A 99,134-nucleotide genomic window follows, 5' to 3' on the forward strand; every position below is an offset into this window, starting at 1 on the left:
ACTATCCTGACACCGGGGGATAGCGGCTACCTCGGCAGGTGTCAGTTTGAAATCGAATACGTCAAAGTTCTCGGCTATACGATTGCGCTTCACCGATTTAGGGATGGCGGAGAAGCCATGGTCGAGATGCCAACGAAGAACGACTTGCGCTGATGTCTTGCCATACTTCGTAGCAAGCGCCTTGATCACAGGGTCTTCAAGCGGGTTCGTCGTGGCACCTCGGTATGTGTACGCACCACCGATGGGGGACCAGCATTGCGTCTGGATACCGTACTTCTCGTTAGTGGCCCGCAGACTGGCCTGAGTGTAGTAAGGGTGTACCTGGATTTGATTAACCGCCGGGACTATCTCCGTTTTATCCATCAGCAGCTCTAATTTCTCTGCTGTGAAATTTGATACGCCAATTGCGCGGACCTTCCCTTCTGCAAGCAGTTTTTCAGCAGCTTTGTACGCCTGGATGGTCTTGTCGAACTCACTGCCAAGCGGTTGGTGCAACAGCCAGAGATCCAACTGCTCGATACCTAGCTTTTTCAAACTCGTATCAAAAGCCCGCAACGCGGATTCGTAGCCGTAATCAGAAATCCAAAGTTTGGTTTCGATAAAAATTTTTGAGCGATCAACGTCTGATCGGCGAATCCCTTCACCCACTTCGCGCTCATTGAAATAGGCTGCCGCCGTGTCGATGTGGCGATAGCCGCAGCTCAGAGCGGCAACAACGGCCTCGGTTGTTTCGTCAGGCTTTGACTGGAACACTCCAAGACCGATCGCTGGGATCTTTACTGCATTGTTAAGCGTGAGGGACGGACATGCTTGACTCATAAAGGGCCTCTTTGGCTTGCGGCTCGGATATATCATTGACGGGCAGCTCGTATAGAACCTGCCGCTGCGACAACGCACTGGTCCTTTGCAAGGACCAGTGATTTGAGTTGCTGGACGCAAATAATCATCAGCGGCAAAGCAGACATGACCGTCTTTCTTGACTGCATCGACGCTTAGGAGTTGATCGTCTTCATCATTTCAGCGGTATATCGCTCGCCCTGAACAGGTACTTTTGCCAATACGTCACCGAGGTCAAGGAGGTCCTGCTCGGTTAGGATCAGTGATGTGCTACCGATGTTTTCTTCTAAGCGGTGCAGCTTGGTCGTGCCAGGAATGGGCGCAATCCAGGGCTTTTGAGCAAGCAACCAAGCGAGCGCCACCTGGGCAGGCGTGGCGTCTTTACGCTGTGCGATTTCGCCAATCATTTTGACCAGATTGTGGTTGGCCTCTCTAGCCCCATCCGCGAAACGTGGCAGCTTGCTGCGGACATCTCCCTCACCGAAAGTGGTAGCCGCGTCGATTTTACCGGTCAGAAAACCTTTGCCCAGCGGGCTGAACGGAATAAAGCCGATACCCAACTCTTCCAGCAGTGGCAGTATTTTTTCTTCAGGGCCGCGAGTAAACATCGAGTACTCGCTTTGAAGCGCGGAGACTGGCTGCACCGCATGGGCGCGGCGAATTGCATCGACACCCGCTTCGGACATCCCGAAATATTTGACCTTACCTTCCTTGATCAAATCGCGGACCGCTCCCGCCACGTCTTCCAGTGGCACATTAGGGTCAACACGATGTTGATAGAACAGATCGATGCAATCCGTACGCAGGCATTTTAATGACTGCTCGGCAACCAGCCGGATACGCTCAGGTCTGCTGTCGAGGCCCGCTGAAGGGTTGCCGTCCTTCATACCGAATTTGGTGGCAATGACCACCTTGTCGCGAAATGGCTCAAGAGCCTCACCGACAATTTCCTCGTTGAGTTGACCATAGGCCTCTGCTGTATCGAAGAGGGTGATGCCCTTGTCATAAGCCGCGCGGATGAGTTTGATGGCCTCTGCTTTGTCTGTAGCTGGACCGTAGCCAAAGGTCAGACCCATGCAGCCCAAGCCGAGTGCCGAAACCTCAAGACCGCCGTTGCCAATTTTGCGATGTTGCATGGTTGATCTCCTCGTAGCGTTGGTTGGAATCACTTTAGTAATCCCAATGCCATTCAGGAAGTGCGATACTCAGCTAGGCGATATGAGGAATATTCATGGCTATGCAAGATTTTAATGCGCTGGCCGTTTTCATAACGGTTGGCAGGGAGAAGAGCTTCACTCGTGCCGCCGCTCATTTCGGGGTGTCGCAATCCGCAATTAGCCACAGCATCCGGGGTCTTGAGGAGAAGCTGGGCGTCCGCCTGCTGAATCGCACTACGCGTGGCGCGTCTCCTACAGAAGCGGGAGAAAAATTACTGCGTACTATTTCCCCTCATTACGAAGGAATCGAAGCTGAGATAGCGGCGCTGGGAGCATTTTTGGACAAACCGGCAGGTACGATCAGAATCACTACTCATGATCATGCTGCGAATACAATTTTGTGGCCGAAGCTGTCCAAACTGTTGCCGGAGTATCCGGACTTAACGTTGGAACTCCATATCGACTACGGTCTGACAGATATCATTGCCGAGCGTTTCGACGCAGGCGTTCGAGTAGGTGATCAGGTCGCGAAGGACATGATCGCAATGCGCATATCCAGTGATTTCCGCATGAGCGTAGTGGGTTCGCCCAGCTACTTCTCTACAAGGCCAGTACCGAAGGTACCTCAAGATTTGACAATCCATAACTGCGCAAAACTTAGACTACCTACTCACGGCGGCTTTTTAGCATGGGAATTCGAAAAAAACGGTAAGGAACTAAAGGTGCAGGTTCCAGGGCAGATGATTTTCAATACATCGGCTCATACCATCGACGCTGCGTTAGGAGGCTATGCATTGGCATATGCGCCTGAGGACGTCGTAAAGCAGCACGTTGAAGACGGTAGGCTTATCTTAGTGCTGGAAGATTGGCGTCCAACGTTCCCGGGGTATCACCTGTACTATTCAAGTCGGCGCCAGTCGTCGCCGGCATTCGCTTTGATCGTTGATGCGCTTCGACTTACCTGAGCCCAATTACGGCAGTTTTGGAGGGGTAATAATCGGTCATGACTGACCGCTTTTGGCCGGTTGCTGCCGTACGCAACTCAATTTTTCCGGCCAAAAAAAGCGGTTCATAGCCGCCAAATGAAAGCTAAGAAACTTGATCACTTATCACTATGATGGATGCTCCGAACGTCACCTCAGCTAGCCGGGTAACCTCAGTCAATGCCCGTAAAGGGGTAGGCAGGTCGAAAAGTGTCAGTGGATTCAGTGGGCGGTATTGCAGCTCATACCCCCTCAAGGCCTGGCTTGAATCGCGATGAACGTCCGACCAGTCATACGTAAAGAATCCACGTTTGGCAAATTCAACGAAAGCGTTTGCGCCAGCCATGGCAGTGATCCGATCTACCTCGGACATTTCCGGCAATGAAAGGACAAATTCTTCGCAGTTCTCGACGGAGGGTAGTGCGGAATCAGGAACCGGCCCCGGGCCGCCCGTAGTGAAGAGCGCAACCTGTCCGACGGCGTCGGTGGCGACCCATCCAATGTCAAAGTCCTGAAGAACGAAGGGAGCCGCCATTTGCACCAACTTTAGAAAAAGAACGAGCTGATTTCCCAACTCTACTTGCCAGTCCAGAGTATGTAAAAGCGCATCGGCCAATTGTCCAAGCGGGAAGAAATGCAACGGGTTTACTTTTCCCTGTTTTAAACATCTGCTTCTGACCGATCTCTGCCTCTCGGCAACGAGACGTTGGTGCCAGTCAAAACCTGCGCCTTTTGGTTGGAGCCCTGCGCAGACGCATCGGGCTGAAACTGATAAATGCAAACGGATTAACGGTGCATATTGTTCATGCACCGAGCCTGTCCAGCGGACAATCTCGCCATGCTCTGGCCCTGGCTGGCTCGGATGGGCCGACGGTTCAACCGTGTCCGCGGCGGCTTTTTCGTGGCGTTTGGTGCTTTGCTTCCGATCCACTGATTTGCCCATATGGATAAGACTGACTGCCCTCAGGGATCGGCATTCAACCGGCCCAGGAACGCCGTGCGCAGGCAACCCCAGGCGATGGCTCCAAGGATCAGCACCTCGCCTATGCCAACCAGCAAGTTGAATGAAAAGGTCAGCGGTTGCTCGGCCCAGTAGAAGATCGTCGAGCCCGTCCGAAAACCGCTGGCACTCAGTCGCCCGGTAAACGGAGCCGGCAGCAATGGGATGAGGTGGATCAGTCCGAGCACGGCCAGGAATGCGCCAAGTAACGTGAGCAAGGCGCGCGCCGGAATGCTCAGTTGTTCGGTCGACGCCTGCGAAGGCGCTGGTTCCTTTCCTTTGCGCTGCTTGGCTGGTTTCGCCGTCTTGCCGCGGGTTGGGGCTGGAGCAGGCCTGTAGGGTGTCGTCGCACCGGCCGCCAACACGTCGACGACCTCCGTGGGCACCGCCACGCCCAGGTAGTCGGCCAGCTCACGCAGCCACAGGTCGGTACGTTTACTTCCCGGTACGACTGGAACATTGTCGGTCGTCAGGCGGTGCTCGGTGCCATCGCGCATCACCAACCACAACTGGGTGCGGGCAGGCTCGGCCTGATGATGGCGGCGAAGTTCGAGGTATTTGACGGCATCGAGTCTAAGCACCGACTGCACCCGCTCGCGGCGTCCGAAAATATTCTGGGTGCGACGCTTGCCTTCACCGTCGACTCGCGACAGCAGCAAGCTTTCGCGGATGCCGATGTACACCAACAGGAGTATGCCGAGGGCGGGAACCAGCAACAGCCAGAGCACCATCAGTAGCAAGGACAGTGGGTCTGCGTCAGTCGATGGCGAGCGTCCATCAGCGGTCGCCAACACGGCTAACGCCACCGGCACGAGGAAGGCCAGCACGCCGACCAGCAGCACGACTGCGCGCTGCACCTGATTGCACGAGTGAATGTGCAAGTCACCCTGCGCGGTGCGCTCGAACCGATGTCCAATCAACATGCAGAACTCCTGATGCGTCGCCCTTTAGACCGATCGGAGGCTCCTGATGAGCTAGTCACGGCGCAGGTCTGGTTCGTATTTCACGCGGCGGAGGATACCTCATGCCGAGGATACCGCGTGTTGAGAGGCGGAGGTTTCTCCAGCATGCCATTGTAGACATTGCTGGCGCCGGCGGGATCCGACTGTTCCTACAGAACTCTCATGATTCCCCGATCCGAGATCGGCAGCGACACAGTCGTGCTTTCAGATTTCGCACAGCTTCTGGTGATCCCGTTGCGTGATGGGTGTGATTTGCTGGAGGTCATTGGACGACGACTTCAGGCGCAGGTTGAAAGCTGATGAAACGACGGGCGCCTGACAGCGCCCCTTCTTATCCCCTCGAGGGCCAATGACACATGGGATAGCCCACTCGACTGCTTCCGTCCGAAAAATGGGTCAGACAGAAACCCCCGCTCCGACCGTGAGATATCCAGGCCATTCGATTGAGGCTGAAATGTCTGAAAAAAACCGTATCCGTCCGGTCAACACACCTTCCTGACCTTCAGTCAATCTGCTCGAACCGCCGCCTGGTCACGAACAGCCCCGCGCCCACCGGCACGGCAAGGACCGACATCAATCCCAAATCAAAGCCCAGCAACTGGGTCTGGCTCACTGCAACGCAGCCGATTGCGCCTGCCACCACCAGCGTCACCCCTAGCCACTTGCGCAGCGGGTACGGCTTAAGAAACCGCTCAAGTAGAAAGGCCAGCGCCACAACGATGACCGTCTGCGTAATTTCGGACATGTGCAGCCCCACTCGGGTCTTGATGATCAGAAATTCGGAAGAGCGCTGTGGGCCAATCCACGCAGGCTGGGCCAGAGCGGCCCTTCGCTACAATGTTTTGAGACCGTCCGGTGTTTCAATATAAGCCCGCAAACCATATTGATCATTGCGTATGATTTCGACTGGGCCGCAGAAGCCAATCATTTCCAAATGGTGCTCAACAGCACCCGGTTCGGGATGGAAAATCTCAAGACGCTGCAACTGACAGCCCTTCTCGTCAAGTCTCTGTGCCGGTGGCTTCGAGTCGCCCCAGTCGATCAGGCTGGGCACTGCTCCATCCAGCGGCAGTTGGCCGTCTGTATGGATGGAAATACGCCACGACAACTCGCCTCTGCTCATCGGTTCGATAACACCAAAAGCACGCTGTAGCTCTTGATCTGCGGTATCCAGGAATTCCGTGCGCGCGACCCAGTGGGCCAGACGAGGAGATGTTTGGGCGTTTAGCTCATCAAGCCCAAACCACCTGGGTCTGCTGGGTTTCGGCGCCAAAGGGTCGGGCGCAATCACCTCGAGATAAAAACAGTCGCCTAATCGTAAAAGTAGATTATGAGTGCTCATGCGGGGGTGATTGCCACCCTGCTGCATGCCCACCCCTAATTGCCTTTCGACCAGTTGTGCGCCCGCCGCCAGTGTCGGTGACACGATGACCAGATGGTCAATAATGGAATGCCTCATGGGCACAACTCCCGATTCAAGAGTTCCTGGACATTAAGGGGTCAGGACTGTAGGGACGCTCGACGCTGGACAACCTTCGCGAGCAAGCTTGAAAGGGATTCAATGGAATAAGGCTTCTGCAATAGCTCGAATCGCTGGTTGGCGGACTCTATCCTGGAAAATTCCGAACTGTAGCCGGTGGTCAGAACAACGGGCAACCATGGATACAGCACCTCGATTCGTTCGAACAGTTCGATGCCACTCATGCCAGGCATCGCTATATCGGAAAAGACCACATGGAAACTCTCTGGCTTAAGTGAAAGTGCCGTCAGCGCTTCGCGCGCGCCAGTAACGCAATGCACGGTGTAGCCCAGTTGCTGCAAGGCCTCGGACGTGAAGGTGCCGATATCTTCATTGTCCTCAACCAAAAGCACGCCATACCCTGGCACGACCTCATGGATCACAGGTTCCGCAGGAGCAACCTGTTGTTTTACAGCGTCGATCAATGGCAGGTAGATAGTAAACGTGCTCCCGGCACCTTCCTTGCTGCTGACCAATACCTCCCCGCCGGATTGCTTTGCAAACCCGAACACCTGAGATAGCCCGAGTCCGGTGCCTTGCCCTATACCTTTCGTTGTATAGAAGGGCTCGAAGATATGCCCCAGGTTAGCCGCTGATATGCCGGTACCCGTATCAGATATTGAGACCGTCAGGAAATTGCCACTGCGCAATGCATGCGAACGTACCGCTGGTAGCCATGTACTGGTGGCCATCTTGATAGTCAGCTCCCCGACACCGCCCATTGCATCGCGCGCGTTCACAATCATGTTCACTAAGGCGGTATCGAACTGGCTTTCATCGGCGTTGATGAAGCAGGACTCGTCAGGGAGGTCGAAGGTCACACTGATCCGTGAGCCGGTAAGAGTATCCATCATTTCACCGGTACGCCTGACACTGTCGCGGGCGTTAAACATTTCCGGCTGGAGTGCTTGCCGCCGAGCGAAGGCCAGCAACTGGCTCGTCAATTTCGCAGCGCGATCCACCGTCCCTGAGATTGCCTTGATGTATTTTTCCCGACGCTCTTGGGTCAATCCAGGGCGATCAAGAAGATCAGTACACGATTTGATGACCGTCAGCAGATTATTGAAGTCATGGGCGACACCACCGGTGAGCTGCCCGATGGCTTCCAATTTCTGCGATTGTCGTAGGGCTTCTTCAGAAAGTTTTAAAGCTTCTGCTGCATCCTGTTCGTCTTGAGTGTCCCGCCCCACAGCGTGAATGAAGTCGTTATCCGGCACAGCCGTCCAGGAAATCATGCGATACGAGCCATCTGAATGTCGGAAGCGATTCTTGAAGGTCGGGAAACTGATGCCCTCCTTCAAATTCGTTATCACTGCAATCGTGCGCCTGATGTCATCAGGGTGCACCAGCTCAAGGAACTGGTGAGCTATCAATTGCTCTTCAGACCATCCCAATATTCTTGTCCATGCAGGATTTACTGCCGAAATCATCCCGTTGAAGTGGGCTACCAGCATTAAATCTGCGGAAAGGCGCCAGATTCGATCCCTGTCCTGACTCTTCTCGACAACCTGCTGCTCCAGCGATTCATTGAGTTTAGCCAATGAATTCCGGGCATCCCGCAGCGCAGTCATGTCACGGGAGACGCTGAGGATTTTCTCCGGTTTCCCATCCGTGCCAAAAATCGGGCTGACCTGAACGTGCCACCATTTCAGCGTCCCACCCATCGTAAAGGCAGACCCCATAAAGCTGGCACTCTTGCCGTCACGAGCTGCCTGTACGGCAGCTGTGACATCATGGTTACCTTGACCTTGCCAGAAGTCCGACCAGAGGCAGCCGCGTATCTCGTTGAAATCACTGACCTCCATGATCTCTTTGCCCATTTCACTCATGAAGGTCACGCGGGCATCCAGATCCAGCACCTGGATGCAGTCATTGATATTCGCCAGCACCCGGTTGGTAAACGCCTCGTTTTTCTCCAGCTTCAGGGCGCCGCGAACTTGCTCGGTGGTTTCCTGGACGAGGCAGAGTATTCCTTCGCAGCGTCCGGTATCCCCATGCAGTGGCGAGAACGAAAATGACCAGAACGTCAGTTCCGCTACTCCTCCGCGAGTGGTAGTGATCGAGTGGTTTTCACATCGACTGGCCTGCCCCTCGAGGGCGCTTTGCGCGATTGAGCGCACCTGAGCCCAGGCGGCGCCCAATACGGACTCGACAGGAGCACCTAGTGCTGTTTCTGGTGTGCTTGGAAGGATATCCCTGTAGGCGTCATTGAAGAACAGATGCAAACCATCTCCCCACGCCAGATACAGGCTCTCAAGAGAGTTGAGCATCAGTCCCAGGTAGTTTTTGAGAGTCGATGGCCAGGATTCGCGGGAACCCAATGGCGTTGCAGACCAATCCTTTTCACGTAAGAGGCGCCCCATGTCCCCACCGCCAGCGGGGAGGTCGAACAAAACCATGTACCTTGAAACTCCCCTCAGCCTAGGCGCCCATCGCGCAGCGGAAATCGAACCAGCATGTTGTCACCAACTCCTTATCACGGGCAACATTGCGAAGGGCTATCATCCGCCGCTTCGCTGGAAACGACTGAGTTCGTTTTTGGAGTAAAACTGAAGGCGCTCGACCGGCCTTGCCGCGAGAGATTTTCCGAGCCTCATCCAACCCAGGCCAATTACGGGTAGCTTCGTAAGGTTGAAACCTGATAGAGCGACGGGCGCCTGAGCGCCCTTTTTTTTGCTCGCTAGCCAGATGATCGCCCGGCCTGGCCTGCGCTCTCAAAGCGACGCACTATGGTTCGCTGACGTCGCCGCTGCTGCCTCCATCGCTTCGATCAGTTGCACTGACGCACGATAAATAGGGACATGACCGCGCATCAGGATTTGGGTATTTCGTCGGTAAGCAGCGGCGCGAATGTCAATGCCATCGGCATGAGCTTTGACACTGACCGTGGCATCCAATTTGCCAGCCGGATTCTCAATACTCACCTCCACATCCGTGTACGACGCTGAGACGTTTTTCAGACCCACAGCCACGGCATGGGCAGTACTCCCCGCCAGCAGGCACGCAGCGGCGAGACAGCAGCCACCAGAAACGGCCATCGAAGCGTGCCCCGTCTGAGGCGTGAAATACCGCACTGCAATATGCCCGCCGCGACGCGGCGCGCCCACTATGCACACTTTGGGGATGGTTTCACTGCGTTCGAGATCAGCCAGGCTCATCAACTCGCCGTCACGACGGCGAAGCTGCATTTTGAGACCTGCCTCAATCCAGACTTGCCTAAGCTTCGCCATGAACGCAGCATCGGCTTCCAGCTCTGAAATGGCTTCGTGGCCGGTCTTGCCAAAGCTGGCGGCATCGGCAATGACCATAGGCACAGCCACGTCCACGCACGAGACGTCGTGCCCGGCAATCCTGTCCATGACATTGCCTGTCGGTAAGAGCGTGCCGGTCTTGTTGCCCACCGGAGACTGCAGAAAAAGATCAACACGGGGAAACACGCCGGCTACACCTGGAATCTCGGCGCCCACAAACCGGCCCTGGGCATCCCGAGACATTCGCGCGACGGTAACCACGCTGGTGTTGGTGTTCTTTATTTCGATGTCGAAGCTTCCAGTCGCAGGCACTTCGATCAGCCCTGTATCGATGGCCCAGAGCGGCAAGGCGGACGACATATTGCCGCAGTTCACGCTCCAGTCCATGTCGCTATGATCACTGGCCAACTGGGCAAGCGTACTGACGATCCGACGCCCCGTAGGCGTCTCTTCAATCCTTGCCAAAAACACCTTGTTGCTGGTGGCAGGGCCCCGGCCAAGCCCGGTTATCTGCCGATTACCTGACTGATTCCCTGCAAGGGGCACCCCCATGAGGTGGCGCAACAGCTCTGCTCGCAGCACTTCGTCACGGGGCAGCAAGGGCTCCCAGATCACCACCCCCGTCGAAGTACCGCCTCTCATGTAATGCACTGGCAACTCCATCACGCCAGCGTGCAGGCGATTGCTAAATCCATCCCGGGAGGGGGGAAACACAGGTGATTTGAACATTCGGCAACTCCACACATCATTGAGGCAGCCTTTCTCCAGGCTCCTGCAAGGGTCCAGACATATTGGTCGCAGCGCCAGTTCGGCGACGATGACGCCCGCTGGCACTTCATTCACCGCACCAGCGATCGGCTATGCGCCGTCGTGAGCTGGCCGCTGCATCATGCGCAACTGCGGCTCGTGGGTAATGAATGCGTGCTGTTCGATCATCAGGGACGGTTGTGGCATATTGATATAGTCAACGCCATGACGGCCACTTTATCGGTGCAGTAGAAACTTGAACACCTCGCTGATAAGCCTTGACTGGACAGGTTTTGATTCGTTTGAGTATCTGGCCCCCTATCTGGTTAGAACCGGCTGATTCTAACCAACAAGACCCACGAAAAATGAAAAAGAAAATATTACTCATCGCTTCGCTAGGATTTTCATCTCTACTCCAAACGCTACCGTCCCTGGCAGACAACGCCAACGGAAAAACGCTCTATCTGCAGCGATGCGCCATGTGCCACGGAGCAGATATCAAGGGCACAGGCCCGTTGGCCAATAAAAGCACGCCTCCTACACCTGACCTCACGACATCCACCTTCAAGAAACGGCTGAATGATTATCCGGGTGTTATCGTCTCGTCGATCATACTTCGTCCAAATGGAGACTTGATTCCAAGAACGTTGCGAGAGAATGGCGTGAAGCTGCCACCGCACCCCTGGAGCGTTAACGATCTGCGCGATTTAAACCAATACATGAGCGGTGTGATTTCAAAGAATCGATGACGCTGAGATGAGAAAAGAATAAAGGCGCCGCTCGCGAGCGCGAGGATCAATCGCCTTGAGGGCAGCAGCAATAGGAGAAGACTTCAGGGAAATGCTCAAATCGCTGCCCGCAATTCACGCGGTGACAGGCCATAGTGTGAGCGAAAGCGCACAGCAAAACGTGAGGCCGAGGCGTAACCGCAGGCGCCGGCAATTTCGCCGATCGGGCGAGAAGTTGTTTGCAACCGTTGCAATGCTGTCGACAGTCGAACGCTCTCCAAAATATTCCTGAAACTATTACCCTCTTTCGCCAGTTGGCGACGCAATGTCGACTCACCCAGGTTCATGTGTTGTGCGATATTCGCAACCGTCCAGTCTCTTTCGGGGCTGGCCATTACCAGTTGCTGCACACGTTCACACAGTGGATCGTCGCGCCCCATCAGCAGAGGCCCGACCTGGCCGCCGAGGCATAGGCTCAGAAGAACCGCCTCCCCATAATGTGTGCAGAGTGCCTGCGGGGCGTTCCCATTGATGGCGGCCAACAACTGCTCCCATGCCTGGGTCGTGTGCCTGTCCAGAGAAACGCACAGATCGGTCTTCGGTGCACCGCGACAGCTCATGATCTGCTGGCTGTATCGGCTGCTGAAGTTACGCAATGTCGAGACGGGAAAGGACACCGCATCGGCGATGTAGTGACCGTGAGTGCCGGGGAAATTGGAGATGCCAAGCTCGCGCCCGGCCGGCATCAGAATCAGATGATGAGGCCCTGCGCGCATCTCTCGGTCGTCCCATTGCAACAGTTTTTCCCCGTGCCGCACTCGACACAAGGTGGTCACGAACACCGGCACCCTCTGCAAGGTAAGGGGTTGTCGCGCCCGTATGACACATGCATCGATAATGTTTTCCCGGTGCTGTATGCCGTCACAAGGGCGCATCGTTCTTAACGTCCGTAAGTTGAAGTAATGGTCGCTTTGGCCAGGACGTTGGCGTTGAGCATGTAGCCTACCAAGGCGCCGCTAGCCTGGTTGTCGAGCGGTAGCTTATCGGTTTTCAATGCCCATACGGTGAATTGATAGCGATGGGGTTTATCTCCTGCGGGTGGACAAGCTCCACCGAACCCCGGCTGACCGTAATCGGTTCGCCCCTGTACTGCACCGGCAGGCAGGTTTGCTCCTACTCCTCTTGGCAAGCTATGGGTGGAAGCTGGCAGGTTAACCACCGTCCAATGCCACCAACCGCTACCGGTTGGTGCATCGGGATCGTAAACGGTAATCGCGTAGCTCTTAGTGCCTGCGGGGGCGTTTGCCCAGGAAAGTTCAGGAGAAGTGTTGCCACCTTCGCACCCGAAGCCCTGGAACACTTCGCGACTGGTCAGCGGGCGGTTGTCAGCAATATCCCGGCTGGTCAGTGAAAAATCGGCAGCGCATGCACTGAATGTCACTGCCATGGAGAGTACAGGCAGGATTAATCTGATGTTCATCGGGGCTCCATCTGAGTCTTGAAGTGAAGCCCGATTCTAGGTTGAGCAAAGCGTGGTTACTGTGCCGAAAAGCTCGATAACCGTGCCGAAATGCTCGACTGTTCAGCTGAGCGATTGAGTCTCGACCGGTGGCCATGATGGGCAACCTGTTGATCCCGGAAGCGACTCAAACGCCTTTGGTAGAAGGTAGCAGAACAGTCAGCACACCCAGCAGCGGCAAGTACGAGCACAGCGTGTAGACGTACTCGATGCCGTGGATATCCGCGAGATACCCCAGCAGCGCGGCACCGATGCCGCCGAAACCGAACATCAGGCCGAAGAACACGCCGGCAATCATGCCGACATTGCCCGGCACCAGTTCCTGGGCGAAGACGACAATGGCAGAGAACGCCGAGGCGAGGATGAAGCCGATGATCATGCTCAGCACACCGGTCCAGAACAGGTCCACGTAGGGCAATGCCAGGGTGAAAGGCGCCGCGCCCAGGATCGAGAACCAGATGACCTTCTTGCGGCCGATCCTGTCGCCGATGGGGCCACCGAAGAACGTGCCGGCGGCCACGGCGCCCAGGAACAGGAACAGGTACAACTGGGAGCTGGTCACCGACAGCTGGAATTTTTCAATCAGGTAGAACGTGAAGTAGCTGGTGAAACTGGCCATGTAGAAGTACTTGGAGAACACCAGCAGCGCCAGGACCACCAGGGCAGCGGTCACTCGCCGCTTGGACAGGCCGTGGGTCGCCTTGCCGCCCTGCTTGAGCTTGAACAGGTTGAGGTGGTTGCGATACCAGCGGCTCAGGCCGTACTGCACGAGGATGGCGAAGGCCGCAAACAGACCGAACCAGGCAACGTTGCCCTGGCCGTAAGGGATCACAATGGCCGCGGCCAGCAACGGGCCGAAGGCGCTGCCCGCATTGCCGCCGACCTGGAACGTTGACTGCGCCAGGCCATAGCGACCGCCTGAAGCGAGCCGTGCCACGCGCGAGGTTTCCGGGTGGAAGGTCGACGAGCCGATGCCCACCAGCGCGGAGGCGACGAGGATGGCGCCAAAGCTGCCGACGAACGCCAGCATCAGGATGCCGATGAGGGTGCAGACCATCCCGGCCGGCAGCAGCCAGGGCTTGGGATGACGGTCGGTGTGGTAACCCACCCACGGCTGCAATAGCGAGGCGGTCAGTTGGAAGGTCAGGGTGATCAATCCCACTTGGGCGAAGGTCAGGCCGTAGTTGGCCTTCAGCATCGGATAGATGGAAGGCAGTACGGCCTGGATGAGGTCATTGATCAGGTGCGCAAGGGCGCAGGCACCGATGATCCGCATGACAAGCGGGCTCGTTTGGTTGACGACGGAGGCCGTGGTCGAGGCTGTGGCGGTGGTGGACATGACAAAAGCTTCCAGGCGATGGGTCTGAAAAAAAGCGTGGGCAGAAGGTGACAGTACTTTCTGATAAACGCGTCATCATCCTAAAATCCACATAAATGTCTGTCTCACTGGACAAGGGCATCAACCGTCGCAAAAAGGACATCATGATCAAACCACTGAATGAAGCGTTGCTGGAGATCGATGAAGGCGCCTGGACGATGATCGGGAGGGCCACCGATTACCCCGATAATTGGTTGATCGCATCGCACGCCCATGAGAAGCATCAACTGATCTACGCCGTCGAAGGTGTGATGGTCGTGCACACGGCGTCGAGCCAGTGGACGGTCCCGTCGAATCGGGGCCTGTGGATGCCCTGCGGGCAGGTGCATTCGGTGCGGTGCGTGGGGCACGTGAAAATGCGCAGCCTGTTTATCCGCCCCGATGCAGCCGCCGACCTTGCGACCGAAACGAAGGCGGTGAGCATTTCCTCGCTCTTGAGTGAACTGATCAAGGTCGCCGTGCACCTGCAGCTCCCCTATGCCCCGAACACGCGTGCGGCCAGGGTGATGCAGCTGATTCTCGATGAACTCAGCCTGCTCCCCACCCTGCCGCTGCACTTGCCGCAGCCGGCGGACCGGCGCATCAAGAAGATCTGCGTCACGTTGCAAGGCGACCCCGCCGATGGCTCGACACTGTCGGATTGGAGCGCCCGCCTGGACTTGGATGAGAAAACCATCCAGCGGTTGTTCCGCAAGGAAACCGGGATCACCTTCGGCCAGTGGCGACAACAGGCGCGCCTGTTACAGGCGGTCGAGCGGCTGGCGGTGGGCGAGAAAATCATTGACGTCGCACTGGCGCTGGGCTACGAAAGCCCGAGTGCGTTCACGAACATGTTCAGGAAGCAATTTGGCAAGACGCCCAGTCAATTCTTCAAATGACAGAAGCGTTTCCTGCTGGCTGGTATCATTCAGGCGCTTACACACCGAGTAGACGCTATGAACCGTCGTAAGAAAATAAAGCAGTTGTTGCAGGCGCATGCCAAGAAGGCCAGTGCCAAGCTGGCGCCGCAGAAGCCCAAGTACATCAGTAAGGCGGATCGGTTGAAGTTGGCTGAAGCCGAGCAGGACTCAACGGTTGCCACATTCGACACCGAGGCAAGCTGACACACCGCCTTCGCGAGCAAGCCCGCTCCCACAAGGATTTGTGAAGTACCCAGTATTTTGTGCCCGACGCTGGACCTGTGGGAGCGAGCCTGCTCGCGATGGCGGCAGAACATTCAACACGGCCATCGGCCCCATTCACTCGATCAAGCCCCATGAATCCAATCGACCCGCTGTCGTTCCAACGCATCATCACCGCCCACGGCAAGCCCGAGGGCGCGGCGTATTTTGATGCCGAAGAAAGCATCGTCCATGACCTGTTTCCCGACCGCATCGTGTTCCAGACCAACTACCTGGACTACAGCAGCTATACCGTCGACCTCATCGAGGGCGCGGTACGGGTGCGCAAGACGCGGCTGGATAACTATCATCGCGGCCACAAGGCCCAGGTGATCGATGACGAGATGGATGAAGGCGACTGGGACGAGCTGGGCAACCTGTGGCAGCGCCTGAGCCGGGACCTGGATACCCAGGGGCAAGAACCGCAGTTGGATTTGGCCGATACCCTGGCCGATCTGTTCTATTGCCTGTTCGATGAGGAGCAAGCGCAAGCACTCATACACAACCTGCCTGCCCCTACAGCCCAGTGGGATTGGGCCTGGTCCCAGGTCAAGTCAGCGCTCACCGAGGCCAATCGGTTGACCGAATTCGAATGGAAAGAGTGGTCGTCCTACGGCGTCGCGGCCGTCAATGCGCTTGCACCGCTACAGGACCTGGGCATTGAACTCTCACCGCCTGACCAACAAACCATCGATGCCGTCAACCGCGCCAACGATTGGGAGCGAGCCCTGCTGCAGTATTTCAACGCACAGCTGGAGGCCCACGATTTGAAGCTGCTGGCCATCGGCACGCACTTCGATGAAAACCAGAGCTTTGCCTGCCTGCCCATGAACGGCCTGGGCCTGGTCAACGCCCTGGAGATCATGGGCCGGCTACGCATCGTCTACACCTATTGAGCTTCGGACCGACGCTATGAAAATCTGTGATCAATGCCACTGGGTCATTCTGGAAGACACGGCCGCTTGCCCGCGATGCGCCGAGGCGATGGGGCTCACGCCCGAGACGCTGGCGCCGAAGTCCGGGCCGTCGCGGTTGCCCAAGGTCTTGAAGTGGCTGTTTATCGGCCTGGTGGGCGCGGTACTCGTCGCCGTGGCGGCGATAACGTGGATTCTGCACTCGTTGGGGCCGATGCCTTCGTTTGGTTGACTGGCTTGGGCCTGTCGCTGGCCTGGCATCCGCGCAACAACAAGGATGCCGGGCATCAGTGGTTGCGGCGTCAGGTTTATCTGAGTGCGGGGGTGGAGCCGGCCTGAGCGTCAACCTACTGATCAACCGAAGCGAAGCGCAGCTATCGCTCAGGCTTATAGTTGCTATCGATACCAGCACCGTTCTGGACTTCGGCGTCTCTCTCTAATCTGCCCACCAAGCGATCGACAAAGGTCGCAAGCAGATACCCACCCTTAGGAGAGACACAATGAACACACTGAACCGCACCATGGCCATCGCCACATTGGCCCTCGCCTCCCTCGGCGCAGACGCCGCTACGCCGACTCAGGCCGTTGCAAAAGTTTCCGCCGTTGGCAGTGTCATCCAGTCCGCCAGCTACATCACCACCAAGGATGGCGTCCAGTTGTACTACAAGGATTGGGGCCCGCGTGATGGTCAGGTCGTGACCTTCAGCCACGGCTGGCCGCTGGACTCCGACAGCTGGGAAGCGCAGATGATGTTCCTCGCCTCCAAGGGCTATCGCGTGGTCGCCCACGACCGTCGCGGCCATGGTCGCTCCAGCCAGCCGTGGGAAGGCAACGACATGGACCACTACGCCGACGACCTGGCGGCCGTGATCGAAGCGCTGGACCTGAAGGACGTGACGCTGGTCGGTTTCTCCACGGGCGGCGGCGAGGTCGCGCGTTACATCGGTCGCCACGGTACCGGTCGAGTGAAGAAAGCCGTGCTGGTGTCCTCCGTGCCGCCGTTGATGCTCAAGACCGACACCAACCCCGGCGGCCTGCCCATCGAAGTGTTCGACGGCTTGCGCAAGGCGTCCCTGGAGAACCGCTCGCAGCTGTACCTGGACATCGCGTCAGGGCCGTTCTATGGCTACAACCGCAAGGGCGCCAAGCCGTCCCAAGGCCTGATCCAAACCTTCTGGGCGCAAGGCATGCAGGGTGGCAGCAAGAATACCTATGATTCGATCGCGGCATTCTCGGCCACCGACTTCCGCGCCGACCTGAAGAAGTTCGACGTACCGACCCTGGTGATCCATGGTGACGACGACCAGATCGTGCCGATCGATGCATCGGGCAAGGCCTCGGCAGCGCTGATCAAGGGTGCTCGACTGATCATCTACGCCGGTGCGCCCCATGGCTTGACCGAGACGCACAAGGATCGCTTGAATCAGGACCTGTTGAAGTTTCTTCAGGAGTAACATCCGCGTACACCATCACACCCCCTGTGGGAGCGGGCTTGCTCGCGAAAGCGACAGGTCAGACGCTGAGAGGCTGAATGTACCGCCACCTTCGCGAGCAAGCCCGCTCCCACAGTTTGCGCTTGGCAAAAGCCAAAGATTTCTCACTCAACGAAACGCCCGCCGGCCGCGACGGTCATCGATTCGTCTGAACCTCACCGTCGTACAGCCCTCGGATAGGGAAGGACGTATCAAGGGTGATCCACATGGCAATCGAAGACACGTTATTGCGCCAACGCAGGGTGCTCGCCGAGTTCGGTGAGCTGGCGCTGGCTTCAGACGATCTGGAGCACATCCTCCACGAGGCCTGCCGTCTGGCGGGCGATGCCCTCGGAACCCATCTGGCGAAGTTCATGCAACTGGAAGACGACGGCCTCACATTCACGGTGCGCAACGGTGTGGGCTGGACGCCGGGGGTGGTGGGCAAGGTTCGGGTACAGGCGTTGGACGGTACCCCGGAGCGCTATTCACTCGATACCGGCAGCGCGGTTATTTCCGCAGACATCGCGGCGGAAACCCGCTTCCGCTACCACGACTTTCAGCAACAGAACGGCGTTCAGGCCTTCGTCAACGTGCTGGTCTTTGGCGCCACTGAAACGCGGCCGTTCGGGATCTTCGAGGTCGATAGCCGCGAGGCGCGGCAGTTCACCCAGAGCGATATCGACTTCCTGCGCGGTTACGCCAACCTCATCGGCGCCGCCTTGAAGCGCGCCGAAGCCTTGCAGGCTATGCGCCTGACTGAAGCAAAACTGCGTGAGAGCGAGCGGCATTACCGGATCGCGGCCGAGCTCAACCCGCTCTGGCCCTGGACCGCCGACAGCGACGGCGCGCTGCTGTCGCTGGATGCGCGCTGGTTTGAATACACCGCCAGGTCACCGGAGCAGACCCTGGGACGGCAATGGCTGAACGCCGCGCACCCCGACGAAAAAATCACCATCGCCCGGTTGTGGAATCAGTCGCTGGCAAGCCTGCACCCCTTCGACGCACAGATTCGCCTGCGCAAGCACACCGGCGAGTACCGGTGGTTCAGGGTCCGGGCCCTGTGCAGCCTGGACCCTGCCGGACGCTGCGAGCAGTGGTATGGCACCGTCGAGGACATTAATGAGCGGGTGCAACTGGAAGCCGCGCTGCGGGACTGGAACGACCAGCTCGAAGCGCGGATCGCCAAGCGCACCGGGCAGCTCGAAGCCGAACAACACGAGCGTGCCCTGGCCGAGGCCAAGCTGCGCCAAAGCCAGAAAATGGAAGCGGTTGGCCAATTGACCGGCGGCATCGCCCATGACTTCAATAACCTGCTGGCCGGCATCACGGGCAGCCTGGAACTGATGCAGCGGCGCATCGACAGTCAGCGCTACGAAGAACTGTCGCGCTACAACTCGGTCGCCCTGACATCGGCGACCCGGGCAGCCGCCCTCACCCAGCGGCTGCTGGCCTTTTCCCGCCAGCAATCGCTCCAGCCGGAAGTGCTCGAACCGCGCAAAGTGGTGGCTGGCCTCGAAGAAATGATCCGCCGCTCCGTGGGCCCCAGCATCGCCGTCGAGTGTTCGTTCAGGAGCAACGACCCGATCAAGTGCGACCCTAACGAATTGGAAAACGCCCTGCTCAATCTGGCGATCAATGCCCGGGACGCGATGCCCGATGGCGGCGTATTGAAGCTGGATGTCCATCGCTGCGTGGTCGACGAAAGCGCGTCCGGCGAAAAACTGCTGCCGGCGGGTTCGTATGTGGCAATAGCGGTGACGGACTCGGGGACGGGCATCAGTGACGAGATCATGTCCCGGGTGTTCGACCCGTTCTTCACGACGAAACGGATTGGCGAAGGATCGGGCCTGGGCCTGTCGATGATCTACGGGTTCGCCCAGCAATCCGGCGGGCAGGTGAAGATCCAGAGCAGCGTCGGCGTGGGCACCACTGTGACCATGTACTTCCCCATCGCGCGCCGACCGCCCCTGCGCGAAAAAGAGAAACGTGCCCAGCCGCACGTCCCGGCGCAGCAGCCGGGGGGCAACGAAACGATCTTGCTGGTGGATGACGAAGCGGCGATCCGGCAAATGGTTTCGGAGTACCTGGGCGAAACCGGTTATCAGGTCGTCGAGGCCCTGGACAGCGTCTCTGCCTTGCAGCAAGCCACCAAAACCGAGCACATCGATTTATTGCTGACCGACATCGGTCTGCCCGGCGCCATGAACGGCATCGGCCTTGCCGCCAAGCTGAGGGCCCGATATCCGGCGTTGAAGGTGCTGTTCATTACCGGGTTTGCCGAGGGGGAAAGCCTGGTGGCGGCCGACCCGTCGACCTGGATCATGACCAAGCCGTTCAGCCTGAGCGACCTGGGTCGGCGGGTGCGCTCGTTGATTCATTCGGCAGGACGCTGAATCAATGCCGCAGCAGCTTGCGCAGCGGAATCTCGTCTTTGCGCACCGGTGACTTGATGACGATATAGCTGAAGTATTTGGAGATGCCGATGTTCCTGTCCAGCAGGCTTTCCATGACGTCCTGGTAGTCCTGGATGCTGCGGGTCATGAAGCGCACCAGATAGTCGTAGCCCCCGCTGATCAGGTGGCATTCGAGCACTTCGTCCACCAGGCGGATATTGGACTCGAACTTGGCGAAATCTTCGCGCTTGTGGTCACTCAAGGTGACTTCGGTGAACACCGTCACCGAATCGGTAATCTTGGCCAGGTTCAAATGGGCCTTGTAGCTGGAGATATACCCCAGCGATTCCAGTCGCTTGACCCGTTGCAGACAGGGACTGGCTGACAGGCCAACGGCATCGGCCAGACTGACGTTGGTCATGCGACCGTCTTTTTGAAGCTCTACCAAAATGCTGATGTCGATCCGGTCCAGTTTCGCTAAACCTTCCATCGCATACCTCTTGCCTGCCGTTTGTAAGACAATCTTCTAACAAAATCAGCGCCGTAAAGACAGCTGATGCTGAGCCACCAGGTCAGCCATGCTGTTGATGCAATAGTCCGCGGCGCATGGCTGCGCCGAAGCGTCGGGCCCGCGACGGATCAGGCAGACCGCCCCGACGGCCGGGGCGCGGGCACCGAGGCGGGTTACCTGGAGAATAGCCCCGGCACCCAGGCCGTTGGCTTGCAGCCAATCGTGATCCTGTAACGGATCGCTGGCCAGGGAAATGAAGTCCTCCGGTTCGATGCCCAGGCGCTCGCACAACACGCCGCGGTCCTCGGCATCCCGATCGCCCCGCACCAGCAGGCGATAGAATTTGCGCAAGTAGAGCATTGCGCCCGGGCCATCCTCGAACAACGACCAACTGGCGGCCGAGCGGGCGAAGCTCATGCCCTCCTCCCAACTGGCCTTGAGCTTCCAGCGCTCGGCCAACTGGCGATGGGCAAAACACAACAGCCCGCTGAAGCCCAGCTCGCCAAAGCGGGGGTACAGGGCTTGCAGTGCCTCGTCGAATTCGCCCAGCACCTGCGCCTTGTCCAGTGGCTCGCCATGGTTCTCCAGCAGCGGCTGCAAGGCCGTCCAGATCCCGGAGTCGCGATCCACCAGGACTTCATCGCAGTCGATCAACAACGCTCGATATTCAGTCAACCTCATGGGTAAAACCTCTGGTGAGTCCCTAATGCCAATCGTCCAAAAGCGCCCTCGCCACGGTATTCAATTCATGACCCGTGCCAACGCGCCATCGAGAATCTGCAACGCTTCATCGACCTGGGCTTCGCTGGTCACCAGCGGCGCCAGGAAGCGTAGAACGTTGCGGTAGACCCCGCACTTGATCACCAGCAGCCCACCGGCCCGGGCCTCGTCGATCAGGCGCTGGTTCAGATCGGCATCCGGCGTGCGGGCTTCGTCGTCCTTGATCAGCTCGATCGCCAACATGAAGCCAGTGCCGCGCACGTCGCCGATACGCGGGTAACGGGCTTGCAGCCGCAGCAGGCCCTGGCGCAAGCGCTCACCCAAGGCGTCGCCACGGGCCAGCAGCTGTTCCTCCTCATAAGCCTCGATCACCGCCAGCGCCGCCGCGCACGACAACGCGTTACCGCCGTAGGTCCCGCCCAGGCCGCCGGGCAGCGGCGCGTCCATGATCTCGGCCTTGCCGACCACGCCCGACAGCGGCAAACCACCGGCCAGGCTCTTGGCGACGGTGACCAGGTCCGGCTGGATCCCGGCGTGCTGGAAACCGAACCACTTGCCGGTGCGCCCGAAACCGGTCTGGATTTCGTCGAGAATCAGCACAATGCCGTGTTTTTCGGTGAGCGCGCGCAGGCCCCGGAGGAACTCGGCGGGCGCCGCCAGGAAACCACCATCGCCCTGCACCGGCTCGATGATGATCGCCGCGACGCGCTCGGGCGCCACTTGGGTGGCCAACAACTCGTCCAGGGCCTGGAGCGCCTTTTCGCCGGTGACGCCGCGATAGGCATTCGGATAAGGCGTGTGGAAGACCTCGGGGGCGAACGGTCCGAAGTTCTGTTTGTACGGCTGGCTCATCCCGGTCAACGTGGTGCCGAGCAACGTGCGGCCATGGAACCCGCCGCGAAAGGCGATCACCGCCGAGCGGTTGGTGTGGGCGCGGGCGATCTTCACCGCATTTTCCACAGCTTCGGCGCCGGACGTGAAGAACGCCGCTTTATAAGCCTCCTGCCCTCCAATCATCTGGCACAGCCGCTGGGCCAGGTCGAGGTAGGGCTTGTAGGCCACGACCTGGAAGCAGGCATGGGAGACCTTTTGCAACTGGGCCTGCACCGCCGCGACGACCTTGGGGTGGTTGTGGCCGATGTTCAACACACCGATACCGCCGACGAAGTCCAGGTAGCGCTTGCCGTCCACGTCCCACAATTGCGCGCCCTGGGCCCGATCGATCACCAGCGGGTGCGCGGTGACCAGGCCGCGCGGCACGAATTGATCACGCTGACGGAGCAGACTTGGGGTTTCTTCGACTTTACTGTTCATTGGCATTTCCCATCGTGAGCCTCGCACCCAGAAAGCGGCTGCGGTGTGTTCACAGGTTAAGTGTTCGACGCGATTGTCTAAGCCGAACTTGGCCACTGAGAAATCCGGATCGACTGTTTACGGGTCGACAAACAGCAGATTCCTCCAAGCACCGCCGGCCCCATCGAATCTGCCGCCCCGGAGGCGATACAACGCAGCACAGGGTTCTGCAGCCGGTCCTTTCGACAGATCCTGCTTTGCCGTTGAGGCATGCTGGACACTCCTTGATTTAAGCCGAGAACATTCCATGGCCCTGCTCTACAAAGCTGACCCGGTAAGGGGCGAACACTGGCAACGGTTGTTCGCCGAACACGCACCGGATATCGAATGGCGTGCCTGGCCAGAGCTCGGCGACCCACGGCAGATTCGCTACCTGGCGGCCTGGCAGGCACCGGACGACATCGAGACGGTGCTGCCGAACCTGCAAGTCCTGTTCGCCTTGTCGGCCGGGGTCGATCAACTCGACCTCAGTCGGTTGCCAGCGACGCTGCCGGTGGTGCGCCTGCTTGATCCGGGCATCAGCCAGGGCATGTGCGAATACGCCAGTTTCGCCGTGCTCAGCCTGCATCGGGACATGCTGCTCTATCGTCAGCAACAGGTCGAACGGCGCTGGCAGGCGCATCGATTGATGCCTGCGCAAAAGCGTCGGGTGGGCGTCATGGGGCTGGGGCTGCAGGCCCGGCAGATACTGCGCACCTTGCAGCCCTTTGGGTTCGCCTTGTCGGGCTGGGCCCGCAGCGAGCACCACATCGACGGCGTGCAGTGCTACGCCGGCTCCGAGCAGCTGCCGGCCTTCCTCAGCCAATGCGACATCGTATTGTGCGTGCTGCCACTGACCGGGCAGACCCAGGGCATCCTCAACCGTGAATTGTTCCGGCACCTGCCCCAGGGTGCGGCGCTGGTCAATATGGGTCGGGGTGGGCACCTGGTCGAGGCGGACCTGCTCGAGGCGCTGGCGAGCGGCCAATTGAGCGCGGCGGTGCTCGACGTGCTGGAGCAGGAACCAGCCCTGCCGGACCATCCGTTCTGGCACCACCCGCAGATCCTGCTGACGCCACACATCGCCGCCATGACCCAGCCCGAGAGCGCCTTTGGCGTGCTGCTGGAGAACATCCGTCGGCATCAACGCGGCGAATCGATGCTGGGGTTGGTGGATCGGCAGCGCAGTTACTGACGGCCAAGTCGCGGAACGCCAATCCGCCAGGGCCGCGCGGCACAAATCTGTGGGAGCAAAGCTTGCTCGCGATAGCGGCGTCACCGGCCAATACCATTGTCGACTGACCTGCCCTATCGCGAGCAAGCTTTGCTCCACAGGCTGACTGACATCGATCCGCCATGAAAAACGGCCCGGTATTTACTGCTGGGCCGGCCCATCATTTGAGCAAGAAATGTGGCCGGCAAAGCGACCGCTTATCTAACCTGCCGAATCCATTCCAGGCGCTTGTCAGGTCCTGTCGCAGGTGAGATACAAGCACCTTCAGCGGATAGATCCGCACCCTTCAAGCACCTCTTCAATGGTGACCCGCCATGTCTACTTTGCAGCGCCCCACTTATTTATATCGTTCCATGACGGTCGCCGATGTGCCTGCGGCGCATGACCTGTCTGTACAGCTGAAATGGCCCCATCGCCTGGAAGACTGGGCCATGTTGCAGCGGGTCGCCCAGGGTTTTGTCGTGGAAGACCAGGGCCGTTTGATCGGTAGCGCTTTCACCTGCCCGCAGGGCAGCCATGCCACCATCGGCCTGGTGATTGTCAGTGACGAATATCAGGGCCAGGGCATCGGGCGCAAGCTGATGGAATTGGCGATCGAGGCGTGCGGCTCGCGGACGGCCATCCTCAACGCCACGCTGGCCGGCGCACCGCTGTATGCCAGCCAGGGGTTCGTTGACTTTGGGCATGTCCAGCAACATCAGGGCCAAGCGGTGGCGCCTGCCGCGCAGCCATTGGCGGCGGGCGAACGATGCCGTGCGCTGGCCGATGCCGACAACGCGCAGTTGATCCAACTGGCCTACGCCGGCAGCGGGCTGGATCGGGAAGCCGTGCTCAATGATCTGTTTGACGTCGTTGAGCGTTCAGTGGGCATCGAACGCGACGGTCAATTGTGCGCGTTCGCCCTGCTGCGCCCGTTTGGCCGTGGTCGATGCATAGGCCCGGTCGTTGCCCAAACCGCCGAGCAGGCCCGGCACTTGATCGCCGAGCTACTGGCCCAGGTGCCGGACGCATTTGTTCGCATCGATATTCCTTCCAATACCGGCTTGGCACCCTGGCTCGAAGAGGCCGGACTCAAGCAAGTCGACACCGTCGCCCAGATGGCCCGCGGCACGCCCCCACACGCCAGCAGCGCCGTACGACAGTTCGCCCTGGTGACCCAGGCCATTGGCTGACAAATCCCCTTTCCTTACCAACGTTTCCCCGGAGAATCCTCTTCATGCTCGAACCCACTGCAGTGCTGCTGGCCCACGCCGATGGCCGTCTCGCCTCGACCCCGTTCACCGAGGGCTCACTAGGAGCCAACGATCCGTTCGATAGGCTGATTGCCTACACCGGGGCGGACGGCATTGCCGCCGGTGTGGTCCGGGCGAGCGGTCGGTTCAACGTCGAGGATTATCCGTTCAATGAGACGATCGTGGTGCATGCCGGTGCTGTCACGCTGCGCAGCCAGGCGCAAACCCTGGCGCTCAAGCCCGGTGAAAGTGCGGTGATTGGCCGGGGTACGGCGCTTGAGCTGGAGGCGCAGCCAGGGTCGCTCTGGGCATTTTGTGCCGACGCGCAGGTTGTCGAATCGCGTGTTCCCGGGCTCACGGCGCTGCCCGCCCACACCCTGCTCTCGCCTTCGGCGGCACCTGATGCGGAGATCCTGCTCAGTGCGCCGCCGCAATGCCGCTCGCACAATCTGTTCGTCGAGCAAGCCACCGACCTGCGCATCGGCATCTGGGATTCGACGCCCTACACCCGCCGGTCACGACCGCACAAACTGCATGAGCTGATGCACCTGCTCGAAGGCAGCGTCACCCTCCAGGCAGCCGATGGCAGCGAGTTGACGGTCAACACCGGTGATACGGTGTTCGTGCCATTGGATGCGCCGTGCGCCTGGAAGAGCAGCGTGTATGTGCGCAAGGTTTATGTCGTCAAATAGGTTGGGTTGAGTCAGCCAGATTGCTATCGCGAGCAGGCTCGCGATAGCGGCCTCATAGTCAACATAACCGCCAACTGATCCACCGCCATCGCGAGCAGGCTCGCTCCCACAGGGAGGTTCCGGTGGATGGGACCCTGCGATCACCTTTTAAAACCGCAAAAAAAAGCCCGCAGTGTGAGCGGGCAAAGTGTTGCGGGTGAAACTAAATCCAGAGCGCTTCGGCAATCGCCCTGCCGACGTCCTGGGTCGAGCCCATGCCGCCCAGGTCGGGGGTGATGGGGCCTTCGGCGATCACCTGTTCGATGGCCTTGAGAATGCCGTCATGGGCTGCGCGATAGCGTTCATCGCCGTTGCCGAGGAAGTCGAGCATCAAGGCACCGGACCAGATCATCGCGATCGGGTTGGCGATGTTCTGCCCATAGATGTCCGGGGCCGAGCCGTGCACCGGTTCGAACAATGATGGAAAGCGCCGTTGCGGGTCGAGGTTGGCCGACGGCGCGATGCCGATGGTGCCGGCACAGGCCGGGCCCAGGTCGGAGAGGATGTCGCCGAACAGGTTGGACGCCACCACCACATCGAAACGGTCCGGCTGCAAAACGAAACGCGCACAGAGAATGTCGATGTGCTGCTTGTCCCATTGCACTTGCGGGTACTGCTCGGCCATCAGCGCCGTACGCTCATCCCAGTACGGCATGCTGATGGAGATGCCGTTGGACTTGGTGGCTGCCGTCAGGCGTTTGCGCGGCCGCGTCTGGGCCAGCTCGAAGGCGAACTTGAGAATCCGGTCGACGCCACGGCGGGTGAACACCGACTCCTGAAGCACGAATTCATGCTCGGTGCCTTCGAACATCTTGCCGCCGACGGAAGAATATTCGCCCTCGGTGTTCTCGCGAATCACCACGAAGTCGATGTCCCCGGCTTCGCGCCCGGCCAACGGGCACGGCACGCCGGGAAACAGTCGCACCGGACGGATGTTCACGTACTGGTCGAAGTCACGACGGAACTTGAGCAACGAGCCCCACAGGGAAATATGATCCGGGACCTTGTCCGGCCAACCGACGGCGCCGAAGTAGATCGCATCAAAGCCCTTGAGCTGCTCGAACCAGTCGGCGGGCATCATCTGCCCATGCTCCAGGTAGTAATCGCAATGCGCCCAGTCGAGCACTTCGATGCTCAGCGCCAACTGCCACTTTTTCGCCGCCTGTTCCAGCACCCGCAGCCCTTCCGGCAGGACTTCCTTGCCGATGCCATCGCCGGCAATGGCGGCGATTCGAAATGGTTTACTCATCAATCGTGGCTCCGCAAAAGTTGTTCGAACAATGACCGGCTCACAGCCCACCGATGTGGAAGGCTTTGACTTCAAGGTATTCATCCAGGCCATATTTGCTGCCTTCGCGCCCCAGGCCCGACTGCTTGATGCCACCGAACGGCGCGACTTCCATGGAAATAATCCCGGTGTTGAGACCGACCATGCCGAACTCCAGCGCCTCGCCCACCCGCCATGAACGACGCAAGTCCTGGGTGAAGTAGTACGCCCCCAGGCCATACGGCGTCGCGTTGGCCAGAGGCAGGGCTTCTTCCTCAGTGCTGAAGCGCATCAAGGGCGCCACCGGGCCGAAGGTTTCTTCGCTGGCGAGCAGCATGCCGGCATGGGCCTCGCCGAGCACCGTCGGCTGGACGAACTGGCTGTCGCCGTCAGGCAGGCCGCCACACAGCAGACGAGCGCCCTGGCTTAATGCATCGTCGATGTGCCGGGCGACTTTGCTCACCGCCGCCGGGTTGATCAGCGGGCCGATCGTCACGTCAGCCTCCAGACCGTTGCCAACCTTGAGCTTGCCCACCTCCTCCACCAGGCGCGCGGCGAAACGCTCGTAGATGCCGTCCTGCACCAGGATGCGGTTGGCGCAGACGCAGGTCTGGCCGGCGTTGCGAAACTTGCTGAGCATGATGCCGGCCACGGCCTGTTCCAGGTCCGCGTCGTCGAAGACGATGAACGGGGCATTGCCGCCCAGCTCCAGGCTCAAGCGTTTGATGTGCTCGGCGCTCTGGCGCATCAGCAACCGGCCGACGGCGGTTGAACCGGTAAAGGAAATCTTGCGCACGCTCGGGTTGCCGGTCAGCTCTTCGCCAATGCCTGCCGGCAAGCCGGTGACGACGTTGAACACCCCGGCCGGAATCCCGACTCGCTCGGCCAGCACCGCCAGGGCCAGGGCCGACAACGGGGTCAGGTCCGAGGGCTTGACGATCACCGGGCACCCCGCCGCCAAGGCCGGCGCGCATTTACGGGTGATCATCGCGTTGGGGAAGTTCCAGGGTGTGATGGCCGCGCAGACGCCCACCGGTTGCTTGAGCGTAAGCAGGCGCCGGTCGCCACTGGGCGTCGGGATGGTTTCGCCGTACACCCGCCGGGCTTCTTCGGCAAACCATTTGACGAAACTGGCGCCGTAGCGAATCTCGCCTTTGGCTTCGCTCAACGGTTTGCCCTGCTCACAGGTCATGATCAGCGCCAGGTCGTCGAGATTGTCGATCATGGCTTGATACCAACGCTCCAGCAGCACCGCCCGCTCGGCGGCCGGACGCGCACGCCAGGCCGGCCAGGCGCGCTCCGCGGCCTCGATGGCGCGTCGGGTTTCAGCGCCCTGCATCGCCGGGACGCGAGCCAGGCATCGGCCGCTGGAAGGGTCGAGGACGTCGAGGGTGGCGGCATCATCAGCGCCAGCCCACTGACCGTCGACGTAGGCGAGTTCTACCAGCAGGCTGGGGTCTTTCAGGCGATTCTTGAGCATGGTCGTGTCCTGTTCCGAGGTAATTCCAGTCTAGGGAGATGCCACGGAGCAGGATGCTGAAAGGGGATTTTCGGGCAGCGTTGGATGCTGAAATTTGCGCTGGGACGGCAGGCTCTACCGCGGTTACAGGATCACCGCACTACCCTGTGGGAGCGAGCCTGCTCGCGATAGCGGTGGGTCAGCCAGCATCTATTTCGAAGGAAAATCGCAATCGCGAGCAGGCTCGCTCCCACAGAGAACTGGGGTGATTGGACTGTTGGCTACAGCTTCAAAGAACCCAGCAACCCTTCCAGAAACCGCTCGCCCGCCTCCATCTGGCTGACCTCGATGAACTCATCGGGCTTGTGCGCCTGTTCGATCGAGCCCGGGCCGCAGACCACCACCGGAACGTCCAGGCGCTGCTTGAACAGGCCGCCCTCGGTGCCGAAGGAGACCTTGGCGGTGCCGGTGTCCGGGGCGGCGAAGTTTTTCAAGAAGCGCACGGCCTCGACGCTCGGGTGGGTGTCCAGGCCCGGGTAGACGTTCAAGGTGTCGATCTCGATGGCCGCCACGCTGGAAAGCTTCCTCGCCTGCGCCACGATCACTTCGGCACGCTCGCGCAGTTGCTCCAGGAACTGCTCCAGGTCATCGGCCGGCAGGTTGCGCACTTCGAAATCCAGGGTGCACAGGTTCGGCACGATGTTCAGCGCCTTGCCGCCGACAATCTGCCCGACGTGGACGGTGCTGTAGGGCACGTCGTAGTCTGCGTCCTGGGCGCCTTGTTCCTGCAACTGCTGCTGGCTCTGGCGCAACGTGGCGATGAAGTCGCAGGCCACGTGGATCGCATTGACCGAGCGCGGCGCCAGTGACGAGTGCGCTTCCAGGCCTCGGCAATAGGTACGGTACGAACCCTTGCCCTTGTGGCCGAGCACGAACTGCATGTTGGTCGGCTCGCCGATCACGCAGAGGAACGGCCGCACCGGCGCCAGGTGCAGGACGTCGAGCAAGCGACGCACCCCCACGCAACCGATCTCTTCATCGTGGGACAGCGCCAGCTGCAACGGCCGGCTCAGCGAGTGATCGGCGGCGTCGAGCATGGCGTCGATCGCCAGGGCAATGAAGCCCTTCATGTCGCAACTGCCACGGCCATAGATCCTGCCGTCTTGCAACGTCGCCTGGAATGCCGGCACCGTCCAGGCCTGCCCCGCCGCCGGCACCACGTCGGTGTGGCCGGACAGCAGGATTCCAGGCAGTTCCCGTGGCCCGGTGCTGGCGAACAGGTTGGCTTTCCTGCCCGTTTCATCCTTGACGATCAGCGACTCGATGCCCTGGCTCAGCAGCAGTTCGCGCACGTACTCGATCAGGGCCAGGTTCGACTCCGAAGAGACCGTATCAAAGGCCAGCAGGCGTTCGAGGATGGCGAGTACCCGGGGTTTCATGAGGCCTTGCTCCGTTGCTCGGCTGAAGGGGCGAACCGGCGAATGGAGAACGGCTCGATGGACGTGCGGGTGCTGCCGGTGCTGATCAGTTCGGCCATGACGTCGCCGACGCCCGGACCGAGCTGAAAACCATGGCCGCTGAAGCCGAACGCATAGAACAGGCCGTCGACGGTGCCACTGGGGCCCATCACCGGCAGCGAATCGGACAGATAGCCTTCGATGCCGCTCCAGACCCGGATGATGTTGAGGTTGCCGATCCCCGGCACCAGGCGCCGCATCTGATCCAGCTGGTTGAGGATGCTGCGCGGCTCGACGTAGGCCCGGCGATTGAGCATGTCCGGCTTGCTGCGATAACCGCCGCCGATGATGATGTTGCCCCGGGGAATCTGGCGGAAATAGATCACCTCTTCAGGGATTTTGGTGTACACCCCGATCACCGTCGGCAAGGCATACGGCACCGGTTCAGTGACGGCCATCTGCGGGCCGTTGGTCTCCAGCGGGACCGGCTCGCCGAACTGCGCCGACAGTTTCTCGCCCCAGGCGCCGGCGGTGATCAACAACTGCGCGGCGCTGAACTGGCGACCGTCGGTGGTGGTGATGCTGAAACCGTCACCGACCTTCTGCACCTCGGCCACTTCGGTCTTTTCCTCAATGCGTGCGCCCAGCCGCCGGGCCGCCCGGGCGAACGCCGGCGCCGCCAGACGCGGGTTGGCGTGACCGTCGTGAGGCGCATAGGAGCCGCCTTTCACGTCCTTGCCCAGAAACGGAAAGCGTTCGTGCAGCTCGGCGCCACGGTAGATTTTCAAGTCCAACTGCGCCGCTTCCGGCGCTGCCGCGTACGCCTCAAGCTCGGCAATCTCATCCTCGCGATAACACACGCGCATGTGCCCGCTGGCGATGAATTCCAGGTCGTCGTCGATCAACTCTGGCAGGCGCTTCCACAACGCCCAGGAACGGTTCGCCAGTTCCAGTTGGCCGAGAAAACGTCCCTGGCGCCGCACGTTGCCAAAGTTCACGCCGCTGGCGTACTGGCCGATCTGGTCACGCTCCAGCAGGATCACCGATCGCCCGCGTTGGCGCAGGAAGAACGCTGCCGCCGAACCCATCAGGCCACCGCCGACAATCACCACGTCGGCTTTATTCATCGTCATGGCGTCACCTCCCGGGTGAGCATTGAAAGCGGTTTGACTGGCGCCTGGCCGCGCTGGCGGCCCACTTCCTGCACGTGGATGCCCGCCGCGGCAGCAATCACTTCGGCCCCGGCCTGGGCGCAATAACGCCCCTGGCAGCGGCCCATGCCGACCCGGCTGAAGGCCTTGGCCCGGTTGACTTCACAAGCGCCCTTCTCGCTGACGGTGCGGCGCAGCTCGCCGGCGCTGATCATTTCGCAGCGACAGACGATGGCGTCGTCCGGCAAGGCCTTGGCTTGTTCGGCCGGCCAGGGAAATGCCTGGGCCAGGCCGACGCGAAATTCATCCATCAACTTGAGCGCACGATGCTGTTCGGCAACCTGCGCGGCGTCCACCGGCTGCTGCAAGTCCTGCAACAGCGCCAGGGCCGCCAGGCGCCCGGCGCACTCGGCCGCATCGGCGCCACGGATCTTCGCGCCATCGCCGGCGGCATAGATCCCGCTGACCGAGGTCCGGCCCGCGTCATCAGTAGCGAGCAGCCATTGGCTGGACGCCTCGTCAAAACGCAACAGACAACCGGCCAGATCGGCCAGTTGGGTTTCCGGGCGCAGGTGATAACCCAGCGCCACGGCATCGCACGCCACCGTCAAGGTTTCACCCCGCGCGGTCTGTACCTGCACGCCGCTGACGCCACTGTCTGCCTCACCCAGCACCTGCAACGGCGAAATGCCCAGGTGCACCGGGACCTTGGCCTGGCGCAACTGCGCCAACAGTTTCATGCCGGTAAACAGCAATCGCGGGCGCGCCATGAGCTTGGGCAAGGCCTTGATGCGCTTGCCCAGCGGCGAGGTGTCGAGCACCGCCGCCACGTTGGCGCCGGCCTTGAGGTACTGGCTGGCGACGAGGTACAGCAACGGCCCGCTGCCCATGAACACCACGCGGTGACCGATGGACACCGCCTGGGCCTTCAAGGCGATCTGCGCCCCGCCGAGGCTGTAGGTGCCGCCCAGTTGCCAGCCCTTGATCGGCATCAAGCGGTCGGTGGCGCCGGTGCACAGGATCAGCGCGTCGTAATCCACCGTCGAATGCTCACCCTGGCTGACGCAACACAACTGGCCGGGTGTCAGGTTCCAGACCAGGGTGTCGGGGCGGTAGTCGATCTGCGCGCGCAGGTGTTCGAAGCTCTCGTGAAGGTCACGGGCCTTGTCCGCCTCGGTGCCGTACAGCGTCGCGTAACTGCGGGTGAACCCTTGCGGCTGGCGACGGTAGATCTGCCCGCCATCGCGACGGTTCTCGTCGATCAGGATCGGTCTGAAGCCCGCCGCCACCAGCGTCTGGGCACACCGGACGCCGGCCGGCCCAGCGCCCACGATAACTACCCGCGCAGTGGCCATATCGCCTCCGGTTGTTGGGTGATGATGTCCAATCCTTCGCGAACTTCGTTGGAGCAGGCGCGCAGGCGCTCGCCGCTGCGGGTCCAGACCCAGCAATCCTGGCAGGCGCCCATCAGGCAGAAACCGGCCCGGCTGCCCGGATCGAACTCCGACTGGCGCAGGGCCGGGCCGTGGGTCAGCAAGGCGACCATCAGCGTGTCGCCCTGCAACGCTTCGATGGGTTCACCATCGACTTTCAACCTGACGATCGGCCGGCCCTGTTCGGCCAGCCTGACGAAACGCGCACTCATGCGTAAGCTCCCACGATCATGCTGTTTGAATCCTGTTGGCGCCTGAGCAGCTCGCCACTGTCGTGGTGACAGAGGATCTCGCTGCCGCCGTCAATGACGTGCCGTGGCGGCGCGCGGTGGTTACACAGGCCATCGACCCGCACCGGGCAGCGATTGAGGAAGGTGCAAAGGCCCGGAACATCGGCTTTTGCGCCCAACGCTGGCAGCGTGGCGCACGTGGTCGCCCCGCAACTTTCCAGCCAGCCCTGGCGCATTTCCGGTACCGAGTGGATCAACAGGTCGGTGTAGGGATGAAACGGCGCTTGGGCGAACGATTGGCGGGCGCCGGCCTGGATCTTGTGGCCGCTGTACATCACCACGATGTCGTCGCACAGCGCCCGCACCGTGGAAATGTCGTGGCTGATGAACAGGTAGGACACCCCCAGCTGCTGGCGCAGGTCGCGCAGCAGTTCGAGAATCGCCGCGCCGACCACGGTGTCGAGGGCCGAGGTCACTTCATCGCAGAGGATCAGGTCCGGTTTGGCGGCCAATGCCCGGGCCAGGTTGACCCGCTGTTTCTGGCCGCCGGAGAGTTCGCTCGGGCGCCGCTCGGCCATGTCCCGGGGCAGCCGCACCAGGTCCAGCAACTCACCGATACGCTCGCGCAGCGGCGCGCCCTTGAGGCCGAAGTACATCTTCAACGGCCGGCTGAGGATGGTGCTGATGCTGTGCATCGGGTTGAGCGCGGTGTCGGCGTTCTGGAACACCATCTGGATGCGTCGGAACTGTTCATCGGTGCGCTCCGACAGGCTGCCGCCCAGGGGCTGCCCGTCAAACGTCAGCCCGCCGAGGGCCGGCGGCAACAGCCCCGCCACCACCCGCGCCAGGGTCGATTTGCCCGAGCCGGACTCACCAATCACCCCGATGGCCTGGCCTCGGCGCACCGTCAGGTCGATCTGTTCCAGCACCCGGATCGTCGGCATGCCCAGTTTGTCCTTGTTGCCATAGCCGGCGGTCAGACCCTGGATGGTCAGCAGCGGCGTGTCTTCAGCGACACCGCAGGGCGGGCGAATGGTCGTGTCCGGCCGGGCCGCCGCCAGCAGGCTGCGGGTGTAGGCGTGGGTCGGGCCCTTGAGCAGCGGCGCGGTGGCGCTGTGTTCGAAGATCTGGCCGCCGTTGAGCACCACGATCTGGTCGGCCATCTGCGCCACGACGGCCAGGTCATGGGACACGTAGACCGCCGTCGCGCCACGCTCGCGGACCACGCGCTTGAAGGCGCGCAACACGTCGATCTGGGTGGTGACATCGAGGGCCGTGGTGGGCTCATCAAGTATCACCAGCAACGGATCGCTGATCAGCGCCATGGCAGCCATGACCCGTTGCAGTTGTCCGCCGGACACCTGGTGAGGATAGCGTTGGCCGATACGCTCGGGGTTCGGCAGCGCCAGGTCGCGGAACAGTTCGATGGCCTTGGCTTCGAGCACGGCCCGGCTGCCCAGGCCATGAATCAGCGCGCCTTCCACCACCTGGTCGAGGAGCCTTTTCGCCGGGTTGAACGCGGCGGCGGCGCTTTGGGCAATGTACGAGACACGGTTGCCGCGCAAGCGTTGCAGCTCGCCCTCGCTCAACGCGAGCATGTCGTGCTCACCGACCCGCACCACCCCGCCGGCCAGGCGACAACCGCGCCGGGCATAGCCGAGCAGCGCCAGGGCGATGGTGGTCTTGCCGGAACCGGACTCGCCGATCAGCGCCAGCACTTCGCCTTTTTCCAGGGCGAAGCTCACACCCTTGACGATCTCCACTTCGCCGCGCTCGCCACCGGCGACCACCCGCAGGTTTTCGACTCGGATCAATTCGCTCATTTCAATGGCCTCCTGAACGTCGGTTGCGCCGCGAAGACAGGCGGTCGATAAACAGATTGACGCCAATGGTCAGCGTGCCGATGGCCAACGCCGGGATCACCACGGCCGGCGCGCCCTGGTTGAGGCCGCCGATGTTTTCGCGCACCAGCGAACCCAGGTCGGCGTCCGGCGGTTGCACGCCCAGCCCCAGGAAGCTCATGCCGCTGAGCAGCAGCACGATGAAACCGAAGCGCAACCCCAGGTCCGCCAGCACCGGGTTGAGCATGTTCGGCAGGATTTCCACGCAGGCGATGTACAGTCGACGCTCGCCTCGGGTGCGGGCCACTTGCACGTATTCCAGCGCCTCGATGTTCACCGCCATGCTGCGCGCGATACGGAACGCGCCCGGTGTGTAGCTCAGCACCGCCGTGCACACCAGCAGCGTCACCGACGAGCCGAACGCCGAGACCATGATCAGCGCCAGCATCTTGCTCGGAATCGAAATGAACGCGTCCATCAGGCGGCTGATCAGTTCGTCCAGCCACTTGGGCGAGACCACCGACAGCAGTGCACAAGTTGTTCCAAGCCCACTGGACAGGACCGCCGCCACCAACGCCAGGCCAACCGTCAGCCGCGCGCCCACCAGAATGCGGCTGAGCATGTCGCGCCCCAGGTAATCGGTGCCCAACGGGTAGACGGCGCTGAGGCTGTCAAAGACATTGTCAGAGACCACTTCCCCCACCGGGTGCGGCGCCAGCCATGGGCCGAAGATCGCCACCAGCAACCAGATCGCACACATCGCGGCGCCGATCAGCCCCAGCCAGGACGAAGCATGAGCGTCCTTGCCCAATGCCAGTGCGACCGCCGCCGTCGGAGATTTCACAATGGGATTGTTCATTGATTTCTCAGCCTCGGATTGGAAAGGATCGCGCACAGATCGGCAATCAGCACCAACATCAGGTACGCCGTGCAGAACAGCATGGTGCAGGCCTGGACCAGCGCCATGTCGCGGTTGGTCACGGCATCGACCATCAGGCTGGCAATGCCGGGGTAGTTGAAAATCGTCTCGACAATCACCACCCCGCCCAGCAGGTAGGAGAGGCTCAAGGCGATGGCGTTGGCAATCGGCCCGATGGCGTTGGGCAAGGCGTGGCGCAGCACCACCCGCACCGGGCTCACGCCTTTGAGACGGGCCATTTCCACATAAGGACTGTCGAGTTGATCAATGACCGCTGCCCGGGTCATGCGCGCCATCTGCGCGACGATCACGCAGCACAGCGTCATGACCGGCAAGGCATAGGTGCGCATGAACTGCAGCGGTGAGGTGATCTCGCTGGCGTAGGACAGCGCGGAAAGCCAGCCCAGGTTCACTGCGAAAATCAGCACCGCCAGGGTGGCGACCAGGAACTCCGGGACCGCCACCATCATCAGGGTAAAGAAACTCACGAAGCCGTCGATGCGCCCACCCCGGCCCATCGCCGAACCAATGCCGAGGATCAAGGCCACGGGCACCGAAACGAGCGCCGTGGTGGCGGCCAGCATCAGCGTGTTCGGTACCCTGCCCGCCATCAGCTCGGTGACCGGCACGGCATTGGACACCGAGACGCCCATGTCGCCACCAAGCAAGCTCATCAACCAGTGCAGGTAGCGCAACACACCGGGCTGATCGAGCCCCATTTTCGCCCGCAGGGCCGCGACCTGTTCAGGCGTGGCGAACTGGCCCAGGGACTGTTGCGCCGCATCGCCCGGCAACACCGCCGTAATGGCGAAGACCACCATCGAGACGATCAACAGCGTCACGATCGCGGCGCCCAGGCGCCGACCGATCAACCACAGTGTGTTGCTATTCATCAGCCTACTCCTCGTGCCATGTCACGCAGCCAGACAATGCTCATCAAGCATCCAGCCAGACTTGCTCGGAGAACATGTAGCCCATGAAACCGCCCAGCGGGTTGGTGCCATAGCCTTTGACGCGCTGGTCGACGCCATCGATGTTGCTGATGAACACCGGGATGCCGATGCCGGCGTGGTCATGCACCAGGGTTTGCATGTCCGCGTACATCTTGCCGCGCTTGGCCTCGTCGGTTTCACCCCGCGCCTGCACCAGCAACTGGTCGAACTGCGGGTTCTTCCAGGCGGATTCGTTCCAGGGCGCGGTCGACTGGAAGAACTGCGAGAAGATCATGTCGGCGTTCGGTCGCGGGTTGATGTTGCCGAAGCTCAGCGGGTGCTTGGCCCAGTGGTTGGACCAGTAGCCGTCGCTCGGCAGGCGGTTGACGTTGAGCTTGAGCCCGGCCTCCTTGGCCGATTGTTGCAGCAGCACCGCGACATCCACCGAACCGGTGGCGGCCGGCGAGCACATCAGCGGCATGCTGATGCTTTCCATCCCGGCTTTCTTCAGCAGGAAACGGGCCTTTTCCGGGTCGTAGGTCCGTTGCGGCAGGTCGGCATTGTAGAAACGCGCACCGGGGGCAATCGGGTGGTCGTTGCCGACCCGGGCGAAGCCACGGAAGATTGCCGACTTCACCTGTTCCCGGTCCAGCAGCAGCTTCATGGCCTCGGTAAATTCCGCGCTCTGGCCGGGCATCTGGTCCTGGCGGATGATCAGGTCGGTGTAGTTGCCCGACGGCGAGTCCACGACCCGATGCCTGGCGCTGTCCTTGATGCGGGTGGTCGAGCGCGGGTTCACTTCGTTGATGATTTGCATATCGCCCGAGAGCAGTGCATTGACCCGTGACGGCTCGTCGCCGATGCCGATGAACTCGATCTCGTCCAGGTACGGCAGGCCCGGCTTCCAGTAGTTGGGATTGCGTACCCCGATCGAACGGACGCCCGGCTTGAACTCCTTGACCTTGAACGGCCCGGTGCCGATGCCCTGGCTGAAGTCACTGGTGCCTTCGGGCACGATCAGCAGGTGGGAAATGGCAAGGATCGACGGCAGTTCAGCGTTCGGGCCGCTCAGGCGTATCTGCACCTCATGGGTGCCGTTGGCCTTGACCTCGTCGAACTGCCCCGCCAGCGGCAAGACCTTGGACCCGGTGATCGGGTCCTTATGGCGCAGCAGCGAGAACACCACGTCGGCGGCTGTCAGCGCCTTGCCGTTGTGGAACGTGACTTCCTTGCGCAGGGTAATCACCCAGAGCGTCGCGTCGGTGGTGTCGATGCGCTCGGCCAGTTCCAGTTGCGGCACCATGTGGCTGTCGAAACGGGTCAGGCCGTTGTAGAACATGTAATGACGCACGTAGTCGGTGGACGACGAGCCCTTGGCCGGGTCCAGGGTGTCGGCGGTGGAGCTGGAGATACCGGCGACGCGGATGCGCCCGCCAGGCTTGCCTTTGCCGGGGCTGGCCTCTTCATCGGCGAACAACTTGCCGGCGGCGCCGAACAGGCTGCCGGCGCCCGCTGCTGCCACGCCCGCCACCCCGAGCATTTGCAAGGCATGGCGGCGGGACATGCCGCGGTTGAGCCCTTCGAAAACACGCAGACTTTCTGTACCGGTGACCAACTGGTCTTTGATGCCGTTTTTATCGTCACTCATGTCTGTTCTACCTTTCGGAAAATGGTTGGGCTCGATTGCGCACGGTTAACGCAACGGGTTGAAACGCCAAACAACTTCATGAAACTCAGTGCAGGTAATCCTGCAGGCGGTAGTACGCACCCACCAGCGGCAGGAACCAGGGCTTGCCGAAGTGCCCGGGAATGGCCGGCCAGTCGAGTTCGCGCCAGGGGTTGGCCTCGACCTTGCCCGCCATGACCTCGGCCATGACCTGGCCCATGTGCACCGACATCTGCACGCCATGGCCGCTGTAGCCCATGGAGTGGAAAACCCCGCCATGCTGGCCGGCCCGGGGTAAACGATCGGACGTCATGTCCACCAGGCCGCCCCAGCAATAATCGATTCTGGTGTTCGCCAACTGCGGGAACATCTGCACCATCGCCGCTTGCAGCACCTTGCCGCTCTTGGCGTCGGAAACGCTGTCGGACATGGCAAACCGCGCACGGCCGCCAAACAGCAGGCGGTTGTCCGGGGTCAGTCGGAAGTAATTACCGATCATCCGGCTGGTGACGTAGGAGCGCCGAGCCGGCAGCAAGCTGTCGATCAAGGCGTCCGGCAATACTTCGGTGGCCACCACGAAGCTGCCCACCGGCACGATCCGCCGCCGATACCAGCCCAGGTCGCCCTGCTGGCTTGCACCGGTCGCCAGCAGCACTTGCGAGGCGTGCAGCGTGCCTTTGCTGGTGTTGACCTGATAGCCGCCCGCGCTGGCCTTCCAGTCTTTTACCGTGGTGCCCTGGAAGATCAACGCGCCGTGACGCGCCGCCGCCTCGGCCAAGCCGACGCCGAAGCGCCCGACGTGCATCTGCACACCATTGCGCTGCAGCAGGCCGCCGTGGAACTGGCTGGAATTGACTTCCGTCCGGGTCTCTTGGGCCGACAGCAGCTCCACCTGTGCATCGACCTCCTTGCGGATCAGCTCACAGGTGCGCGCCAACCCTTCGTAGTGCATCGGCTTGGCGGCCAGCTTGAGCTTGCCGTTGCGCTTGAGGTCGCAGGCAATCCCCTCCTGCTCCACCAGCGCGACGACGCTCTGCACGGCGCTTTCGTAGGCCTGGTAATAAGCTCGCGCTTTATCGGCGCCAAGGCTGGCGGTAAGGGCCACGTAGTCCTGGGCGACACCCGTGCTGCAATGCCCGCCATTGCGCCCCGATGCCTCGCCAAGCACCCGTCCCGCTTCCAGCACCGCCACGCTGGCGCCCTTCAAAGCCAGGGCGCGGGCCGCCGCCAGGCCGGTAAAACCGCCACCGACGATGGCGACATCGACCTGCCCGGGCAACCCGCCAAGCTGGGCACCGGTGAAGGCCGGTGCGGTATCGAGCCAATAGGACTCACTGCCCATGTCTAACCCCTTTCACCTTGAAGAGTGCGCCCGGACTCAGAGCCCGACCAAACCAGCCAAGCCGCCGATATCCGGGATCTGGTGGTAGCCATAGATGGCATTGGCCGGCTGCTCGTGACCCCGGGCGACGAAGGCCTTGTTCTTGATTTTCATGTCGTGGGCCGACATCAGGTCGTAACGGAAGCTCGACGACACATGCAGCACGTCCTCCGGCCCGCAGCCGAGGTTATCGAGCATGAATTCGAAAGCGGCCAGGCGCGGTTTGTAGGCCTGGGCCTGCTGGGCAGTGAAGACTTTATGGAACGGCGCGCCGAGCTTGTCGACGTTGGACATGATCTGCTCGTCCATCGCGTTGGAAAAAATCACCAGGGGGATCTTGTCGGCAATTTTCGACAGGCCTGCCGGTACGTCGGCGTGGGGGCCCCAGGTTGGAACGGCGTCGTAATAGAGCTGGCCTTCGCCGCGGTATTCGACACCCCAGCGCTTGCAGACCCGCATCAGCGACGTCTTGATGATTTCATCATAGGGCCGCCAGTCACCCATCACCTGGTCCAGGCGATAAGCGGAGAAGTCCTTGACAAACTGGTCCATCTGCCCGGCGTCGACACGATCGGCGAACAGCTCGCGCGTCATGGTGCCCATCTGGAAATTGGTCAGCGTGCCGTAGCAGTCGAAGGTGATGTACTTGGGACGAAGAAAGCTCATGAGTGCGGTCCTGATCGTAGTTGAAGGCATGACGTGGCAAACATTGATGCCGCTCGTGAAGCACCGCTGCAACGCTGCATCACGTTTTCATTACAACACCATGAGACCGTGGATAAATCGTTAAAAATACCGACCGCTTGGTACAAACCACCGTTTTGCGGCACTCGCTCAGCAGACTTTGCGGGACGCTCCAGGCGTGGGCGCTGCGCCCGTGTTCCTGGGGTTTGCGGGCAGTTATGGTGCGCCGGACAGGGCTATGGGGAGGTGTTTGCGGCAGAATCTATGCCCTAATGGGGTAGCTTCAGCTTTTGTGTTGAATGGGCCGACGTCTTCGCGAGCAAGCTCGCTCCCACAAGGTTCGGCGTGCACACCGAATGTGTGATTCGAGCAAAAATCCTGTGGGAGCGAGCCTGCTCGCGATGGCGGCGTCATGGCCCAGTTGATCAGCACCGTGAGACCTGCGCCGCTACGTTTGCAAAGTCGGCCCGGCATATACAGCAGATTCTCCTTTACCAGGCGCAACAACGGCACACGTCAACGAGATGCCTTTGATAATTTATTGAACAGAAACGGCATCAGGAACTGCTGCCGGCCATCGCATCACGCTGCATGGGAGCCCGTTGGATGACCACCCAAACTTCAAATAGCCCGCTGACCTATGGGCAGTTCTATATCAATGGCGACTGGTCGTTTCCAGCGCATCCGGCGACGCTGCCGGTGGTCAACCCGGCCACCGAGGAGGTGGTCGCCGAGGTCGCCCGAGGCTCCAGCGAGGATGTCGACCGGGCGGTAGCCGCGGCGCGTGCAGCGTTTGCGGGTTGGTCCGCCACCCCGGTAGATGTTCGCGTCTCGATCCTTGGAAAAATCCATGAGCTGATCCTTGAACGCAAAGAGCAACTGGCCCAGGCGCTCTCGCTGGAAATGGGCGCGGCCATCGGTTTTGCCCGGGCCATGCAAGTGCCGCTGGCCGCCGAACACGTGCGGGTGGCCCGTGACCTGCTGTCCACCTATGCGTTTCGCAAGGTCGAGAACGGCACCGCCATCGACCGCGAACCCATCGGCGTCTGCGGCCTTATCACGCCCTGGAACTGGCCGCTGTATCAGATCACCGCCAAAGTCGCCCCGGCGATTGCCGCCGGCTGCACGGTGGTGCTCAAGCCCAGCGAACTGTCACCGCTGAGCGCCCTGCTCTTCGCGCAACTGGTGCATGACGCAGGCCTGCCTGCGGGCGTCTTCAACCTGGTGAACGGCAGCGGCGCCGACGTCGGCGCGGCCATGGCGGCGCATCACGATATCGACATGATTTCCATCACCGGCTCGAACCGTGCGGGCGCGCTGGTGGCCCAGGCCGCCGCCCCGACGGTGAAACGTGTCACCCAGGAATTGGGGGGGAAGTCGCCGAACGTGCTGCTGCCCGACGCCGACTTCGCCAAGGCCGTGCCGCTGGGCGTGATGTCGGCGTTCCGCAACGTTGGCCAATCGTGCAGCGCGCCGACCCGGATGATCGTGCCGCGCAACCGCCTGGCTGAAGTCGAAGCGCTGGCCGCCGCAACGGCCAACGCGATCATTGTCGGCGACCCGCAATCAGAGGAAACCGTACTCGGTCCCATCGCTAACGAAGCCCAGTTCATCCGGGTGCAGGCGATGATTGAAGCGGGCCTGGCTGAAGGCGCGAAACGGGTGTGCGGCGGCCCCGGGCGGGTGCAGGGCTTTGCCAAGGGCTTCTACACCCAACCAACGGTTTTCTCGAACGTGGACAGCGCCATGCGCATCGCCCAGGAAGAAATCTTCGGGCCGGTGCTGTGCCTTATCCCGTATGACACGGTGGAGGAAGCCATCGCCATCGCCAACGACACCGTCTATGGACTCAGCGCCCATGTGCAAGGACAGGACCTTGAGCTGGCGCGCAGCGTGGCGTCACGTATCCGCTCCGGTCAGGTGCTGTTGAACTACCCGGCGTGGAACCCGATGGCGCCGTTCGGTGGGTACAAGCGCTCTGGAAATGGGCGAGAGTATGGCGTCCATGGGTTCGAGGAATACCTGGAGACCAAGGCAATTATCGGGTTTGGTTGATCGCCCTACTCGGACCGATCCGTGCCTTCACGGTCACCTTCGTACTGTTTCATGTGCGCGAACGGCGGCAACCAGCCCTCGCGCCGACGGGTCCAGCACTCGTACGTGGGTATCAGTTGGTCCGGGGCATCCAGGGAACCCAGGTGCACTTCAATTTCGTCACCGCTGCGGGTGAACACCGACGAGCCGCAACGGGGGCAGAAAAAGCGTCCGGCGTAGTCCCGGGTTTCGCCCTCGATGATGACGGCAGTCTCGGGGAACATGGCCGCCGCAAAGAACAGCGCGCCGTGGTGTTTGCGACAATCGAGGCAGTGGCAAAGGCCGACCCGATAGGGGCGCCCCGAGGCTTCGATGCGCACGTTGCCGCACAGGCATCCGCCGGTGAATCGGTCCATGGTGTGTCTCCTCGCGGTCAAGGTGGTCGACTTACCGCTTCGACCGCCCTGCCCAGCCTTGGTTTAGTTCATCCATGGCCCGCCATCGGCACCGCCATCAGCAATATCGCGGTCCCATGGGTCGCGATTGACGCTACCACCCCGTAGCGCATGCGCACCAACCCGCAGGCCAGCCCTTCAATCAACGTGAAGAGCAAGACCGGCCAGCCGAGTTGAGTCACGCTCAACGCGAGAAACCCATGGCACGCCGCGAATGTCACGCCGCTGATCAGCGCCGCTCGCAAAGCGCTGACATGCCGTTCGAGATGGCCCTGGAGGAAGCCGCGCAACAACACTTCTTCCAGCGTATTGGCGCCATAGGCCAGCACCACCATGCCTGGCAACCATGTCCAATAGCCTGGCAATGTCGTCGCATCAACCGCTTGATGAAGCCGCAGCGGCAGACCGATCACGCAGCCCACGGCAACGCCCACGGCCAGGCCTGCCAGCCGATTGCCCTTGGACCAGACCACCAGTTGCCACAAGTCTGGCAAAAAGCGGGCGCTCAGCGCGACCAGTACCAGCGACGATACACCCAGCATGGCCAGCACGAACGGGTTGGCGAAAAAGCCGATCTGCAAATCGCTGTCGAGGGACCACAGGCGCAGGGGCGTCATCACGTCGCGCATCAGCACGAAGGCCATCACCAGAATCAGGATACGCATGCCCGTCTGGGTCTTCGGCGTCAGACCGAACCAGAGGCCGAAGAGCACCAGGCCCGGTGTCAGATACAGGGCGTAGTCAAGCAGTGACATGAATCCTTGGGCGATCATTGGGCTTCCCTGGTTTGTAAATGGATGCGATCAGTGTTCATCAATCATGCCGATCGACAACGGGTGCATGCAACGCCATCAGCGCCACGACCCAGTCAATGAACACCCGTAACTTGGCGCTGATGTGCCGGTTCGGCGGATAGGCCAGGTAGAGCGGCATCGGGTCTATGCGCCAGTCTTCGAACAAGGGCACGAGGCTGCCTTGCGTCTCGTATGGCCTGGACATGTACCGGGGCAGCCAAAGCACGCCCAGCCCCGCCAGGCCAGCCGCAATATAAGCGTTGCCATCGTCGACGGCCAGTGCGTAGCGGCCCTTGACCTGCAGACGTTCGCCCTGGTGATGCATCGCATAAGGCATGGGTTTGCGCGTGCGTGCCCACAAGAAACCGACAACACGGTGATGGGTGTCTTCCAGCGCCTGGGGATGGTCCGGGGTGCCGTGGCGCGCCAGGTAGCTCGGCGCCGCATAGATGCCCAGGGCCAGGTCGCCGATGCGCCGGGCGATGAGTGACTGATCCGTCAGCTCGCCGCCGCGCACCACGCAGTCGACGTTTTCATCAAGGATGTCGACGATGCGATCACTGACGCCCAGGTCGATCTGAATGTCCGGGTAGCGCTCATAAAACGCCGGCAATGCCGGCACCAGGATCATCGCGGCCAGCGGGCTCGGCACGTCCACCCGCAGCCGCCCCCGGGGCAGCGTTTGTGCGCCGGCAAGGCTGGTCTCGGCATCGTCCATGTCCGCCAGCAGACGAATCACCCGTTCGTAATAGACCGCGCCGTCGGCGGTGACGTTGACCTTGCGCGTGGTGCGGTTGAGCAACCTGACCCGCAAGCGTGCCTCGAGCTGCTGGACCAGCTGGGTCACGGTGGTCTTGCTCATGTGCAGCGTTTCGGCCGCCTTGGTGAAGCTGCCCGCCTCTACCACTCGCACAAACGCCTGCATCGCATCGAAACGGTCCATTGCGGCCTCGGGTACTCATCGGATTGTTTGGGTTTCACAAACAGTGATCGCCAAGGTTGCGCGTTTATCGCCCAGGCACAAGCCCCTAGAGTGTGGTCATCGTTGATTCCGGGTCGATCTTGACCCGTTGATGGAGCTACCTATGAGATCCCGTGACGTTGTTTTCCCCGCTGGACGCCAGGCGCTTTATGAGCGCAATCGCTATTCGCCGGCCATTCGGTCCAATGGTTTCCTGTTCGTGTCCGGGCAGGTGGGCAGCACCGAGGATGGCTCGCCGGAGCCGGGGCTGGAGGCCCAGGTACGGTTGGCGTTCAATAATCTGGAAGCGATTCTTGCCGCTGCCGGTTGCAGCTTCGATGATGTGGTGGATGTCACCCTTTTCATCGTCGACCCTGAATCGAATTTCGAAACCATCTGGAAAGTGATACCCGAATTCTGGGGCGATGCGCCGCACCCAACCCTGACGGGGGTGGGTGTGACGTGGTTGTATGGGTTTCAGTTCGAGATCAAGGTGATCGCCCGGCTGCCGGAGTGATCAGCTGATTCATGGGTGTTGACTGTGCCGCCGCCATCGCGAGCAGGCTCGCTCTCACCGGGATCTCGGCTGGGCCGCCGATGGATGTCCAGCGCAGAACCACTGTGGGAGCGAGCTTGCTCGCGATAGCGGTGGGTCAGCTTGCATCCATGTTGATTGTGCCGACGTCTTCGCGGGCAAGCTCGCTCCCACAGGGATCTCGGCTGGGCCGCCGATGGACGTCCAGCGCAGAACCACTGTGGGAGCGAGCTTGCTCGCGATAGCGGTGGGTCAGCTTGCATCCATGTTGATTGTGCCGACGTCTTCGCGGGCAAGCCCGCTCCCACCGGGATCTCGGCTGGGCCGCCGATGGACGTCCAGCGCAGAACCACTGTGGGAGCGAGCCTGCTCGCGAAGGCGGCGGGTCAGCTTGCACTGAACCCCGCCGTTTACCCTCTGACCGCCGCTTCAATCGCGGCAATATCGATTTTGGTCATCGTCATCATCGCGTCGAAGGCGCGCTTGGCGACCGTCTGATCAGAGTGGGTGACCGCTTCGCTCAGCACCCGAGGCGTAATCTGCCAGGCGATGCCCCACTTGTCGGTGCACCAGCCGCAGGCGTTTTCCTGGCCGCCGTTACTGACGATCGCATTCCAGTAACGGTCGGTTTCCGCCTGGTCGTCGGTTGCCACCTGGAAGGAAAAGGCAATGCCATGCTTGACCGAAGGACCGCCGTTCAACCCCAGGCAAGGGATGCCCATCACCGTGAACTCCACCGTCAATTCATCGCCCTGCTTGCCTGAGGGAAAGTCGCCCGGCGCATGATGAACGGCCCGCACGGCGCTGTCCGGGAAGGTCGCTGCATAGAACTGCGCCGCTTCCAGCGCAGTGCCGTCGTACCAGAGACAAATCGTGTTCTTGTTATTCATCCGGGTTCTCCAGGAAGGGGACTGGACGATGAAGTCTAGCAGCCCCCTGCCGAACCGAGCCTGGCGGGCGTCAGGTGAACAGGTCGACCCCCAGTTGGAACGCCACCCACAGCGCCAGGCCGGTCGCAAACAGCAGCGCGATGTTCTCGAACAGGTTGTTGCGGTACGCCTTGCCCAGCAACGACTTCTGGTTGGACATGATCAGCAGGCCCAGGGAAATGACCGGCAGGCCGATGATGTTCAGCGCGCTGACACCGATGGTCAGGGTGACGAAATCGGGCATACCGGGCAGCGACCAGATCAACGGCGTAACCAGGATAAAGAGCATGAACCACTTGTGCATCGGGTCATGGTGGAACTCTTTGCCGTAACGCTCGCGGCGCTGGGGCATGACGTGCTGGAAGGCATCGGTAATGAGCATCGGGAACGCCGTGGTCTTGCCGGAAATGCTGGCGAACAGCGTAGCGAACACGCCGATGAAGAACACGTACCAGCCGATGGGGCCGAAAAAGATTTCCAGGGCCTTGCCCAGGTCACTCAGGGTATTCACTTCGATGCCGTTGGGCCGCAGGATTTCCGCACCGACGATCCAGATCGCCAGGTTGATGATGATCCCGACGAACACTGCAAACAGCAGGTCGTTACGCTGGATGCGCTTGTGTTCCGGTCCGGTCCAGCCCTTCTGCCGCATCACATACGGGTGAACGAAATTGGCGATGGAGCCGGCCACCGCGCCGATCACCGAGACGGCCACCAGCAACGCACCGTGCACGCCTTCATCGGGCGGAATACTGAAGCCGATGGTGCCTTTGACGATACCGACGACATCCGGCCCGGACATCACGGCCAGGGCGATGAACGCCAAGGTCATGATCGCCAGCAGCACCTTCATCACGCCTTCGATCATCGAATAGATATTGCGGCCCACCAGCATCCACACCGCCAGCACCACCGCCAGCGAACACAGCAACGGGTAATCCACCCTTAGCAGCATCGCCAGGGATTCACCGGCGCCCTTGATCATGTAGGCATTCATCAGATGCCCCATGAGCAGCGCGTAGACCAGCAGGAACCAGGCGAAGAACGGGTTGAGCTGGGCATAGCCCTGCAGGATGGTCATGCCCTGGTTATTGCAGAGCTGGAAGCGCGCGATGATGTTGACGATCAGGTACCGGAGCAGCAGCGACACCGCCAGCACCCACATCATCGCGTAGCCGTAGTTCGCACCGGCCACCGACGAGGTGATCAGGTCACCGGCGCCCAGCCAGGAAAGCACCGCGATGATGCCGGGGCCCAGAAGCTTGAGTATTCGTACAAAGCGGCCTTGCGCGGGCGCGGCAGCCTGGCCTTCGACGGAAGGAATGCTCGACATGGATGGAGTCTCCGTTATTTTTTTTGTGAGAAACGGAGCACAGTCGAACACACTACATACGACATCGTACAACCATTCTTGAAGCCTAATTATGTAGAAATGTTTCACCGCGAAACGGCTGCAGAAACTGGCGTTTTGACAGTCAATAGCTCACCGTTCCCCGTGCTCGACCATCCAGCGAACCATGTCCACCAGTGACACCCGATGGTGGTGGATGGCGCACCAACTGCCGTGCTCCTGGCTGAACAACTCCACGTAGCGACTGAGCACCACATGACGGCCATCCTCGGCCAGGCGCAGGTCCACTTCGCGGCAATGCAACGCACCTTGATCAAGCGTCCTCATTCGTCGATGCAGAACCAACGCGCCGCTACTCATCGGTCGTCTCCCCCTGCTCGCATTGCGCAGTCTCCACCACAACCGCCCCCAACTTTCCCTGCGCAACGAAATCGGCGCGCTGTTGTGCCACCGCATCGCGCAGGGCCGCATAGTCATCCGGTCGGGTCCTCAGTTCGTCTGTCAGCGGTAGCGCCTGGGCGCGACCATCGACGATGCCGCCTGCTGTGTCGAGGGTGCCCAGGGTGTCGACGGTGCTGCTGTTGCCGCCAAACGGGTCGACCGCGAAACTGATCACCTTGCCGGTAGCGTCCCTCAGGTTGGCCGTCCCCAGCAGCGGCAGTTCCACCGTCGGTCCCGGGGCGACGTTCCAGACGCCGAAGGTCTGGCCGAAGTCGGCCTCGTGGCGTTCGATGCCGAGTCTGCCGGAGACGTCTATCAACCCGACGATGCCGGCGGTGGTGTTGATGACGAAGCGGCCGAGGGTGTTGACCGAGCGCTGGGCATTGCCTTGCAACAGGTCGTTGATGAACACCTTGGGCTCGCCGAAGTTCGCCACGAAGTTGTGGACGCCGGACTGGACCCTCTCCGGTAGCCGGCGATAACCCCGGGCGACAGGTGCCAGGGCATAGTCATCCACGGTCCGGTTGAAAGCGAAGACGCCACGGTTGAAGGGCTCGGCAGGGTCATGAACGGTGTAGCTTGCGCTGGCACAACTGCCTGGCGTCGCGACAGGCGAGCTGGTGCAGCCGCTGGCAAGGGCTGCAAGCAGGATGACCAGGGCGGATCGAGCGCGTGATGAAGCGGGATCACTGAGCGGCATACGGGGTTGTCTCGGCAAGGAATGGGCGATGCCGGTAGTCAAGGAGGTGAAGGCGTGCACATACCGTGGAAGCCGAACTTGCTCTCGATAGCGCTGGGTCAGCCAACCTCTTCATCAACTGACCTGCCGCCATCGCAAGCAAGCTCGGCTCCCACAGCTTTGTGGCCCGACCGAACCGGCATGGCGTAATCCTGCTGCTGTTTTCTTGCCCGAAGATTTCTGCAGCATTGCTCGTCGGCAACTTTATTTCCGGATTGAAATATATGACGCGCGCGCTGGATTGATCCTAGTATCCGCTCCTGTATCCCTTGCCCAGCGTGCCCGCCGTGAGCCATTTATTACTGGTGGACGATGACCTCGAAGTCCTCGCCCTGTTGCGCAAATTTCTCGAACAACATGGCTACAGCGTCGACGTGGCCGCCGACGGCAACGCCCTCTGGCAAGCGGTGGAACGCCGCCTGCCGGACCTGATCATCCTCGACGTCATGCTGCCCGGCGACAGCGGCCTGGTGCTCTGCCAGCGGCTGCGGGCCGAGCACACGGTGGGTATCGTCATGCTCACCGCCATGGGCGAATTGAGTGACCGGGTGGTGGGCCTGGAGCTCGGCGCGGATGATTACCTGACCAAACCGTTCGATGCACGGGAACTGCTGGCCCGGGTGCGTGCCGTCCTCAGGCGTACCGGCGAAGCCAAGGGCACCCTCAACGACAAATCCCGGCTGGTCCTGGCGTTCGAAAACTGGCAGCTGGACGTCACCCGTCGTGAACTGCGCTCACCGGACAACGTCATGATTCCACTGTCCACCGGTGAGTTCGAGTTGTTGCTGGTGTTTGTCGAACACCCGCGTCGGGTGCTCAGTCGCCAGCAACTGCTGGACATGGCCCGCGGTGAGACGTACGACGCGTTTGACCGAAGCATCGACGTCCAGGTCAGCCGACTGCGTCGCAAGCTGGAAACCGATGCCCAAGGCGCGTCGATGATCCGCACCGTGCGCAACGGCGGCTACCTCTTCAGCCCCCACGTGGTGAAGCGATGAAGCCGCTGCGCTCGGGCGCGCGCCCACGGGACACGCTGGCGCGCTGGATCGCCCTGACTACCCTGGTCGCCATGCTCACGTTGCTGGCCTTGAACGCACTGTTCAGCCAGCTGACCGGCGCCTGGGCCCGCCCGCCCCTGATGGAAACCGGCCTGCTTGAAAAAATCGCCGCCATCACCCGCATCATCGACTCGGCAGCGCTCGAACAGCGGCCCACCATTGCCAGGGCAGCCAGTGACCAGGCATTCAGTACGCAGTGGCTGCACCACCATGACCAGGCGCGAGTGCCGGTGGTCGACGACGACCCGGAATACAGCGACGGCGCGGCATGGTTGCGCCAGCAATTGGGTAGGCCCGATGCACGGATAGAAGGCTACGAGCCGAGCGACTGGCCCGCCGATCAGCCCGGCGGACGATACGCCGCGCTGATTGAGCTGAGCGATCATTCCTGGGTGATGTTTTCCATGCCCGCGCGCAATTGGGGCCTGGAGGAATGGCAGCGCAACCTGATCATCATGGCGCTGATCCTGCTGTCGACCGTCGTCGTCGCGCTGGTTGCCACGCGGCATCTGGCGGCGCCACTGGAACGCTTCGCCGAAGGTGCGCGGCGCTTTGGCATGGATCACCAAGCGCCGCCGATTGCGGTCATCGGTCCCTACGAAATCCGCCAGGCGATCCTCGCCTTCAATGCCATGCAGGCCCAGCTCAAGCACTTCATCGAGGACCGCACGCAAATGCTCGCCGCGATCTCCCATGACTTGCGAGCACCGTTGACGCGCATGCGCCTGCGGGGGGAGTTCATTGACGATGCCGAACAGCAATCGCGGCTGTTCAGGGACGTCGATGAAATGCAGGCGATGGTCAATTCGGCCCTGGCGTTTTTCCGTGACGATGCCCGCCTGGAACAGGCCACCGCCTTCGATCTGGCTGAACTGCTGCACACCGTCGTCGATGATTTCAAGGACGCCGGCAGCGAGGTGGCATTCGACGGCGCCCAGCGTCTCGTCTACGTCGGGCGGCCCATCGGCATCAAGCGCGCGCTGGTGAACCTGATCGACAACGCGCTCAAATATGGTGGCGAACCGGCTGTTCAACTCAAGGCCTGGGTGGACCACGTGGAAATCCGCATCCTGGACCGCGGCCCGGGTATCGCGGCTGAGTACCAGGAACAAGTATTCGCCCCATTCTTTCGTCTCGAGAGTTCTCGCAACAAAAACACCGGCGGTGTCGGGCTGGGCCTCTCGGCCGCTCGGGCGACCGTGCTGGAGCATGGCGGGACGCTGACCCTCAGCAATCGTCGTGAGGGTGGTCTGGAAGCCAGGGTCTCGCTGCCATTGAATTGATCGTTCCATCAAGGCCCGGCACGGCCAAAAGCGAACAACGACGAATATTGCGCTAAACAATCAGCGCCTTCCCCGCTAGGATGTCCGGCCCGCAGGCCTGGTCCTTTCCGGCCAGGCGCGTTTTTGTATCACTCGACTCAACGAGTCGAGCGCAATCGTTCCCCTTCGCTCACGCGCACAGGCAAGGATCGACGGAGCCAACTGAACGTTATGGAGTTCACCCGATGATTCTTATCATTTACGCCCACCCCTACCCCGATAAATCACGGGTCAACCAGGCGATGCTCAAGCACGTATCGAGTCACCCGGACGTTGTCGTGCGCTCCCTCTACGCGCTGTACCCGAACTTCGACATCGACGTCGAGGCGGAACAGCGCGCGGTCGAGCAAGCGCAACTGATCGTGTTGCAACACCCGATGTACTGGTACAGCGCCCCGCCGCTGCTGAAGTTGTGGATCGACAAAGTGTTCACCCAAGGCTGGGCCTACGGCAAAGGCGCCGTTGCCCTCAAAGGCAAGCGCCTGCTGTGGGCGGTCACGACCGGGGGCGAGCAGGATCATTTCCAGATAGGCGACTACCCGGGTTTCGCGGCGCTGGCCCAACCGCTGCACGCAACCGCCCTCTACTGCAACATGCACTGGCTCGAACCGGTGGTGGTGCACGGTGCCTATGCCGGTGCCTGCGACGCGCAACACGCACAAATCGAGCAGTACGGCGCTCGCCTGGCCGCCTGGAAGGAGGATTGATATGGAAACGCACAGTCTGATTGAAATGCTCATCTACCTGGGCTCGGCGGCGCTGATCGTGCCGATCGCGGTCCGGTTGGGGCTGGGTCCGGTGTTGGGCTATCTGCTCGCCGGTTGTGCCATCGGCCCGTGGGGGCTGAAGTTGGTCACCGACGTCAAGGCGATCCTGGAGTTCGCCGAGATCGGCGTGGTCCTGATGCTGTTCATCATCGGCCTCGAACTCGACCCCAAACGGTTGTGGGCGCTGCGCAAGATGGTCTTCGGCGGCGGTGCGCTGCAGATGCTGGCCTGTGGCGCGGCCATCGCTTCATTCTGCGCGCTGTTGGGGCTGAACTGGACGGCGGCGTTGCTGGTGGGCCTGACCCTGAGCCTGTCCTCTACGGCGATTGCCATGCAGGCCATGAGTGAGCGCAACCTGACCGCAACCGCCGTCGGGCGCAGCAGCTTTGCCGTGTTGCTGTTCCAGGACATCGCCGCCATTCCCCTGGTCGCGATGATCCCCTTGTTGGCCGCACATGGCGGCACGCCTTCAGGTGCCGACCTGGCGCTGTCGATCGGCAAGATCGTCGCCGCCATCAGCATCGTCGTGTTGCTCGGTCGCTACGTGTCCCGGCCGGTGCTGCGTTTCGTGGCCAAATCCGGCCTGCGGGAAATTTTCAGTGCCGTCGCGCTGTTCCTGGTGTTCGGCTTCGGTTTCCTGCTCGAAGAGGCCGGCTTGTCGATGGCGATGGGGGCGTTCCTCGCCGGGGTGTTGCTGGCCAGCTCCGAATACCGCCATGCCCTGGAAAGCGACATCGAGCCGTTCAAAGGTTTGCTGCTGGGGCTGTTCTTCATTGGCGTCGGCATGTCGATCGACTTCGGCACGCTGATCAATGCGCCGCTGAAAGTCATGACCCTGACCCTGGGTTTCATCCTGATCAAGCTGCTGGTGATCAAGTCCATCGGGCGCTTGCTCAACGTACCCGCCGGCCAGCGTTCCTGGCAGGCGGTGCTGCTGGGCCAGGGCAGCGAGTTTGCCTTCGTGGTGTTCGGCGCCGCGACGGTCGCTGGCATCCTCACCGATCAATGGGGCAAGAGCCTGACACTGGCGGTGGCTTTGTCCATGTGCCTGACGCCGTTGCTCATCCTGCTGCTGGATCGCCTGGAGTCCAGCAGCAAGAAAGACCGTCGCGAGTCCGACCTCGTCGACCAGCAGAATCCTCGCGTGATCATTGCCGGGTTCGGCCGTTTCGGGCAGATCGCCGGTCGGCTGCTGATGTCCTGTGGTGTCGAGGTGGTGGTTCTGGACCACGACCCTGACAACATCGAGACCCTGCGCAAATTCGGCGTGAAAGTGTTCTACGGCGATGCCACGCGTCTCGACCTGCTGGAAGCAGCCGGCGCAGGCCAGGCGGTGGTCTTGATCAACGCGATCGACGATCAGGAAGACAACCTGAAGCTGACCCGGTTGGCCAAGGAGCACTTCCCCGGGTTGAAGCTGGTGGTGCGCGCGCGCGACATGGCCCACATCATCGCCCTGCGGCAATTGGGCGTGGACGCGTCCGAGCGGGAAACCTTTGAAAGCGCGTTGTCGCTGGGTCGAAGTGCACTGCTGCAGATGGGCGTCGGCAGCTACGAGGCGCGGGAACGCGCGGATCAGTTCCGCCGCCTGAACCTGCAGATGCTCGATGAAATCGTCGCTCACCCGGCGGACGACCTGGTGTTCAGGCACAAGGCATACCTGCGGGCCAACGCGCTGCTGGAGGAAATGTTCAACGAAGACCGTGCTCGGCCAGCCCATGGCTGGGCCGGGCAACACCGGCCCGAGGCGGACTGAGGTTATCGTCGCGCGGCGCTCTTTCAGCCGGCTTCGGCCAGTGCGTCCAGCTCATCGAGCAGCTGCGGCGGGATCGTCAGCTCACTCGCCGTGAGGTTCTCCCGCAGGTGCACCGGCGACGAGGTACCAGGGATGAGCAGGATATTCGGCGAGCGTTGCAGCAGCCACGCCAGCGCAACACACAGCGGCGACGCCTCCAGGCGCGCCGCGACGCTGGACAAGGTCTGCGATTGCAGCGGCGTAAACCCTCCCAGCGGAAAGAACGGCACGTAGGCGATGCCTTCCCGGGCCAGGTCAGCGATGAGTTGCTCGTCGCCGCGATGGGTCAGGTTGTAGTGATTCTGCACGCACACGACGTTGGCGATGCCTTGGGCCTGCTTGACCTGCGAAGCGGTGACGTTACTCAGCCCCAGGTGCTTGATGAGGCCTTGGTGCTGCAATTCAGCCAGCACGGTGAACGCTTCTTCGATGGACTCCTGCCCGGGCGAATGCAGGTTGCCCCAGGCCCGCAGGTTGACCACCTCCAACGCATCCAGCCCCAGGTTGCGCAAATTGTCGTGGACCGCCTGGGTCAACTCGGCGGGACTTTGTGCCGGGTTCCAGGAGGCGTCGGCGCCCCGCACGGCACCGACCTTGGTGACGATGACCAGCTCCTTGGCGTAGGGGTACAGCGCATCGCGGATCAGCCGGTTGGTGACATGGGGGCCGTAGAAGTCGGCGGTGTCGATGTGGTCGACCCCACTCGCCAGGGCTTCACGCAGTACGGCAATGGCCGCGGCCGGGTCCTTGGGCGGCCCGAACACATTCGCCCCCGCCAGTTGCATCGCGCCGTAGCCCATGCGGTTGACCGTACGCTCGCCCAGCAAAAAGCGGCCTGCCTTGCCTGCAATGTTCATCTCGTTCCCCTTGGATCAATGTAAGTGGGCCCACTATAGGCATTGACCATCTCGTTGATAATCGGGTGCAATCGGCACGGGTTGTACGGCGGAGAGAACAATGGCGACGGATATTCAAGACCTGCTGGCCTTTGTCGCGGTGGTCAACGCGGGGGGCTTTCGTGAAGGCGCGCGGCTGAGCGGTAAATCCGCCTCAAGCCTCAGCGATGCGGTGCGCCGGATGGAGAGCCGCCTGGGCGTGCGCCTGCTCAACCGCACCACCCGCAGCGTGGTGCCGACCGAGGCTGGCGCCCGGCTGATGGAGCGCATCGTGCCGGCTCTGGGTGAGGTCGAGTCGGCGATGGACGTGGTCAACGAGTACCGCGACCGCCCTTCGGGCACGCTGCGCTTGAACGTCCCTGTCAGTGCCGCCAGGCTGGTGCTGCCCTCGATCATCACGCCGTTCCTGAAAAGCTACCCGGACATCCGCCTTGAGGTGATCGCCGAAGAGAGCTTCGTTGACGTCCTCGCCGCCGGTTGTGACGCCGGTATCCGCTACGACGAACGCCTTGAGCAGGACATGATCGCCATCCCCATCGGCCCACGCTTCCAGCGCTTCGCCACGGCCGCCTCACCGGCCTACCTCGACGCCAGGGGCCGCCCGGAGCACCCGCGGGACCTGCTCCAGCACGCTTGCCTGCGGGGCAAATTCGCCAGCGGTGCCATGCCGCTCTGGGAATATGAACGCGACGGCGAAACCGTGAGCATCGACCCCAGCGGTCCGTTGATCGTGAGGGTGGGCGGTGCGGTGGACCTGGCGGTACAGGCCGCCCTGGATGGGCTGGGCATCGTCTACCTGTTCGAGGACTGGCTGCGACCGTACCTGGACAGCGGCGCCCTGGAACCGGTGCTCGAACCCTGGTGGCAACGCTTTACCGGGCCTTTCCTGTACTACCCCGGTCGCCGCTACCTGCCTTCACCGCTGCGGGCTTTCGTGGACTTCATCCATGCCCAGCACGCTTGAACAGGAGCGTGGAGGCAGGTTTATCTTCTGAATACCACCCACCCTCAAAGCCGCGCCTCGGCGCCCTCGTTGCGAAACGCACTGGGGCTCATTCCGGTCCAGCGCCGGAACGCCCGGCGGAAACTGCGCACGTCGCTGTAGCCGACCTCTTCGGTGATGCGCTCGATGGACAGCTCGGGATTGGCCAGCAGGTTCAGGGTCCGGCCACGGCGCACCTGTTCGAGCAGGGCCTCGAAGGTCAGGCTGTGTTCGGTCAGGCGTCGGCGCAGGGTGCGGCTGCTCATGTTGAGGTCGCTGGCGATCTTCTCGATGTGGCTGCCACGGGTCAGGTCCCGGGCAATCGCCCGCTCCACGGCCTGGATCAGATCGATCTTCTGGTGGACCTGGGCGGCCTCCTGCTCAAGCAGGGCCAAGGCCTGGCGCAAGGCCAGCGGGTGATGATTGGGCAGGCGCACGTCGAGCCAGCGGACATCGATCAACATGCGATTGTGCCGGCAACCGAAGCGCACGTCCGGCCCCAGGATCCGCTGGTATTCCTGGGCATAGGACGGTGCGGCGTGCATGAACTCCACCGCCTGGGGTTTGAAATCGGCGCCCGCCAACGCCCGACCGTAGACCATCAGGCTGGCGAAGAACTCTTCCACCGCGAACACCTGGACCTCCGCAAACGGCAGGCGACAGGTCGCGTCGACCATGATCCGGTCAGCGGCTTCTTCGACACTGGTCACGGCGATGCCGCCCGTGGTGTGCTGGTAACGGATGCCCAGGCCGAAGGCGTCGCGCAGCGTCTCGCACAGCGACAGGACGTGGCCCAACAGGCCCAGGGTGCCAAGCACGTTACGGTCGCCCACCCACAAGCCCAGGCCTTGGTCAGGCAACAGTTTGAGCGCCCGTTGAATCATGATCACCGCCTGGCGATAGGAAATCCGTTGGGCGGGGTCCTGCAGATCATCGAGCCCGAACCCCAGGCCGCGACACAGGCTGGCGGCGTCGAAGCCTCTGTTCGCCACCACCTCTGCCAGGGTTTGCAGCAGGAAGGGCGAGACCAGCGCCAGTTCATAGGTGGGGTCGAGGACTTTGATTGGCATGGGCGGGGTCCGGAGCACGTTAGGCGGCGTTTTTGTAACCGGTTGTTTCATGAACGTTAGCATGGGCCAGCGCAATGGGGGACAGAAAATGTGGCCGCCCAAGTCCCCTGTGTGGCCGCCAATACCCTGCCCTGGCGACGGCTAACGGCTTATTTCTATGGCTCGGACTTTCGGTGCGTCTCCAACAATAATAACGAGCTCCCTCATGAACCCGATCCGCACGACATTCGCCTTGCAACTGACCCTCGGCCTGGCCGTGACCCTGCCCGCCCTGGCGACGGAGTCCGGGGTCGACAACATCGGTCCCGGCACCGACGGCTTTTTCGTGTTGCCGCTGGAAGTCGACAGCCTTCCCGACAACATGATCGCGTTCAACCTCTACTACAACCATTACAAGGCACGCAAATTCAACATCAGCTCATTGGGCGGCGACGTGCCCAAGGTTGAAATCGAATCCACGGCGGTGGTCCCGCGTATCGACTACCTGAGCCCGTTGCGCGTGGCCGGTGGGCGACTGGGTCTCTACATCGCCCAGCCGTGGATCAAGCAAGAGGTGTCGGTGTTCGGCCTGCATGACACCCGCGAAGGCATGGGCGACACCACCGTTTCACCGATCGTGCTCTGGGACATGGGCAAGAACCTGACCCTGGCCGCTGCGGTGGAAATCACCGTGCCGACCGGTGAATACAGCACCGACCGACTGGCCAACACCAGCAACAATTTCTACACCTACAAACCGTTGTTCTCCTTCACCTGGTTGCCCACCGAGGACACCGAGGTGTCGATGAAGACCACCTACAGCTTCAACCGCGAGAACAAGGACACCGACTACCGTTCGGGGCAGATTTTCCACTTCGATTATTCCGCCAGTTATCGGGTCACCGACAACCTGAGGCTGGGGCTCAATGGCTACTACCTCAAGCAGACCACCGACGACAAACAGTACGGCCGCACCGTGCAGTTCGCCGGCCAGGACGTCAACGACGGCGTGCGCGGCCAGGTCTTCGCCATCGGCCCGGCGCTGCACCTGACCTTCCTCAAGTACGCCAGCGCCGAGATCCGCTGGGCCAAGGAGTTCGACGTGGAGAACCGCCCCGAAGGTGAAATGCTCTGGGCCAAGGTCAGTATTCCGTTTGCGTTCTAAGCGCCTCCTCTGATCATTCCCACGCTCTGCGTGGGAACGATCAACCCGGTTCAGCTATAGACCGGCCACTGCTCGACAATCTTGCCCCCACGCACCGCCAGCAGATCGCCGAATTGCAGCAACACCGACTCCGTCTGGGTGGGCCGCAGGAAAACCTGGTCCTCCAGCCCCAACCCCACCGCTTGCGAACCGTTGACCATTTCCTGGTTGGAGCTGCGGCCGTAGAGACCATTGCTCTGCAAGCCCGAGGGCGATTCGAGATCGGCCATCCAGTTGCCGCCGTAGATGAAAAACGTCGCGCGCTGGTTCACGTCCCACCAGGAAAATATCTGCGATGTGTCGTCCAGTGCCGGGATATTCACCGCGCCGGTGCGCTTCAATACCGGCGTGGCGATGTAGGCGGCCGGCACGTGCTCGCGCAACGAGGGCAAGTCGTAATGGCTGGGCTTGAGCATCGCCGTGCCCACCGACACTTCGGTGCTGAGGCTTTCCTGTTCATGCAGGCGATAGCTCGGGCTGCCGGCGGTGTTGAAGGTCAGGCTCGGGTGCCACAAATCGGGGTAACGCAGACGAAGGAAATCCACCCGCGTGGTGTAGATCGCCATGACCCGCGACAGCAGCGTTTCGGGGCTTGCCAGCAACTCGGGCACGCCCATGCCCACGAACGGGTCGTAGCCCATGAACCCGGCGAACTCCAGTTGTGCCGGGTGTGCCCGGATCAGTTTGAGCATCGCGTCCAGGCTCGCTTCGTCGGCCACACCGCCCCGGTGCAGGCCGACGTCCAGTTCAATATTGACCCGCAAACGCGTGCCCAGGCCTTGGGCCAGGGCACGGTATTGTTCCAGCCGTTCAGGCGTGTCCAGCAGCCATTGCAACTGCCGCGATGGATCGAACGGTCCCTTGTGCTGCTGATAAAACAGCTCGGCAGAGCGCACCGGCAGAGGCTTGCCCAGCAAGATATCGGCATCGGCAAATTGCAGCGCATCGTGGTTGAGAAACGGCTGGTGGAACGACATCAATCGTCGCGTTTCGGCCCGCTGGGCGATGTAGTTCAGCAACCCGGCTGACGGCAATGATTTCTCCACCAGCCGCAGTTGCTTGCCGGTGCGCCGGACCGAGGCCTTGGCCACGTCGATGTTGTGATCCAGACGATCCAGGTCCACCAGTATCACCGGACGCATCGGACCGTTGGCCTTGAGCTCGCGGTTCAACTGGCGGAAATAATCGGTGTAGGGTCCGCCCCGGTCTTGCGGCCGCAACAGCGCACCGACGCCAGCGAGCAACACCCCCGCACCCAATGTCCCCTTGAGAAAGCCGCGACGATTGAAGCCCATCAGTTCACCCCCAGAATCGTCGACAGATGCCCGTTGAGAAATTTGCCGGTGGGGTCCAGGGCCTGGCGCACCTGGGCGAATTCATCCCAGCGCGGGTACAGCGCCTGCAACGCCCGGGCATTGAGCGAATGCAATTTCCCCCAGTGCGGACGGCCCTGGTACTTCCAGAAAACCGGCTCGATGGCGGCAAAGAAATTGTGATGGTCCATCTGGTAATGCTGGTGCACCGAGATCGAGCAACTGTCTCGCCCTTCGAACATGCTCAGGGCGATGTCGTCGGCCTTCACGTAGCGGTATTCGATGGGAAACCAGGTGCGCAGGTCCTTGTCGCGGATCAGCGCGAGAATCTCCCGCAGGCACGCCGGGCCGTGTTCGGCCGGGACCGAGTATTCCATTTCGTTGAAGCGCACGGTGCGGGCGTTGGCGTAGATCTCATGGGAGTCGCCGATGCGGTCGTCGAAACTGGCGATCAGCCGCAAGCTGTTCAAGAGCGTCCGGCGGGTGGCCGGAAAATCGCTGCCGTACTTGTCGAGTTTTTCGATCAGGGTGACGAACTCGTTACCGCCCTCTTCTTCCGGGCTGATGGGCGGCGTGGCGGGGTCAGTCGTCTCGTTCAGGGCGATCGACAAGGCATAGTCGGAGTGGGTGACGACCTGCATTTCCCAGTGCTGATTGTCGCGGGTATTGGTTTCGACGTCCTCCAGTAACTCTTCGGTTTTTGCCACCCACTGGCGCTCACGCAACCGATAGGCCGGGCGATTCTGCAAGCGCACCCGGGTCACCAGCCCCAGCGCGCCGAGGGAGACCCGGCCGGCCTTGAACACTTCAGGATGACACTGGGCATCGCAATCAAGGACCTCGCCACTGGCGGTCACCAATTGCAAACCGACGACCTGGGACGAATAGGAACCGAACGCCTTGCCGGTGCCGTGGGTGGAGGTCGAGATGGCACCCGCGAGCGTCTGGTAATCCACATCGGCCATGTTCGGCAAAGCCTGGCCGATGGCCTTGAGCGCCGGACCCATGCGCGACATCGGCGTGCCGCCGCCGAACTCGGCTTGCAGGCTCGCTGCGTCGTGATCCAGCAGGCCGCTGAAAAAGCTCAGGGACAACAGGGTGCCGTCGGTGGGCACCAGCGCGCTGAAGGAGTGACCGGATCCCACTGGACGAATCCGCCCTTCGGCGCGGGTCACCACTTGCACCAGTTCATCGAGGTCCTTGGGCGCCAGGCGTGCCGCCGGCAGGCAGCTTTGCGCGCCGGACCAGTTGCGCCACGGGATCAGTCGAGGTGCGCGTATCAATTCGGCCAGCGCACCCTGGCTGCCAAGCGCCATGAAGGCGGCGACAACGCCGGCCCCTTGCAGCAATCGGCGCCGTGAATAGTCCATCGTCATGCCGTGGTCCCCCTGCTGGTCATTGGAAATGTTGGCCGGACATGAAGGCAATCAAGGCCAGGAACTGGTCTTCGGAACAGTGCATGCACAGGCCCATCGGCGGCATGCCGTTGTAGCCGTTGATCGCGTGGTCCAGCAGGGTGTCGGCGCCCTGGGCCACCCGCGGCGCCCAGGCAGTGGTATCGCCGGTCAATGGCGCGCCGGCGCCGGGGTTGGCATGGCAGAGCTTGCAACTGCTGTCGTAGACCTGGGCCAACGCCATGTCGGTGGGCATCGCCGTGTAGACCGTGGGCGCGGGAGGCTTGGGCTCCTTACCGCAACCGGCGAGCAGCGCGCCGAGCAATACGATAGCGGCGGTTTGAAGCAATGTTGGGGGTGTGGTTGCCGGCATAAGGCCCCTCTTTACGGCGCATGGCTGCGCCCTTTTTATTGTGGGTCAGGCAGTTCCCACGTTAAGGCACGCCGGCGCGGCGGCTGAGGTCATTGGGGGCCATAAAAGGGGGCTTGGGCGGCCAGCACCGGTGTCGGGGATTGTTGATACCAACGCCGGCAGGGACATTGAAGCAAAGCTTGCTCCAGACGTGTGGGAGCAAAGCTTGCTCGCGATACCGGCCGCGATCTGTAAAGGCCGAGTTGACTTCATCGCGGGCAAGCCTTGCTCCCACAGTGACGCTCATCACAGGGTTGCGTCTGCCCCTATCAGGGCAGCAACACCCCCTGCTCCCGCTCGCACAGCTGCACCACGTAATCCCACAACACCCGCAGCCGCACGGACTTGTGCAGTTCGCGGCGGGTGCTGATCCAGTAGCTGCGGCGGATGGTCTCGTCCGGCAGCAAGGGCACCAGCGTCGGGTCGCCGCTGGCCATGTAGCAAGGCAGTACGGCGATCCCCAGGCCCGAGCGCGCGGCCTGTTGCTGGGCGATGACGCTGGTGCTGTGGAACACCACCCGCGGGTTGCGGCAGAAGCTGTTGAGGAACATCAGCTCCTGGCTGAACAGCAGGTCGTCGACATAACCGATCCAGGCGTGGCGGGCCAGGTCTTCGCGGCTGCGCAGGGGTGGCGAGCGGTCCAGGTAGGCCTGGCTGGCGTACAGCGCCAGGCTGTAGTCGGTGAGTTTGCGGGTCACCAACAGGTCCGCCGCCGGGCGTTCGAGGTGGATGCTGATTTCCGCTTCACGGTTGAGGATGCTGACGAACCGCGGCACCGCCACCAGCTCCACCTCCAGCCCGGGATAACGTTGGAACAGCCCGTCCATGCGACTGGCAAGGAACATGATGCCGAGCCCTTCGGTTACCCCCAGGCGAATCTTGCCCAGGGGCGCGCTGGACTGGGTGATGTCTTCCTGGGCGAGCAACGCCACGTTTTCCATGGCCTCGGCATGCTTGAGCAGCGTCTCGCCGGCCGGGGTCAATTCGTAGCCTTGGGCATGCTGGACAAACAACGCGGTACCCAGGCTCTTCTCGATGGCCTCGATGTGCCGGGCCACCGTGGCGTGGGTGGTGTTCAGGCGTCGCGCGGCCGTCAGCAGCCGGCCGCTGCGTTGCAGTTCCAGAAAGTACCGCAGGTCATTCCAGTCGAACATGGGGCGCTCCTTGCGCGTCGTTGTTTATAAACGCACAGCCACTGCGCAAAAACTAACATTCTTTTGACGAAAACTAACAACTAGGATGAATCCCAGAAAAACAACAATGAGGTCGCGCATGCAGCCTGGCATCGATGAATACGATTACGTGATCGTGGGCGCCGGCCCTGCCGGATGCCTGCTGGCGAACCGGCTTTCAGCCAACCCGCAACACCGGGTGCTGCTGCTGGAAGCCGGCGGTCGCGACAACTATCCGTGGATTCACATCCCGGTCGGCTACCTGTTCTGCATCGGCAACCCCCGCACCGACTGGTGTTTCAAGACCGAAGCGCAACCCGGCCTGCAAGGTCGCGCCTTGAGCTACCCGCGCGGCAAGGTCTTGGGCGGTTGTTCCTCCATCAACGGCATGATCTACATGCGCGGCCAGGCCGCCGACTACGACGGCTGGGCCGCCGAGGGCAATCCCGGCTGGGGCTGGAACGACGTGTTGCCGCTGTTCCGGCAGAGCGAAAACCACTTCGCTGGCGCGTCCGAACTCCATGGTGCCGCCGGTGAATGGCGGGTCGAACGCCAGCGTCTGTCGTGGCCGATTCTCGATGCTTTTCGCAGCGCCGCCGAGCAGAGCGGCATCCCCAACGTCGATGATTTCAACGGCGGCGACAATGAGGGTTGCGGCTACTTCCAGGTCAACCAGAAAGCCGGAGTGCGCTGGAACGCGGCCAAGGCTTTTCTCAAACCGATCCGCCAACGCCCCAATCTCACCGTGCTGACCGACGTCGAAGTCGACCGCGTGTTGTTGCGCGACGACCGGGCCCATGCGGTCAGCGCCCGCTGGCAAGGCAAGGGCATGACCTGCAAGGCCCGCAAGGAAATCGTGCTGTGCGCCGGGGCGGTGGGTTCGCCGGGCATCTTGCAGCGCTCCGGGATCGGTCCGCGCCCCCTGCTGCAACGCTTGGGGATCGGCGTGGTGCATGAATTGCCCGGCGTCGGTGGCAACCTGCAGGATCACCTGCAGCTGCGGCTGATCTACCAGCTTGAAAATGCCCGCACCCTGAACCAGATCGCCGGCACCTTGTGGGGCAAGATGGGCATGGGCCTGCGCTATCTGTATGACCGCAGCGGGCCGCTGTCGATGGCGCCGAGCCAACTCGGTGCGTTTGCTCGCTCGGGCCCCGAACAGACGTCGGCCAATCTCGAATACCACGTGCAACCGTTGTCCCTGGAACGTTTCGGCGAACCGCTGCACAGCTTCCCGGCGTTCACTGCGTCGGTCTGCGACCTGCGTCCGCAGAGCCGGGGCCGGGTCGACATCCGTTCGGTCGAGCCCCACGAAGCGCCGCTGATCCAGCCCAATTACCTGAGCCATCCCGAAGACCTGCGGGTGGCCGCCGACGCCATCCGCCTGACCCGGCGCATCGTCGCCGCCCCGGCCCTGAGTGCTTTCAACCCGGTGGAATACCTGCCAGGCCCGAGCCTGCAAACCGAGGAAGAACTGCACCAGGCCGCCGCTCGCGTCGGCACGACGATTTTCCACCCGGTGGGCACCTGCCGCATGGGCCAGGACCGCGAGGCGGTGGTGGATGCCCAGTTGCGCGTGCGCGGTATCAAAGGCCTGCGCATCGCCGACGCCTCGATCATGCCGCGCATCACCTCGGGCAACACCTGCTCGCCGACGTTGATGATTGCCGAGAAGGCGGCGCGGATGATGCTGGAGGCGAATGCTGCAAGCACTGTCGTCACCAAGGAGCCTGCCACAGCCTGAAGAACAAAGAGTGCCCCCTGTGGGAGCGAGCCTGCTCGCGATGGCGGTGGATCAGCCAGAATGAAGGCGACTGACACACCGCTATCGCGAGCAGGCTCGCTCCCACAGGGAATGTGTCGAATCAAGGAAAGCACCAAAGCAGGAGATGCCCGACCGGCATCGACAGTGGAACAACAAAAACAATCACTGTGAGGGATATCGCTATGTCTGAACATGTTCAGCCCCTGGAAGCCGTACGCAGCGCCGGCACCAGCCGGGACACCCAGAAAGTCATCTTCGCCTCCTCCCTGGGGACGGTGTTCGAGTGGTACGACTTTTTCCTCTACGGCGCCCTGGCGGCGGTGATCAGCAAGCAGTTCTTCGCCGGGGTCAACGACACCACCGCATTCATCTTCGCCCTGATGGCCTTCGCCGCCGGCTTCGTCGTGCGGCCGTTCGGGGCGCTGGTGTTCGGCCGGCTGGGGGACATGATCGGGCGCAAATACACCTTCCTGGCAACCATCATCCTCATGGGTCTGGCGACGTTCTGCGTGGGGCTGCTGCCCACTTACGCCAGCATCGGCATCGCCGCGCCGATCATCCTGGTGCTGCTGCGCATGCTCCAGGGCCTGGCCCTGGGCGGTGAATACGGCGGCGCAGCGACCTATGTCGCCGAGCACGCGCCGATGGGCAAGCGCGGCTTGCACACCAGCTGGATTCAGTCCACGGCCACCCTCGGGCTGTTGCTCTCGCTGCTGGTGATCCTGGGCTGTCGCTACTTCACTGGTGACCAGTTCGAAGTCTGGGGCTGGCGCATTCCGTTCCTGCTGTCGATCCTGCTGTTGGGCATCTCCACCTGGATCCGCATGAGCCTGCACGAATCGCCATCCTTCGTGAAAATGAAAGAGGAAGGCAAGTGCTGCAAGGCGCCGATCCGCGAATCGTTCGGCAAGTGGGAAAACCTAAAGGTGGTGCTGATCGCGTTGTTCAGCATCAACGCCGGGCAAGCGGTGACCTTCTACGCCGCGCAATTCTACGTGCTGTTTTTCCTCACCCAGTTCCTGAAGATGGACCCGGCCCTGGCCAACAGCCTGCTGATCGTCAGCGTGGTGATCGGTGCGCCGTTCTTCATCTTCTTCGGCTGGCTTTCGGACAAGGTCGGGCGCAAACCGGTGCTGATGATCGGGTTGTTACTGGCGACCGCGCTGTACTTTCCGATCTTCAAGACACTGGCCCACTACGCCAACCCGGCCATCGACCTGGCAAGCCGCCAGGCGCCGATCAGCGTGGTCGCCGACCCGGCCACCTGCACTTTCCAGTTCGACCCGGTGGGCAAAGCGCGTTTCGACAGCCCGTGCGACAAGGTCAAGACGTTCCTGGTCAAGCAGGGCCTGCCCTACAGCAGCGTCGAGGCACCGGCCGGCAGCAATGTGCAGGTCAACGTCGGTGACGTGAAGATCGATGGGTATGACGAAGCCGCCCTGCGTGGCGCAGTGACCCTGGCGGGTTATCCGCAAAAGGCCGATGCCCAGCAGATCAACCGGCCGATGATCGTGGCCTTGATCGTGGCGCTGATCATCATCTCGGCGATGTGCTACGGCCCGTTGGCGGCGCTGATGGTCGAGCTGTTCCCGACCCGGATCCGCTACACCTCCATGTCCCTGCCCTACCACATCGGCAACGGCTGGTTCGGCGGTTTCCTGCCCACCGTGTCATTCGCCCTGGTGGTCTACACCGGCGATATCTTCTACGGGCTGTGGTACCCGGTGGTGATCACCGGAGTGAGCCTGGTGGTGGGCATGCTCTGCCTGCGGGAAACGCGAAATGTCGATCTGGATAAGAACTGAGAGACCTTGAGTTTCACTCACGCCTGTGTGAGCAAGGCTTGCCCGCGATACAGTCAACTCGGTTCCAGATGGGCCGTGTTACCTGCATCGCGGGCAAGCCTTGCTCCCACAATCAGTGCACCTGATGGTTCTTCACCGTGCTCTCCACCAGATCCAGCATTTGCCCCAGCGCCCACGGCTTGGCGATGAACGAAGCGTGGTGCTTGATGCCAGCGCTTTCCGGGGTTTCAAAGCCGGACATGATCAACAGCGGTATCTGCGGCCAGCGCTCTCCCGTGAGGTTGGCCAGGTCCGCGCCGTCCAACGTCCCGGGCATGGTGATATCGGTGAGCAACAGATCCACAAGATCGGCATTCTCTTCGAGAAAGGCCAGTGCCTCGTCGGCGTTTTCCCGGGGCTCAACGACAAACCCTTCTTCCTCGAGGATTTCACAGAGGAACTCGAGGATAGTCGGATCATCTTCAACAACGAGAATCAAACGTGTGGTCGTCTGTCCGTTGCCCTTCGGCATCGAATTCATGTAAGTGACTCTCCTGGACCTTCATAAGCTTTCTTAACGGTTGCAACCGCTCTGAAAGTTATGAGCGATGCCCTTTCGAGAAATTCATTTTGACTGCACATATAACGCCGAACGTCGCGCCCGACACCTCCATCGCAACGCAGCGCAACGTTTTATCTGTATATCCATACAGATAAAACTTGCTGCGGCGCACATCCATGACCATGCTAAGCACCAACCCACCCTGCCGAGGAACACCGCGCCATGCAGTTGTACCTGTGTGAAAAACCGTCCCAGGCCAAGGACATCGCTGCCGTACTAGGGGCCACGCGCCGTGGCGACGGTTGCTGGCTGGGCCCTGGCATCACGGTCACCTGGTGCATCGGCCACCTGCTGGAAACCGCCCCGCCCGACGCCTACGATGCGCGCTACAAGCGCTGGGTGCTGGCCGACCTGCCGATCATACCGGCGCAATGGAAAATGACCGTCAAGCCGAAGACCGCCAGCCAGTACAAGGCGGTCAAGCGCTTGCTGGGGGAAGCCACGGAACTGGTCATCGCCACCGACGCCGACCGTGAAGGCGAGATGATCGCCCGGGAGCTGGTGGAGCACTGCCGCTACCGTGGGCCTATCCAACGGCTGTGGCTGTCGGCGTTGGATGAAGCGTCGATCCGCAAGGCCCTTGCCGCCCTCAGGCCGGGGGCCGACACCTTCAACCTGTATCACTCGGCCCTGGGCCGCTCCCGGGCCGACTGGCTGATCGGCATGAACATGAGTCGCCTGTTCACCCTGTTGGGACGCCAGTCCGGTTACCAGGGCGTGCTGCCGGTGGGCCGCGTGCAGACACCGACGCTGCGCCTGGTAGTGGACCGCGACCGTAGCATCGCCGATTTCGTCCCGGTCGCCTATTGGGCCATCGACGTGCAGCTCAGCCATGAAGGCACGGCGTTCACTGCCCAGTGGCGCGCCGACCCGGACGCCTGCGACGATCAGGAGCGCTGCCTGAACCCGGTCCTGGCCCGGGACGCCGCCCAGGCCATGAGCAACGCCGCCACTGCGCGGGCGATGAAGGTGCGCACCGAGCGCCTGCGTGAAGCGGCGCCGTTGCCGTTCGACCTGGGCACCCTGCAGGAAGTCTGTTCGAAAAAACTCGGCCTGGGCGCCCAGGAGACCCTGGACATCGCCCAATCGCTCTACGAGACCTACAAGCTCATCACCTACCCCCGCAGCGATTGCGGTTTCCTGCCCTTGAGCCAGCACAGCGAGGCACCGGCGATCCTGGCCGCCCTCGCCCAGGCCGACCCGAGCCTTGCGCCCCTGCGTGAACACCTGCAGCCGCAGCGCAAATCCCGGGCCTGGAACGACGCCAAGGTCAGCGCCCACCACGGCATCATTCCCACCGCCGCCGTGAGGAACCTCGACAAACTCGCCAGCAAGCAGCGCGCCGTCTACACATTGATCCGTGCGCGCTACCTGGCGCAGTTCCTGCCCAACCACGAATACGACCGGACCCAGGCCGACTTCGACTGCGCCGGCCAGACACTGCGTGCCGTGGGCAAGCAAATCGTCGAGCCCGGCTGGAAACGCGCCTTGCCTGAAGCCTTGGCGCCGGCAAAAGGCCGTGAGGCCCCCGCGCCGCAGATGCTTCCAGCGTTGGTCGAGGGCTGTGACTGCGCCGTGGACGAGGTGAAACTCAAGGACCTGTGGACCCAACCACCCAAGCCGTTCACCGAAGGCGACCTGATCAAGGCGATGAAAAACGTCGCCAAACTGGTGCAGGACCCGCTGCTCAAACAGAAACTCAAGGACACTACCGGCATCGGCACCGAAGCGACCCGGGCCTCGATCATCCAGGGATTGCTCGACCGCGGTTACCTGGTGAAAAACGGCAAGGCCCTGTCCGCCACCCCGGCGGCGTTCAGCTTGATCGACGCCGTGCCCAGGGCCATTGCCGACCCGGGCACCACCGCCATCTGGGAACAGGCGCTGGACATGGTGCAAAGCGGTGAGATGAGCCTGGAAGAATTCGTCACCCGTCAGGCCGCCTGGATGAGCAAGCACGTCGCTCGCTGCCAGGACATGCGCCTGACCATCAGCGGCCCGGCCAGCCCAGCCGGGCGTGGCGCCACACCGTGGAAAAGCAAACGCAAGCCGGCGAAGCGCAAAGCGGCCGGAGCCCCGCGTAAAGCAGCCAAGACATCTTGAAAACCGGCACAACCTCTCGTGGCGAGGGAGCTTGCGCCCTCGCCACGGTTGTCAGCTACGCCAGGTTTTCATACCCAAACCATTTTGTCCGACAATATGTAGTGACTAAAAATAATCACTACAAAACCGTTGACGCCTCCGATTTGCCCTTGCATGATGCAGACGTCTCCCCGATCGGGAGTACAGCAACTGCTTAAGCAAGCTCGTCTGACCGCCGAGCTGTTTTTTGGATAAGGGACTGCCCACAAGGCAGATTGAAGGTGCTGACCTGGCATGACCGTCTGGTAACAACGACGAGAAACGCCGGCGAAGGTCCTCATGACGCACGTGGTCGACTCTCGAAAGTTGACACTGACTGAAGATTCTTCGCTGTTTCTCTTCGTTGTAGCGCATTTGCGTAGCAGCCCTTCGACAACACTACACAACCGATGCATGACCCCGTCGACGTTTGACGGACGAACGCTGACGACCTGGTTTCGGTACCAGATGGGCACTTACCGGATAGCGAAGTTTTGCGAACCACCAGACAGATCAACCAAATGGTCAAGGGGCTTACACATGAATCTGAATAATCAACCATCTATTGATGAACTGGCTCGCATGTTCGCAGCGCACAAAGACAGCCTGGACAGCCATATCCTGTGGATCAGCAAGAACGGCCAGGTGCACATGGACTGCCTGTCGCCTTTCGCCCACGAAGACGAGTTCGAACAGAATACGCAAGACCTGTGTGCCCGGCTGAAGATGTACCGCCGCGGCCAGGGCTACGTTGGCAAAAAGGCTGCAGCCGACAAAGACTTCATCGGCCGCGTATTGCAAACGCTGACCCAGGCCTGGCAGTCGATGCAGAACACTTCGCAGGTGCAGGTCATCGACCGCTTCTGCTGATAACCTTGAATGGAAAGGCCCGTTCCTCCACCAGGAACGGGCCTTTTTTGTAGTATCTAGAACACCGACCAGCCGATGCGCTGGCTGAGCAATTCCAGCGCCGCCATGCCGGCCAGAGAGTTGCCGGCACTGTTGAGTTCAGGTGACCAGACGCACACCGTGAACTGCCCCGGTACCACCGCGACGATGCCGCCACCCACCCCGCTCTTGCCCGGCAAGCCCACGCGATAAGCGAAGTTGCCGGCCTCGTCGTACAGTCCGCTGGTGGCCATGATGGAGTTGACCTGCTGGGTCTGCCGAGCGCTGAGGATCTGTTCGCCGCTGTGCTTGCAGAATCCGTCGTTGGCCAGGAAGCAGAACGCCCGGGCCAGGTCGATGCAGTTCATGCGCAGGGCGCAGTGGCTGAAGTAACTGCGCAACACCGCTTCCACATCGTTATGAAAGTTGCCGAAGGACTGCATCAGGTAGGCCATCGCTGCGTTACGCGCGCGGTGCTGGTACTCCGACTCGGCGACTTTGCCGTCCACCATCACCAGCGGGTTGCCCGACAGGCGCCGGACAAAATCGCGCATCGACAACGCCGGGGCGGCGAAGCGTGACTGGTTGATGTCGCAGATCACCAGGGCGCCGGCGTTGATGAACGGGTTGCGCGGCCTACCCCGTTCAAACTCCAACTGCACGAGGGAATTGAAGGGCTGGCCGGACGGCTCATGGCCCAACCGCTCCCAGATGGCCTCTCCGGAATGCTCGATGGCCTGCACCAGGCTGAATACCTTGGAAATACTCTGCACCGAAAACGGCGTTTCGGCGTCGCCGGCGCAGTACATCTCGCCGTCGTTGCTATACACGGCAATGCCCAATTGATTGGGCGCCACGGTGCCCAGGGCCGGAATGTAATCGGCGACCTTGCCCTGACCGATCAGGGGGCGAACCGCATCGAGGATCTCGTTCAACAGTGCTTGCATAGGCGCAGGGTCCAGTCATTCCCCGTTCGAGTGCGGGGATACAGACGCTAGACGCTGGCGGACTGAGCCAGAGCACACTGATGCATCAAACTAAACCGGATGATGTTGGGAGCACGGTCTGTAGGAGCAAAGCTTGCTCGCGATCCTGGCACTTTCCGGAGTCCTGAAAAGACCGCTGCGCCTGTATCGCGGGCAAGCCTTGCTCCCACAGATCCCACAGTCCACACAGACACAGGTCAGCAGATGAGAACCGGTCAAACACGTCACCCGGTTGAGCGGTCTATAGTTCAAGGGCTCGAAAACAGGAGGTACAGGATGCGCCAGATCATGCACAAAGAACCCTGGTGGGCCTCGCCGCCCAGGCCCGGGCAGGATGAAAGCGAGCTGGAATGGGGCTGGCTGGTAATCTACAGCGAAGGCGAGCCGCGCTTCGAGTTTGTCAAGGAACGCCCGTCCGACGAACAGATCCGCCAGCGCAAGGGCTGCCGCGTGACACTCGGCTCGGAATGAGTTCGCCGGTCATGGCTGGATGTCCGGCAACACCAGTGCCCGATTGGCCAGCTCCGTTTCCACCAGATTGCCTTCGATTTCCTCATCCAGGTAGTACACCGGGGCCATCACCCCGCTGAGTGGATGCTTCAGCGACTTGAACCAGGCCTCGTCGAAAGCGGCGCTCAAGCTTTTGCGGATCTGCGCTTCCATTTCCGGCCGCTCGCCTTCGTGGATGATCGCCCGAATACCTGCCACGCCTACGGAAATCAACGCGCCCGCGGCTTTCCCGGCCACGGCCGCTGCCGCGCTGGTCGCCCCGCGCGTGGCGAACTCTGCTTCAATTTTTTCACTGGTGCGCTGTGCCACCGTGGCGATTACCGCCTCCGATGGACCTGAACCGGTGGCGGCAGCCTTGTTGACGTGATCAATCAGCGCGGCGTAGGCCGGCAATGTATTCAACGGTTCAGTGTGGACCATCTCGTACAACGAAGCGTTGCGCGCCGCCGGCGGGCCCAGGTTGATGGCCGTGATGCCATGCAGGCGCCGGTTCATCCACTGGGCCGGGACCTGATTGCGCTGGGCTATCACCTGGACCTGCTGATTGAGCAGGCGCAGGTAATAATCCGTCGCGCTGGCCCTGATCGCTTCAGGATCGATCTCCACCGCCACCGGTTCCAGAACCCGCGCGCGGTACTGCTCTTGCAGATAGACCGCCAGGCGCCTGGCTGAGGAATCGTCCTCGCCCTGGGCACTGGCGGAGTACCAGGTCACCTTGACCGCCAGCCATTCCTGGGTCCAATAACTGCTGAACCAGGGAATGAACTCGGCCTCGGTCCGCTCGTACACCAGCACCCGCCAATGCTCCATCGACCCGCGGGCATAAAGGCCGGCCTGTTCGATAGCGCTTTTCGACGCGGCGATGATCTGGCGGTCGACCTGTCGCCAGGTGTCCCGGGAGATTGCCGTCGTGGCTGCCGGTTGACCGCGCTGCGGCGTGGCGCACCCCGCCAGAACGAGCAAAACGGCCAGCATCAGCGAACGCAACACGGTCGCACCACCCCGGTATCAGGTCATCCACGGGGTTGAGTATAGGTCGGGGGGAGCCGTCGCCGGACCGAAACGCATGAATCCAAAAGTGTGGGAGCGAGCCTGCTCGCGATAGCAGTGGATCAGTCAACGCTGTATCGACTGACCCTCCGCTATCGCGAGCAGGCTCGCTCCCACAGGGTCTTGGGTGACCGATGATTCGCCGGTCTACGAAGTCCCAAGCCCACTCGACAAGTCCGTACCGGACGGCGCCTGGGCGCGCGGCGATGTCTCATCGCGATGCTCGGTGGTCTTGCTCACCGTATCGCGCATTGTGGCGTAGCCCTCCTTCGCGGTTTGCTTGACCTTGTCGGCCAGGTCGGCGCTGGTCTTGCCCATCACCCGCTGCTCGGTGGAGGACGTGGGCAATGCCGCACCGAGCATCGCACCCAAGGCGATACCTGCGGCGGCCATCATCAACGGCTGCTCCTTGAGCAGGCGGCTGAACTGGTCCCCCAGGTCGTGGCTGCCATGGGCCATGCGTTCGCCCGCCTGGTGCGCGCTGCGCTTGGCCTGATGAGCGCTGGAGCCGAGGTCGTCAGCCAGGTGCGACGCCTTGTCCTTGAGGTGGTTGAAGCCCTCGCGCAGCGAATCAGTGGTGCCGTGCAAGCGCTCCTTGGCACTGTTCAGGCCATCGCTGAGGCCTTCGCTCCAGCCGCCGGAATCCTGGTCGGGCCCGACCCGATAACCGACCTGCGGCGGACGATTCTGGCCGAGCATCAGCCAGCACAAACCCACCGTGGTCAGCACCGCCGGCACCGGGTTGTTGCGCACGCTGGTGCCCAGGTTGGTGAAAAACGCCGAGCCATTGCCCTTGGCAATCGTCAACGCCTGATCGAGCATTTGCCCCGGGGTGAACTTGCTGCCCAAGGCGTCGACGATGTGGCTGATATGCGCCCGCTGCGCGTCGATCTCGCGTTCGATGGTTTCCGGACTCTTCTGGGCTTCAGTAGCGAATTCATCCTTCATGAGACTTTCCTCCGCAGGGCTTCCTGGTCTTTGTTCAGCGCATCGAGCGTACGGTCAGGCTTGAAGTGCGACGGTTCGAATTGCTTCTTGCCCGATTGCACCATGACAAACCCGATGATCATGACCACGACACCAACAATCAGCGCGGCCAGCCAAGGCTGCATTACCGTGCTGAGGCCGTAGACCACCGCCATCAACAGAATGATGAAACCGGCCAGCAGGACGATCGCGCCACCGGCCACGGCGGCAATGCCTGCCTTCAGGGTGGCGAGGCTGGCCTGCAGTTCGGCCTTGGCCAACGCCAGTTCCTTGGTAAACAGCGACGGGACTTCGTGGGTCAGCTGTTTCAGCAAGCCCACCACCGAAGCATCGTTATCGGGCAGCGGCGCTGCGTGGGGGCGCTGAAAATCCGTGTCTTGTCGGTTCATTACAATTCTCCTCTGGGGTTGGCCGAGCCGGGCAGCGAGCCGCTGGCGGCGTCACTGGGGTGGTCCTGCACGCTGGGCGATGCCGGCGTAATACCAGTGGCCAGGCCGCTGGCGGTACTGGCGCCCGGGCCGATGGGATCGGCGGGCGCGTCGAAGGGTTCACGACCAGCGAAGCCTCCGTGCGGCGGATTCGAATGGCCGGCCGCCGGATCCTCGACGTCGGCGGCGACCGGGGAGCTGCCGGCTTTCAGGAAACGCGAGAGACCGAAACCCACCGCCACGCTGCCAGCCAGGAACAGGCCAGGGTTTTCCCGCGCCAATCGGGTACCGTCGTGGAGCATCTGCTCGGCGCTCATGTTGCGCAGCTTGCCAGCCAAACCGCTCATCGAATCCGCCATGTCCGCCAGGTAATGGGACAAGCCAAGGGTGTCGTTGGCCTCGATCTCCGACATGGCTGACTTGGCGCCGCGAGCCAGTGCATCGATCTGATCCGCCGCTGTGTCACGGTACTGGCCGAAATGTGCATCGGCCTGTTCGCGAGCGCTGCCGATGGCCTCGTTGACGTCCTCCTTGATGTGGTTCAGGTGATCCTCGGGCCGGGTGTGGCCCGAAGTGCCGCTTTGTCGTTCGGGGTTGCTGTCCGGGATAGTCATGTCTTTCCACGCCTGTGTAATGAAAACTCAAATCGTGGCGACCACTGAAGTGATGCCCGATTACGTGCCTTTCAGTACAAGTGACGGGGTGCGACGGAGGGTAGTTCCAACGGTTTTTGGCATTGCGCGCTGTGCGGTAGCGGTCGCCGCTTGCAGGTTCGCGCAGGCAAAAAAACGGGCGCAGGCGCATCCGCCAGGCCCGATTTTCCATGCTGTGCGTGGCGAGGGAGTTTGTTCCCTCGCCACGGTTGATAAACGGCCCTCGAGCGCCTCAGCCCAACGCCGTATCGAGAAACATCATCACCGCAAACCCCATCATCAGGCCCAGGGTGGCCGGGGTTTCATGACCGTTGCGGTGAGTCTCGGGAATCACCTCATGGGACACCACGAAGATCATCGCCCCCGCCGCCAGCCCCAGGCTGATGGGGTACGCGACGGCCACACCGGACGATATGCCCAGGCCGATCACCGAGCCCAGCGGCTCCATCAGCCCCGAGCCCACCGCTATTAAGGCGGCACGCAAGGTACTGATGCCGGTCACCCGCAGCGCCATGGCAATGGCCAGGCCTTCGGGGATGTCCTGGATGGCGATGGCGGTGGTCAAAGGCAGGCCGACCTTGAAATCACCGTCGGCAAAACTGACGCCGATGGCCATGCCTTCCGGCAGGTTGTGCAGCGTGATCGCAAGCACGAACAGCCAGACGCGGTTGATGCGCTCGGCCTGGGGCCCCCGTCGGCCGCTCAACTCATGCTCGTGGGGCACGAACCGGTCGAGACCGACCATCAGCGCGACCCCCAGCCCCAGCCCGATCACCACGACAAACGCGGCAAGCAGCTGATTGCCACAAATGACCTGGGCAGCCGCGATGCCCGGCAGGATCAATGAGAACGAACTGGCGGCAAGCATCATGCCCGCGGCAAACCCCAGCATGATGTCCTGGGTGCGTGAGGAGATGTCCCGCATCACCACGGCCATCACGGCGCCCAAGGCGGTGGCGGCGAAACCGGAGGTACCACCCAACACCGCGTAGCCGAGGTTCTGGCGATTCGCGCCGACCAAGGCGTTGTAGCCGCTGTAGAGCAATAGCGCAGTGACGACTGCCAGCGCCAGCCAGAAACTCACCCCGAGCAACAGGTTGTTTTGCAGCGGGTCCAGCCAGGTGCGCCAGGGTGAGCGGATCCGCGAGGTGGGCTGGTCCATCGAATGTCCTTACTGGTCTTAGCCACGCCATACCGGACCGCTCGCACAATAGCGGGAGCGATCCGGTGTAATTTTTCAGGTGAGGGAGCCCTGCCCCCTCGCCAGTTTTTTACAGCTTGTCAGCTTGCAGTCCCGAACCCAAGTCCGCGCCCGTGGTGGGGTCGCTTTCCGGGTTGGACATCGTCCGCGCCTTCATGTCCATCAGCAACGCTTCGTCCTTTTTGCTCAACTGCACGCTGGCCGTACCGTCGCCGCCATCCACTGCCGGCGTCGGGTTCTCGACAAACTCCCATTCGTCACCCTGGTTCCATGGTCCGCGCACGCTGGGTTCGCCCTGGGACATATTGAAGTACACATTGGTGAACTCGGGCATGCCCGGCAGCTTCCCTTGTGGGAAATTCGGCTGGATGGAATGCAGGGCCTTTTCGAACGACATCTGGTGAGCAATTTCGCGGGTCATCAAAAAGCCCAGCGCTTCTTTGACGCCTGGATCGTCGGTAACGTTCATCAGTCGCTCGTAGACAATTTTCGCCCGGGCCTCGGCCGCGATGTTGGAGCGCATGTCCGCGGTCGGCTCGCCAATGGTGTCGATATACGCAGCGGTCCACGGCACCCCGGCCGAGTTGGTCAGCGGTGAACCGGCGCCGTACAGCAGGCTGGTGATGTGGGAGTCGTTACCGGCGCCGTTGATGTCCCGATACAGCTGGCCTTCCTTCTCCACGCCCTCGGCCATCTGGCCCTTGGCGCCTTTGTTCAGCATCACGATGATCGAACCGATTACCTCCAGGTGGCTGAGCTCTTCGGTGGCGATGTCCATCAGCAGGTCCTTGCGGCCTGGATCATCCTCGGACAACGCTTGGGTGAAATAGCGCGAGGCCGCTGCCAATTCACCCTGGGCACCGCCGAATTGTTCAAGCAGCAGGTTGGCAAGCCCTGGATTAGGTTCAGCAACACGCACGGTGTACTGCAATCGTTTGTTATGTAGAAACATGATTGAACTCCTCGATCAAGCACAAAACTTGACGGCACTGCCGAACAGCAGTCCATATAAGTCTCTGAAAAAACCAAATGAATAAAATTTGTTTTTTATTCAACAAACAAGACGAACGGCCATTCAAGCAGTCTGCTCAAGTGGCAGTAATTAAATCAATTGAAGCGATTGTCTTGTTGCAACCCTCACGGCGCAGTCATTGACCGGTACAGGCCCCGTGCCAGGGCACAGGGCCTGTCACGTCAGCGGAGCTTACGAATTCCGACCACCGCCACGGCTGTTTTCGCCGCCTTTCTTACCCGCCTCGGAAGCCTTCTCCCGGTCATTGGCGAAGTTGCCCCCTGAGGCTTGACCGCCTTTACGACCGGCCTCGGATGCGCGTTCCGGGTCGTTGGCAAAGTTGCCACCAGACGCCTGCCCGCCTTTGCGGCCGGCCTCGGAGGCGCGTTCTGGATCATTGGCGAAATTGCCACCTGACGCTTGGCCGCCTTTCTTGCCGGCTTCCGATGCCTTGTCACGATCGTTAGCGAAATTGCCAGGGTTGTTATTACCTGTGTTAGCCATTTCATTCACCTCGTTAGTTACGTAACGAGCCCACTTGGCTCGTACTATTCGGAAAATTCCACGCCGTAAAGGTTTTAATAAAAACCGCCAGCGGCGACGAACGGTCAATACCCTCCTATTATTTAAAATATGAAACCGGGTTCATATAAAAATGAACGATCAACCAAGCGGCGGACGATAAACAAATTCAACGTAGCAATGAACATTCAACACCGAAAGTTCCATCACCCGCCCTAAAAACAGTGCGTGTCTTTCCACGCCGTCCGCCAAAGGCCCGGCGGCGCCGGCACCCCATTGCACCGGTCTCGTCGCCTAAGCCTCGCGCCGTTCCAGGAAGCCAAAACTCGCGGGCTGCCGGCGTTATCCTGCACCACCGCACTGACCGGCTTGCGGTGTCCGGGTCACCTGTTGCCGTCACCCGGATCTAGAATGCGGGCATGTTCAGGGAGAAATGGGATCACTCGCCGGAAAGGTTTCCTCCAGCGCACCGTCCAGCTGATTGTTGGTGATGCTCCGGTCACCGACTTTGCCACTGCGCTCGCAATGGCAACCGGAGGCCGGGCAAGACTCACCGTTTGGGTGTTGCTCGGCACACGCCTGGCTGCAGTAGGCGTCACCGTCATGATTGAACACCCGCTGCGGATCGACGTCGCAATGACAATCGGGGCAACCGCACTTCAATTCACTCATGTCTTTTTCTCCCGTCGTGATGGGCCGAAATGCCGATGTTCAGCGTTTGGCTTCGGTATGCGGGTTCTCCGAACGCTCGAGGAACGCCTGGGTGATCTGCGGAAGGTGCTCGCGCAACCAATCGGCCATGGCGATCTCCTGCGGCAGGATCTGTTCGCAGGCCCGCTGTGTTTCCACATCACCGGCCACTTTTGCCGCTTCGATCAACACCGTGTAGGAAGCAATTTCAAGGTTCTCGAACACGTAGCCGCTCATGGCGCCCTTGACCACTTCATCGCTCATGGTCATGCCGCCCACCGCCTGACCGAAGGCCATGAGCTTGGCGGCCATGTCCTTGAGCATCGAGGTGCTGCCCCCCAGGCGTTGGATGCAGCCTTCCACCAGCTTCTGTTGGCCGAGGGTTTCCTGAAGGTGCTCCTCGATCCGTGCCTTGAGCACCGGATAATGCTCCAGGCGTTCGGCCTGGGCCTTGAGCATCTTCTCTGCTTGCTGCTCCATGGCGTGGGCATCGTTAAGCCAGTCCAGCAGGTTCTCTTTAGGCGTTGCCATCGTTTTCTCCTTACCCTGGATCGCCACAGTTTGCGGCGAGTGTTGTGAAGTAGCGCACATAGGAGTGGAGGTCGCGGGCGCGGGTAAAGTTTGACCAAACCCTCACACAGGGCGACGAAAGGCACTGCGGCCGTTTCTTCGCTCAATCCGGATGCTAACCTCAACGCTCCAGGCCAGCGGAGAAAGACCCATGCCCGACGACTGTTACCGTGAATCCCTTGACCTGTTGCTGGCGTACATGACGGGACGGCGTTTCCTCGTGCTCACCGGTGCGGGCATCAGCACGCCGTCAGGCATTCCCGACTACCGCGACAGCGAGGGGGTGCGACGAGGCCGGCAGCCGATGATGTACCAGGAGTTTCTCGCCAAGCCCGAGGCGCGACGGCGCTACTGGGCACGGGCGATGCTCGGCTGGCCACGGGTGCGGCAGGCCAGGCCGAACGTGGCCCACGAAGCCTTGGCCGAGTTGCAGGCGCAACAGCGCATCACGGCGCTGATCACCCAGAACGTCGACACACTGCATGATCAGGCCGGCAGCCGGGACGTCATCGAACTCCACGGCAGCCTGCACCGCGTGCTGTGCCTGGACTGCGGTCAGCGTTGCGACCGGCAGCAGATTCAATGGCAGATGGAAGCTGGAAACCCGTACCTGGCGGGCGTCGACGCCGTGCAGGCGCCCGACGGCGATACGCTGTTGGACCCGGCCTTCGAGGCCCGCTTCCAGGTGCCCCACTGCCCCCATTGCAATGGCGACCGATTGAAACCCGACGTGGTCTTTTTCGGCGAAAACGTTGCCGCCGTCACCGCAGCCCGCGCGACGCAGGCGGTCGAGGCAGCGGACGGCTTGCTGGTGGTGGGCTCGTCACTGATGGCCTACTCGGCGTTTCGCCTGTGCCGCGCCATCAAGGACCAAGGCAAACCGCTGGTGGCGATCAACCGGGGCAAGACCCGGGCCGATGAGTTGCTCGATCTGAAACTGCAAGAACCCTGCGAGGTGTTGTTGCCGTTGTTGGGGCAGTACCCGTTCTAATCCACACCAATCCCTGTGGGGGCATGCTCGCGAAGGCGGTGGTTCAGCCAGCATTGACGTCGACTGACACGACGTCTTCGCGGGCAAGCCCGCTCCCACAAGGGGGATTTGTGGTTACCGTGCGCCCAGCTCCTGTTCCTTGAACGTATCGAACAACGCCTGCGCCGCCGCCGACAGTTCATACCCCGGCTTGGTCAGCACGCCGATGGACCGCTCGATCACCGGGTCGCTCAAGGTGATGCAGCGGGCGCCCAGTTCGTGCATCTGGCCGACACACAACGCCGGCACCGCGCTCACCCCCAGGCCACTGGCGACCATCCGCCCGACCGTCGCCAGTTGATGACTCTCGAACTCCACGGGCAGTTTCATGCCCCGGGCCTGCAAGTGCTCTTCCAGCATTACCCGGACGGTGGATGGCCGTTGCAACGTGATGAACGGCTGGCCGAGCAAGGTTTTCCAATCGACTTCGCGGCGTTGGGCCAAGGGTGAGTCCTGCGGCACCACCGCGACGAAGCGGTCGAGGTACAACGGTGTGAAGGTCAGTGACGTCCCCTGCAACGGCTCGAACGCCACGCCCAATTCGACATGACGATCACGCACCATTTCCAGCACCTGTTCATTGATCACGTCGTTGACCGTGACGTTGACATTCGGGTAGCGGGCGCGGAAGGTCTTGAGTATCGGCGGCAGCAGATTACCGGCAAACGATGGCATCGCTGCCAGCGTCACCCGGCCACGCTGCAAGGTGAAGCGCTGACGCATTTCATCCTCGGCATTGTCCCAGTCGGCAATCAGCCGTCGCGCCAGCGGCACCAGGGATTCACCTTCGGGGGTCAATGCGACGTTGCGGGTAGTGCGGCTGAACAGGCGCCCGCCCAGGCCCTCTTCCAAGGCCTTGATCGTCAGGCTCAGGGCTGACTGAGATAGGTGCAAGCGCTCGCATGCCACGGCGAAGCTCAGGCTCTGGGCCACGGCGAGGAAGGCGCGGATCTGCTTGAGGGTCATGGTCGCTATGCTCCCAGCGGTGAGCGGCAAGTTTCGAGCCGCGAGAGGTGGGCGGCGATTGTTGAGATTTATCAATCAATCCAAGCTAAAAATCAACTTAACAAATATATGACTTGGCGCAACACTGCAGTTCATTGCGACCCCATCAAGAATAAAAGAGGTGTCTATGGCAGGTTTCGACAAACGCGTGAGCTCCTATGAGCAAGCGCTGGAAGGCTTGAAGGACGGCATGACCGTTATTGCCGGCGGCTTCGGCCTCTGCGGGATCCCGGAAAACCTGATCGCCGAGATCAAGCGCAAGGGCATCCGCGACCTCACCGTGGTCTCCAACAACTGCGGCGTCGACGGTTTCGGCCTCGGTGTGCTGCTGGAAGACCGGCAGATCCGCAAGGTGATTGCCTCCTACGTAGGCGAAAACGCCCTGTTCGAGCAGCAACTGCTCAGCGGCGAAATCGAAGTCCAACTCACCCCCCAAGGCACTCTCGCCGAAAAGATGCGCGCCGGTGGCGCAGGTATCCCGGCCTTCTTCACCGCCACCGGCGTCGGCACGCCCGTGGCCGAAGGCAAGGAAGTGCGTGAATTCCATGGCCGCCCCTACCTGATGGAAGAATCCATCACCGGCGACTTCGCCATTGTCAAAGGCTGGAAAGCCGACCATTTCGGCAACGTGGTCTACCGCCACACCGCGCAGAACTTCAATCCGCTGGCCGCCACGGCTGGCAGGATCACCGTGGTGGAAGTCGAGGAAATCGTCGAACCCGGCGAGCTGGACCCGACGCAGATCCATACCCCCGGCATCTACGTCGACCGGGTCATTTGCGGCACGTTCGAAAAGCGCATCGAACAGCGCACCGTGCGTAAGTGATCCCCTGCCCCCGGCCCGAATGAAGGAATAACACCATGGCACTTTCCCGCGAACAAATGGCTCAACGCGTCGCCCGCGAAATGCAGGACGGCTTCTACGTGAACCTGGGCATCGGCATTCCCACCCTGGTCGCCAACTACATCCCCGAAGGCATGGAAGTCATGCTGCAATCGGAAAACGGCCTGCTCGGCATGGGCGCGTTCCCCACTGAAGCCGAAGTCGATGCCGACATGATCAACGCCGGCAAGCAGACCGTCACGGCCCGCATCGGCGCGTCGATCTTCTCTTCGGCCGAATCGTTTGCGATGATCCGCGGCGGCCACATCGACCTGACCGTACTCGGCGCGTTCGAGGTGGACGTCGAAGGCAACATTGCCTCGTGGATGATCCCCGGCAAACTGGTCAAGGGCATGGGCGGCGCGATGGACCTGGTGGCTGGCGCCGAGAACATCATCGTCACCATGACCCACGCGTCCAAGGACGGCGAGTCGAAACTGCTGCCCCGTTGCAGCCTGCCGCTGACCGGTGCCGGCTGCATCAAGCGCGTACTGACCGACCTTGCCTACCTGGAAATCCAGGACGGCGCCTTCATTCTGAAAGAACGTGCCCCCGGCGTCAGCGTCGAGGAAATCGTCGCCAAGACCGCCGGCAAGTTGATCGTGCCGGACCACGTCCCTGAAATGCAATTCGCTGCCCAGTGAGGAGAGATTCGATGCAAGAAGTCGTGATTGTCGCCGCTACCCGTACCGCCATCGGCAGTTTCCAGGGGGCGCTGGCTTCCATTCCCGCCCCGGAACTCGGTGCGGCGGTGATTCGTCGGCTGTTGGAGCAGACCGGTCTTGCGGGCGACCAGGTGGACGAAGTGATCCTCGGCCAGGTGCTGACCGCAGGTTCCGGGCAGAACCCGGCGCGCCAGGCGTCGATCCTCGCCGGCCTGCCCCACGCAGTGCCAGCGCTGACCCTGAACAAGGTCTGCGGCTCGGGGCTCAAGGCCTTGCACCTCGGTGCCCAGGCGATCCGCTGCGGTGACGCCGAGGTCATCATCGCTGGTGGCATGGAGAACATGAGCCTGGCGCCCTACGTGCTGCCGGCCGCCCGCACCGGCCTGCGCATGGGCCATGCAAAGATGATCGACAGCATGATCACCGACGGTTTGTGGGATGCCTTCAACGATTACCACATGGGTATCACCGCCGAGAACCTGGTGGACAAGTACGGCATCAGCCGCGAGGAGCAGGACGCCTTCGCCGCTGCGTCCCAGCAGAAAGCCGTCGCCGCGATTGAGGGTGGTCGGTTCGCTGACGAGATCACGCCGGTCCTGATTCCCCAGCGCAAGGGCGATCCGGTGGCGTTCGCGACCGACGAACAGCCACGCGCCGGCACCACCGCCGAATCCCTGGGCAAGCTCAAGCCGGCCTTCAAGAAGGACGGCAGCGTCACCGCCGGCAATGCCTCGTCGCTCAATGACGGCGCTGCGGCGGTGCTGCTGATGAGTGCGGCAAAAGCCAAGGCCCTGGGTTTGCCGGTCCTGGCGAAGATCAGCGCCTATGCCAACGCCGGCGTTGACCCGGCAATCATGGGCATCGGCCCGGTCTCGGCCACCCGCCGCTGCCTGGACAAAGCCGGCTGGTCGCTGGAGCAACTGGACCTGATTGAAGCCAACGAGGCCTTCGCGGCCCAGTCGCTGGCCGTGGCCCGCGAACTGGAATGGGACATGGACAAGGTCAACGTCAACGGCGGCGCCATCGCCCTGGGCCACCCCATCGGCGCATCGGGGTGCCGGGTACTGGTATCGCTGCTGCACGAAATGATCAAGCGCGACGCCAAAAAAGGCCTCGCAACCTTGTGCATCGGCGGCGGCCAGGGCGTGGCATTGGCGCTGGAACGGGCGTAGTCGGTAACGGGTTCAACGGTGGCTGCGGGGACCCACGAACATCCTCACAGCCATTGGCAACAACACCGGCGCCACCTCGGTTGCGCCGGTTTTTTTTTGCCTGGAAAAAGCCCCTCCACTCCCTGTGGGAGCGGGCTTGCTCGCGAAAGCGGTGGGTCAGCCAACAATGGGCTATCAGGCCCCCACCCCAAACCGGTCGCGGCTGTTGGTCAGGTGCAGCCACATGGCCGCGCGGGCGGCGTCCGGGTCCTGGCGTTTGATGGCGTTGAAGATTGCTTCGTGTTCAAGGCTCGCCAATTGCGCCACTTGCTCAGGTCGGCCTGGCCGCGCTCGATCACATTGACCCGGGTCCTGGGGATCATCGCACTGCCCAGATGCTGCATGATCTCGACAAAGCAGGTGTTGTCCGTGGCCTCAGCGATCAGCAGATGGAAACGTCGATCGGCTTCGACGCAGCTGTCGTTGTTGCTGGACAGCCGCTGGTAATCATCCAGCGCCTGGCGCATCTGTTGCAGCTGGCCTTCGCTACGGCGTTGGGCGGCCAAGGCGGCTGCCTGGGTTTCCAGGCCCAGGCGCAGTTCCAATATGCCGCGCACACCGGCTGCCGTGTCGACATTGAGCCGCAAACCCGGCTCGCCAGTCTGCTCCAGCACAAACGTGCCGATGCCATGGCGGGTTTCCACCAGCCCCGAGGCCTGCAACTTGGAAATCGCCTCACGCACTACCGTGCGACTGACGCCATGCTCCAGCACGATCGCCCCTTCGGACGGTAACTTCGCCCCCGGCTTCAACTGCCCCAGCAAGATGCGCTGGCTCAACTTCGCCACCAGGTCATGGGCCAGGTTGTGGGTACGCTTGCGCAGGGGCGCTTCGGTGTCGTGCATCGCCAGGGTTCCTCGAAAACAGGCTGACTGATCCTACCATCTGTGGGACTTGGGAGTGATCACCGCCTCGCCCCCAACTTGTATGACAACACACCAAAAAAGCTGGAATTCATCAGGGCATCAACCCTTGGACGGATCCCTCCACGGGGTTGTTCCTTCCTCATGCCCGCCTCCCCAGATCCATACTATCCAACGAATACGGCACAAAAAGGCACTAACGCCAATCCAAACATCATCAAAAAACATCTTGTCATTGAAAAAAATCAAGTTGTATGATGTCTATCAACATCGGCACCTGCACGATGCCCCGCATAAAAATAACGAGTGGGAGAAAAACCAGTGAACACAACCATCCCCCAGGCAGATGCCGGCGCGGATCCCGTGCTGCTCTCGGCCATCGCCAAGGTCAAGCGCCACATCCTGCCGCTGTTCGTCATCATGTTTATCGTCAACTACATCGACCGGGTGAACATCGGTTTCGTGCGCGCTCACATGGAGCACGACCTGGGCATCGGCGCGGCCGCCTACGGCTTTGGCGCCGGCCTGTTCTTCATCGGTTACGCGCTGTTCGAAGTGCCTTCCAACATCCTGTTGCAACGAATCGGCGCCCGCATCTGGCTGACCCGCATCATGCTCACCTGGGGCCTGGTGGCCGCCGGCATGGCGTTCATCCAGAACGAAACCCACTTCTACATCCTGCGCTTTCTGCTGGGCGTGGCCGAAGCCGGTTTCTTCCCCGGGGTGATCTACTACTTCACCCGTTGGCTGCCAGGCGCTGAACGCGGCAAGGCCATCGCCATCTTCCTCAGCGGCTCGGCCATTGCGTCGCTGATTTCCGGCCCGCTGTCGGGGTTGCTCCTGCAAATCAACGGCCTGGGCCTGCACGGCTGGCAGTGGATGTACTTCATCGAAGGGATGTTCTCGGTCGGCCTGTGCGTCTTCGTCTGGTTCTGGCTGGACTCCAAGCCCCACGACGCCAAATGGCTGAGCCGCGAGGAACAGGACGCACTGGTGCAAACCATCGATGATGAACAACGGGCCCGCGAAGCCGCCACGCCGATCAAGTTGTCCATTGGCAAGTTGCTCAAGGATCGCCAGATCATCCTGTTTTGCCTGATCTATTTCTTCATCCAACTGACGATTTACGCCGCGACATTCTGGCTGCCGAGCATCATCAAGAAGATGGGTGACCTCAGCGACATCCAGGTCGGTTTGTTCAACTCGATCCCCTGGTTGCTGTCGATTGTCGGCATGTACGCCTTCGCCTCGCTGTCGGCCAAATGGAAATTCCAGCAAGCCTGGGTGGCCGCCGCGCTGTTGATCGCCGCCGCCGGGATGTTCATGTCCACCACCGGCGGACCAATCTTCGCCTTCGTCGCCATCTGCTTCGCGGCCTTGGGCTTCAAGTCGGCTTCGTCGCTGTTCTGGCCGATTCCCCAGGCGTACCTGGACGCACGGATCGCCGCCGGGGTGATCGCGCTGATCAACTCCGTGGGCAATCTTGGCGGGTTCGTCGCGCCGACCACGTTCGGCCTGCTGGAGGAGCACACCGGTTCGATCCAGGGCGGCCTCTATGGCCTGGCGGCCACCTCGATCATTGCCGCGATCATCGTCTTCGCCGCCCGCAATACGCCCAAGCCCAAGTCGGCAACGACGCCGGCCAACCCGGCCGCGAGCCATGCCTGATCATTCGATTCGTTCAAGGACAAGCACAATGAACTCACAAGAAGCCAGCCAAGCCCCGATCATCACCAGCATGCAGATCGTACCCGTGGCCGGTCATGACGGCATGCTGCTGAACCTCAGTGGCGCTCACGGCCCGTTCTTCACCCGCAATATCGTCATCCTCAAGGACAACGCCGGCCACACCGGCGTGGGCGAAGTGCCCGGCGGCGAGCGCATTCGCCAGACCCTCGAAGATGCCCGCGCGCTTGTGGTCGGCAGCCCTATCGGTACTTACCAGAAGATTCTCAACACCGTGCGTCATGCGTTCGCCGACCGCGACGCCGGCGGCCGTGGCTTGCAGACCTTCGACCTGCGCATCACCATCCACGCGGTGACAGGTCTGGAAGCCGCCCTGCTGGACCTGCTCGGCCAGCACCTCGATGTGCCGGTGGCGGCCCTGCTCGGCGAAGGCCAGCAACGCGATGAAGTGAAGATGCTCGGTTATCTGTTCTATGTCGGTGACCGCCAGCAGACCAACCTGGCCTACCGCAGCGAACCGGACGCCGACAACGACTGGTTCCGCGTCCGTCATGAAAAGGCCCTGGACGCCGACGCCGTGGTCCGCCTGGCTGAAGCGGCCCATGCGCACTATGGCTTCCAGGACTTCAAGCTCAAGGGTGGCGTACTCAAGGGCGACGAAGAAATCGAAGCCGTCACGGCCCTGGCCGAGCGCTTCCCCCAGGCGCGCGTCACCCTGGACCCGAACGGCGCCTGGTCACTCAAGGAAGCGATCCGCCTGTGCCGCGACCAACACAAGGTCCTGGCTTATGCCGAAGACCCGTGCGGTGCCGAGAACGGTTACTCCGGCCGTGAAGTCATGGCCGAATTCCGCCGCGCGACGGGCCTCAAGACCGCGACCAACATGATCGCCACCGACTGGCGCGAAATGGGTCACGCCATCACCTTGCAGTCGGTGGACATTCCCCTCGCCGATCCGCACTTCTGGACCATGCAAGGCTCGGTGCGCGTGGCGCAGATGTGCAATGAATGGGGCCTGACCTGGGGCTCCCATTCCAACAACCACTTCGACATTTCCCTGGCAATGTTCACCCACGTGGCCGCCGCCGCGCCGGGCGACATCACCGCCATCGACACCCACTGGATCTGGCAGGATGGCCAGCGATTGACCAAGGCCCCGCTGCAAATCCAGGGTGGCTGCGTGCAGGTGCCGAAAAAACCGGGATTGGGAATTGAGCTGGACACGGATCAGTTGGCCAAGGCCCATGAGCTGTACAAAGGCATGGGCCTCGGCGCACGGGACGATGCGGTGGCGATGCAGTTCCTGATTCCGGGCTGGACGTTCAACAACAAGCAGCCATGCCTGGTGCGCTGAACCTGAGGTGGGTGATCGGGGAATGCAGCCAGGGACGCTCCGCGTTCCGAAGCGTGACGCAGAGCGTCACAGGATGCGTTCCCACGCGGAGCGTGGGAACGATCAGATGCCTGGTGCGTTGACCCTGAGGTGGTGATCGTTCCTCACGCTCTGCGTGGGAATGCAGCCAGGGACGCTCCGCGTTCCGAAAGCGTGATGCAGAGCGTCACAGGATGCGTTCCCACGCGGAGCGTGGGGACGATCGGACCCAGGACGATTACCCTTCCGGGCGCAGGATCAACACTGCCAACGGCGGCAGGTTGAGTTCCAGTGACAAGGCCTGGCCATGGCTCGCCACTTCTTCCGTGCTGGCGCCACCGCCGTTGCCGTAGTTGGAACCGGCATAGGTGTCGGCATCACTGTTGAGCAGTTCCACCCAGCGCCCGGCGAACGGCACGCCGATCCGGTAGGCCTCGCGCGGCACCGGGGTGAAGTTGGCGACCACCAGCACCGGCCGCCCTTCCTTGCTCCAACGCAACCAGGCATAAACGCTGTTAGCCGCATCGTCACCGATCAACCATTGGAAGCCCTGGGGCGCATCATCCTGATCGTGCAGCGCCGGCTCTTCGCGGTATAGGCGGTTCAGGTCGCTGACCAGGCGCTGGACGCCACGGTGTTCGGCGTATTGCAGCAGGTACCAGTCCAGTTGCTGATCGTGGTTCCACTCGCGCCATTGGCCGAACTCGCAGCCCATGAACAACAGCTTCTTGCCCGGATGCCCCCACATGAAGCTGAGGTAGGCGCGCAGGTTGGCGAACTTCTGCCAGCGATCCCCGGGCATCTTGTCGATCAACGAACGCTTGCCATGGACCACTTCATCGTGGGAAATCGGTAACACAAAACGCTCGGACCAGGCATACACCAGGCCGAAGCTCAACTCGTTGTGATGGTGCGCGCGGTACATCGGATCCTGCTGGATGTAATGCAGCGAATCGTGCATCCAGCCCATGTTCCATTTGTAGGAAAAGCCCAGGCCGCCCTGCTGCGTGCTCTGGCTGACACCCGGCCACGCGGTGGATTCTTCGGCGATGACCAGCGCGCCGGGCGCTTCCAGCGCGACCACGTCATTGAGATGGCGCAGGAAATCGATGGCTTCGAGGTTCTCGCGCCCGCCATGACGGTTGGGCACCCACTCGCCAGCCTTGCGCGAATAGTCGCGATAGAGCATTGAGGCGACGGCATCCACCCGTAGGCCGTCGATGTGGAAATGCTTCAACCAGTGCAGCGCCGAAGCCAGCATGAAGCCGTGGACTTCGGTGCGCCCGAGGTTGTAGATCAGGGTGTCCCAGTCCTGGTGAAAGCCTTCCAACGGGTTGCCGTACTCGTACAACGCGGTGCCGTCGAACTGGGCCAGGCCGTGGGTGTCGGTGGGAAAATGCGCCGGCACCCAGTCGAGAATCACCCCGATGTTGGCCTGGTGACAGGCGTTGACGAAGGCGGCGAAATCGTCCGGCGAACCGAAACGTGCCGTTGGCGCAAACTGCGACAACGGTTGATAACCCCATGAGCCGCCAAACGGGTGCTCCATGATCGGCATCAGCTCGATGTGGGTAAAACCCAGGTCCTTGACGTAAGGCACCAGGCGCTCGGCCATTTCATGCCAGTTGTACTGCCGGGCTACCTCCCCCGCTTCGTCGATTTCACACTGCCAGGAACCGGCATGCAATTCGTAGATCGACAGCGGCGCGCCGGGCAGATGTCGTTCCTGGCGCTGTTGCATCCACTCATCATCCTGCCAGTCGATCGTCAACGGCGCGGCGACTTTCGACGCGGTGTCCGGCGGCAACCGGGTCGCCAGCGCTACCGGATCAGCCTTGAGCGGCAGGATGCCGTGGGCGCCGAGAATTTCATACTTGTAGCCTTCGCCTGCGCCGAGCCTTGGGATGAACAGCTCCCAAACACCGGATGGATAACGGATGCGCATCGGATGCCGACGTCCGTCCCAGACGTTGAAATCGCCGACAACCGAAACCCGCCGCGCATTGGGCGCCCACACGGCGAAGCGCACGCCGTCGACACCGTCGACCGTGGTCAACTGCGCGCCAAGGCAGGAGCCAAGGTCGCGATGGTTACCTTCGGCGAACAGGTAAAGGTCCATCTCGCCCAGCAACGCGCCGAAGCTGTAGGGGTCTTCGGCAACCTGTTCGCCGCCAGCCCAGCGCGTGCGCAGCAGATACGCCTGGGCGCGGTCGAAATGACCGACGAACAGACCGGGGGTCTCGGTGAGCTGCAGCTCACCCAATTCTTCACCACCGTCGCGGGCGAGCACATGCACACTCAACGCACCCGGCAGGTAGGCACGGATGAACTGCCCACCGGCCCCGTCGCCGTGAGGGCCGAGTATGGAAAACGGGTCGTGATGTTCGGCACGCACCAGCGCGTCGATGTCCTTGGGGGACGGCAGCAATGTTTCTTTGGCGTGCCCTTGGGGCTCTTTGTTCGAAACGCTCATGATTCTCTCCACTAAATCGGTCCGGCTATGTCGGAAAAGGGTTCCAGGCCACTCAACAACCCGTACAGACCGTGCAACGGCACGGGCAGCCAGGCGGGGCGATTCTCGGCTTCATAAGCCACTTCATAGGCCGCCTTCTCCAGGCCGAACAACGCCAGCGCAGCGTCTTCGCCTTCAGCATCCTTCCATTCATGGGCAAGACTAGCTGCCGCCAGCCGATATGCCTCGACAAATGCCTGGCGAGCCTCTTTCAGGTAACGATCGGCCACCCGCTGCCGGGCTGCATCGGCATCCGCCGTACTGTCGACGGTGTTCAAGTGGATCGCCATCGCCGCTGCGTAATCGAAGGAGCGCAGCACACCACTGACATCCTTGTACGGGCTGTGCTTGCCACGGCGTTCATGCAATGGCCGCGCCGGTTCGCCCTCGAAGTCGATCAGGTAGGCGTCGCCCTTGATCACCAGCACCTGGCCCAGGTGCAGATCGCCATGCACCCGGATACGCAAGCCGCCGGCAGCCTTGCCGGCCAAGTCCTGAACGTGGGCCAGGACGGTTTTCCGGTGTTCCAGCAAGCGTGCGACCATGGCCTGGTCCGCCGGGTTCAATTGGTCCTGGTTCTGCTTGAGCAGACGCAGGGCGTTTTCCACCTGGGCGGCCACGTCCTTGCCAATCGCCTGGGCTTGCTTGGCATTCGTGGCTTGCGGGGCGAAGTCCGGGTCGTCGGTGGGCTGGGCCAGCGCCTGGTGCATTTCCCCCAGGCGTTGCCCGAGCATGCCGGCAAAATCCTTCAGTTCACCCAGGGCGTTGTAGTGTTGCTCCTGCTCGGACACCGCATCCGCCAACTCGTCCCGTAGCGCACGCTCAAGGTTGTTCTGGGTCCATTCCCAGGCATCGCCCTGGTTACTCAGGTAGCCCTGGGCAATCATCAGCAAGGCATCTTCCCCTTGGGCGTCACGGCGAATCACCGAACCCAGCAGCGGCGAGATATTGCTGAAGCCGGCGGCGGTCAGGTAGGCACTCATCTCCAGTTCCGGATGGACGCCCGAGGCAACCTTGCGGATCAGCTTGAGGACCAGGTTGCCACCCACTACCACCGAACTGTTGGATTGCTCGGCGGACAGGTAGCGCACCTCCGGCTCATCCCCCAGGTTCAACGCCGCCAGGCCTTCGGCGGGTTCGAACCGCAACTCACCGTCCTTGCAGGGCAGCACGGCGCCGGCCTGCATGCTTCGCAGCACCGATCGCACGAAGCTTTCCAGGCTGAACGCATCGGTGATGAAGCCGACCTGGCGAACCCGACGCACCCGGGAAAGGGCCAGTTGTTGGGGCAATGCCGAACCCAATTGGTCTTCGGCCAACAGACCGAACGGCAGTTGATAGCGCAGGGTCTGGCCGCCGCTGGTCACGTCGATCTCGCTGAGCAATACCGGATGCTGCGGGTCGCCGAAGCGCACCCCATAGACAATATCGACCTTCTCGATCGCGCTGTCCTTGCCGGCGAACCAGCGCCGTTTTTGCAGCCAGTTGGGGAGAATGGTTTGCTCCAACGTAGTGCGCGACGGCGCTTCGAGCAATTCTTCCAGGCGTTTTTTCAGCACCAGGGTGGTGAAGTCCGGCAGGCTCTGGGCCGGTTCGACGTGCCAGCTCGGCATCTGGTTTTCCGCCGCCAGGGCGAACCAATAGAAGCCATACGGCGCCAGGGTCAGCAGGAAATTCAGCTGGCCGATTGGCGGGAAGGCATTACCCCCGAGCATCTCCACCGGGACCATGCCGGCGTAGGCCGACAGGTCCAGCTCGGCCGCCTGGGCGCTGCGGGACACGTTGGCCACGCACAGGATGATTTCATGCTTGCCGTCGGGGCCGGTGTATTCGCGGGTGTAGGCCAGGATCCGGCGATTGCTCGGCGACAGCATCTTCAACGTGCCACGACCGAATGCCTTGGACTGTTTGCGCACCGCCAGCATCCGCCGGGTCCAGTTGAGCAGCGAGTGCGGGTCGCCCGCCTGGGTCTCGACGTTGACCGACTGGTAGCCGTACTGCGGGTCCATGATCGGCGGCAGCACCAGGCTGGCCGGGTCGGCCCGGGAGAAGCCACCGTTGCGGTCGATCGACCATTGCATCGGTGTGCGCACGCCATCGCGGTCGCCCAGGTAGATGTTGTCGCCCATGCCGATCTCGTCGCCGTAATACAAGGTCGGTGTGCCCGGCATCGACAGCAGCAGGCTGTTGAGCAGCTCCACGCGACGACGGTCGCGCTCCATCAAGGGCGCCAGGCGCCGGCGAATCCCCAGGTTGATCCGCGCCCGACGGTCGGCCGCGTAGTAGTTCCACAGGTAGTCGCGCTCCTTGTCGGTGACCATTTCCAGGGTCAGCTCATCGTGGTTACGCAGGAAAATCGCCCACTGGCAATTGGCGGGGATCTCCGGGGTCTGGCGCAGGATGTCGGTGATCGGGAAACGGTCTTCCTGGGCCAGCGCCATGTACATGCGCGGCATCAGCGGGAAGTGGAACGCCATGTGGCATTCGTCGCCGTTCAGGCCCTGGGCATCGACGTCGCCGAAGTACAGCTGGGTGTCTTCCGGCCACTGGTTGGCTTCGGCCAGCAGCATCCGGTCAGGGTAGTTGGCATCGATCTCGGCGCGGATCAGCTTCAGCACATCATGGGTTTCGGGCAGGTTTTCGTTGTTGGTGCCGTCGCGCTCGATCAGGTACGGGATCGCATCCAGGCGCAGGCCGTCGATGCCCATGTCCAGCCAGTAGCGCATCACCGACAACACAGCCTTGATGACCTGCGGGTTATCGAAATTGAGGTCCGGCTGGTGGGAGTAGAAGCGGTGCCAGAAGTACTGGCCGGCCACCGGGTCCCAGGTCCAGTTGGACTTCTCGGTGTCGAGGAAAATGATGCGCGTGCCATCGTACTTGTGGTCATCGTCGGACCAGACGTAGAAGTCCCGCGCCGCTGAACCCGGCTTGGCCTTGCGGGCGCGCTGGAACCATGGGTGCTGGTCGGAGGTGTGGTTGATGACCAGCTCGGTAATCACCCGCAGGTTGCGCTTGTGGGCCTCGGCAATGAATCGCCGCGCATCGGCCATGGTGCCGTAGTCGGGGCTCACGCCACGGTATTCGGCGATGTCGTAACCGTCATCGCGGCGCGGTGAAGGGTAGAACGGCAACAGCCAGATGGTGTTGACGCCCAGGTCGGCGATGTAGTCGAGCTTTTCGATCAGGCCCGGGAAGTCGCCGATTCCATCATTGTTGGAGTCGAAAAAAGACTTTACGTGAACCTGGTAAATCACCGCGTCCTTGTACCAGAGCGGGTCGTTGATAAAGGTGGCAGACCGGGGTTTCTTCGCCATTTGCAACTCCTGATGAATTCAATAAAGCCGCTGGGACGGGCTTGCGCTGTTCTTAGTGGCGAGGGGGATCTGGTTGTAGGAGCAAGGCTTGCCCGCGATACAGACGCCACGGTTCCTGAAAGACGGCGCCAGCTTGATCGCGGGCAAGCCTTGCTCCCTCAGGCGCCCTCACCATTGCGCTCACCGTCAAGACACACTGATCCGCCAGACCCCGAACGGCAGGTGCGCCGGGTCGATACGCATCGACTGATACTTGCCGTACCAGCTCCAGCGGTGCCCGCTCATCAAATCCTCGCCCTGGGTCTGGGCATCGTCCGGCAGGCCCATTTCCCACAGCGGCAACTCGAAATTGGCTTCCTGCACGTTGTGCGGATCCAGGCTCACCGCCACCAGGATGAAGTTGCTGCCGTCGGGGGTGCGCTTGCCGAAAAACAGAATGTTGTCGTTCCAGGCGTTGTAGACCTTCAGGCCCAGATGCGTATGCAGCGCCGGGTTCTGACGGCGGATACGGTTGAGCTGGGCGATCTCGGCAATGATGTTGCCCGGCGCGGTAAAGTCCCGGGGCCGGATCTCGTACTTCTCCGAATCGAGGTACTCCTCCTTGCCCGGCACCGGCGCCGATTCGCACAGTTCGAAGCCCGAATACATGCCCCACAGGCCGGAGCCCATGGTTGCCAGGGCCGCGCGGATCAAAAAGCCCGCGCGCCCGGACTGGTGGAGGAACGCCGGGTTGATGTCGGGTGTATTGACGAAGAAATTCGGCCGATAGCATTCGCGCCACGGCGACTCGTTGAGCTCGCTGAAATAGGTGGCCAGCTCAGCCTTGGTGTTGCGCCAGGTGAAATAGGTGTAGCTCTGGGAATAACCGACCTTGCCCAGGCGCGCCATCATGGCCGGCGTGGTGAAGGCTTCGGCCAGGAACATCACTTCCGGGTGTTGGGCCCGAACGTCGGCGATCAGCCACTGCCAGAAGGGCAACGGTTTGGTGTGAGGATTGTCGACGCGAAAAATCTTCACGCCCTCGTTGACCCAACCCAGCACGACATCCCGCAGCTCCAGCCATAAGCTGGGAATCGCATCCGCGGCATAGAAGTCGACGTTGACGATGTCCTGGTATTTCTTCGGTGGGTTTTCGGCATATTTGATCGTGCCGTCCGGCCGCCAGCTGAACCAACCCGGATGCTGCTTGAGCCAGGGGTGGTCCTGGGAACACTGGATGGCAAAGTCGAGGGCGATTTCCAGGCCGTGGGCAGCGGCTGCCGCCACCAGTCGACGAAAATCCTCACGGGTCCCCAGTTGCGGGTGAATCGCCTCGTGCCCGCCCTCCTCGCTGCCGATGGCATACGGGCTGCCCGGGTCATCCGGCCCAGCGGTAAGGGAGTTGTTCGGGCCCTTGCGAAAGCTCCGACCGATCGGATGGATCGGCGGGAAGTACAGGACGTCGAAGCCCATGTCCTGGATCATCGCCAGGCGCGAATGCACATCGTTGAAGGTACCGTGGCGCTTGGGGTCATCGGTGATCGAGCGGGGAAACAGCTCGTACCAACTGGCAAACTCGGCCAGCTTGCGCTCCACGTCCAGGGGGTATTCGGGGCTGATGCTCAGGTACGGTCGATAGTCGGCCAGGGCCATGAGATCGGCGCTGTGCGGCGCCAGGAACAGTGCCACCTGTTCGGTGGGCAGCAGACCGGCAAGCTGGTCGTACAACGCAGCCAACTGTTCGCGCAATTCACCGTCACTGCGCTCGGCCGCCTGTTGCACGTAATTGCGCCCTTCCTGCAACTCCAGGCTGATGGGCACACCGGCACCGTGCTTCTTCTCCAGCTCATAACAGAAACTGGCGTACTGATCGAGCCAGGCCTCGACACAGAACAGATAGCGGCCCTGCTCCGGCACGTTGAACTGACCGCGCCAGCTGTTGTTACCCAGCTCAGTCATGACCTCGCTGTTCCACCGTTCGTCTTGCAGCGAGCGCCAGCGGATGCGCACCGCCAGTTTGTCGTGTCCGTCGGTGAACACCTTGCTCGTCACCGTCACGTCCTGTCCCGCCACGGCCTTGGCGGCAAACTGACCGCCATCGATCACCGGCATGGTGTTTTCAATCGCGATTCGCGGCAATAACAACGCCTGGGACAACGGCAGTTGCGGGTTGTACGCCAGGTCAGTCGGCTGTTCAGCAGTCATCGAGCATCGCTCCTTTTACGCCCCATGGACGCGCTTGTGGCGGTAAAGGCCCAACGGGTCCTGTGAAAAAACTCACTTAAGCTCCGAACCGAATGGGCGGTTAAAAGTTCAGCCAGATTTGTCCCCCGGTTGCTTTCGGGATAAATCCTGGCGCGTGAGGGTCAACAACCTTAAGCACGACTCAAGCCAGCTGCGTTACGGAGACCACGTCCTGATGAATATTCCGATTCCGGCCGAAACCCCTGATCCCAATATCGACGACCCCATCCTGCCGCCCCCAGGGCCTGAACCGGAGCCGATCCCGGAGAAAGATCCTCCGCAAGAGCCCCAGCCACCCTTGGGCGACCCGCCGAGCGAGGCGCCGCCGGAACGGGTTTGATGCTCAAGCTTAGTAGCAGAACCTGTGGGAGCCGAGCCTGCTCGCGATAACGGTGTATCAGTTGATGCAGAGGCCGACGGTCTGGCGCCATCGCGAGCAGGCTCGCTCCCACAAGGATTTGTGGCGTATGGAGTGTCCAGGCTCGACGCCGGACCTGTGGGAGCCGAGCTTGCTCGCGATGGCGCAGGCCCATCGACATGGATTCAAACTGACGCCCCGCCTCGACAACTCAAGGACGGTCGTCCTTGTCCAACGCCCGGACAATCATCGGCATCACGCTGAAAATCCCCAACGCCAGCACCGTGCTCAGCACCGCCGTTGCCTCCCGGCCCAATCCGGCGGCAACGCCGATGGCGGCGGTCATCCACAGGCCCGCTGCGGTGGTCAGGCCTTTGACGTGGCTCACGTCGCCCTCGGTGTTCTTCAGGATCGTCCCGGCGCCCAGAAAACCGATGCCCGCGACAACCCCTTGTATGACCCGGCTCATGGCATCGGCCTGGGAGCCGGACAACTGCGGCACCAACACGAACAGTGCGGCGCCCAGGGCCACCAGCATATGGGTGCGCACGCCAGCGGCCTTGCCCTTTTGCTCGCGTTCGAAACCGAGGACGCCGCCAAGCAGCGCGGCCATCAGCAGGCGTACAGTGACCCGCGTCATCTGCTCCGCATCCGCAATGTCGGCGAATTCCGCCTGCAGGGTGATCCAGACTCGTTGCCACCAGGTTTCCATGAACCGTCCTCCTTTTATTCGATAAACGATGGACCGCAAGCGGCGCCAGAGGTGCGTCCGACCGCTGATCAGCCGCAACGAACCCTGGCAGTGGCAAGGCGCCTAACGCACAGGACATCCCAGAAGGAGCAACACCATGACTGTGCGTATCGATGACCGCCAGACCTGCCACTTCGACATCCCCAACGGCCTGAAAGAGTATCCCGCCAGCGAACTGACCATCATCACCGACTCGGAAAAAGCCATGTCGGCGGTCGACCTCGATGACGGGCGCATCTACATCACCGAGGCCGAGGCGGACGCCCTGACCGTGGCCGGCGCGGCCGATGGGCGCCAGAACCTCAAGGCGACTGACAGTGGTTCGGTGATCTGAAGCCGGTGGTTACACAACTCCCAGCGGCAAAGCCCGTGGGAGCAAAGCTTGCTCGCGACGCAGACGACGCGGTCCCCAAGGAATCGCCTGCGTCCTGAGCAACCTGGCTGCGCACTGTTCGTGGGTTCATACCTGCATCAAACTGTCGCAGGGCTTGGGTCCGACGCCATCTGATCCGGTTTTTATCGCTCAACCTGAGTCTGTTATGCAAACAGTTCGATGGTCATAGTGCCCCGGCCAGATAGCGGCTGATGAGCGACCGACCATGAGCGATAGAATCCCCGTCCAGTTGTTACAGACCTTCGAACCCGCGCCAAGCAAAATCAACTCTCGAACCACCGATAACCTGATCCACACCCGCAGTTTCACCGGTCTGTTCCGCACCTTGCGCATGAGCGGTGCGGGTGCGCTGTTCCTGCTGTTCTTCGGCACGGTGTGGTTGAACTGGGGCGGTCGCCAGGCCGTGCTCTGGGATCTGTCCGAAAGCAAATTCCACGTCTTCGGTGCCACCTTCTGGCCCCAGGATTTCATCCTGCTGTCGGCGCTATTGATCATCGCCGCCTTCGGCCTCTTTGCGATCACCGTGTTTGCCGGTCGCGTGTGGTGCGGCTACACCTGCCCGCAGAGCTCCTGGACCTGGCTTTTCATGTGGTGCGAGAAAATCACCGAGGGCGAACGCAACCAACGGATCAAGCTGCAAGCGGCGCCGTGGGGGCTGAACAAGTTATTGCGGCGCTCGGCCAAGCACACGTTGTGGCTGGCTATCAGCCTGCTCACCGGCCTGACGTTCGTCGGCTACTTCACACCGATCCGGCCGCTGGCCGAAGAGCTGCTGACCCTGCAAATGGCCGGCGTCAGTCTGTTCTGGGTGCTGTTTTTCACCGGCGCCACCTACCTCAACGCCGGCTGGTTGCGCGAAGCGGTGTGCATGCACATGTGCCCCTACGCCCGCTTCCAGAGCGTGATGTTCGACAAGGACACCCTGACCATTTCCTATGATTCGGCCCGCGGCGAAATCCGTGGCCCACGCAAACGCGACGCGAAACCGGCCAACATCGGCTTGGGCGACTGCATCGACTGCCAGATGTGCGTGCAGGTCTGCCCCACCGGCATCGACATTCGCGATGGCCTGCAAATGGAATGCATCGGCTGCGCGGCGTGCATCGACGCCTGCGACTCGATCATGGACAAGATGGGCTACGCGCGTGGGTTGATCAAATACACCTCAGAACATCAGTTGCAGGGCGGCAAGACGCACCTGCTGCGGCCCCGGCTGATCGGTTATACCGTCGTGCTGCTGGTAATGATCGGCGCACTGGCCGTGGCGCTGGTGGAACGGCCCATGGTGTCCCTCGACGTCAGCAAGGACCGCGGCCTTTTTCGCGAAAACAGCCTGGGCCAGATCGAGAACATCTACAGCCTGAAGGTCATCAACAAGACCCAGCAACGCCAGGACTACACCCTGTCGCTGCTGGACGATGACAATTTCATCCTGCAGGGCAAGACCCAGCTAAGCCTGGCGCCGGGGGAAATCGTCGACGTGCCGGTGTCGGTGGCGATGCTCAGCGAACGGCCCGAGCGCAGCTCCCGGGAGATGACGTTCAAGGTGGCCGACAGCGATGAGCCGTCCATCTACAGCGTGGCCAAAAGCCGTTTTGTCGCACCGATGAATCGGTGAGGCTTTAAGATGCCGGTGCTTTTCTGTGGGAGCGAGCCTGCTCGCGATGAGGCCAGTACTGTTACTGACAATCCGCTATCGCGAGCAGGCTCGCTCCCACAGTCAATACGCAAGCCATGCATTACCCTGAACCGTTAAAGACTGAGCTCGCCATGAAACGCTACGAGAAATTCGCCGACGACATCGCTGAACTGATCCGCTGCGGCATGCTCGGGCCGGGCCAGCGCGTACCGTCGGTGCGTTATGCCAGCCAGACCTACGGCGTCAGCCCGTCCACCGTGTTCCAGGCCTATTACCTGCTGGAGCGACGCGGCCTGATCCGCGCCCGACCGCGCTCGGGCTACTTCGTCAACGCCCATGCGCCGAGCCCGTTTTCCGAGCCGGCGATCAGCAGCCCCGCGCATGAGTCCACTGAGGTCGACGTCAGCGAACTGGTGTTTTCAGTGCTGGAGTCGATGAAGGACCCGACCACCGTGCCCTTTGGCTCGGCCTTCCCCAGCCCGACGCTGTTTCCGCTGCACCGGCTGTCCCGCTCGCTGTCCAGCGCCACACGGGACATGGACCCACGGGTCGTCGTCACGGACATGTCGCCAGGCAATCCGCAATTGCGCCGGCAAATCGCCCTGCGCTACATGGTCGGCGGGCTGATGCTGCCCATGGAGGAGCTGCTGGTCACCAATGGCGCCTTGGAGGCCTTGAATCTGTGCCTGCAAGCGGTCACCGAGCCCGGCGACCTGGTGGCGATCGAGGCACCGGCGTTCTACGCCAGCCTGCAAGTGCTGGAGCGGCTCAAGCTCAAGGCCGTGGAAATCCCCGTTCACCCTCGCGACGGCATTGATCTGGAGGTGTTGGCGCAGACACTGGAACGCCATCCGATCAAGGCCTGCTGGTGCATGACCAGCTTCCAGAACCCCATGGGCGCGACGATGCCCGAGGCACGCAAACAGGCGCTGGTCGAGCTGTTGCGGCGGCATCAGGTGCCACTGATCGAAGACGACGTGTACGCCGAACTCTATTACGGCCAGCAGGCCCCCAAACCGGCCAAGGCGTTCGACACCGAAGGGCTGGTGATGCATTGCGGTTCGTTCGCCAAGAGCCTGGCGCCGGGCTATCGCATTGGCTGGGTCGCCGCCGGGCGCTACGCGCAGAAGATCGAACGGCTCAAGCTCATGACCTCGCTCTGCGCCTCGATGCCGGCCCAGGCGGCCATCGCTGACTACTTGCAACACGGCGGCTACGACCGCCACCTGCGCAAATTGCGTTACGCCCTGGAAGAACAGCAAAGCGCCATGCGCGCCGCCATCGCCCGCTATTTCCCGGCCCAGACCCGTGTCAGCCAACCGGCGGGTGGTTACTTCCTGTGGCTGGAACTGCCCGAACAGATGGACTCGCTGAAACTGTTCCAGATGGCCCTGGCGCAAGGCATCAGCATCGCGCCGGGGCCGATCTTTTCACCGACCCGGCGCTTCAGGAACTGCATTCGCCTGAACTACGGCAGCTCGTGGACCGAGGCATCGGAAAAGGCCATGGAGACGTTGGGGCGGATTATTCGGTCGTTTTGAATAGGATGTCGCCTGGGCTATTGCCATCGCGAGCAGGCTCGCTCCCACACTGGGCGGCGACCGCAGTTCAATGATTGGGTGGAGGCAAC

The 99,134-nt window shown here is 61.7% G+C and carries 89 protein-coding genes and 2 pseudogenes; 35 read left to right on the forward strand and 56 right to left on the reverse strand.

Going from position 1 to position 99,134, the window contains the following annotated elements; all coding sequences use genetic code 11:
• Nucleotides 1-819: aldo/keto reductase (locus tag J7E36_RS08935; RefSeq protein ID WP_215001977.1), on the reverse strand; the 819-nt coding region annotated here is incomplete at its 3' end.
• Between the two features lie 173 nt (nucleotides 820-992).
• Nucleotides 993-1,973: an aldo/keto reductase gene (locus J7E36_RS08940; protein ID WP_215001979.1), complete on the reverse strand. Its 981-nt coding sequence runs from the start codon at nucleotides 1,971-1,973 to the stop codon at nucleotides 993-995.
• 95 nt (nucleotides 1,974-2,068) lie between these two features.
• Between J7E36_RS08940 and J7E36_RS08945 the strand changes: the two genes are divergently transcribed.
• Nucleotides 2,069-2,959, forward strand: a complete 891-nt coding sequence (locus tag J7E36_RS08945; protein WP_215001981.1) for a LysR family transcriptional regulator — start codon at nucleotides 2,069-2,071, stop codon at nucleotides 2,957-2,959.
• A 124-nt stretch (nucleotides 2,960-3,083) separates the two neighbouring features.
• On the opposite strand, the gene J7E36_RS25240 is transcribed toward J7E36_RS08945, so the two are convergent.
• On the reverse strand, nucleotides 3,084-3,788 hold the full coding sequence (locus tag J7E36_RS25240) for a hypothetical protein (protein ID WP_231286436.1): 705 nt from the start codon (nucleotides 3,786-3,788) through the stop codon (nucleotides 3,084-3,086).
• 36 nt (nucleotides 3,789-3,824) lie between these two features.
• Between J7E36_RS25240 and J7E36_RS25245 the strand changes: the two are divergent.
• Nucleotides 3,825-3,911, forward strand: a pseudogene (locus J7E36_RS25245) (LysE family translocator); the annotation flags it as partial.
• 29 nt (nucleotides 3,912-3,940) lie between these two features.
• On the opposite strand, the gene J7E36_RS08955 reads toward J7E36_RS25245, so the two are convergent.
• The 5 genes from J7E36_RS08955 to J7E36_RS08975 all read right to left on the reverse strand — a co-directional run bounded on the left by J7E36_RS08955 (nucleotide 3,941) and on the right by J7E36_RS08975 (nucleotide 10,438).
• The gene (locus J7E36_RS08955; RefSeq protein WP_215001983.1) at nucleotides 3,941-4,900 is read right to left on the reverse strand and encodes a hypothetical protein; all 960 of its coding nucleotides are present in this window, start codon (nucleotides 4,898-4,900) and stop codon (nucleotides 3,941-3,943) included.
• 541 nt (nucleotides 4,901-5,441) lie between these two features.
• Nucleotides 5,442-5,684, reverse strand: a complete 243-nt coding sequence (locus J7E36_RS08960) for a hypothetical protein (protein ID WP_215001984.1) — start codon at nucleotides 5,682-5,684, stop codon at nucleotides 5,442-5,444.
• 87 nt (nucleotides 5,685-5,771) lie between these two features.
• Nucleotides 5,772-6,398 carry a VOC family protein gene (locus tag J7E36_RS08965; RefSeq protein WP_215001985.1) on the reverse strand — a complete coding sequence of 209 codons (627 nt, stop codon included), beginning with the start codon at nucleotides 6,396-6,398 and terminating at the stop codon, nucleotides 5,772-5,774.
• Nucleotides 6,399-6,439: 41 nt separating this feature from the next.
• Nucleotides 6,440-8,821, reverse strand: coding sequence for a PAS domain-containing protein (locus tag J7E36_RS08970; RefSeq protein WP_215002131.1), 2,382 nt, complete (start codon nucleotides 8,819-8,821; stop codon nucleotides 6,440-6,442).
• A 351-nt stretch (nucleotides 8,822-9,172) separates the two neighbouring features.
• Nucleotides 9,173-10,438 carry a PrpF domain-containing protein gene (locus J7E36_RS08975; protein WP_215001986.1) on the reverse strand — a complete coding sequence of 422 codons (1,266 nt, stop codon included), beginning with the start codon at nucleotides 10,436-10,438 and terminating at the stop codon, nucleotides 9,173-9,175.
• A gap of 383 nt (nucleotides 10,439-10,821) precedes the next feature.
• On the opposite strand from J7E36_RS08975, the gene J7E36_RS08980 reads away from it, so the two are divergent.
• A complete protein-coding gene (locus tag J7E36_RS08980; protein ID WP_215001987.1) occupies nucleotides 10,822-11,205 on the forward strand; it encodes a c-type cytochrome in 384 nt (127 codons plus the stop codon).
• A gap of 95 nt (nucleotides 11,206-11,300) precedes the next feature.
• Here the strand turns inward: J7E36_RS08980 and J7E36_RS08985 are convergent, their stop codons facing one another.
• The 3 genes from J7E36_RS08985 to J7E36_RS08995 form a co-directional block, all read right to left on the reverse strand.
• Nucleotides 11,301-12,119, reverse strand: a complete 819-nt coding sequence (locus J7E36_RS08985) for a helix-turn-helix transcriptional regulator (RefSeq protein ID WP_215001988.1) — start codon at nucleotides 12,117-12,119, stop codon at nucleotides 11,301-11,303.
• Nucleotides 12,120-12,124: 5 nt separating this feature from the next.
• On the reverse strand, nucleotides 12,125-12,664 hold the full coding sequence (locus tag J7E36_RS08990) for a kinase inhibitor (protein ID WP_215001989.1): 540 nt from the start codon (nucleotides 12,662-12,664) through the stop codon (nucleotides 12,125-12,127).
• Nucleotides 12,665-12,830: 166 nt separating this feature from the next.
• Entirely contained in the window at nucleotides 12,831-14,042 is a 1,212-nt protein-coding gene (locus J7E36_RS08995; protein WP_215001990.1) for an MFS transporter, read from the reverse strand.
• A 95-nt stretch (nucleotides 14,043-14,137) separates the two neighbouring features.
• Between J7E36_RS08995 and J7E36_RS09000 the strand changes: the two genes are divergently transcribed.
• From J7E36_RS09000 to J7E36_RS09025, 6 genes are all read left to right on the forward strand, one after another.
• Entirely contained in the window at nucleotides 14,138-14,959 is an 822-nt protein-coding gene (locus tag J7E36_RS09000) for an AraC family transcriptional regulator (protein WP_215001991.1), read from the forward strand.
• A gap of 57 nt (nucleotides 14,960-15,016) precedes the next feature.
• Nucleotides 15,017-15,184, forward strand: a complete 168-nt coding sequence (locus tag J7E36_RS09005) for a DUF2986 domain-containing protein (protein WP_215001992.1) — start codon at nucleotides 15,017-15,019, stop codon at nucleotides 15,182-15,184.
• A gap of 152 nt (nucleotides 15,185-15,336) precedes the next feature.
• Nucleotides 15,337-16,137, forward strand: coding sequence for a DUF6630 family protein (locus tag J7E36_RS09010; RefSeq protein WP_215001993.1), 801 nt, complete (start codon nucleotides 15,337-15,339; stop codon nucleotides 16,135-16,137).
• Between the two features lie 16 nt (nucleotides 16,138-16,153).
• Nucleotides 16,154-16,387 carry a hypothetical protein gene (locus J7E36_RS09015; RefSeq protein WP_215001994.1) on the forward strand — a complete coding sequence of 78 codons (234 nt, stop codon included), beginning with the start codon at nucleotides 16,154-16,156 and terminating at the stop codon, nucleotides 16,385-16,387.
• A 268-nt stretch (nucleotides 16,388-16,655) separates the two neighbouring features.
• A complete protein-coding gene (locus J7E36_RS09020; RefSeq protein WP_215001995.1) occupies nucleotides 16,656-17,609 on the forward strand; it encodes an alpha/beta fold hydrolase in 954 nt (317 codons plus the stop codon).
• A gap of 245 nt (nucleotides 17,610-17,854) precedes the next feature.
• On the forward strand, nucleotides 17,855-20,023 hold the full coding sequence (locus tag J7E36_RS09025; RefSeq protein WP_215001996.1) for an ATP-binding protein: 2,169 nt from the start codon (nucleotides 17,855-17,857) through the stop codon (nucleotides 20,021-20,023).
• A gap of 1 nt (nucleotide 20,024) precedes the next feature.
• Here J7E36_RS09025 and J7E36_RS09030 read toward each other — a convergent pair whose 3' ends face one another.
• The 3 genes from J7E36_RS09030 to gabT are packed head-to-tail and all read right to left on the reverse strand — an operon-like array spanning nucleotide 20,025 to nucleotide 22,568.
• The gene (locus J7E36_RS09030; protein ID WP_042730597.1) at nucleotides 20,025-20,513 is read right to left on the reverse strand and encodes an Lrp/AsnC family transcriptional regulator; all 489 of its coding nucleotides are present in this window, start codon (nucleotides 20,511-20,513) and stop codon (nucleotides 20,025-20,027) included.
• Between the two features lie 45 nt (nucleotides 20,514-20,558).
• Nucleotides 20,559-21,215: a tautomerase family protein gene (locus J7E36_RS09035; protein ID WP_215001997.1), complete on the reverse strand. Its 657-nt coding sequence runs from the start codon at nucleotides 21,213-21,215 to the stop codon at nucleotides 20,559-20,561.
• Between the two features lie 60 nt (nucleotides 21,216-21,275).
• Nucleotides 21,276-22,568, reverse strand: coding sequence for a 4-aminobutyrate--2-oxoglutarate transaminase (gabT, locus tag J7E36_RS09040; RefSeq protein WP_215001998.1), 1,293 nt, complete (start codon nucleotides 22,566-22,568; stop codon nucleotides 21,276-21,278).
• 286 nt (nucleotides 22,569-22,854) lie between these two features.
• Between gabT and J7E36_RS09045 the strand changes: the two genes are divergently transcribed.
• From J7E36_RS09045 to J7E36_RS09055, 3 genes are all read left to right on the forward strand, one after another.
• Nucleotides 22,855-23,781, forward strand: coding sequence for a 2-hydroxyacid dehydrogenase (locus J7E36_RS09045; RefSeq protein ID WP_215001999.1), 927 nt, complete (start codon nucleotides 22,855-22,857; stop codon nucleotides 23,779-23,781).
• A gap of 353 nt (nucleotides 23,782-24,134) precedes the next feature.
• On the forward strand, nucleotides 24,135-24,992 hold the full coding sequence (locus tag J7E36_RS09050) for a GNAT family N-acetyltransferase (RefSeq protein WP_215002000.1): 858 nt from the start codon (nucleotides 24,135-24,137) through the stop codon (nucleotides 24,990-24,992).
• 44 nt (nucleotides 24,993-25,036) lie between these two features.
• Nucleotides 25,037-25,744 (forward strand): cupin domain-containing protein, encoded by a 708-nt coding sequence (locus J7E36_RS09055; protein WP_215002003.1) that lies wholly within the window; start codon nucleotides 25,037-25,039, stop codon nucleotides 25,742-25,744.
• A gap of 202 nt (nucleotides 25,745-25,946) precedes the next feature.
• Here J7E36_RS09055 and J7E36_RS09060 read toward each other — a convergent pair whose 3' ends face one another.
• The 12 genes from J7E36_RS09060 to J7E36_RS09115 form a co-directional block, all read right to left on the reverse strand.
• Complete coding sequence (locus J7E36_RS09060) at nucleotides 25,947-27,032, reverse strand: tartrate dehydrogenase (protein WP_215002005.1); 1,086 nt, start codon at nucleotides 27,030-27,032, stop codon at nucleotides 25,947-25,949.
• A gap of 40 nt (nucleotides 27,033-27,072) precedes the next feature.
• Nucleotides 27,073-28,530, reverse strand: a complete 1,458-nt coding sequence (locus tag J7E36_RS09065; protein WP_215002007.1) for an NAD-dependent succinate-semialdehyde dehydrogenase — start codon at nucleotides 28,528-28,530, stop codon at nucleotides 27,073-27,075.
• Between the two features lie 260 nt (nucleotides 28,531-28,790).
• Nucleotides 28,791-29,948 (reverse strand): acetylornithine deacetylase, encoded by a 1,158-nt coding sequence (gene argE, locus J7E36_RS09070; RefSeq protein ID WP_215002010.1) that lies wholly within the window; start codon nucleotides 29,946-29,948, stop codon nucleotides 28,791-28,793.
• The gene (locus tag J7E36_RS09075; protein WP_215002012.1) at nucleotides 29,945-31,099 is read right to left on the reverse strand and encodes an NAD(P)/FAD-dependent oxidoreductase; all 1,155 of its coding nucleotides are present in this window, start codon (nucleotides 31,097-31,099) and stop codon (nucleotides 29,945-29,947) included. Before J7E36_RS09075 ends, argE begins: the two co-directional genes overlap by 4 nt.
• Nucleotides 31,096-32,472: an NAD(P)/FAD-dependent oxidoreductase gene (locus J7E36_RS09080; protein WP_215002014.1), complete on the reverse strand. Its 1,377-nt coding sequence runs from the start codon at nucleotides 32,470-32,472 to the stop codon at nucleotides 31,096-31,098. The genes J7E36_RS09075 and J7E36_RS09080 overlap by 4 nt, the downstream gene beginning before the upstream one ends.
• Entirely contained in the window at nucleotides 32,454-32,762 is a 309-nt protein-coding gene (locus tag J7E36_RS09085) for a (2Fe-2S)-binding protein (protein WP_215002016.1), read from the reverse strand. The genes J7E36_RS09080 and J7E36_RS09085 overlap by 19 nt, the downstream gene beginning before the upstream one ends.
• Nucleotides 32,759-34,603, reverse strand: a complete 1,845-nt coding sequence (locus J7E36_RS09090; RefSeq protein WP_215002018.1) for an ABC transporter ATP-binding protein — start codon at nucleotides 34,601-34,603, stop codon at nucleotides 32,759-32,761. The genes J7E36_RS09085 and J7E36_RS09090 overlap by 4 nt, the downstream gene beginning before the upstream one ends.
• Nucleotide 34,604: 1 nt before the next feature.
• Nucleotides 34,605-35,480 (reverse strand): ABC transporter permease, encoded by an 876-nt coding sequence (locus J7E36_RS09095; protein ID WP_215002020.1) that lies wholly within the window; start codon nucleotides 35,478-35,480, stop codon nucleotides 34,605-34,607.
• Nucleotides 35,477-36,433, reverse strand: a complete 957-nt coding sequence (locus tag J7E36_RS09100; protein ID WP_215002022.1) for an ABC transporter permease — start codon at nucleotides 36,431-36,433, stop codon at nucleotides 35,477-35,479. Before J7E36_RS09100 ends, J7E36_RS09095 begins: the two co-directional genes overlap by 4 nt.
• A gap of 43 nt (nucleotides 36,434-36,476) precedes the next feature.
• The gene (locus J7E36_RS09105; RefSeq protein ID WP_215002024.1) at nucleotides 36,477-38,120 is read right to left on the reverse strand and encodes an ABC transporter substrate-binding protein; all 1,644 of its coding nucleotides are present in this window, start codon (nucleotides 38,118-38,120) and stop codon (nucleotides 36,477-36,479) included.
• Nucleotides 38,121-38,205: 85 nt separating this feature from the next.
• Nucleotides 38,206-39,480 carry an NAD(P)/FAD-dependent oxidoreductase gene (locus J7E36_RS09110; protein ID WP_215002026.1) on the reverse strand — a complete coding sequence of 425 codons (1,275 nt, stop codon included), beginning with the start codon at nucleotides 39,478-39,480 and terminating at the stop codon, nucleotides 38,206-38,208.
• A 36-nt stretch (nucleotides 39,481-39,516) separates the two neighbouring features.
• Nucleotides 39,517-40,185: a haloacid dehalogenase type II gene (locus J7E36_RS09115; protein ID WP_215002028.1), complete on the reverse strand. Its 669-nt coding sequence runs from the start codon at nucleotides 40,183-40,185 to the stop codon at nucleotides 39,517-39,519.
• 624 nt (nucleotides 40,186-40,809) lie between these two features.
• On the opposite strand from J7E36_RS09115, the gene J7E36_RS09120 reads away from it, so the two are divergent.
• Nucleotides 40,810-42,258 carry an aldehyde dehydrogenase family protein gene (locus J7E36_RS09120; protein WP_215002030.1) on the forward strand — a complete coding sequence of 483 codons (1,449 nt, stop codon included), beginning with the start codon at nucleotides 40,810-40,812 and terminating at the stop codon, nucleotides 42,256-42,258.
• A 5-nt stretch (nucleotides 42,259-42,263) separates the two neighbouring features.
• On the opposite strand, the gene J7E36_RS09125 is transcribed toward J7E36_RS09120, so the two are convergent.
• The 3 genes from J7E36_RS09125 to J7E36_RS09135 all read right to left on the reverse strand — a co-directional run bounded on the left by J7E36_RS09125 (nucleotide 42,264) and on the right by J7E36_RS09135 (nucleotide 44,429).
• Nucleotides 42,264-42,653, reverse strand: coding sequence for a GFA family protein (locus J7E36_RS09125; protein WP_215002032.1), 390 nt, complete (start codon nucleotides 42,651-42,653; stop codon nucleotides 42,264-42,266).
• A gap of 68 nt (nucleotides 42,654-42,721) precedes the next feature.
• Entirely contained in the window at nucleotides 42,722-43,465 is a 744-nt protein-coding gene (locus J7E36_RS09130) for a CPBP family intramembrane glutamic endopeptidase (protein WP_215002034.1), read from the reverse strand.
• A gap of 40 nt (nucleotides 43,466-43,505) precedes the next feature.
• Nucleotides 43,506-44,429: a LysR family transcriptional regulator gene (locus J7E36_RS09135; protein ID WP_215002036.1), complete on the reverse strand. Its 924-nt coding sequence runs from the start codon at nucleotides 44,427-44,429 to the stop codon at nucleotides 43,506-43,508.
• 142 nt (nucleotides 44,430-44,571) lie between these two features.
• Between J7E36_RS09135 and J7E36_RS09140 the strand changes: the two genes are divergently transcribed.
• Nucleotides 44,572-44,964 carry a RidA family protein gene (locus tag J7E36_RS09140; protein ID WP_215002038.1) on the forward strand — a complete coding sequence of 131 codons (393 nt, stop codon included), beginning with the start codon at nucleotides 44,572-44,574 and terminating at the stop codon, nucleotides 44,962-44,964.
• A gap of 428 nt (nucleotides 44,965-45,392) precedes the next feature.
• Here the strand turns inward: J7E36_RS09140 and J7E36_RS09145 are convergent, their stop codons facing one another.
• From J7E36_RS09145 to J7E36_RS09160, 4 genes are all read right to left on the reverse strand, one after another.
• Nucleotides 45,393-45,872 (reverse strand): VOC family protein, encoded by a 480-nt coding sequence (locus J7E36_RS09145; protein ID WP_215002040.1) that lies wholly within the window; start codon nucleotides 45,870-45,872, stop codon nucleotides 45,393-45,395.
• Between the two features lie 70 nt (nucleotides 45,873-45,942).
• Entirely contained in the window at nucleotides 45,943-47,244 is a 1,302-nt protein-coding gene (locus J7E36_RS09150) for an Nramp family divalent metal transporter (protein ID WP_215002042.1), read from the reverse strand.
• A 150-nt stretch (nucleotides 47,245-47,394) separates the two neighbouring features.
• Nucleotides 47,395-47,589, reverse strand: coding sequence for a hypothetical protein (locus J7E36_RS09155; RefSeq protein ID WP_331275380.1), 195 nt, complete (start codon nucleotides 47,587-47,589; stop codon nucleotides 47,395-47,397).
• 25 nt (nucleotides 47,590-47,614) lie between these two features.
• On the reverse strand, nucleotides 47,615-48,403 hold the full coding sequence (locus tag J7E36_RS09160) for an MlaA family lipoprotein (RefSeq protein WP_215002046.1): 789 nt from the start codon (nucleotides 48,401-48,403) through the stop codon (nucleotides 47,615-47,617).
• Between the two features lie 326 nt (nucleotides 48,404-48,729).
• Between J7E36_RS09160 and J7E36_RS09165 the strand changes: the two genes are divergently transcribed.
• From J7E36_RS09165 to kefC, 4 genes are all read left to right on the forward strand, one after another.
• Nucleotides 48,730-49,440 (forward strand): response regulator, encoded by a 711-nt coding sequence (locus J7E36_RS09165; protein WP_215002048.1) that lies wholly within the window; start codon nucleotides 48,730-48,732, stop codon nucleotides 49,438-49,440.
• On the forward strand, nucleotides 49,437-50,783 hold the full coding sequence (locus J7E36_RS09170; protein WP_215002050.1) for an ATP-binding protein: 1,347 nt from the start codon (nucleotides 49,437-49,439) through the stop codon (nucleotides 50,781-50,783). The genes J7E36_RS09165 and J7E36_RS09170 overlap by 4 nt, the downstream gene beginning before the upstream one ends.
• 224 nt (nucleotides 50,784-51,007) lie before the next feature.
• Complete coding sequence (gene kefF / locus J7E36_RS09175; protein WP_215002052.1) at nucleotides 51,008-51,529, forward strand: glutathione-regulated potassium-efflux system oxidoreductase KefF; 522 nt, start codon at nucleotides 51,008-51,010, stop codon at nucleotides 51,527-51,529.
• Nucleotide 51,530: 1 nt separating this feature from the next.
• Nucleotides 51,531-53,345: a glutathione-regulated potassium-efflux system protein KefC gene (gene kefC / locus J7E36_RS09180; RefSeq protein WP_215002054.1), complete on the forward strand. Its 1,815-nt coding sequence runs from the start codon at nucleotides 51,531-51,533 to the stop codon at nucleotides 53,343-53,345.
• Between the two features lie 23 nt (nucleotides 53,346-53,368).
• On the opposite strand, the gene J7E36_RS09185 is transcribed toward kefC, so the two are convergent.
• The gene (locus tag J7E36_RS09185; protein ID WP_215002056.1) at nucleotides 53,369-54,241 is read right to left on the reverse strand and encodes an aldo/keto reductase family oxidoreductase; all 873 of its coding nucleotides are present in this window, start codon (nucleotides 54,239-54,241) and stop codon (nucleotides 53,369-53,371) included.
• A 100-nt stretch (nucleotides 54,242-54,341) separates the two neighbouring features.
• Here J7E36_RS09185 and J7E36_RS09190 point away from each other — a divergent pair, with 100 nt between their 5' ends.
• Nucleotides 54,342-55,244: a LysR family transcriptional regulator gene (locus tag J7E36_RS09190; RefSeq protein WP_215002058.1), complete on the forward strand. Its 903-nt coding sequence runs from the start codon at nucleotides 54,342-54,344 to the stop codon at nucleotides 55,242-55,244.
• A 44-nt stretch (nucleotides 55,245-55,288) separates the two neighbouring features.
• Here J7E36_RS09190 and J7E36_RS09195 read toward each other — a convergent pair whose 3' ends face one another.
• Nucleotides 55,289-56,332 carry an AraC family transcriptional regulator gene (locus J7E36_RS09195; protein WP_215002061.1) on the reverse strand — a complete coding sequence of 348 codons (1,044 nt, stop codon included), beginning with the start codon at nucleotides 56,330-56,332 and terminating at the stop codon, nucleotides 55,289-55,291.
• 205 nt (nucleotides 56,333-56,537) lie between these two features.
• Between J7E36_RS09195 and J7E36_RS09200 the strand changes: the two genes are divergently transcribed.
• Nucleotides 56,538-57,476: a SphA family protein gene (locus J7E36_RS09200; RefSeq protein WP_215002063.1), complete on the forward strand. Its 939-nt coding sequence runs from the start codon at nucleotides 56,538-56,540 to the stop codon at nucleotides 57,474-57,476.
• 50 nt (nucleotides 57,477-57,526) lie between these two features.
• Here the strand turns inward: J7E36_RS09200 and J7E36_RS09205 are convergent, their stop codons facing one another.
• The 4 genes from J7E36_RS09205 to J7E36_RS09220 all read right to left on the reverse strand — a co-directional run bounded on the left by J7E36_RS09205 (nucleotide 57,527) and on the right by J7E36_RS09220 (nucleotide 61,788).
• On the reverse strand, nucleotides 57,527-58,810 hold the full coding sequence (locus J7E36_RS09205; RefSeq protein ID WP_215002065.1) for a DSD1 family PLP-dependent enzyme: 1,284 nt from the start codon (nucleotides 58,808-58,810) through the stop codon (nucleotides 57,527-57,529).
• Nucleotides 58,810-60,144: a D-arabinono-1,4-lactone oxidase gene (locus J7E36_RS09210; protein ID WP_215002132.1), complete on the reverse strand. Its 1,335-nt coding sequence runs from the start codon at nucleotides 60,142-60,144 to the stop codon at nucleotides 58,810-58,812. Before J7E36_RS09210 ends, J7E36_RS09205 begins: the two co-directional genes overlap by 1 nt.
• A gap of 79 nt (nucleotides 60,145-60,223) precedes the next feature.
• Nucleotides 60,224-60,595, reverse strand: coding sequence for a c-type cytochrome (locus tag J7E36_RS09215; RefSeq protein ID WP_215002066.1), 372 nt, complete (start codon nucleotides 60,593-60,595; stop codon nucleotides 60,224-60,226).
• A gap of 308 nt (nucleotides 60,596-60,903) precedes the next feature.
• Entirely contained in the window at nucleotides 60,904-61,788 is an 885-nt protein-coding gene (locus J7E36_RS09220; protein WP_215002068.1) for a LysR family transcriptional regulator, read from the reverse strand.
• A 118-nt stretch (nucleotides 61,789-61,906) separates the two neighbouring features.
• Here J7E36_RS09220 and J7E36_RS09225 point away from each other — a divergent pair, with 118 nt between their 5' ends.
• A complete protein-coding gene (locus J7E36_RS09225) occupies nucleotides 61,907-63,550 on the forward strand; it encodes a GMC family oxidoreductase (protein WP_215002070.1) in 1,644 nt (547 codons plus the stop codon).
• 203 nt (nucleotides 63,551-63,753) lie between these two features.
• Nucleotides 63,754-65,376 carry an MFS transporter gene (locus J7E36_RS09230; RefSeq protein WP_215002072.1) on the forward strand — a complete coding sequence of 541 codons (1,623 nt, stop codon included), beginning with the start codon at nucleotides 63,754-63,756 and terminating at the stop codon, nucleotides 65,374-65,376.
• Between the two features lie 112 nt (nucleotides 65,377-65,488).
• On the opposite strand, the gene J7E36_RS09235 is transcribed toward J7E36_RS09230, so the two are convergent.
• Nucleotides 65,489-65,896, reverse strand: coding sequence for a response regulator (locus J7E36_RS09235; RefSeq protein ID WP_215002074.1), 408 nt, complete (start codon nucleotides 65,894-65,896; stop codon nucleotides 65,489-65,491).
• A gap of 243 nt (nucleotides 65,897-66,139) precedes the next feature.
• Here J7E36_RS09235 and J7E36_RS09240 point away from each other — a divergent pair, with 243 nt between their 5' ends.
• Nucleotides 66,140-68,080: a DNA topoisomerase III gene (locus tag J7E36_RS09240; RefSeq protein ID WP_215002076.1), complete on the forward strand. Its 1,941-nt coding sequence runs from the start codon at nucleotides 66,140-66,142 to the stop codon at nucleotides 68,078-68,080.
• Nucleotides 68,081-68,638: 558 nt separating this feature from the next.
• Nucleotides 68,639-68,968 carry a hypothetical protein gene (locus J7E36_RS09245; protein ID WP_215002078.1) on the forward strand — a complete coding sequence of 110 codons (330 nt, stop codon included), beginning with the start codon at nucleotides 68,639-68,641 and terminating at the stop codon, nucleotides 68,966-68,968.
• 56 nt (nucleotides 68,969-69,024) lie between these two features.
• On the opposite strand, the gene glsB is transcribed toward J7E36_RS09245, so the two are convergent.
• Nucleotides 69,025-69,933, reverse strand: coding sequence for a glutaminase B (gene glsB / locus J7E36_RS09250; RefSeq protein ID WP_215002080.1), 909 nt, complete (start codon nucleotides 69,931-69,933; stop codon nucleotides 69,025-69,027).
• Nucleotides 69,934-70,248: 315 nt separating this feature from the next.
• Between glsB and J7E36_RS09255 the strand changes: the two genes are divergently transcribed.
• On the forward strand, nucleotides 70,249-70,443 hold the full coding sequence (locus J7E36_RS09255; protein ID WP_215002082.1) for a hypothetical protein: 195 nt from the start codon (nucleotides 70,249-70,251) through the stop codon (nucleotides 70,441-70,443).
• 9 nt (nucleotides 70,444-70,452) lie between these two features.
• Here the strand turns inward: J7E36_RS09255 and J7E36_RS09260 are convergent, their stop codons facing one another.
• The 9 genes from J7E36_RS09260 to J7E36_RS09300 form a co-directional block, all read right to left on the reverse strand.
• A complete protein-coding gene (locus J7E36_RS09260; RefSeq protein WP_215002083.1) occupies nucleotides 70,453-71,472 on the reverse strand; it encodes a hypothetical protein in 1,020 nt (339 codons plus the stop codon).
• A gap of 207 nt (nucleotides 71,473-71,679) precedes the next feature.
• Nucleotides 71,680-72,480 carry a DUF3618 domain-containing protein gene (locus J7E36_RS09265; RefSeq protein WP_215002084.1) on the reverse strand — a complete coding sequence of 267 codons (801 nt, stop codon included), beginning with the start codon at nucleotides 72,478-72,480 and terminating at the stop codon, nucleotides 71,680-71,682.
• A complete protein-coding gene (locus J7E36_RS09270) occupies nucleotides 72,477-72,908 on the reverse strand; it encodes a phage holin family protein (protein WP_215002086.1) in 432 nt (143 codons plus the stop codon). The genes J7E36_RS09265 and J7E36_RS09270 overlap by 4 nt, the downstream gene beginning before the upstream one ends.
• Entirely contained in the window at nucleotides 72,908-73,561 is a 654-nt protein-coding gene (locus tag J7E36_RS09275) for a hypothetical protein (protein WP_215002088.1), read from the reverse strand. Before J7E36_RS09275 ends, J7E36_RS09270 begins: the two co-directional genes overlap by 1 nt.
• A 271-nt stretch (nucleotides 73,562-73,832) precedes the next feature.
• Nucleotides 73,833-74,762 (reverse strand): ZIP family metal transporter, encoded by a 930-nt coding sequence (locus J7E36_RS09280; RefSeq protein ID WP_215002090.1) that lies wholly within the window; start codon nucleotides 74,760-74,762, stop codon nucleotides 73,833-73,835.
• A 109-nt stretch (nucleotides 74,763-74,871) separates the two neighbouring features.
• Entirely contained in the window at nucleotides 74,872-75,753 is an 882-nt protein-coding gene (locus tag J7E36_RS09285) for a manganese catalase family protein (RefSeq protein ID WP_215002092.1), read from the reverse strand.
• A 252-nt stretch (nucleotides 75,754-76,005) separates the two neighbouring features.
• Nucleotides 76,006-76,317, reverse strand: a complete 312-nt coding sequence (locus tag J7E36_RS09290; protein ID WP_215002134.1) for a general stress protein — start codon at nucleotides 76,315-76,317, stop codon at nucleotides 76,006-76,008.
• A gap of 441 nt (nucleotides 76,318-76,758) precedes the next feature.
• The gene (locus J7E36_RS09295) at nucleotides 76,759-77,007 is read right to left on the reverse strand and encodes a metallothionein (RefSeq protein WP_215002094.1); all 249 of its coding nucleotides are present in this window, start codon (nucleotides 77,005-77,007) and stop codon (nucleotides 76,759-76,761) included.
• Nucleotides 77,008-77,046: 39 nt separating this feature from the next.
• Nucleotides 77,047-77,556, reverse strand: coding sequence for a ferritin-like domain-containing protein (locus J7E36_RS09300; protein WP_215002096.1), 510 nt, complete (start codon nucleotides 77,554-77,556; stop codon nucleotides 77,047-77,049).
• Between the two features lie 190 nt (nucleotides 77,557-77,746).
• On the opposite strand from J7E36_RS09300, the gene J7E36_RS09305 reads away from it, so the two are divergent.
• Complete coding sequence (locus J7E36_RS09305) at nucleotides 77,747-78,586, forward strand: NAD-dependent protein deacetylase (RefSeq protein ID WP_215002097.1); 840 nt, start codon at nucleotides 77,747-77,749, stop codon at nucleotides 78,584-78,586.
• A 114-nt stretch (nucleotides 78,587-78,700) separates the two neighbouring features.
• Here J7E36_RS09305 and J7E36_RS09310 read toward each other — a convergent pair whose 3' ends face one another.
• Nucleotides 78,701-79,591: a LysR family transcriptional regulator gene (locus J7E36_RS09310; protein WP_215002100.1), complete on the reverse strand. Its 891-nt coding sequence runs from the start codon at nucleotides 79,589-79,591 to the stop codon at nucleotides 78,701-78,703.
• A gap of 166 nt (nucleotides 79,592-79,757) precedes the next feature.
• Here J7E36_RS09310 and J7E36_RS09315 point away from each other — a divergent pair, with 166 nt between their 5' ends.
• The 3 genes from J7E36_RS09315 to J7E36_RS09325 are packed head-to-tail and all read left to right on the forward strand — an operon-like array spanning nucleotide 79,758 to nucleotide 82,350.
• Nucleotides 79,758-80,456 (forward strand): CoA transferase subunit A, encoded by a 699-nt coding sequence (locus tag J7E36_RS09315; protein WP_215002102.1) that lies wholly within the window; start codon nucleotides 79,758-79,760, stop codon nucleotides 80,454-80,456.
• 35 nt (nucleotides 80,457-80,491) lie between these two features.
• The gene (locus J7E36_RS09320; protein WP_215002104.1) at nucleotides 80,492-81,157 is read left to right on the forward strand and encodes a CoA transferase subunit B; all 666 of its coding nucleotides are present in this window, start codon (nucleotides 80,492-80,494) and stop codon (nucleotides 81,155-81,157) included.
• Nucleotides 81,158-81,168: 11 nt separating this feature from the next.
• Complete coding sequence (locus J7E36_RS09325) at nucleotides 81,169-82,350, forward strand: acetyl-CoA C-acetyltransferase (RefSeq protein WP_215002106.1); 1,182 nt, start codon at nucleotides 81,169-81,171, stop codon at nucleotides 82,348-82,350.
• 174 nt (nucleotides 82,351-82,524) lie between these two features.
• Here J7E36_RS09325 and J7E36_RS09330 read toward each other — a convergent pair.
• Nucleotides 82,525-83,234 (reverse strand): annotated as a pseudogene (locus J7E36_RS09330) (FadR/GntR family transcriptional regulator).
• Between the two features lie 381 nt (nucleotides 83,235-83,615).
• On the opposite strand from J7E36_RS09330, the gene J7E36_RS09335 reads away from it, so the two are divergent.
• Together J7E36_RS09335 and gudD are read left to right on the forward strand one after the other, a co-directional pair.
• Nucleotides 83,616-84,920 (forward strand): MFS transporter, encoded by a 1,305-nt coding sequence (locus tag J7E36_RS09335; RefSeq protein WP_435304165.1) that lies wholly within the window; start codon nucleotides 83,616-83,618, stop codon nucleotides 84,918-84,920.
• A gap of 28 nt (nucleotides 84,921-84,948) precedes the next feature.
• Nucleotides 84,949-86,292 carry a glucarate dehydratase gene (gene gudD, locus J7E36_RS09340; protein ID WP_215002111.1) on the forward strand — a complete coding sequence of 448 codons (1,344 nt, stop codon included), beginning with the start codon at nucleotides 84,949-84,951 and terminating at the stop codon, nucleotides 86,290-86,292.
• A 256-nt stretch (nucleotides 86,293-86,548) separates the two neighbouring features.
• Here the strand turns inward: gudD and glgB are convergent, their stop codons facing one another.
• The 3 genes from glgB to J7E36_RS09355 all read right to left on the reverse strand — a co-directional run bounded on the left by glgB (nucleotide 86,549) and on the right by J7E36_RS09355 (nucleotide 94,323).
• Nucleotides 86,549-88,783: a 1,4-alpha-glucan branching protein GlgB gene (gene glgB / locus J7E36_RS09345; RefSeq protein WP_215002113.1), complete on the reverse strand. Its 2,235-nt coding sequence runs from the start codon at nucleotides 88,781-88,783 to the stop codon at nucleotides 86,549-86,551.
• A gap of 11 nt (nucleotides 88,784-88,794) precedes the next feature.
• A complete protein-coding gene (gene treS / locus J7E36_RS09350; protein WP_215002115.1) occupies nucleotides 88,795-92,139 on the reverse strand; it encodes a maltose alpha-D-glucosyltransferase in 3,345 nt (1,114 codons plus the stop codon).
• Between the two features lie 186 nt (nucleotides 92,140-92,325).
• On the reverse strand, nucleotides 92,326-94,323 hold the full coding sequence (locus tag J7E36_RS09355) for an alpha-1,4-glucan--maltose-1-phosphate maltosyltransferase (RefSeq protein ID WP_215002117.1): 1,998 nt from the start codon (nucleotides 94,321-94,323) through the stop codon (nucleotides 92,326-92,328).
• A 214-nt stretch (nucleotides 94,324-94,537) separates the two neighbouring features.
• Between J7E36_RS09355 and J7E36_RS09360 the strand changes: the two genes are divergently transcribed.
• A complete protein-coding gene (locus J7E36_RS09360; RefSeq protein ID WP_215002119.1) occupies nucleotides 94,538-94,702 on the forward strand; it encodes a hypothetical protein in 165 nt (54 codons plus the stop codon).
• 229 nt (nucleotides 94,703-94,931) lie between these two features.
• On the opposite strand, the gene J7E36_RS09365 is transcribed toward J7E36_RS09360, so the two are convergent.
• Nucleotides 94,932-95,432, reverse strand: a complete 501-nt coding sequence (locus J7E36_RS09365) for an MgtC/SapB family protein (protein ID WP_215002121.1) — start codon at nucleotides 95,430-95,432, stop codon at nucleotides 94,932-94,934.
• Between the two features lie 136 nt (nucleotides 95,433-95,568).
• Here J7E36_RS09365 and J7E36_RS09370 point away from each other — a divergent pair, with 136 nt between their 5' ends.
• From J7E36_RS09370 to mapR, 3 genes are all read left to right on the forward strand, one after another.
• On the forward strand, nucleotides 95,569-95,805 hold the full coding sequence (locus J7E36_RS09370; protein WP_215002123.1) for a DUF3203 family protein: 237 nt from the start codon (nucleotides 95,569-95,571) through the stop codon (nucleotides 95,803-95,805).
• A 265-nt stretch (nucleotides 95,806-96,070) separates the two neighbouring features.
• The gene (gene ccoG, locus J7E36_RS09375; protein WP_215002125.1) at nucleotides 96,071-97,483 is read left to right on the forward strand and encodes a cytochrome c oxidase accessory protein CcoG; all 1,413 of its coding nucleotides are present in this window, start codon (nucleotides 96,071-96,073) and stop codon (nucleotides 97,481-97,483) included.
• A 152-nt stretch (nucleotides 97,484-97,635) separates the two neighbouring features.
• Nucleotides 97,636-99,045, forward strand: a complete 1,410-nt coding sequence (gene mapR, locus J7E36_RS09380; RefSeq protein ID WP_215002127.1) for a GntR family transcriptional regulator MpaR — start codon at nucleotides 97,636-97,638, stop codon at nucleotides 99,043-99,045.
• Nucleotides 99,046-99,134: the final 89 nt, after the last annotated feature.

The organism is Pseudomonas fluorescens (genome assembly GCF_018614775.1).
GTDB classification, from domain to species: domain Bacteria; phylum Pseudomonadota; class Gammaproteobacteria; order Pseudomonadales; family Pseudomonadaceae; genus Aquipseudomonas; species Aquipseudomonas fluorescens_BY.

Coding starts and splice junctions, on each gene's coding strand:
- J7E36_RS08940 (WP_215001979.1), bottom strand. CDS start 1,973: ATGCAACATCGCAAAATTGGCAACGGCGGTCTTGAGGTTTCGGCACTC.
- J7E36_RS08945 (WP_215001981.1), top strand. CDS start 2,069: ATGGCTATGCAAGATTTTAATGCGCTGGCCGTTTTCATAACGGTTGGC.
- J7E36_RS08955 (WP_215001983.1), bottom strand. CDS start 4,900: ATGTTGATTGGACATCGGTTCGAGCGCACCGCGCAGGGTGACTTGCAC.
- J7E36_RS08960 (WP_215001984.1), bottom strand. CDS start 5,684: ATGTCCGAAATTACGCAGACGGTCATCGTTGTGGCGCTGGCCTTTCTA.
- J7E36_RS08965 (WP_215001985.1), bottom strand. CDS start 6,398: ATGAGGCATTCCATTATTGACCATCTGGTCATCGTGTCACCGACACTG.
- J7E36_RS08970 (WP_215002131.1), bottom strand. CDS start 8,821: ATGGGGCGCCTCTTACGTGAAAAGGATTGGTCTGCAACGCCATTGGGT.
- J7E36_RS08975 (WP_215001986.1), bottom strand. CDS start 10,438: ATGTTCAAATCACCTGTGTTTCCCCCCTCCCGGGATGGATTTAGCAAT.
- J7E36_RS08980 (WP_215001987.1), top strand. CDS start 10,822: ATGAAAAAGAAAATATTACTCATCGCTTCGCTAGGATTTTCATCTCTA.
- J7E36_RS08985 (WP_215001988.1), bottom strand. CDS start 12,119: ATGCGCCCTTGTGACGGCATACAGCACCGGGAAAACATTATCGATGCA.
- J7E36_RS08990 (WP_215001989.1), bottom strand. CDS start 12,664: ATGAACATCAGATTAATCCTGCCTGTACTCTCCATGGCAGTGACATTC.
- J7E36_RS08995 (WP_215001990.1), bottom strand. CDS start 14,042: ATGTCCACCACCGCCACAGCCTCGACCACGGCCTCCGTCGTCAACCAA.
- J7E36_RS09000 (WP_215001991.1), top strand. CDS start 14,138: ATGTCTGTCTCACTGGACAAGGGCATCAACCGTCGCAAAAAGGACATC.
- J7E36_RS09005 (WP_215001992.1), top strand. CDS start 15,017: ATGAACCGTCGTAAGAAAATAAAGCAGTTGTTGCAGGCGCATGCCAAG.
- J7E36_RS09010 (WP_215001993.1), top strand. CDS start 15,337: ATGAATCCAATCGACCCGCTGTCGTTCCAACGCATCATCACCGCCCAC.
- J7E36_RS09015 (WP_215001994.1), top strand. CDS start 16,154: ATGAAAATCTGTGATCAATGCCACTGGGTCATTCTGGAAGACACGGCC.
- J7E36_RS09020 (WP_215001995.1), top strand. CDS start 16,656: ATGAACACACTGAACCGCACCATGGCCATCGCCACATTGGCCCTCGCC.
- J7E36_RS09025 (WP_215001996.1), top strand. CDS start 17,855: ATGGCAATCGAAGACACGTTATTGCGCCAACGCAGGGTGCTCGCCGAG.
- J7E36_RS09030 (WP_042730597.1), bottom strand. CDS start 20,513: ATGGAAGGTTTAGCGAAACTGGACCGGATCGACATCAGCATTTTGGTA.
- J7E36_RS09035 (WP_215001997.1), bottom strand. CDS start 21,215: ATGAGGTTGACTGAATATCGAGCGTTGTTGATCGACTGCGATGAAGTC.
- gabT (WP_215001998.1), bottom strand. CDS start 22,568: ATGAACAGTAAAGTCGAAGAAACCCCAAGTCTGCTCCGTCAGCGTGAT.
- J7E36_RS09045 (WP_215001999.1), top strand. CDS start 22,855: ATGGCCCTGCTCTACAAAGCTGACCCGGTAAGGGGCGAACACTGGCAA.
- J7E36_RS09050 (WP_215002000.1), top strand. CDS start 24,135: ATGTCTACTTTGCAGCGCCCCACTTATTTATATCGTTCCATGACGGTC.
- J7E36_RS09055 (WP_215002003.1), top strand. CDS start 25,037: ATGCTCGAACCCACTGCAGTGCTGCTGGCCCACGCCGATGGCCGTCTC.
- J7E36_RS09060 (WP_215002005.1), bottom strand. CDS start 27,032: ATGAGTAAACCATTTCGAATCGCCGCCATTGCCGGCGATGGCATCGGC.
- J7E36_RS09065 (WP_215002007.1), bottom strand. CDS start 28,530: ATGCTCAAGAATCGCCTGAAAGACCCCAGCCTGCTGGTAGAACTCGCC.
- argE (WP_215002010.1), bottom strand. CDS start 29,948: ATGAAACCCCGGGTACTCGCCATCCTCGAACGCCTGCTGGCCTTTGAT.
- J7E36_RS09075 (WP_215002012.1), bottom strand. CDS start 31,099: ATGACGATGAATAAAGCCGACGTGGTGATTGTCGGCGGTGGCCTGATG.
- J7E36_RS09080 (WP_215002014.1), bottom strand. CDS start 32,472: ATGGCCACTGCGCGGGTAGTTATCGTGGGCGCTGGGCCGGCCGGCGTC.
- J7E36_RS09085 (WP_215002016.1), bottom strand. CDS start 32,762: ATGAGTGCGCGTTTCGTCAGGCTGGCCGAACAGGGCCGGCCGATCGTC.
- J7E36_RS09090 (WP_215002018.1), bottom strand. CDS start 34,603: ATGAGCGAATTGATCCGAGTCGAAAACCTGCGGGTGGTCGCCGGTGGC.
- J7E36_RS09095 (WP_215002020.1), bottom strand. CDS start 35,480: ATGAACAATCCCATTGTGAAATCTCCGACGGCGGCGGTCGCACTGGCA.
- J7E36_RS09100 (WP_215002022.1), bottom strand. CDS start 36,433: ATGAATAGCAACACACTGTGGTTGATCGGTCGGCGCCTGGGCGCCGCG.
- J7E36_RS09105 (WP_215002024.1), bottom strand. CDS start 38,120: ATGAGTGACGATAAAAACGGCATCAAAGACCAGTTGGTCACCGGTACA.
- J7E36_RS09110 (WP_215002026.1), bottom strand. CDS start 39,480: ATGGGCAGTGAGTCCTATTGGCTCGATACCGCACCGGCCTTCACCGGT.
- J7E36_RS09115 (WP_215002028.1), bottom strand. CDS start 40,185: ATGAGCTTTCTTCGTCCCAAGTACATCACCTTCGACTGCTACGGCACG.
- J7E36_RS09120 (WP_215002030.1), top strand. CDS start 40,810: ATGACCACCCAAACTTCAAATAGCCCGCTGACCTATGGGCAGTTCTAT.
- J7E36_RS09125 (WP_215002032.1), bottom strand. CDS start 42,653: ATGGACCGATTCACCGGCGGATGCCTGTGCGGCAACGTGCGCATCGAA.
- J7E36_RS09130 (WP_215002034.1), bottom strand. CDS start 43,465: ATGATCGCCCAAGGATTCATGTCACTGCTTGACTACGCCCTGTATCTG.
- J7E36_RS09135 (WP_215002036.1), bottom strand. CDS start 44,429: ATGGACCGTTTCGATGCGATGCAGGCGTTTGTGCGAGTGGTAGAGGCG.
- J7E36_RS09140 (WP_215002038.1), top strand. CDS start 44,572: ATGAGATCCCGTGACGTTGTTTTCCCCGCTGGACGCCAGGCGCTTTAT.
- J7E36_RS09145 (WP_215002040.1), bottom strand. CDS start 45,872: ATGAATAACAAGAACACGATTTGTCTCTGGTACGACGGCACTGCGCTG.
- J7E36_RS09150 (WP_215002042.1), bottom strand. CDS start 47,244: ATGTCGAGCATTCCTTCCGTCGAAGGCCAGGCTGCCGCGCCCGCGCAA.
- J7E36_RS09155 (WP_331275380.1), bottom strand. CDS start 47,589: ATGAGGACGCTTGATCAAGGTGCGTTGCATTGCCGCGAAGTGGACCTG.
- J7E36_RS09160 (WP_215002046.1), bottom strand. CDS start 48,403: ATGCCGCTCAGTGATCCCGCTTCATCACGCGCTCGATCCGCCCTGGTC.
- J7E36_RS09170 (WP_215002050.1), top strand. CDS start 49,437: ATGAAGCCGCTGCGCTCGGGCGCGCGCCCACGGGACACGCTGGCGCGC.
- kefF (WP_215002052.1), top strand. CDS start 51,008: ATGATTCTTATCATTTACGCCCACCCCTACCCCGATAAATCACGGGTC.
- kefC (WP_215002054.1), top strand. CDS start 51,531: ATGGAAACGCACAGTCTGATTGAAATGCTCATCTACCTGGGCTCGGCG.
- J7E36_RS09185 (WP_215002056.1), bottom strand. CDS start 54,241: ATGAACATTGCAGGCAAGGCAGGCCGCTTTTTGCTGGGCGAGCGTACG.
- J7E36_RS09190 (WP_215002058.1), top strand. CDS start 54,342: ATGGCGACGGATATTCAAGACCTGCTGGCCTTTGTCGCGGTGGTCAAC.
- J7E36_RS09195 (WP_215002061.1), bottom strand. CDS start 56,332: ATGCCAATCAAAGTCCTCGACCCCACCTATGAACTGGCGCTGGTCTCG.
- J7E36_RS09200 (WP_215002063.1), top strand. CDS start 56,538: ATGAACCCGATCCGCACGACATTCGCCTTGCAACTGACCCTCGGCCTG.
- J7E36_RS09205 (WP_215002065.1), bottom strand. CDS start 58,810: ATGGGCTTCAATCGTCGCGGCTTTCTCAAGGGGACATTGGGTGCGGGG.
- J7E36_RS09210 (WP_215002132.1), bottom strand. CDS start 60,144: ATGGCGCTTGGCAGCCAGGGTGCGCTGGCCGAATTGATACGCGCACCT.
- J7E36_RS09215 (WP_215002066.1), bottom strand. CDS start 60,595: ATGCCGGCAACCACACCCCCAACATTGCTTCAAACCGCCGCTATCGTA.
- J7E36_RS09220 (WP_215002068.1), bottom strand. CDS start 61,788: ATGTTCGACTGGAATGACCTGCGGTACTTTCTGGAACTGCAACGCAGC.
- J7E36_RS09225 (WP_215002070.1), top strand. CDS start 61,907: ATGCAGCCTGGCATCGATGAATACGATTACGTGATCGTGGGCGCCGGC.
- J7E36_RS09230 (WP_215002072.1), top strand. CDS start 63,754: ATGTCTGAACATGTTCAGCCCCTGGAAGCCGTACGCAGCGCCGGCACC.
- J7E36_RS09235 (WP_215002074.1), bottom strand. CDS start 65,896: ATGAATTCGATGCCGAAGGGCAACGGACAGACGACCACACGTTTGATT.
- J7E36_RS09240 (WP_215002076.1), top strand. CDS start 66,140: ATGCAGTTGTACCTGTGTGAAAAACCGTCCCAGGCCAAGGACATCGCT.
- J7E36_RS09245 (WP_215002078.1), top strand. CDS start 68,639: ATGAATCTGAATAATCAACCATCTATTGATGAACTGGCTCGCATGTTC.
- glsB (WP_215002080.1), bottom strand. CDS start 69,933: ATGCAAGCACTGTTGAACGAGATCCTCGATGCGGTTCGCCCCCTGATC.
- J7E36_RS09255 (WP_215002082.1), top strand. CDS start 70,249: ATGCGCCAGATCATGCACAAAGAACCCTGGTGGGCCTCGCCGCCCAGG.
- J7E36_RS09265 (WP_215002084.1), bottom strand. CDS start 72,480: ATGAAGGATGAATTCGCTACTGAAGCCCAGAAGAGTCCGGAAACCATC.
- J7E36_RS09270 (WP_215002086.1), bottom strand. CDS start 72,908: ATGAACCGACAAGACACGGATTTTCAGCGCCCCCACGCAGCGCCGCTG.
- J7E36_RS09275 (WP_215002088.1), bottom strand. CDS start 73,561: ATGACTATCCCGGACAGCAACCCCGAACGACAAAGCGGCACTTCGGGC.
- J7E36_RS09280 (WP_215002090.1), bottom strand. CDS start 74,762: ATGGACCAGCCCACCTCGCGGATCCGCTCACCCTGGCGCACCTGGCTG.
- J7E36_RS09285 (WP_215002092.1), bottom strand. CDS start 75,753: ATGTTTCTACATAACAAACGATTGCAGTACACCGTGCGTGTTGCTGAA.
- J7E36_RS09290 (WP_215002134.1), bottom strand. CDS start 76,317: ATGGCTAACACAGGTAATAACAACCCTGGCAATTTCGCTAACGATCGT.
- J7E36_RS09295 (WP_215002094.1), bottom strand. CDS start 77,007: ATGAGTGAATTGAAGTGCGGTTGCCCCGATTGTCATTGCGACGTCGAT.
- J7E36_RS09300 (WP_215002096.1), bottom strand. CDS start 77,556: ATGGCAACGCCTAAAGAGAACCTGCTGGACTGGCTTAACGATGCCCAC.
- J7E36_RS09305 (WP_215002097.1), top strand. CDS start 77,747: ATGCCCGACGACTGTTACCGTGAATCCCTTGACCTGTTGCTGGCGTAC.
- J7E36_RS09310 (WP_215002100.1), bottom strand. CDS start 79,591: ATGACCCTCAAGCAGATCCGCGCCTTCCTCGCCGTGGCCCAGAGCCTG.
- J7E36_RS09315 (WP_215002102.1), top strand. CDS start 79,758: ATGGCAGGTTTCGACAAACGCGTGAGCTCCTATGAGCAAGCGCTGGAA.
- J7E36_RS09320 (WP_215002104.1), top strand. CDS start 80,492: ATGGCACTTTCCCGCGAACAAATGGCTCAACGCGTCGCCCGCGAAATG.
- J7E36_RS09325 (WP_215002106.1), top strand. CDS start 81,169: ATGCAAGAAGTCGTGATTGTCGCCGCTACCCGTACCGCCATCGGCAGT.
- gudD (WP_215002111.1), top strand. CDS start 84,949: ATGAACTCACAAGAAGCCAGCCAAGCCCCGATCATCACCAGCATGCAG.
- glgB (WP_215002113.1), bottom strand. CDS start 88,783: ATGAGCGTTTCGAACAAAGAGCCCCAAGGGCACGCCAAAGAAACATTG.
- treS (WP_215002115.1), bottom strand. CDS start 92,139: ATGGCGAAGAAACCCCGGTCTGCCACCTTTATCAACGACCCGCTCTGG.
- J7E36_RS09355 (WP_215002117.1), bottom strand. CDS start 94,323: ATGACTGCTGAACAGCCGACTGACCTGGCGTACAACCCGCAACTGCCG.
- J7E36_RS09360 (WP_215002119.1), top strand. CDS start 94,538: ATGAATATTCCGATTCCGGCCGAAACCCCTGATCCCAATATCGACGAC.
- J7E36_RS09365 (WP_215002121.1), bottom strand. CDS start 95,432: ATGGAAACCTGGTGGCAACGAGTCTGGATCACCCTGCAGGCGGAATTC.
- J7E36_RS09370 (WP_215002123.1), top strand. CDS start 95,569: ATGACTGTGCGTATCGATGACCGCCAGACCTGCCACTTCGACATCCCC.
- ccoG (WP_215002125.1), top strand. CDS start 96,071: ATGAGCGATAGAATCCCCGTCCAGTTGTTACAGACCTTCGAACCCGCG.
- mapR (WP_215002127.1), top strand. CDS start 97,636: ATGAAACGCTACGAGAAATTCGCCGACGACATCGCTGAACTGATCCGC.